At 69.0% G+C, this 114,164-nt stretch carries 95 protein-coding genes, 1 tRNA gene and 1 pseudogene (1 of these 97 cut by a window edge); 45 read left to right on the top strand and 52 right to left on the bottom strand.

Annotated features, from left to right (window positions below; translation table 11 throughout):
* Positions 1-959, bottom strand: a 959-nt coding sequence (locus KO481_RS32680) for a thiolase family protein (protein ID WP_215922325.1), incomplete at its 3' end; no start/stop codon positions are given.
* Between the two features lie 108 nt (positions 960-1,067).
* Here KO481_RS32680 and KO481_RS32675 point away from each other — a divergent pair.
* A complete protein-coding gene (locus tag KO481_RS32675; RefSeq protein ID WP_245401793.1) occupies positions 1,068-1,559 on the top strand; it encodes a winged helix-turn-helix transcriptional regulator in 492 nt (163 codons plus the stop codon).
* 99 nt (positions 1,560-1,658) lie between these two features.
* On the opposite strand, the gene KO481_RS32670 is transcribed toward KO481_RS32675, so the two are convergent.
* The gene (locus KO481_RS32670) at positions 1,659-2,744 is read right to left on the bottom strand and encodes an ABC transporter ATP-binding protein (RefSeq protein WP_215922323.1); all 1,086 of its coding nucleotides are present in this window, start codon (positions 2,742-2,744) and stop codon (positions 1,659-1,661) included.
* Positions 2,745-2,939: 195 nt separating this feature from the next.
* Between KO481_RS32670 and KO481_RS32665 the strand changes: the two genes are divergently transcribed.
* Positions 2,940-3,734 (top strand): LLM class F420-dependent oxidoreductase, encoded by a 795-nt coding sequence (locus KO481_RS32665; RefSeq protein ID WP_215922322.1) that lies wholly within the window; start codon positions 2,940-2,942, stop codon positions 3,732-3,734.
* 446 nt (positions 3,735-4,180) lie between these two features.
* Here the strand turns inward: KO481_RS32665 and KO481_RS32660 are convergent, their stop codons facing one another.
* Positions 4,181-4,669, bottom strand: coding sequence for a MarR family winged helix-turn-helix transcriptional regulator (locus KO481_RS32660; RefSeq protein WP_215922321.1), 489 nt, complete (start codon positions 4,667-4,669; stop codon positions 4,181-4,183).
* 184 nt (positions 4,670-4,853) lie between these two features.
* Here KO481_RS32660 and KO481_RS32655 point away from each other — a divergent pair, with 184 nt between their 5' ends.
* The 4 genes from KO481_RS32655 to KO481_RS32640 all read left to right on the top strand — a co-directional run bounded on the left by KO481_RS32655 (position 4,854) and on the right by KO481_RS32640 (position 9,679).
* On the top strand, positions 4,854-6,662 hold the full coding sequence (locus KO481_RS32655) for an ABC transporter substrate-binding protein/permease (RefSeq protein ID WP_372452156.1): 1,809 nt from the start codon (positions 4,854-4,856) through the stop codon (positions 6,660-6,662).
* A gap of 66 nt (positions 6,663-6,728) precedes the next feature.
* Positions 6,729-8,531, top strand: a complete 1,803-nt coding sequence (locus KO481_RS32650; protein ID WP_215922319.1) for an ABC transporter substrate-binding protein/permease — start codon at positions 6,729-6,731, stop codon at positions 8,529-8,531.
* The gene (locus KO481_RS32645; protein WP_215922318.1) at positions 8,528-9,271 is read left to right on the top strand and encodes an amino acid ABC transporter ATP-binding protein; all 744 of its coding nucleotides are present in this window, start codon (positions 8,528-8,530) and stop codon (positions 9,269-9,271) included. The genes KO481_RS32650 and KO481_RS32645 overlap by 4 nt, the downstream gene beginning before the upstream one ends.
* Before the next feature lie 111 nt (positions 9,272-9,382).
* Positions 9,383-9,679: a hypothetical protein gene (locus tag KO481_RS32640; RefSeq protein WP_215922317.1), complete on the top strand. Its 297-nt coding sequence runs from the start codon at positions 9,383-9,385 to the stop codon at positions 9,677-9,679.
* Positions 9,680-9,751: 72 nt separating this feature from the next.
* On the opposite strand, the gene KO481_RS32635 is transcribed toward KO481_RS32640, so the two are convergent.
* The 5 genes from KO481_RS32635 to KO481_RS32615 form a co-directional block, all read right to left on the bottom strand.
* Positions 9,752-10,501, bottom strand: a complete 750-nt coding sequence (locus KO481_RS32635) for a glycoside hydrolase family 25 protein (protein ID WP_215922316.1) — start codon at positions 10,499-10,501, stop codon at positions 9,752-9,754.
* A 122-nt stretch (positions 10,502-10,623) separates the two neighbouring features.
* Positions 10,624-11,955: a glucosylglycerate hydrolase gene (gene ggh / locus KO481_RS32630; protein ID WP_215922315.1), complete on the bottom strand. Its 1,332-nt coding sequence runs from the start codon at positions 11,953-11,955 to the stop codon at positions 10,624-10,626.
* Between the two features lie 533 nt (positions 11,956-12,488).
* The gene (locus KO481_RS32625; protein WP_215922314.1) at positions 12,489-14,447 is read right to left on the bottom strand and encodes a hypothetical protein; all 1,959 of its coding nucleotides are present in this window, start codon (positions 14,445-14,447) and stop codon (positions 12,489-12,491) included.
* A complete protein-coding gene (locus KO481_RS45080) occupies positions 14,447-16,351 on the bottom strand; it encodes a type VII secretion target (RefSeq protein ID WP_215922313.1) in 1,905 nt (634 codons plus the stop codon). Before KO481_RS45080 ends, KO481_RS32625 begins: the two co-directional genes overlap by 1 nt.
* Before the next feature lie 52 nt (positions 16,352-16,403).
* Entirely contained in the window at positions 16,404-16,787 is a 384-nt protein-coding gene (locus tag KO481_RS32615) for a hypothetical protein (protein ID WP_215922312.1), read from the bottom strand.
* A 228-nt stretch (positions 16,788-17,015) separates the two neighbouring features.
* Between KO481_RS32615 and KO481_RS32610 the strand changes: the two genes are divergently transcribed.
* The 5 genes from KO481_RS32610 (at position 17,016) to KO481_RS32590 (ending at position 21,577) form a co-directional block, all read left to right on the top strand.
* Complete coding sequence (locus tag KO481_RS32610) at positions 17,016-18,149, top strand: FAD-binding protein (RefSeq protein WP_215922311.1); 1,134 nt, start codon at positions 17,016-17,018, stop codon at positions 18,147-18,149.
* Between the two features lie 21 nt (positions 18,150-18,170).
* On the top strand, positions 18,171-19,175 hold the full coding sequence (locus tag KO481_RS32605; RefSeq protein WP_215922310.1) for a hypothetical protein: 1,005 nt from the start codon (positions 18,171-18,173) through the stop codon (positions 19,173-19,175).
* A 60-nt stretch (positions 19,176-19,235) separates the two neighbouring features.
* Positions 19,236-19,937 (top strand): SDR family oxidoreductase, encoded by a 702-nt coding sequence (locus tag KO481_RS32600; RefSeq protein ID WP_215922309.1) that lies wholly within the window; start codon positions 19,236-19,238, stop codon positions 19,935-19,937.
* 159 nt (positions 19,938-20,096) lie between these two features.
* Positions 20,097-20,954 (top strand): polysaccharide deacetylase family protein, encoded by an 858-nt coding sequence (locus KO481_RS32595; RefSeq protein ID WP_245401790.1) that lies wholly within the window; start codon positions 20,097-20,099, stop codon positions 20,952-20,954.
* Positions 20,955-21,142: 188 nt separating this feature from the next.
* Positions 21,143-21,577 (top strand): GNAT family N-acetyltransferase, encoded by a 435-nt coding sequence (locus KO481_RS32590; protein WP_215922308.1) that lies wholly within the window; start codon positions 21,143-21,145, stop codon positions 21,575-21,577.
* Between the two features lie 64 nt (positions 21,578-21,641).
* Here KO481_RS32590 and leuS read toward each other — a convergent pair whose 3' ends face one another.
* On the bottom strand, positions 21,642-24,500 hold the full coding sequence (gene leuS, locus KO481_RS32585) for a leucine--tRNA ligase (protein WP_215922307.1): 2,859 nt from the start codon (positions 24,498-24,500) through the stop codon (positions 21,642-21,644).
* A 204-nt stretch (positions 24,501-24,704) separates the two neighbouring features.
* Here leuS and KO481_RS32580 point away from each other — a divergent pair, with 204 nt between their 5' ends.
* Positions 24,705-25,112, top strand: a complete 408-nt coding sequence (locus KO481_RS32580; protein WP_215922306.1) for an SdpI family protein — start codon at positions 24,705-24,707, stop codon at positions 25,110-25,112.
* 78 nt (positions 25,113-25,190) lie between these two features.
* Positions 25,191-25,808 carry an HAD family hydrolase gene (locus KO481_RS32575; RefSeq protein WP_215922305.1) on the top strand — a complete coding sequence of 206 codons (618 nt, stop codon included), beginning with the start codon at positions 25,191-25,193 and terminating at the stop codon, positions 25,806-25,808.
* A 169-nt stretch (positions 25,809-25,977) separates the two neighbouring features.
* Here KO481_RS32575 and KO481_RS32570 read toward each other — a convergent pair whose 3' ends face one another.
* The 3 genes from KO481_RS32570 to KO481_RS32560 form a co-directional block, all read right to left on the bottom strand.
* Positions 25,978-26,751, bottom strand: coding sequence for an ABC transporter permease (locus KO481_RS32570; protein WP_215922304.1), 774 nt, complete (start codon positions 26,749-26,751; stop codon positions 25,978-25,980).
* Positions 26,751-27,713, bottom strand: coding sequence for an ATP-binding cassette domain-containing protein (locus KO481_RS32565; protein ID WP_215922303.1), 963 nt, complete (start codon positions 27,711-27,713; stop codon positions 26,751-26,753). The genes KO481_RS32570 and KO481_RS32565 overlap by 1 nt, the downstream gene beginning before the upstream one ends.
* A 151-nt stretch (positions 27,714-27,864) precedes the next feature.
* Positions 27,865-28,380 (bottom strand): EXLDI protein, encoded by a 516-nt coding sequence (locus KO481_RS32560; RefSeq protein ID WP_215922302.1) that lies wholly within the window; start codon positions 28,378-28,380, stop codon positions 27,865-27,867.
* A gap of 150 nt (positions 28,381-28,530) precedes the next feature.
* On the opposite strand from KO481_RS32560, the gene KO481_RS32555 reads away from it, so the two are divergent.
* The 5 genes from KO481_RS32555 (at position 28,531) to KO481_RS32535 (ending at position 33,619) form a co-directional block, all read left to right on the top strand.
* Entirely contained in the window at positions 28,531-30,192 is a 1,662-nt protein-coding gene (locus KO481_RS32555; protein WP_215922301.1) for a thiamine pyrophosphate-binding protein, read from the top strand.
* Positions 30,189-30,878, top strand: a complete 690-nt coding sequence (locus tag KO481_RS32550; RefSeq protein WP_308166852.1) for a DUF8713 domain-containing protein — start codon at positions 30,189-30,191, stop codon at positions 30,876-30,878. Before KO481_RS32555 ends, KO481_RS32550 begins: the two co-directional genes overlap by 4 nt.
* Positions 30,879-30,889: 11 nt before the next feature.
* Positions 30,890-31,930: a 3-oxoacyl-ACP synthase III family protein gene (locus KO481_RS32545; RefSeq protein WP_215922300.1), complete on the top strand. Its 1,041-nt coding sequence runs from the start codon at positions 30,890-30,892 to the stop codon at positions 31,928-31,930.
* A 51-nt stretch (positions 31,931-31,981) separates the two neighbouring features.
* Positions 31,982-33,061, top strand: coding sequence for an aminotransferase class I/II-fold pyridoxal phosphate-dependent enzyme (locus KO481_RS32540; RefSeq protein ID WP_245401846.1), 1,080 nt, complete (start codon positions 31,982-31,984; stop codon positions 33,059-33,061).
* An 81-nt stretch (positions 33,062-33,142) separates the two neighbouring features.
* Positions 33,143-33,619 carry a DUF1772 domain-containing protein gene (locus KO481_RS32535; protein WP_215922298.1) on the top strand — a complete coding sequence of 159 codons (477 nt, stop codon included), beginning with the start codon at positions 33,143-33,145 and terminating at the stop codon, positions 33,617-33,619.
* A 92-nt stretch (positions 33,620-33,711) separates the two neighbouring features.
* Here the strand turns inward: KO481_RS32535 and KO481_RS32530 are convergent, their stop codons facing one another.
* The 3 genes from KO481_RS32530 to KO481_RS32520 all read right to left on the bottom strand — a co-directional run bounded on the left by KO481_RS32530 (position 33,712) and on the right by KO481_RS32520 (position 35,771).
* Positions 33,712-34,488 carry a zf-HC2 domain-containing protein gene (locus tag KO481_RS32530; protein WP_215922297.1) on the bottom strand — a complete coding sequence of 259 codons (777 nt, stop codon included), beginning with the start codon at positions 34,486-34,488 and terminating at the stop codon, positions 33,712-33,714.
* Positions 34,485-35,090: a sigma-70 family RNA polymerase sigma factor gene (locus KO481_RS32525; protein ID WP_308166851.1), complete on the bottom strand. Its 606-nt coding sequence runs from the start codon at positions 35,088-35,090 to the stop codon at positions 34,485-34,487. Before KO481_RS32525 ends, KO481_RS32530 begins: the two co-directional genes overlap by 4 nt.
* Positions 35,091-35,156: 66 nt before the next feature.
* On the bottom strand, positions 35,157-35,771 hold the full coding sequence (locus KO481_RS32520) for a YqgE/AlgH family protein (RefSeq protein WP_215922296.1): 615 nt from the start codon (positions 35,769-35,771) through the stop codon (positions 35,157-35,159).
* Positions 35,772-35,933: 162 nt separating this feature from the next.
* On the opposite strand from KO481_RS32520, the gene KO481_RS32515 reads away from it, so the two are divergent.
* A complete protein-coding gene (locus tag KO481_RS32515; protein WP_215922295.1) occupies positions 35,934-36,695 on the top strand; it encodes a lysophospholipid acyltransferase family protein in 762 nt (253 codons plus the stop codon).
* Positions 36,696-36,718: 23 nt separating this feature from the next.
* Here the strand turns inward: KO481_RS32515 and KO481_RS32510 are convergent, their stop codons facing one another.
* The 3 genes from KO481_RS32510 to abmR are packed head-to-tail and all read right to left on the bottom strand — an operon-like array spanning position 36,719 to position 38,137.
* The gene (locus KO481_RS32510) at positions 36,719-37,036 is read right to left on the bottom strand and encodes a GNAT family N-acetyltransferase (protein ID WP_215922294.1); all 318 of its coding nucleotides are present in this window, start codon (positions 37,034-37,036) and stop codon (positions 36,719-36,721) included.
* A 45-nt stretch (positions 37,037-37,081) separates the two neighbouring features.
* Positions 37,082-37,513, bottom strand: a complete 432-nt coding sequence (gene aroQ, locus KO481_RS32505; RefSeq protein WP_215922293.1) for a type II 3-dehydroquinate dehydratase — start codon at positions 37,511-37,513, stop codon at positions 37,082-37,084.
* Between the two features lie 24 nt (positions 37,514-37,537).
* The gene (gene abmR, locus KO481_RS32500) at positions 37,538-38,137 is read right to left on the bottom strand and encodes an ATP-binding transcription factor AbmR (protein ID WP_215922292.1); all 600 of its coding nucleotides are present in this window, start codon (positions 38,135-38,137) and stop codon (positions 37,538-37,540) included.
* A gap of 276 nt (positions 38,138-38,413) precedes the next feature.
* Between abmR and KO481_RS32495 the strand changes: the two genes are divergently transcribed.
* Positions 38,414-40,093 (top strand): NTF2-like N-terminal transpeptidase domain-containing protein, encoded by a 1,680-nt coding sequence (locus KO481_RS32495; RefSeq protein WP_215922291.1) that lies wholly within the window; start codon positions 38,414-38,416, stop codon positions 40,091-40,093.
* A 39-nt stretch (positions 40,094-40,132) separates the two neighbouring features.
* Here the strand turns inward: KO481_RS32495 and KO481_RS32490 are convergent, their stop codons facing one another.
* Genes KO481_RS32490 through KO481_RS32480 form a run of 3 tightly spaced genes read right to left on the bottom strand, consistent with a single transcriptional unit; the run spans position 40,133 to position 43,374 of the window.
* Positions 40,133-40,567 (bottom strand): DUF3054 domain-containing protein, encoded by a 435-nt coding sequence (locus KO481_RS32490; RefSeq protein ID WP_215922290.1) that lies wholly within the window; start codon positions 40,565-40,567, stop codon positions 40,133-40,135.
* A gap of 54 nt (positions 40,568-40,621) precedes the next feature.
* Positions 40,622-41,803 (bottom strand): lysylphosphatidylglycerol synthase transmembrane domain-containing protein, encoded by a 1,182-nt coding sequence (locus KO481_RS32485; protein ID WP_215922289.1) that lies wholly within the window; start codon positions 41,801-41,803, stop codon positions 40,622-40,624.
* A gap of 5 nt (positions 41,804-41,808) precedes the next feature.
* Positions 41,809-43,374: an adenylate/guanylate cyclase domain-containing protein gene (locus tag KO481_RS32480; protein ID WP_215922351.1), complete on the bottom strand. Its 1,566-nt coding sequence runs from the start codon at positions 43,372-43,374 to the stop codon at positions 41,809-41,811.
* Positions 43,375-43,626: 252 nt separating this feature from the next.
* Between KO481_RS32480 and KO481_RS32475 the strand changes: the two genes are divergently transcribed.
* The 5 genes from KO481_RS32475 (at position 43,627) to KO481_RS32455 (ending at position 48,624) form a co-directional block, all read left to right on the top strand.
* The gene (locus KO481_RS32475; RefSeq protein ID WP_215922350.1) at positions 43,627-44,862 is read left to right on the top strand and encodes an AI-2E family transporter; all 1,236 of its coding nucleotides are present in this window, start codon (positions 43,627-43,629) and stop codon (positions 44,860-44,862) included.
* Positions 44,863-44,920: 58 nt separating this feature from the next.
* Positions 44,921-46,171: a MacS family sensor histidine kinase gene (gene macS, locus KO481_RS32470; RefSeq protein ID WP_215922349.1), complete on the top strand. Its 1,251-nt coding sequence runs from the start codon at positions 44,921-44,923 to the stop codon at positions 46,169-46,171.
* Entirely contained in the window at positions 46,168-46,827 is a 660-nt protein-coding gene (locus tag KO481_RS32465) for a response regulator (protein ID WP_215922288.1), read from the top strand. The genes macS and KO481_RS32465 overlap by 4 nt, the downstream gene beginning before the upstream one ends.
* 236 nt (positions 46,828-47,063) lie before the next feature.
* Positions 47,064-47,675 (top strand): DUF1707 SHOCT-like domain-containing protein, encoded by a 612-nt coding sequence (locus tag KO481_RS32460; protein ID WP_215922348.1) that lies wholly within the window; start codon positions 47,064-47,066, stop codon positions 47,673-47,675.
* Between the two features lie 151 nt (positions 47,676-47,826).
* The gene (locus KO481_RS32455; RefSeq protein ID WP_215922287.1) at positions 47,827-48,624 is read left to right on the top strand and encodes an alpha/beta fold hydrolase; all 798 of its coding nucleotides are present in this window, start codon (positions 47,827-47,829) and stop codon (positions 48,622-48,624) included.
* 2 nt (positions 48,625-48,626) lie between these two features.
* Here KO481_RS32455 and KO481_RS32450 read toward each other — a convergent pair whose 3' ends face one another.
* The 4 genes from KO481_RS32450 to KO481_RS32435 form a co-directional block, all read right to left on the bottom strand.
* On the bottom strand, positions 48,627-51,674 hold the full coding sequence (locus tag KO481_RS32450; RefSeq protein ID WP_215922286.1) for an MMPL family transporter: 3,048 nt from the start codon (positions 51,672-51,674) through the stop codon (positions 48,627-48,629).
* Positions 51,674-52,411, bottom strand: coding sequence for an NYN domain-containing protein (locus tag KO481_RS32445; RefSeq protein ID WP_372452159.1), 738 nt, complete (start codon positions 52,409-52,411; stop codon positions 51,674-51,676). The genes KO481_RS32450 and KO481_RS32445 overlap by 1 nt, the downstream gene beginning before the upstream one ends.
* Before the next feature lie 97 nt (positions 52,412-52,508).
* Positions 52,509-53,462, bottom strand: coding sequence for a tRNA (guanosine(46)-N7)-methyltransferase TrmB (trmB, locus tag KO481_RS32440; RefSeq protein ID WP_245401785.1), 954 nt, complete (start codon positions 53,460-53,462; stop codon positions 52,509-52,511).
* A gap of 116 nt (positions 53,463-53,578) precedes the next feature.
* The gene (locus tag KO481_RS32435; protein ID WP_215922284.1) at positions 53,579-54,970 is read right to left on the bottom strand and encodes a lipase family protein; all 1,392 of its coding nucleotides are present in this window, start codon (positions 54,968-54,970) and stop codon (positions 53,579-53,581) included.
* Positions 54,971-55,404: 434 nt separating this feature from the next.
* On the opposite strand from KO481_RS32435, the gene KO481_RS32430 reads away from it, so the two are divergent.
* The 5 genes from KO481_RS32430 (at position 55,405) to KO481_RS32410 (ending at position 61,181) form a co-directional block, all read left to right on the top strand.
* Positions 55,405-56,517 carry a hypothetical protein gene (locus KO481_RS32430; protein ID WP_215922283.1) on the top strand — a complete coding sequence of 371 codons (1,113 nt, stop codon included), beginning with the start codon at positions 55,405-55,407 and terminating at the stop codon, positions 56,515-56,517.
* The gene (locus tag KO481_RS32425) at positions 56,504-58,063 is read left to right on the top strand and encodes a P-loop NTPase family protein (protein ID WP_215922282.1); all 1,560 of its coding nucleotides are present in this window, start codon (positions 56,504-56,506) and stop codon (positions 58,061-58,063) included. Before KO481_RS32430 ends, KO481_RS32425 begins: the two co-directional genes overlap by 14 nt.
* A 352-nt stretch (positions 58,064-58,415) precedes the next feature.
* The gene (locus KO481_RS32420; RefSeq protein WP_215922281.1) at positions 58,416-60,248 is read left to right on the top strand and encodes a phosphoenolpyruvate carboxykinase (GTP); all 1,833 of its coding nucleotides are present in this window, start codon (positions 58,416-58,418) and stop codon (positions 60,246-60,248) included.
* A 207-nt stretch (positions 60,249-60,455) separates the two neighbouring features.
* On the top strand, positions 60,456-60,659 hold the full coding sequence (locus tag KO481_RS32415) for a hypothetical protein (protein ID WP_215922356.1): 204 nt from the start codon (positions 60,456-60,458) through the stop codon (positions 60,657-60,659).
* 222 nt (positions 60,660-60,881) lie between these two features.
* Positions 60,882-61,181 (top strand): hypothetical protein, encoded by a 300-nt coding sequence (locus tag KO481_RS32410; protein WP_215922280.1) that lies wholly within the window; start codon positions 60,882-60,884, stop codon positions 61,179-61,181.
* Positions 61,182-61,196: 15 nt separating this feature from the next.
* Here the strand turns inward: KO481_RS32410 and KO481_RS32405 are convergent, their stop codons facing one another.
* Positions 61,197-62,018, bottom strand: a complete 822-nt coding sequence (locus KO481_RS32405) for a class I SAM-dependent methyltransferase (protein ID WP_215922279.1) — start codon at positions 62,016-62,018, stop codon at positions 61,197-61,199.
* Positions 62,019-62,172: 154 nt separating this feature from the next.
* On the opposite strand from KO481_RS32405, the gene KO481_RS32400 reads away from it, so the two are divergent.
* Positions 62,173-63,375, top strand: a complete 1,203-nt coding sequence (locus KO481_RS32400; RefSeq protein WP_245401835.1) for a glycosyltransferase family 4 protein — start codon at positions 62,173-62,175, stop codon at positions 63,373-63,375.
* Here KO481_RS32400 and KO481_RS43555 read toward each other — a convergent pair.
* A complete protein-coding gene (locus KO481_RS43555) occupies positions 63,347-65,524 on the bottom strand; it encodes an MmpA family trehalose lipid delivery protein (protein WP_504740218.1) in 2,178 nt (725 codons plus the stop codon). The genes KO481_RS32400 and KO481_RS43555 overlap by 29 nt on opposite strands.
* Positions 65,525-66,251: 727 nt before the next feature.
* On the opposite strand from KO481_RS43555, the gene KO481_RS32390 reads away from it, so the two are divergent.
* The gene (locus tag KO481_RS32390) at positions 66,252-67,637 is read left to right on the top strand and encodes a polysaccharide biosynthesis protein (RefSeq protein WP_215922277.1); all 1,386 of its coding nucleotides are present in this window, start codon (positions 66,252-66,254) and stop codon (positions 67,635-67,637) included.
* A 179-nt stretch (positions 67,638-67,816) separates the two neighbouring features.
* Here KO481_RS32390 and pgfA read toward each other — a convergent pair whose 3' ends face one another.
* Positions 67,817-68,980, bottom strand: a complete 1,164-nt coding sequence (gene pgfA, locus KO481_RS32385; protein ID WP_215922276.1) for a cell envelope lipid trafficking protein PgfA — start codon at positions 68,978-68,980, stop codon at positions 67,817-67,819.
* Positions 68,981-69,145: 165 nt separating this feature from the next.
* Between pgfA and KO481_RS32380 the strand changes: the two genes are divergently transcribed.
* On the top strand, positions 69,146-70,339 hold the full coding sequence (locus KO481_RS32380; RefSeq protein WP_215922275.1) for an acyltransferase family protein: 1,194 nt from the start codon (positions 69,146-69,148) through the stop codon (positions 70,337-70,339).
* On the opposite strand, the gene KO481_RS32375 is transcribed toward KO481_RS32380, so the two are convergent.
* The 4 genes from KO481_RS32375 to KO481_RS32360 all read right to left on the bottom strand — a co-directional run bounded on the left by KO481_RS32375 (position 70,336) and on the right by KO481_RS32360 (position 77,065).
* On the bottom strand, positions 70,336-75,069 hold the full coding sequence (locus KO481_RS32375) for an alpha-(1->3)-arabinofuranosyltransferase domain-containing protein (protein WP_372452155.1): 4,734 nt from the start codon (positions 75,067-75,069) through the stop codon (positions 70,336-70,338). The two genes, KO481_RS32380 and KO481_RS32375, sit on opposite strands and share 4 nt — an antisense overlap.
* Positions 75,050-75,220 carry a DUF2613 domain-containing protein gene (locus KO481_RS32370; protein WP_215922274.1) on the bottom strand — a complete coding sequence of 57 codons (171 nt, stop codon included), beginning with the start codon at positions 75,218-75,220 and terminating at the stop codon, positions 75,050-75,052. Before KO481_RS32370 ends, KO481_RS32375 begins: the two co-directional genes overlap by 20 nt.
* 115 nt (positions 75,221-75,335) lie before the next feature.
* Complete coding sequence (locus KO481_RS32365; protein WP_215922273.1) at positions 75,336-76,421, bottom strand: isochorismate synthase; 1,086 nt, start codon at positions 76,419-76,421, stop codon at positions 75,336-75,338.
* 173 nt (positions 76,422-76,594) lie between these two features.
* Entirely contained in the window at positions 76,595-77,065 is a 471-nt protein-coding gene (locus KO481_RS32360; protein ID WP_215922272.1) for a universal stress protein, read from the bottom strand.
* 408 nt (positions 77,066-77,473) lie between these two features.
* Here KO481_RS32360 and KO481_RS32355 point away from each other — a divergent pair, with 408 nt between their 5' ends.
* Positions 77,474-78,889 carry an ADP-ribosylglycohydrolase family protein gene (locus tag KO481_RS32355; RefSeq protein WP_215922271.1) on the top strand — a complete coding sequence of 472 codons (1,416 nt, stop codon included), beginning with the start codon at positions 77,474-77,476 and terminating at the stop codon, positions 78,887-78,889.
* Between the two features lie 4 nt (positions 78,890-78,893).
* Here the strand turns inward: KO481_RS32355 and KO481_RS32350 are convergent, their stop codons facing one another.
* Positions 78,894-79,418 carry a GNAT family N-acetyltransferase gene (locus KO481_RS32350; protein ID WP_215922270.1) on the bottom strand — a complete coding sequence of 175 codons (525 nt, stop codon included), beginning with the start codon at positions 79,416-79,418 and terminating at the stop codon, positions 78,894-78,896.
* A gap of 123 nt (positions 79,419-79,541) precedes the next feature.
* On the opposite strand from KO481_RS32350, the gene KO481_RS32345 reads away from it, so the two are divergent.
* On the top strand, positions 79,542-79,934 hold the full coding sequence (locus tag KO481_RS32345; protein ID WP_215922269.1) for a hypothetical protein: 393 nt from the start codon (positions 79,542-79,544) through the stop codon (positions 79,932-79,934).
* A gap of 53 nt (positions 79,935-79,987) precedes the next feature.
* Here the strand turns inward: KO481_RS32345 and KO481_RS32340 are convergent, their stop codons facing one another.
* On the bottom strand, positions 79,988-81,313 hold the full coding sequence (locus KO481_RS32340) for an acetyl-CoA C-acetyltransferase (RefSeq protein ID WP_215922268.1): 1,326 nt from the start codon (positions 81,311-81,313) through the stop codon (positions 79,988-79,990).
* Between the two features lie 305 nt (positions 81,314-81,618).
* On the opposite strand from KO481_RS32340, the gene KO481_RS32335 reads away from it, so the two are divergent.
* Positions 81,619-82,977 (top strand): 3-oxoacyl-ACP reductase, encoded by a 1,359-nt coding sequence (locus KO481_RS32335; RefSeq protein ID WP_308166849.1) that lies wholly within the window; start codon positions 81,619-81,621, stop codon positions 82,975-82,977.
* Positions 82,978-82,987: 10 nt separating this feature from the next.
* The gene (locus KO481_RS32330; protein ID WP_281066233.1) at positions 82,988-83,854 is read left to right on the top strand and encodes a MaoC family dehydratase; all 867 of its coding nucleotides are present in this window, start codon (positions 82,988-82,990) and stop codon (positions 83,852-83,854) included.
* 191 nt (positions 83,855-84,045) lie between these two features.
* On the opposite strand, the gene KO481_RS32325 is transcribed toward KO481_RS32330, so the two are convergent.
* The 7 genes from KO481_RS32325 to KO481_RS32295 all read right to left on the bottom strand — a co-directional run bounded on the left by KO481_RS32325 (position 84,046) and on the right by KO481_RS32295 (position 92,765).
* Entirely contained in the window at positions 84,046-85,530 is a 1,485-nt protein-coding gene (locus KO481_RS32325; protein WP_215922266.1) for a DUF5685 family protein, read from the bottom strand.
* 93 nt (positions 85,531-85,623) lie between these two features.
* Positions 85,624-86,067 carry a DUF5685 family protein gene (locus KO481_RS44520; protein ID WP_215922265.1) on the bottom strand — a complete coding sequence of 148 codons (444 nt, stop codon included), beginning with the start codon at positions 86,065-86,067 and terminating at the stop codon, positions 85,624-85,626.
* 165 nt (positions 86,068-86,232) lie between these two features.
* Positions 86,233-86,844 (bottom strand): TetR/AcrR family transcriptional regulator, encoded by a 612-nt coding sequence (locus KO481_RS32315; protein ID WP_215922264.1) that lies wholly within the window; start codon positions 86,842-86,844, stop codon positions 86,233-86,235.
* 154 nt (positions 86,845-86,998) lie between these two features.
* On the bottom strand, positions 86,999-88,165 hold the full coding sequence (locus KO481_RS32310) for a glycoside hydrolase family 3 N-terminal domain-containing protein (RefSeq protein ID WP_215922263.1): 1,167 nt from the start codon (positions 88,163-88,165) through the stop codon (positions 86,999-87,001).
* 232 nt (positions 88,166-88,397) lie between these two features.
* Positions 88,398-89,426 (bottom strand): phosphogluconate dehydrogenase (NAD(+)-dependent, decarboxylating), encoded by a 1,029-nt coding sequence (gene gnd, locus KO481_RS32305; RefSeq protein WP_215922262.1) that lies wholly within the window; start codon positions 89,424-89,426, stop codon positions 88,398-88,400.
* 237 nt (positions 89,427-89,663) lie between these two features.
* On the bottom strand, positions 89,664-90,752 hold the full coding sequence (locus KO481_RS32300; protein WP_215922261.1) for a glycoside hydrolase family 183 protein: 1,089 nt from the start codon (positions 90,750-90,752) through the stop codon (positions 89,664-89,666).
* A gap of 186 nt (positions 90,753-90,938) precedes the next feature.
* On the bottom strand, positions 90,939-92,765 hold the full coding sequence (locus KO481_RS32295) for an acyl-CoA dehydrogenase (protein ID WP_215922260.1): 1,827 nt from the start codon (positions 92,763-92,765) through the stop codon (positions 90,939-90,941).
* 277 nt (positions 92,766-93,042) lie between these two features.
* Between KO481_RS32295 and KO481_RS32290 the strand changes: the two genes are divergently transcribed.
* Positions 93,043-93,648, top strand: coding sequence for an alpha/beta hydrolase family protein (locus KO481_RS32290; RefSeq protein WP_215922259.1), 606 nt, complete (start codon positions 93,043-93,045; stop codon positions 93,646-93,648).
* Between the two features lie 6 nt (positions 93,649-93,654).
* Here KO481_RS32290 and KO481_RS32285 read toward each other — a convergent pair whose 3' ends face one another.
* From KO481_RS32285 to KO481_RS32270, 4 genes are all read right to left on the bottom strand, one after another.
* The gene (locus tag KO481_RS32285; RefSeq protein ID WP_215922258.1) at positions 93,655-94,341 is read right to left on the bottom strand and encodes a class I SAM-dependent methyltransferase; all 687 of its coding nucleotides are present in this window, start codon (positions 94,339-94,341) and stop codon (positions 93,655-93,657) included.
* Positions 94,342-94,379: 38 nt separating this feature from the next.
* Positions 94,380-95,486: a glycoside hydrolase family 183 protein gene (locus KO481_RS32280; RefSeq protein ID WP_215922257.1), complete on the bottom strand. Its 1,107-nt coding sequence runs from the start codon at positions 95,484-95,486 to the stop codon at positions 94,380-94,382.
* Positions 95,487-95,682: 196 nt separating this feature from the next.
* Positions 95,683-96,417, bottom strand: a complete 735-nt coding sequence (locus KO481_RS32275) for a crotonase/enoyl-CoA hydratase family protein (RefSeq protein ID WP_215922344.1) — start codon at positions 96,415-96,417, stop codon at positions 95,683-95,685.
* 26 nt (positions 96,418-96,443) lie between these two features.
* Positions 96,444-97,235, bottom strand: a complete 792-nt coding sequence (locus tag KO481_RS32270; RefSeq protein ID WP_215922256.1) for an alpha/beta fold hydrolase — start codon at positions 97,233-97,235, stop codon at positions 96,444-96,446.
* Positions 97,236-97,291: 56 nt separating this feature from the next.
* Here KO481_RS32270 and KO481_RS32265 point away from each other — a divergent pair, with 56 nt between their 5' ends.
* The 3 genes from KO481_RS32265 to KO481_RS32255 all read left to right on the top strand — a co-directional run bounded on the left by KO481_RS32265 (position 97,292) and on the right by KO481_RS32255 (position 98,248).
* The gene (locus KO481_RS32265; RefSeq protein ID WP_215922255.1) at positions 97,292-97,516 is read left to right on the top strand and encodes a hypothetical protein; all 225 of its coding nucleotides are present in this window, start codon (positions 97,292-97,294) and stop codon (positions 97,514-97,516) included.
* Entirely contained in the window at positions 97,503-97,799 is a 297-nt protein-coding gene (locus tag KO481_RS32260) for a hypothetical protein (protein ID WP_215922254.1), read from the top strand. The genes KO481_RS32265 and KO481_RS32260 overlap by 14 nt, the downstream gene beginning before the upstream one ends.
* A gap of 119 nt (positions 97,800-97,918) precedes the next feature.
* Complete coding sequence (locus KO481_RS32255; protein ID WP_215922253.1) at positions 97,919-98,248, top strand: hypothetical protein; 330 nt, start codon at positions 97,919-97,921, stop codon at positions 98,246-98,248.
* Positions 98,249-98,311: 63 nt separating this feature from the next.
* Here KO481_RS32255 and KO481_RS32250 read toward each other — a convergent pair.
* Positions 98,312-98,385, bottom strand: a tRNA-Gly gene (locus KO481_RS32250).
* A gap of 101 nt (positions 98,386-98,486) precedes the next feature.
* Here KO481_RS32250 and dcd point away from each other — a divergent pair.
* Positions 98,487-99,062 carry a dCTP deaminase gene (gene dcd / locus KO481_RS32245; protein ID WP_215922252.1) on the top strand — a complete coding sequence of 192 codons (576 nt, stop codon included), beginning with the start codon at positions 98,487-98,489 and terminating at the stop codon, positions 99,060-99,062.
* Between the two features lie 90 nt (positions 99,063-99,152).
* Here dcd and KO481_RS32240 read toward each other — a convergent pair whose 3' ends face one another.
* Entirely contained in the window at positions 99,153-100,796 is a 1,644-nt protein-coding gene (locus tag KO481_RS32240; RefSeq protein ID WP_215922251.1) for a purine-cytosine permease family protein, read from the bottom strand.
* A 123-nt stretch (positions 100,797-100,919) separates the two neighbouring features.
* On the bottom strand, positions 100,920-101,468 hold the full coding sequence (locus KO481_RS32235; protein WP_308166848.1) for a YdcF family protein: 549 nt from the start codon (positions 101,466-101,468) through the stop codon (positions 100,920-100,922).
* A 299-nt stretch (positions 101,469-101,767) separates the two neighbouring features.
* On the opposite strand from KO481_RS32235, the gene KO481_RS32230 reads away from it, so the two are divergent.
* A complete protein-coding gene (locus KO481_RS32230; protein WP_215922250.1) occupies positions 101,768-103,090 on the top strand; it encodes a UDP-glucose dehydrogenase family protein in 1,323 nt (440 codons plus the stop codon).
* Positions 103,091-103,274: 184 nt separating this feature from the next.
* A complete protein-coding gene (locus KO481_RS32225; RefSeq protein ID WP_215922249.1) occupies positions 103,275-104,729 on the top strand; it encodes a DUF7159 family protein in 1,455 nt (484 codons plus the stop codon).
* A gap of 874 nt (positions 104,730-105,603) precedes the next feature.
* Here KO481_RS32225 and KO481_RS43545 read toward each other — a convergent pair.
* The 3 genes and pseudogenes from KO481_RS43545 to KO481_RS32210 form a co-directional block, all read right to left on the bottom strand.
* Positions 105,604-106,878, bottom strand: a pseudogene (locus tag KO481_RS43545) (YibE/F family protein); the annotation flags it as partial.
* Positions 106,879-107,325: 447 nt separating this feature from the next.
* The gene (locus tag KO481_RS32215) at positions 107,326-108,582 is read right to left on the bottom strand and encodes a pyridoxal phosphate-dependent aminotransferase (RefSeq protein WP_215922247.1); all 1,257 of its coding nucleotides are present in this window, start codon (positions 108,580-108,582) and stop codon (positions 107,326-107,328) included.
* Positions 108,583-108,607: 25 nt separating this feature from the next.
* A complete protein-coding gene (locus KO481_RS32210; RefSeq protein WP_215922246.1) occupies positions 108,608-109,945 on the bottom strand; it encodes a helix-turn-helix domain-containing protein in 1,338 nt (445 codons plus the stop codon).
* A gap of 326 nt (positions 109,946-110,271) precedes the next feature.
* Here KO481_RS32210 and KO481_RS32205 point away from each other — a divergent pair, with 326 nt between their 5' ends.
* Entirely contained in the window at positions 110,272-110,772 is a 501-nt protein-coding gene (locus tag KO481_RS32205) for a hypothetical protein (protein ID WP_215922245.1), read from the top strand.
* Between the two features lie 499 nt (positions 110,773-111,271).
* On the opposite strand, the gene KO481_RS32200 is transcribed toward KO481_RS32205, so the two are convergent.
* Positions 111,272-114,164, bottom strand: the 3' portion of a protein-coding gene (locus tag KO481_RS32200) for a (Fe-S)-binding protein (RefSeq protein WP_215922244.1). It continues 299 nt past the right edge of the window; the window shows 2,893 of its 3,192 coding nt (coding positions 300-3,192); its start codon lies off the right edge, out of view — the gene reads right to left on this strand; it ends in the stop codon at positions 111,272-111,274.

Genomic DNA, 114,164 nt, shown 5'->3' with positions numbered 1-114,164 from the left:
ACCACCGACGCGAAGGCCTCGTTGACCTCGAACAGATCGATGTCCGCCAGACTCAGGCCGCTGCGCTGCAACACCTTCCGGGTCGCGGGAATCACGGCGGTCAGCATCAGCAGCGGATCGTCGCCGGCGACGGAGAAGCTGTGCAGCCTCGCCAGCGGCCGCAGGCCCAGTTGTGCGGCCCGCTCGCCGGTCATGATCAGCACCGCGGCGCTGCCGTCGTTGATCTGACTGGCGTTGGCAGCGGTCACATTCCAGCCGATCTGCGGGAAGCGGGCGGCGTACTCGGGGCTGTAGAAGGCCGGGCGCAGCGCGCCCAGCGTCTCCAGCGTGCTGCCGATGCGGATGCCCTCGTCCGTGGCGAGTCCGTCCAGCGGCGCGAGTTCCGCCGCGAAGGATCCGTTCTTCGTTGCCGCCGCGGCCTTTTCGTGGCTGGACAGGGAGAATTCGTCCATGGCCGTACGGCCGATGTTCCAGCGCGCCGCGATCAGTTCCGCGCTGATGCCCTGTGGCACCAGGCCTTCCGGATAGCGCTCGGCGAACGCCACGCCGCCGATGTCGTCCGCCCCGATCAGGTTGGCGCCCATCGGTACCCGGCTCATCGACTCCAGTCCGGCGGCGACCACGACGTCGTACGCGCCGGCGATAACGCCCTGTGCGGCGAAGGCGATGGCCTGCTGGCTGCTGCCACACTGCCGGTCGACCGTCGTGGCGGGCACCGATTCGGGGTATCCGGCGGCCAGCGCGGCCCGGCGGGTGAGGTTGGCGGCCTGCTCGCCGACCTGGGTGACGACACCACCGATCACATCGTCGATCAGCACCGGGTCGATGCCGCTGCGCTCGACCACCTCGCGCAGGCTGTGCGCCAGCAGGTCCACCGGATGCACCTGATGCAGGCCGCCGGTGGGCTTGCCCTTTCCGATCGGGGTGCGCACGGCCTCGACGATCACTGCGTCTCTCATGGCGATTCCCTTCGGTCGGCCGCCGCTCCGCGGCCTAACTAACTTCCTCTATAGTCAGATTAGAAGCTGGCAATACTCGCCACAAGTCAGAGTTGTATGATGTGCGTCATGCCCGTTGTGCTGGAAGGTCCGTTGCGCGATCTGCGTTCGTGGAAGCCCGATCACTGCTCGATCGTCAAGGCGCTCGACGTCGTCGGCACGCGCTCGGCGATCCTGATCCTGCGCGAGGCGATGTACGGCACCACGCGCTTCGACGGATTCGCCGAGCGTGTCGGCATCACCGATGCCGCCGCGGCCGCCGCGCTGCGCAGGCTCACCGCCGCCGGCCTGCTCCGCAAACGGCCCTATCGGGAAGAGGGCAAACGCACTCGCAACGAGTACGTGCTGACCGAGATGGGGCAGGACGCGCTCCCGGTGGTCCTCGCGCTGTGGCAGTGGGGCGATGCGTACCTGCAGGACGGCATCCCGCCGCTGGAGCGGGTCGAGAACGGTACCGACGATCCGGTCCGGGTGGAGATCCGCAGCGCCGCGGGACGCGAAGTCCCCGTGGACGATCTGCGCATTCGCCTCAACAAGGCCTGGCGGCGGCCGCGGGACTGACACCGGTTCCCGGGCGCGGTATGCCGTTGCGGCGGGCGCTCGTTTCGGATTGCCGCGACCGGACCGGCCGCGCGGGGCCGGCCCGGCCGGGAGAGGAAATCAGTTGAGGCGCTTGCCGTCCGAGGGCTCGAAGAAGTAGATGTGCTCCCCGTCCGCGGTGAGCGAGAGCTTCTCGCCCTTGGCGGGAGGATTGCGCCAGTCGACGCGCGCGACGATGCTTTCGCCGGTGCCCGAACCGTTTTCACCGACGGCACGGCCGTAGACGTAGGCGTCCGAGCCCAGCTCCTCGACCACGTCCACCTCCATCGCGATGCCCGCGTCGCCGCCGGTGAATTCGAAGTGCTCGGGCCGGATGCCGACCACGACGGTGCCGTCGGCGGCGTCGGAGACCGACCGCGGCACCGGCAGCGCGTGCCCGCCGATGCTGACCGTGCCGTCCTTCAGGGGCAGCGTGAACAGGTTCATCGCGGGCGAGCCCATGAATCCCGCGACGAACAGGTTGGCCGGATTCCGGTACAGATCGCGCGGGGTCGCGCACTGCTGCAGGATGCCGTCCTTGAGCACCGCGACCCGGTCGCCCATGGTCATCGCCTCGACCTGGTCGTGCGTGACGTAGACGGTGGTGGTGCCCAGGCGCCGCTGCAGCTGCGCGATCTGGGTGCGGGTCTGCACGCGCAGCTTGGCGTCCAGGTTGGACAGCGGCTCGTCCATCAGGAAGACCTGCGGCTGGCGCACGATCGCGCGGCCCATCGCCACGCGCTGGCGCTGACCGCCGGACAGCGCCTTGGGCTTGCGGTCCAGATACTGCTCCAGGTCCAGGAGTTTCGCGGCCTCGAGCACCCGCTTCTCCTTCTCCGCCTTGGCGACCTTGGCCATCTTCAGCGCGAAACCCATGTTCTCCGCGACGGTCATGTGCGGGTAGAGCGCGTAGTTCTGGAACACCATCGCGATATCGCGCTGCTTGGGTTCGGCATTGGTGACGTCGTTCTCGCCGATCAGGATGCGACCGCCGTCGACATCCTCGAGCCCGGCGAGCATGCGCAGCGAGGTCGACTTGCCGCAGCCGGACGGGCCGACCAGGACCAGGAATTCGCCGTCGGCGATCTCCAGGTTCAGCGCGTCGACGGCGGGTTTGGTGGCGCCCGGGTACAGGCGGGTCGCATGGTCGAAGGTGACCGTGGCCATGAGAAATCATCCCTTCACCGGCAGGAACGTGCCGGACGATCCGAGTAGAGGGTGGTGGCGGCGGTGCCGCAGGCTCGAATCCTACTGGTCGGGCGGTGCGTGTGTGAGGTGAAAGGTCGGGATCGTGCAGCGGAGGTAGCCTCGGTGTTGGTCACCGATAGTCTCCACAGCCCATCCTCCAGGAGAAGCACACCCATGACTCGACCAGTTCGCATCGGCGTTCAGCTCCAGCCACAGCACGCACCCAGGTACGACCTCATCCGCGACGCCGTGCGCCGCGCCGAGGACGCGGGTGTGGACGTCGTCTTCAACTGGGATCATTTCTATCCGCTGTACGGCGACCCCGAGGGCGCCCACTTCGAGTGCTGGACCATGCTCGGCGCGATCGCCGAGCAGACCGAGCGGGTGCAGCTGGGCGCGCTGGTCAGCGGCGGCGGATACCGGAACCCGGACCTGCTCGCCGATATGGCCCGCACCGTCGACCACATCTCCGGCGGCCGCCTGATCCTGGGCATCGGCGCGGGCTGGTTCCAGAAGGACTACGACCAGTACGGCTACGAATTCGGTACGCCCGGAACGCGTCTGGCGCTGCTGAAGGAATACATGGAGCGCCTGACCGCGCGGCTGGGCAAGCTCAATCCCCAACCGCTGCGCGACATTCCGATCCTGATCGGCGGCGGCGGTGAGCGCAAGACGCTGCGGCTGGTCGCCGAGTACGCCGACATCTGGCACACCTTCGCCAAACTCGATGTGCTCGAGCACAAGTCGAAGATCCTGGCCGACCACTGCGCGGTCGCCGGCACCGATCCCGCCGCCATCGAGCGGTCGGTGGACTGGCCGGGTGTCGAGGCGGCCCCGGCGCTGGTCGCCGCGGGCGTGACGATGTTCACCGTCGGTTCCGGCGGGCCCGACTACGACCTGAGCGTCGTGGAGGAGGCGATCCGCTGGCGCGACGAGTTCAATCCGGAATCCGTCGCGGGTATCGCCTGAGCTGCATCTTCTGCCTCCGCTTCGCTCCGGCTGTTTTTCGGCGTACAGGACCTACCCACCTCGCCGCCTCCGCCGGCTCACCATCCCCGGATGGGCTCGTCGTTCGGGCACCGCTGCTCGCTCCTTCGTTGCCTGCGCTGCGGCACCCGAACGACGGGCCGCGCCGAAAAACCTGTAGGTCTACTTGCTATGCCTGTCGCTTCGCGGGCGAGTTCCAGCCGGATGGAGGCGCTTCGTCGTTGGGCTCGTCGGTGGTTGCGTAATCGGGCCGTCGTCGCGGCGCAGTGGCACCCGAATGACGGGCCGCGTCGAAAGCCTGCGGGTCTACTTGCTCAGCCTGTCGCTTCGCGGGCGAGTTCCAGCCGGACGGAGGTGCTTCGCCGCTGGGCGCGTCGGTGGTTTCGTTGGCGACGCATCGCGCGGGCTGAGTGATTGCGGCGCTTCGTCTACGAAGTTGTCGGTGATTCGTGTTCGCCGGTGATCTCCTCGGGCGGCAGCGCGGTCAGTGCCTCGAGTGCGCGCAGGAGTCCGGCGCGGTCGGCGGGGTCGATGCGGGCCAGCACCTGCTCCTCGTGCCGCTGGATCTGCGCCTGTGCGGCGCGGCACAGGCGCAGCCCCTCGTCGGTGAGCGCCAGCAGATGCACGCGGCGGTCGGCCGGGTCGGGGTAGCGATCGATCAGGCCGCGGGCCTGCAGGTCGTCCAGGATCGGGATGATGCGGGTCTTGTCCGCCCCGGTCGCGGCGGCCAGGCGGGCCTGGCTGCGGATCGGGTTGTCCGCCAGCGTGATCAGGACGACGTAGGCCCACATGGTCAGGTCGTGGGCGCGCAGGATCGGCAGCTCGGCCGCCGCGAAGCCCTGGGCCAGCGGCGCGAGCATCGCGGCGAGGTCTCTGCGGGTGGGTGCGGCCCGCCCGTCGTCCGGTTGATCGTCCATCTGCCTGAAACTGTAGCAATCCGCCGGAGCCCGGTTCCCGCGTGCGCGAGGCCGCGACAACTCGAATCACGCTGATCGCATGTGTTCCCGCCCGGGCCGCGGATCCGGATGATTGGCTGCCGTGCTCGACGATCCGTGCCCGCGCCACCCTCGTACGCGAAGGACCGGGCTAATGTTTGCTGCCATGGCCCGTTTGTCCCGATTCCGAAACCACGCGCTGGTCGCGATGCTTCTTGTCGCGCCATTGCTGCTCGTGGCGGGCTGTGGCTCCGATCACAGCAATTCACCGGCAAGCCGGGACCTGTGCTCGCCGCCGGGTGTGGCGTCGGCCTCGGCGGCCCCGACCAATCTGGCCTCCGGGGCGTCGGCGGGCGTGGACCGCTTCACGACGGCGACGGCCCCGCCGCTGGACTCGATCGATGTGACCAAGCTCGGGCTGCTGACCCCGGGCACCCTGAGCGTCGGCACGCTCTCGGACGCGCCGCCGAGCATCTGCGTGAACTCCGCGGGGACCTACACCGGCTTCGACAACGAGCTGCTGAAGGCGATCGGCGCGAAGCTCCATCTCCGGGTGCAGTTTTCGGGTACCGAATTTTCGGGCCTGCTGGCGCAGGTCGCGAACGGGCGCTTCGACGTCGGCTCCTCGAGCATCACGACCACCGATGCCCGCCGGCAGCTGGTCGCGTTCACCAACGGCTACGACTTCGGCTATTTCTCCCTGGTAGTCCCGAACGGCAGTGCCCTGCACGGCTTTTCGGACCTGCATCCCGGGCTGCGCATCGGCGTGGTGCAGGGCTCGGTGCAGGACGAGTACGTCTCGAACACGCTGCACATCGATCCGGTCAAGTTCCCGGACTACAACACCACCTACGCCAGCCTGAAGTCCGGTCAGATCGACGCCTGGGTCGCGCCTTCGGCACAGGCCACCGGCACGATCAAACCCGGTGACGCGGTCTCGATCGCGCAGAACACCTTCAGCCTCGACAACTTCACCGCCTGGGCGGTGCGCCAGGGCAATCAGCCGTTGATCGACGCCCTCGATGCCGGGCTGGACGCGGTGATCGCCGACGGCACGTACGCCAAGCTGTATTCCGACTGGGAGCCGCGGACGCTCCCGCCGGGCTGGAAGCCGGGCTCCAAGGCCGCGCCCATGCCGCAGCTGCCCGACTTCGCCGCGATCGCCGCCGCGCACAAGGGCACCGGCGCCTCCCAGGCCGCGCCCAAGTCGACGCTGGCCCAGCTGCGCGAGACCTTCTTCGACTGGTCCCTGTACCGCAAGGCTTTTCCCGATCTGTTCAAGACCGGCCTGCCGAATACGCTGATCCTGGCGCTGGTTTCGGGTGTGCTCGGCACGATTCTGGGCATGGTGCTGGCGGTGGCGGGTATTTCCCGCACCCGCTGGCTGCGGTGGCCGGCGCGGGTGTACACCGATATCTTCCGCGGGCTGCCCGCCGTGGTGATCATCCTGCTGATCGGCCTGGGCATCGGCCCGGTGGTCAAGGGGCTGACCGGGAACAATCCGTACTGGCTCGGTGCGGTGGCGCTGGCGCTGCTGGCCTCGGCCTACATCGGGGAGATCTTCCGCTCGGGTATCCAGTCCGTGGAGGCCGGGCAGCTGGAGGCGGCCCGGGCCATCGGATTCGGGTACCGGCAGTCGATGACGCTGGTGGTGATCCCGCAGGGTGTGCGAAGGGTGTTGCCCGCGTTGATGAATCAGTTCATCGCGTTGATCAAGGATTCGTCGCTGATCTACTTCCTGGGTCTGCTGTCCACGCAGCGCGAGCTGTTCGCAGTGGGCCGGGACCTGAACGCGCAGACCGGTAATCTGTCGCCGCTGGTGGCCGCGGGGTTGGTGTATCTGCTGCTTACGATTCCCCTGACGCATCTGGTGAACTACATCGACCGGCGCCTGCGTACCGGACGCGCGGAGCAGGCGATCGATCCCATTGATCCGGTCGACCAGGCCGTCGTCACCGAGGGGCGCGGAGCGTGATGGGCCGCAATACTTCCCAGCCATTGCGGGCCTACCGGACGCGTGGCGGGTTTACTGTCCTGTGGTATGGCCCGTATGCCGGTATCGCGGTCCCGCGCGCTGTTCGCGGTGATATCGCTTGTCAGTCTGATGTTCGTGGCCGCCTGCTCGAGCGGGGGCAGCGGCAATTCCACGCCGAGCCGGAACCTGTGCTCGCCGCCAGGCGTGGACTTCGCTTCCGCCGCACCGAAGAATCTGGCGGCCGGCGCGACCGCGGGGATCGACCAGTACACCACCGCGACGACGGTTCCGCTGGATCAGATCGACACCTCGGCGCTGGGGCTGGTCACTCCCGGAGTGCTCAGTGTGGGCACGCTGTCGGACGCCCCGCCCAGCGTGTGCGTGAACTCCCAGGGCGGCTTCACCGGCATCGACAACGAGCTGCTGAAGGCGATCGGCGCGAAACTCCATCTGCAGGTGCAGTTCTCGGGCACCGAATTCTCGGGCCTGCTGGCGGGTGTCGCGAACCGGCGCTTCGACGTCGGCGCGGCGAGCATCACCGCCACCGACGCGCGCCGCAAACTGGTGGACTTCACCAACGGCTACGACTTCGGCTACTTCTCCCTGGTGGTGCCGAGCGGCAGTGCCCTGCACGGCTTTTCGGATCTGCGCTCGGGCATCCGGATCGGCGTGGTGCAGGGCACTGTACAGGACGAGTACGTGGTCAACACGCTGCACCTGGACCCGGTCACCTTCCCGGACTTCAATACCGCGTACGCCAATCTGAAGACCGGCCAGATCGACGCCTGGGTGGCGCCGTCGGGGCAGGCCGCGGGGGCGATCCGGCCGGGCGATCCGGCCGCGGTGGTGCAGAACACCTTCAGCCTGTCCAACTTCGTCGGATATGCGGTGCGCCAGGGCAATCAGCCGCTGACCGATGCGCTGAACGCCGGGCTGGACGCGGTGATCGCCGACGGCACCTACGCCAAGATCTACTCCCAGTGGGAGCCGCGGCCCTTCCCGCCGGGCTGGAAGCCGGGCTCCAAGGCCGCGCCCATGCCGCAGGTGCCCGACTTCGACAAGATCGCGGCCGAACATCATTCCGCGCATGTGAAGCAGGCGGCGCCCAAGTCGACCCTGGCGCAGCTGCGGGACACCTTCTTCACCTGGTCCCTGTACGGCAAGGCTTTTCCCGATCTGTTCAAGACCGGCCTGCCGAATACGCTGATCCTGGCGCTGGTTTCGGGTGTGCTCGGCACGATTCTGGGCCTGCTGCTCGCGGTGGCCGGGATTTCCCGGACCCGCTGGTTGCGGTGGCCGGCGCGGGTGTACACCGATATCTTCCGCGGGCTGCCCGCGGTGGTGACCATCCTGGTCATCGGCCTGGGCATCGGCCCGATCGTCAAGAGCGTCACAGGGAACAACCCGTACTGGCTCGGTGCGGTGGCGCTGGCGCTGCTGGCCTCGGCCTACATCGGGGAGATCTTCCGCTCGGGCATCCAGTCCGTGGAGGCGGGGCAGATGGAGGCCGCCCGCGCGCTCGGGTTCCGGTACCGCCAGTCCATGACGCTGGTCGTCATACCCCAGGGTGTGCGAAGGGTCTTGCCCGCGTTGATGAATCAGTTCATCGTGCTGATCAAGGACTCGTCGCTGATCTACTTCCTGGGTCTGCTGTCCACCCAGCGCGAGCTGTTCGCGGTGGGCCGGGATCTCAACGCGCAGACGGGCAATCTGTCGCCGCTGGTGGCCGCGGGCCTGGTCTACCTCCTGATGACCATCCCGCTGACACATCTGGTGAACTACATCGATCATCGGCTGCGCACCGGCCGCGCCGACAAGGCCACCGAATCCATCGAACCGGCCGCCGCCACGGAAGGGCATGAAGCATGACCGAAACCACTCGGACCAGCTCCTCGCTCACCGGTACCGGACTGCATCTGACGCTGGGGCGCAATAAAGTGCTGCGCGGTGTCGACATCCACGTCGACGCCGGCAAGACCACCACCGTCATCGGGCCCTCGGGTTCGGGCAAGTCCACCCTGCTGCGCGTGCTGAACCGGCTGCACGAACCCGATTCCGGCGACGTGCTGATCGACGGCGTCTCGGTGCTGAAAGAGGATCCGGACCGGCTGCGCCAGCGCATCGGCATGGTGTTCCAGCACTTCAATCTGTTCCCGCACATGAGCGTCGCGGACAATGTGGCGCTGGGGCCGCGCAAGCTGCGTGGGCTGTCGCGGGAGGCGGCCCGCACGGTGGCTCTGGAACAGCTCGAGACCGTCGGCCTCGCGGCGCGCGCGGACACCCGGCCCGCCAACCTCTCCGGCGGTCAGCAGCAGCGGGTCGCGATCGCGCGGGCGCTGGCGATGAAGCCCGAGCTGATGCTCTTCGACGAGGCCACCTCCGCGCTGGATCCGGAGTTGGTCAAGGGAGTGCTCTCGCTGATGTCGGATCTGGCCTCGGGCGGTATGACGATGATCGTGGTGACCCACGAAATGGGGTTCGCCCGTTCGGTTTCCGACGCCGTCATGTTCATGGATCAGGGACAGCTCGTCGAATCGGGTGCTCCGGAGAAGATCTTCGACGACGCGCAGACTCCGCGGCTGCGGCAGTTCCTGTCCCAGGTGTTGTGAACAAGGTCGTATTCACGGTCTGTCACCCGGTCTGACCTGGATCAATGCGAATGTGTTGATGTAATGTCGTCGGCATCGTATCCATCCTCCTTGCGGAAGGAAGGCAGTTCGATGACTACAGCACACGCGACGCACGGCGATCACGACCATGTGCACGGCGAGGGATGCGGACACGTCTCGGTTCCGCACGGCGACCACGTCGACTTCGTCCACGACGGGCATCTGCACCGCGAGCACGACGGCCACTTCGACGAGTGCGAACCGGCCGGTCATACCGAGCACGGCGCGCACGACCACGTGCACGGCGAGGGCTGTGGACACGTCGGCGTACCGCATGGCGACCATGTGGACTACATCCACGACGGCCACCGGCACGCCGCGCACAACGGCCACTACGACGAGCACTGACCGCCGCGGGCCGGCCCCCGGCGCCGCGGGGTCCGCACCCTGTCCGGGTACGGACCCGCCCGCGCGCTCCGCTCAGCTGCTGCCGAGCGACGGGATATGCGCGTACCGGACGAAGTCGCCCTGTGCGCCGCTGTAGACGTTGACATCGGTGCCACCGCCGATACCGGGAACCCTGGCGGAATCGGTTGTCTGCCAGAACGTCCAGGTCGGCCAGCCGCCTGGGACATCGGGCTGTGGATGGCCGCTGTAGTCGGCGATCCACAGCGGATACCCGGTGAACTGATTCGAATTCGCCATGGCCGTGCGCCAGAAGCGGGGATAGGTGTAGACGATCGGCACCCGTCCGGTGAGCGCCTGCACGGTGTTGAGGTACCGGTGGGTCCAGTCGATGAGCGCGGCCGGGGGCAGCCCGCCCGAATTCTCCAGATCGAGCACCGGAGGCAGATCCAGCGGTCCGTTCTGGCCCAGCACCGCCGCGGCGTAGAACGCGGCCTGCGGTTCCGGCGGCAGCGCGGGCCGGGCGAAGTGGTACGTCCCGCGGGCCACCCCGGCCGCGCGCATCAGCAGGCTGTCCTGGACGAAGTAGGGGTTCGCATAGTCCAGGCCCTCGGTGGCCTTGAGCATGGCGAAGCTCTGGCCCGAGCCGCGCACGGCGAACCAGTTGATGAACCGGCCGTCCACGTGCTGCCAGGACGAGACGTCCGGCCCGGTGACGTCGGCCGCGGCCATGCCGGTAGCTGAAAGTACGCCCACTGCGGCCAGTGCCGCGATGGACAAGGGCGAGCGACGAACGTTCGAGCCAGCGATAGTGCGTCGATACATGGTTACGAGAGTATGCGGGCGGTGAAGTTGTGACCACAGTCTCGACTGTGATCTATTGCGAATGATTGCCGCAGGTGCGCTGTTCAGGGGAATGGCCGGGAATCCGCCCGGCCCGGCGTGTCTCAACCGAGCCAGTCGAGCACCGAGGCCGCCGTCCAGGACTGCTGCATGCTGCCCAGCGGCTCCCCGGAGAACGGGTCGTAGTACTCGGCGAAACTGCCGTCGGCGGCCTGGCGCAGTCCCTCCGACCGCAGCATGAGCGACCGTTCGGCCCAGCCGCGGCGGGCGAACACCCAGGAGAACAGCCAGCTCATCACCGGCCATACCGGACCACGCCAGTATTCGGTCCGCCGGAAGTCCCGCGACACCGGCGAGGTAGAGGGCGGCAACGCGTACCGCAGGTCGGGGTGTCCGCAGAACCGCGGGCCCTCGAAGGTCCGCAGCAGGCTGCGCTCGGCGTCGCGGGGCAGCCCGCCGCACAGCAGCGGCGCGAAGATCGCCAGGGTGTCGGTCTCGATCCACTCGCCCAGGCGCAGGTCGAAATCGCGGGCCGCGCCCGAGCGGGGATCGGTGGTGGCGACCACGCCGGCGCGGAAGTAGTCCGCCCATTCGTACAGCTCGCGCACGTCGGCGCGGGGCAGCCGGTAGTCCTCGCCGATCCCGGCCAGCACCTCGCAGGCCAGCGCGAAGATCGCGGTGACGAACACATCCTCCACAGCGAAGCTCATGGTCGAGGCCAGTTGGAAATCGTCGTATCCACATCGGCGCATCTGCTCGACGAGCCAGAGGTAGCGATCGTATTCGCGATCGGTGGGCCGCTGTGCGGGGTCCACCAGCGCGATGTCGGCGCGCTCGTAGGGCGGCAGCTCGCCGGGCACGACATTCTCGTAGGCGCGATCCCAGCGGGGCGAATTGTCCATCCCCGATTCCCAGCCGTGGTACAGCGTGATGCGGCCGTTCTGCTTCGGGTCGCGCGCGTTGGCGAGCCAGCGATGCCAGCGCATCAGATCCGGCCAGCGGCGATCCAGGAATGCCTCGGCGCTCGCGCGGGTGCTGCGGCCGTGCCGGCGCGAATGGTCCAGGATGCGCTGCACCGCGATGGCGTGGACGGGCGGCTGGGTGATGCCGGAGGTATCCGGGCCGTCGGGGGAGTTCGCGGCCAGGCGGCGGCACTCCCAGCGCGCGGGGCCCGGGAAGTAGCCGTCCACGCCGTTGGCGAACACGATGTGCGGGATCATCCCGTTCTTCCACTGCGCCGACAGCAGGGTGTCGAGCTCGACCACGGCACGCTCCACGCTCAGCGGCGCCAGACCGACGGCGACGAATGCCGCGTCCCAGCTCCACATGTGCGGATACAGCTTGGGAGCGGCGCTGGTCATAACCCCCAGGTCGTTGCCGCGCAGCAGATAGGCGGCCCGGGCTGCCAGCTGTGTAGGAGTGAAGCCGCCGTTCAACTCCCCGCCTCTCCGCGCCTCAGCGCACCAGTGGGTGCTGCGAGATCTGCGTGCGGGGCGGCGGCTGACTACCCGCTCGAGTTCTGGGCGTACCCGGTGAGTTACCCATGTGCCCCTGGACGCATAGCCGCAGGTCATAGTGTCGACAGTACCGTGTGATCTGCATCCATTTGCCATCTACTCGTCAAGAATCCGTCCGACGTGTGTAGGACGGGGCTGAATGACGCGGTCTGATGGTCCCCTCGGTCGGGCCGGGGCCAGCGAAGAAGAGCGGGGTGCAGCGGTAGAACGGGAGAGCGATCCGGCGTGCATCGCGGTCGGTCGTCGGTGAGGTGTGCGGTCCGGGGTGGCACCCACACCCCGATCCGCGCCCGGCCGCAATTGGCCTGGTGCGAACCGGATTCCATCTGTGGACTTGCTTGCGCGTCGGCGCCGCACGGCGCCGTTGCGGCGACGACCGCCCCGGCACCGGTCGACTTGCATCCGGACCACTGCGGTCCCCTTTCGAATTTCAGGGGGACCGCAGTGCCATGTCAGATCGTCGTCGGCGGGGGCACCGCGGCCGGGGCCGCCGGCGTCGTCGGCGCCGCGGTGACCCCGGGCGCGGTCGGCGCGGCTGGCTGTTGCTGCTGCGCGGAGTTGTCCAGATCGGCGCCGCTCGGGTGGGAGAATCCCTGGAACTCGCCGTAACCGCCGGTGCCGCCATCGGGCGGGTTGTGCGGCACGAGTTCGCCGTTGATGATGTCGTGCAGACCCGAGGGCTCCACCGCGGCAATCGCGCGTCGATTCGCCCACTGCGCTACCTCACCAGTCTGCAGGTGCGGGCTGTTCGGGTCTTGGTCATTACCGGGAGCGACCGAGACCCGCGGACTGCCCGCCGTGGGCTGTCCGGTTGTGCCCGCGTAGGCCGCGATATCCATACCGCCGCCGAAACCCGGCCAACCGCCGCCGCTGCCCGTGTTGTACCCGGCCTGCGTCGCGTTCGTTGCCGACTCGACGTTCTCGAGCCCGCTGATCGCCGAATTGATCCCGAACATGAACGGGCTGTTCGAGCCGCTCGTGATGCCTTCGGCCTCGATGTTCTCGAGCCCGCTGATCGCCGAATTGATCCCGAACATGAACGCGCTGTTCGAGCCGGTCGTGGCGCCATCGGCGCCGGTCGCACCCGAATCCTTGCCGAAGAGGACATCGCCGCCGAGGACATCGCCGAGGTAGGGGTCGCCGTAGTTGTCGGTGGGGCTGGGAGCGGGGGTGGGAGTCGGCGTGGGCGTGGGCGTGGGCGCAGGCGTGGGCGCAGGCGCAGGCGCAGGCGCAGGCGTGGGCGCAGGCGCAGGCGTGGGCGCAGGCGTGGGCGCAGGCGTGGGCGTGGGCGTGGGCGCAGGCGTGGGCGCAGGCGTGGGCGTGGGCGCAGGGGGATCGACCTGGTCGGCCTGCCACTGGTATTTCTTGGTCGCTTCCGCGTATTTCTTATCCCACTCTTCTTTTACCGTGTGGATTGCGGAGACGTAGTATTGCATTTCCACTTGAGGGGTCATGAACCACTCGCCGTAGCCGGTAGTCCCTTCTTTCGTGTTCTTTTCGTAGAAGGGGATCGCCATGTCGGATGTTGTACCACCACCGGAATGGCCGCCATAGATGGTATCACCATCTATCCTAGTGCCAAAAGTGTCGTTCGCAGGGTCGTACTTGAGGCGATCGTTGAGTTCTCCAACCAGGCCCACAAGGCCCTTGAACGTATCGGTGCCCGTTATCTTGGAGTCGTATGTGAGATCCGAAACCTTTTTATGTTTACCGGTGTAGTCATCCTCCCTTTGTTTCAGCTTACTCTGCAGATCACTGGCCGCGTCCCGGATGTCCGACCAGCCACTTGCAGTGTCGACCTGATCACCGTCGAGCACGTTGGCGAATCCGGGGTTATCCTTCGGATTACCGACACCGAGCGTGTCGAGATCCCATTGCATCGCGAACTGGGTGTCGTCGATCAGCGAGTCGAGTGCCGCACTGCGGCCCTTCGGCTTCCATAGTTTGACGGGATACGCATGCTTCGCCGTGTCCCCATCTGATATTTGATCCCCGTACTTCTCGAATTGTGCCGCCTTCAGATTGGCTGCATCGACCGTCGCCTTCGCATCCCTCACTTCCTTGGTGGCCATGATAGCGTCCGTATTACCGGCTCTAAGCGATTGCAGGAGCGGATTGTACTCCGCTGAGAGCCCAGGGTCAGCCAGACCCTTATCTGCGAGCTGTTTTCCTACGGCGTCCTGGCTGTCGCCCCAGGTATCTTTCTGTGAGTAGTTAACCAGTTGATCGAAGGCCTTCTGGAATTCGTAAGGATTCGATTTCGCCAGATTGTTCAGCTTCTCCAGGGAGTCTTTTGCTTGGTTACCCTGGAAACCGACATCGTCTTGCCAGCCCATGGGCCCAGTGGCCCAGCCATCGGCGTCGTAGTTCTTTTTTATCTGCTTGACGACGTCATCTGCGCTGTCACCCATCAGCCTCTCCTCCGCTCGCTGGAACCCTCGGAACCCGCCGGACCGTTCAGCGACTCGGCGATGGCCGGGGGAACCCCGCCGAGGTGGCTGGACCCGACGCTGACGCCATGAACTACCCGCGCTGCCTCAGGCAACATCGGGTGCTCTGCTATCTGGCCGTATGCGTAGAGCACATCGCGCAGAGTCTGCCGGTCGGGTTCCCCCGCGGCGAGCAAGAGCAGCAGTTCGTCGGCACGGCGTTCGAAAACCATGCCGCGCAAGGCTTCCGTGGCTGTACCCGGGCGAACTCTGCCGACCGGAACGAAGGACACGTCCACCCGCCGCGACCACAGCGCCGACCCCGTCATGTCATCGGCGGCGCGCATCTGGTCCCACCAGTTCACCGGTACGGGCAAACCGGCGTGCAGCGCATGGAGGATCTGCTGTCGCCTGGCACGGCGGATTACGGTCTCCCCGTCGACGCCGGAGACCGCGGCGCGGACCCGCGCATCCGCGGCCCGCGCCAACTCGAGGCATTTGGCTCGAATTTCCGTTTCGGGCACCGTCGCTGCTTGGTGCAGCGACACGCTCGAACCGGCCAACGCGAGCCGGTCGACCAGGCCGGGACCGGGCGCGGTGAAATCGACGGCGGACTCGGCGGGAGAGACCCATTCCTCGACGGCGGTATCGCCACGCAGCGCTGCGCGCACGCCGTCGGGGATTGCCGCAGACGACACCAAGGCGCTGATCCAGACATTTTTGCGGCGGGCCACCAGGGAGCCGAACTCGGCGAGCATTCGGGCCGGGTCTGCGGTTCCTTCCAATGCCGCGATCGCCTCCAGGTCCGCAGCACGGGGGGCGAACCACTGCCACGGGAGGACGACCTCCAAGGGGAGGAACAGTCCGGGAGGCAGCCAGCCAGGTCCCTCGGTGGAGGTCAGCATAACGATGGGTCCGTCAGCGGCTCGCCCCACCGCCACCGCCCATTCCACACCGCGCGCCGAATCACGCACGGCGGCGAGAATCGCGGCGAGCAGGGTGCGGGCAAGCGCCAGGTCGTCTTCAACCCGCTCACCTACCACGAACGACGGTAGCGCTCGCCTGTCCCGCGTCGGATGGACCGCCGCCGCGAACGGGCCCACCGCCAGTGATATGGGTCTCCGGGCGGCAGCGCTCGCCCCCATAGGGGCAACCGGAGCAACCGCAACCGGAGCGGAATACGCGTCCGTCGCCAGTGGTGCGGACATTCCGCCGACCAGACCCGAACCACCGGCCGAGGGCACCGTGACTCCGATCGGTGTAATGGCTCCGGCCGGCAAGATGTCGTCGGTTCGTGGAATCGCGGATGTCGCCGGCAACTGGGGTACCTGCTCGGAGCGTGCCGTCCCGTCCGATGCACCCGCAGTGGGAAGTCCGGTTACAGGAGGCTGCACCGGCTGAGGGCTGTTCGCCATCGGTGTATCCGGCCCGGCGTGCAGCGGCGGGGCCATCGGTACGCCGGGGGTAGGACCGCCTGACGGTACGCCGGGGGTAGGACCGCCTGACGGTACGCCGGGGGTAGGACCGCCTGACGGTACGCCGGGGGTAGGACCGCCTGACGGGGCTCCGTGTCCGAAATCGCCCGCCTGAGCGACCTGATACCCACCAGCCTCATCCTGGCCTTCGAGTGCCGTTGCCGAGGCGAGCAATTGGTCCTGAGCCCGGTCATGATTGGTTGCGGTTTGTTCGGCGAGATCGTGGCGCTTGTTGTAGTAGTCCACCAGCGCCCCATGCATCGGATCGGCGATCGAACCATAGGTATCGGGGAATTCCTCGAGCCAAGCTTTCGGGATTTGACCCCACTCTCGGAGTTTTTTCGCTGCCACTCCGTGCTGCGCGGCGATCCGGCGCAGCTCATTCGGGTCGGCAACCAATCGTTCGGGCATGCTTGTCTGATTCCTCCCGCCAGCTAACTCGGATTCATCAGCCAACTCGGATTCATTCTTCCGGCCTCCCAAAATTGGGGGGCCGGCCATCCGATCGGGAGCGCCATTCCCGCATGGCCTCCGACAACGGACGAGGCAGGTTTTCAGGGTCGTTCATGGCGATGTGGTATTGCCGCCGCGCATCCTCGGTACTCTCGGCAATGGCAGCCACGATCTCGGCGGCCAATTGCTGATTGTCGAACCGGGCGCAGGTACCCGGCGCCAGATACAGGTCCCGCAGCTGCCCCCTCATGTCGACTTCAGGAATGACCAGTCCGCTCGGAGACGGGCGACGCGCCACGATCGCGTCCGCACGTTCACGCATGTCGGCGATGCGGTAACGCAGCTCGCGCGCGAGGCTCAGTCCGGCGAGCACGTCCGGGTGGAGTTCTCTCATAGATCTTCCAGGATGCGCCAGGGTTCGCCACATGCAGTTCCCGGTATTGGGAAGGAATAATACTCGAGTTCAAGCCGGTCTCCCGACGGCGAGACCCTAGAGTCCCCCGCGAGGTCCACCATCGACGAGTTCGCCACCGACTTCGGCGGTCTATGGCACGCGGTCCCTCGGGCCGTGCATCGAATGCCCTCCGCATTTCCCTCCGCACTGCTCGGTTCCGGTCGGCCGATGACATTGCGCGGTGCGGGCCATTCCTGTGACGGACAGACCGTCACCGACGGTGAACTGCTCGTCACCTACGCGCCGGATACGGCGGTCGTGCAAATACGCGAGCTCGGCGACGGCCTGATCGAGGTGCCTGCCGGAATCAGCTGGTACGGCCTGGAGCGATACCTGAACCGCCAGGGCAGAGCCACCCCTGTACTCACCGACTACCTGCATGCATCGGTGGGTGGCACCCTGTCCGTCGGCGGCATCGGGATCAACTCGGTGCGGTGTGGCATGCAGGTCGACCACGTGGAACGGATCCAGCTGATCGACGGGACGGGAATCAGTCGCTGGTGCTCGCGCACCGACCATCCGGAGCTGTTCCGGTTCGCACTCGGTGGGCTCGGCATGGTCGGGCTGATCGAGCGGGCGGTGCTGCGCACCGTGCCGTACTGCCGCGACACACACGTGCACCGTCGATACCATGCCACACCAACTGAACTCGTCGAGCACTCCGAACGGATCGCACAGCGTGACGACGTGGACATCTACTGCGCGTCCATGCGCCGCGGCGAACTCTTCTCCACCACAGGTTGGCGCGGCAACGGTCCGCTGCGATGCGGCGACGAGAACTGCGCGATCGTGCCCGATCTGCCGTTCGAGAACCACCCTGACACCGCACGGCCGGTTGTCCCGTCCGCTGATCACGTGCGTCTTTGGACCGATTACATCGTGCCTGCCGGGCAGCTCGCGCCGATGCTCGCGGCCGTGGAGGCACTACGGTGCCGCGCTCCGCAGAACGGTATTCGCACGATGTTGTACATCCTGATCGTGCGCCGTCCGCCCGACACAACCTCGTTCGCATTCACCCCGATCGGCAGCGCCCCCACCTCGATCGGGCTGGGCGTCTACACCTCGGTCCGCCGCGATTCGACCGCCACAGCCGCCACCCGGCGCGTGTTTCGCGACCTGTTGGAGCGCTGTTGCGAGCTGGGTGGGCGTCCATATCTGTACGGCGTCAACAACCTGGACCGCGCGTTGGCCGAGCGGCTGTACGGAAACAACCTGGATCGGCTTGCGCAGCTGCGTGCCGAGCACCGATTGGAAAACGTCAACGCCCACCTCCCGCTCGTGCGGGCCGCTCTGCCTACCTGACGGGGATCGGAGATTGTCGATATGGGGGCAGCCGGAGAATTCCTGGTCGACCTCGCTGAGCGGCTGGAGCTGTGTTGTGACCCAGCGACCGTCCGCGCCATGATGGAACGGGCCTGCGGCGGGCAGTTGGATGCACAACGGCCGGATGGAGACCGAGCCAGCCTTCTGACCTTGTCCGGTACTCCGTTCGAAGCCAGTGTGACCGGTGGTCGCGGCAAGCTCATGCCTGTCCTGCGCTATACCACCGAGACCGCGACGCAGAACATGGAGATCAGCTCTCGCGCCGACGCTCAACTCGCCGCGATCCGGGATCTTGTCAGATGGTTGCCGAAGGGAGATGAGACCGTCGTCGACTTGTTTCGGTCATTCGTCGCGACGTTGTATCCCGATCCCACGAAAGTTCCGCCGCGCATCGCCACATGGATAGGAGTAGCGCATGACGCCGCGACGCCGCGTCATGCGGCCCGTCTCAAGATGTATTGCGGCTTGAGAGTGCCAGGGGCACTGCACCGGTTGTGCTCTACATGGCCTGGCTTCACAGAATTCGCGTCTGTAGCCGCCGAGGAGAAGCTCATCAGGCCTGCTTTTGCCACGATCGAGGTGGACGCGCACGGCGAAGTGATCCACAAGCTCTACCTGAGGGCCCGGTCCAACGATGTCGCCGTGCCGATGAAGCTGGTCCGCTACTTCGGCGATCCGGCTTGGGAAGTGTTATCGGAGCTCGTTCGGTGTGGCGCCGACGCGGCCGAGCTCCACCGATACGACTTCTTCGTCTCGTGTGCACGCGGTTCCGGCGCCCCTGCCTTCGGACTCGACGTGGGTGCAGCGCAAAACGACCTGACCGGGCTTGTACGCGAACTCGCGTCCCGGCACCACGGGACCACCCAGGCCGTCGATGCCCTTGCCCAGGCAGCGGAGTCGTGCGGGGCGACACTGCAGTACTCATACGTCGGAATAGGGTTCTCCGCCGATCAGGGCATCGACAAACTCAAGGTCTACGGCGCACCCACCTGGAGTACCGAGTAGCACTCGGAATGGCCGGTCGTCGGCGGTAGCCGGTTGAGACGGGTTGTTTATCGTGGGCCCATGACTGCGCCCGCCACCACGACGACTACACCGACAGCCCTGATCACCGGTGCGAGCCGCGGGCTCGGGGCGGCGATCGCCCGCGAACTGGCGCCCACGCACGGACTGCTGCTGGGCGCCCGCACCGCCGACTCGCTCGCCGGCGTGCTGGCGCAGCTACCAGGCGCGCGGCCCTGGCCCGTCGAGCTGACCGACTACGACGCGCTCGCCCGCGCGGCGGCGCCGATCGGACGGCTCGACGTGCTGGTGCACAACGCGGGCGTGGCCGAATTAGGCCACATCGCAGAGTCTTCGGTGCAGCAGTGGCGAAATACCTTGGAGGCGAACCTGATCGCGGTCGCGGAGCTGACCAGACTGCTGCTGCCCGCGCTGCGCGCCGCCAAAGGACATGTGGTGCTGATCAATTCGGGGGCCGGGTTGCGTGCGAACGCGGGGTGGGGAGTCTACGCCGCGAGCAAGTTCGGCCTGCGGGCCTTCGCCGACGCACTGCGTCTCGAGGAGCCGGACCTGCGGGTGACCTCCGTGCATCCCGGGCGCATCGACACCGATATGCAGCGCGACATCGTCGAAGGAGAGGGCCGGGAGTACCGGCCCGGGGAATTTCTCACCCCCGAGACGGTCGCGCGGGCAGTGCGCACCGCCGTCGAGACCCCGCGCGACGCCCACCCGACCGAGATCGTGCTGCGGCCGATCGCACGCTGAGGTCCGAAATACCTGCCGCAAGGACGTTTTCGCGCCGGGTGCCCATCCGCCCGGCGAGTCGGGGCAGACTTGGCGGCACGCGCTGCGGCCGGGCGCACGTGCAAGGTACGGTGCAGGGGTTCCCGAGTGACCTTCCTGCACAGTTAGTAGCACCACAGCATGACTCCGATAATGCGCAGGCGGACGTGGCTGACGCTGCTCGCCGCGGGCACCGTGGCCGCCCTGACCGGCGGCGGTGCCGCCGACGCCGACCCCCTTCCGGACCCGTCCACTCGTTTTCCGCGCGGGGTTCCGGCGCCGCCGCCGAACCTACGGCAATCGCCCCCGCTTCCGCAGGCGGCCACGCTGCTCCCGCCCCCGCCGCCGGGGCCGAAGACGCGCCTGGCGCCGGGCACCATCACCAAGCTGCCGGGCACGGGTACCAATCTGGCACTGACCGTCGACGACGGCGCCGATGCCGACGTCGTGGGCGCGTACATCAAATTCGCCCAGGACACCGGCGCCCGCTTCACCTTCTTCGTCACGGCGGCCTATCCGTCCTGGACGACGCACCGGGATGCGTTGCGCCCCCTGGTCGATTCCGGGCAGATCCAGCTGGGCAACCACACGTGGAACCACCCGGCACTGACGCGGCTGTCCGCTGCGGGGGTCGCCGATCAGCTGAGCCGCACGAAGACGTTCCTGCGCAACACCTTCGGCGTGGACGGCACGCCGTTCTACCGCCCGCCCTATGGCTATCACGACGCCCTGGTCGACCGCGTCGCGGCCGACCAGGGCTACACGGTGCCGACGATGTGGTACGGCTCGCTGTCGGATTCCTCGATCATCACGCCGGAATACCTGGTCAAGATGGCGGGCCAGTACTTCAATCCGCAGGCGATCGTCATCGGCCACGCCAACCACCCCGCGGTCATGCAGTGCTACAGCCAGATGACCGACATCATCAAGCAGCGCAACCTGTCGATGGTCACCCTGAACGACGTCACTCTCCCGCCTCTCGATTCAGCGCACCAGTAAGAGCCGCGAGATCTGAAGTGCGGGCCGCCGGTTGGGGGCCCACAAGACATCTGGGCGTACCCGGTGACTTGCGCACGTGCTCACTATCTCCGTATCGCCGGGCTGGGTGCCGCCGCATCCACCTGGCGACGTCGTCGCCCGGTTGTATGACCCGGTGCCGAGCCGTTGACGCGGCTAGCGTGATCGTTGTGATCAGTGTGAGTGCTCTCCGAGCCGAGGAATATCGGGTGTGGCGAGAGCTTTTCGAGGGCTACAACATCTTCTACGGGCGTGAGCTGACATCACAGGTGGCCGATCGTGCCTGGGCGGAGTTCCGGGCCGGTGATCGTCTGCATGCCTTCGGTGCTCGCATCGATGGAAACCTCGTCGGCATCGCCCACTTTCTCGTGCACGCCAGCACCACAACGGCCGATGTCTGCTATCTGCAGGACCTGTTCACCGCGCCGGCGGCACGCGGCAAGGGCGTCGCGCGGGCACTGATTCAGGCCGTCGAAGACTGGGCTCGAAGCCGGGAGTGCTCGCGGCTCTACTGGCACACCCAGGAAACGAATCACACCGCCCGCCGCCTCTACGATCAGGTCGCCGAAAACCGAGGGTTCATCCAATACGTCAAGCAGCTCTGACACAGGGCGCAAACAGAATCCGCCGAACGCACGCCCGTCTGGCGGACCGGCAGCGGTTGGATAGCTAGGCGACGACGTTCACCAGGCGTCCCGGGACGACGATGACCTTGCGTGGGGCCTTGCCCGCCAGGAACTCCAGCAGCTTCTCATCGGCCAGCGCCGCATCCTCGACGGCCTTGGTGTCGGCGTCGGCGGGGACGCTGACGCGGCTGCGCACCTTGCCGTTGACCTGAATCGGGTACTCGATCGAATCCTCCACCAGCAGAGCCGGATCCGCGACCGGGAACGGGCCGTGCGCCAGGGCGGCGGTGTGGCCCAGGCGTTCCCACAGTTCCTCGGCGATGTGCGGGGCCATCGGGGCCAGCATCAGCACCACCGGCTCGACCACCGCGCGCGGCGCGCCCTCGGGATAGTTCTTGGTCAGGAAGTTGGTCAGCTCGATCAGCTTCGCGCCGGCGGTGTTGTCGCGCAGGTTCGCGTAATCGTCGGAGACGCCGGCAATCGTCTTGTGCAGCAGGCGCAGCGCCTCGCCCGACGGCTCGGCGTCGCTGACCCGGATCGCGCCCGACTCCTCGTCCACCACCAGCCGCCACGCGCGCTGCAGGAAGCGATGCGCGCCGACGACATCCTTTGTCGCCCAGGGGCGCGAGGTGTCCAGCGGGCCCATCGCCATCTCGTAGAAGCGGAAGGTATCCGCGCCGTACAGATCGCACATCTCGTCGGGGGAGATGGCGTTCTTCAGCGACTTGCCGATCTTGCCGTACTCCTGGAACACCTCCTCCTCGACGCCGGAAGCGCCGGCCCAGAAGAACTTTCCGTCCCGCTCGACGACCTCGGCGGCCGGCACGTAGGTGCCGCGCGCGTCGGTGTACGCGAAGGCCTGGATGTAGCCCTGGTTGAACAGGCGCCGATACGGCTCCGGCCCGGACACCTCGCCCAGGTCGAACAGCACCTTCTGCCAGAACCGCGAGTACAGCAGGTGCAGCACCGCATGCTCCACGCCGCCGACGTACAGGTCCACCCCGCCCGGATCGCTCGGGCCGTGCTCGGCCGGGCGCGGGCCCACCCAGTAGCGCTCGTTCTCCGGCGCGCAGAACGCCTCGCTGTTGGTCGGATCGGTGTAGCGCAGCTGATACCAGGAGCTGCCCGCCCACTGCGGCATCACGTTGGTGTCGCGGCGGTACTTCTTGGGCCCGTCGCCCAGATCCAGTTCGACGGTGACCCATTCGGCGGCCTTGGCCAGCGGTGGGGAGGGCTCGGAGGCGGCGTCGTCCGGGTCGAAGGTGACCGGGGCGAAGTCCTTCACCTCCGGCAGCTCCACCGGCAGCAGGGAATCCGGCAGCGCGTGCGCCTGGCCGTTCTCGTCGTAGACGATCGGGAAGGGCTCGCCCCAGTACCGCTGCCGCGCGAACAGCCAGTCGCGCAGCTTGTACTGGATGGTGCCGCGGCCGTGGCCCTGCGCCTCCAGCTGCTCGACGATCTTCGCCTTGGCCGCCTCGATCTCCAGGCCGTTCAGGTAGTCCGAATTGACCAGGGTGCCCTCGCCGGCGTAGGCGGCGGCCGAGATGTCCCCGCCCGCAATGACTTCGATGATGGGCAGGCCCAGGACCGACGCGAACTCCCAGTCGCGCTGGTCGTGTCCGGGCACCGCCATGATCGCGCCGGTGCCGTAGCCGCTCAGCACGTAGTCGGCGATGAAGACCGGAACCTGCTTGCCGTTGACGGGATTGACCGCGTACGCGCCCAGGAAGACGCCGGTCTTCTCCTTGTTCTCCTGCCGCTCCAGATCCGACTTGGCCGCGATCGACTTGCGGTAGGCCGCAACGGCTTCGACCGGGCTCGCCGCGCCGTAGGTCCAGCGGGGATCGACGCCCTCGGGCCACTGCGCGGCCACCAACCGGTCCACCAGCTCGTGCTCGGGGGCCAGCACGACATAGGTCGAGCCGAACAGCGTGTCGGGCCGGGTGGTGAAGACCTCGATGGTCTCCCCGTCGGCCTCGAACCGCACCTGCGCGCCCCGCGAACGCCCGATCCAGTTGCGCTGCATGGCCTTGACGTTGTCGGGCCAGTCCAGCAGATCCAGGTCGTCGACCAGCCGGTCGGAGTAGGCGGTGATGCGCATCATCCACTGCCGCAGGCGCTTACGGAACACCGGGAAGTTGCCGCGCTCGCTGCGGCCGTCGGCGGTGACCTCCTCGTTGGCCAGCACCGTGCCCAGGCCCGGGCACCAGTTGACAATCGAATCGGACTGGTACACCAGGCGATAGGAGTCCAGCACCTCGTTGCGCTCGAACGCGCTCAGCTGCGACCAGGGGCGGCCGTCGGGGGTTTCCCGGGTGCCGGCCTCGAATTCGGCCGCCAGCTCGGCGATCGGGCGTGCGGAGTTCACCGCCGTGTCGTACCAGGCGTTGTAGATGCGCAGGAAGATCCACTGCGTCCACTTGTAGAACTCGGGATCGGTGGTGGCGAACGAGCGGCGCCGGTCGTGCCCCAGGCCCAGTCGGTCCAGCTGGCGCTGCATGGTCTTGATGTTCGACTCGGTGGTCACCCGCGGATGCGCACCGGTCTGCACCGCGTACTGCTCGGCGGGCAGGCCGAAGGCGTCGTAGCCCAGGGCATGCAGGACGTTGTGGCCGGTCATGCGGTGGTAGCGGGCGAAGACGTCGGTCGCGATGTAGCCCAGCGGATGCCCCACGTGCAGGCCCGCGCCCGACGGATACGGGAACATGTCCTGGATGAACAGCTTGTCGGCCGGGATCTCCCCGCGCAGCGGGCCCACCGGATTGGGCGCGTGGAAGGTGCCGCGCGCCTCCCAGGCCGCCTGCCACTTGCGTTCGATCGCCCCCGCCAGTTCGGCGCCGTAGCGGTGCACGGGCACGTCGCTGGCCGCGCCGGTTGGTTCGGTTGCACGAGCGTCCTGCACTTTTCCTGCCTTCTGCCGGTCGATCCCCCGGGTAAACGTTGCTCATCAGGGTAGAGCGTGCGCACGTCAAGCCCCAAAAAGGGGGCGCCGGGCGAAGGGTGGGACGGTGCGCCCGGACGGACGCGGGTCCGGCGAACGATGGCCCGCATCACATCCGGCGGGCCCGGAGGCGAGGGGGCCCGGGCCGCGAGTACCGTCATCGAAGTGTTTGTGGTGGCATTGATCCTGTTCGTGCTGGCGGCGGTGGCCGTCGTCACCGGGGTACTCGGGCTGGCCGGCGCCCTGCCCCCCAATCGTCTGTTCGGCGTGCATACCGAGGAGGCCGTGCGCAGCGAGGAGGCGTACCGGCTCGCCAACAAGGTGGCCGGGCCCACATCGATCGGTGCGGGGCTGCTGCTGATCGCGGGTGGACTGGTCGCGCTGCTGGCCGGCCCGATCGCGGGGATCGCCGCCGCGGTCCTGGCGGCGGTGATCGCGCTGTTCACCCTCGGTGCGGGCGTGAACGCGGCCGGGCAGGCCATCGCGCGGCTCGCCCCGGCGCCCGAGGTCGGCGGCTGCGGCAATGCCTGCGGCGCGTGCTCGCTGCGCGACGCCTGCCAGCCCGCCGGCTGATCGGCCGTCGATCGCGATGAGCCGTACCACGGTGGCCCGCGTCGGGCGCTTCGCGAATCCGATGGGCTTGCGCGCGATATGAGTCCCCGCACGCTGACGGTCGGCTTCGACCTGGATATGACGCTGATCGATTCCCGTCCCGGCATCCGCGACTGCTACCGGGCCCTGTCCGAACGCACCGGTGTCTACATCGACTGCGATCTGGCGGTCACCCGCCTGGGCCCGCCGCTCGAGCAGGAGATGGCGAACTGGTTCCCCGCCGCCGAGATCCCGGCCATGGTCGATCTCTATCGCGAGATGTACCCGGCCTACGCGATCACCGGAACGCTGGCCATGCCGGGTGCCCGCGCGGCGGTCGACGCCGTGCACGCCACCGGTGGCCGCGCGATCGTGGTCACCGCGAAGTTCGAGTCGAACGCCAAGCTGCATCTGAAGCACCTCGAGATCCCCGCGGATGTGGTCGTCGGGGATCTGTGGGCCGAGCGCAAGGCGCAGGCGCTGCGCGAGCACGGCGCCGGGATCTATGTCGGCGACCACACCGGTGACGTGCGCGGCGCACGTGCCGCCGAGGCATACTCCGTCGCGGTCGCCACGGGTCCGTGTGCCGCGCACGAGTTGCGGGACGCGGGGGCTGATGTCGTGCTGGCCGACCTCACCGCCTTCCCCGCCTGGATCGCCGCATATACGAAGTCCTGAACCGGTTGCGGCCGATTCGGCCGGAGCGGGTGGAATCTGCGGTGCGGTACCACGTCCGGCGTGCGCTCCACATACCTCGCGCGGTGGCAGAGCTGGACGCCTCCGATGCGGCGCAACGGAATGCACGCGAACCCCGGGCGCTGGGAGCCCGGGGTCCGACGTGGGTTGCTCAGGCGGTCTTGCGGCGGAACAGCGACTTCGACCACAGGTAGCCGATCACCACGAACGCGACGCACCACGCGACCGCGATGATCCCGTTGTCGCCGATGTGGGTGCCCATCAGCAGCCCGCGCACGGTCTCGGTCAGCGGGGTGAACGGCTGGTACTCCGCGAACTGGCGCACCCCGTTGGGCATGGTCCCGGTCGGCACCAGGCCGCTGCCCAGGAAGGGCAGGAACAGGATCGGGGTCGGTGTGTTGCTCGCGCCCTCTGGGGTGGAGGCGGCCAGGCCGAAGCCGACCCCGAGCCAGGCCAGGCCGAAGATCGCCAGCGCGATCAGGCCGAACGCGGCCAGCCATTCCAGGACGGTGGCGTGGGACCGGAACCCGATGAGGGCTCCCACGCCGACCATCAGTGCGGTGCCGAGCAGCCCCTGGATCACGGTGCCGAGCACCTGCCCGGTCAGGATCGAGGAGTGGGACATGTTCATGGTCCGGAAGCGGTTGACAATGCCCTTGGTCATGTCGGTGGCGATCGAGACGGCCACCCCGGCGACCAGGTATGCGGGGATCATCAGCATCATGCCGGGCACGATGTAGTCGATGTACTTCTCACCGGCCAGCGCCTTGCCCAGCGCACCGCCGAAGATGTAGTTGAAGACCAGCAGCAGGATCACCGGCATCACGATCACGCCGATAGTCATGCCCGGATAACGCTTGGCGTGCACCAGATTACGGCGCAGCATCGTGCCGGTGTCGGCGACGGCGTAGGTCATCGTGCTCATTATGCGGTTTCCTTTGCGGGAACGGGGGTTTGCGCCACCGGCTGCCCGGTGAGGGAGAGGAAGACGTCGTCGAGGTCGGCGGTGTGCACCGCCAGGCCATCGGGCTCGATGCCGGCGAGATCGAGCCGATCCAGCACGGCTCGAAGCGATTTCACCGATCCGTCGCTGGGCACCGCGAGGGTGAGCTCGTCGGCGACGCCGCCCAGCGCGTTCGCGGCCGCGCGCACGTCCGCCTGCTCGGTGAAGCTGAGCCGGATGTGCCCGCCCGGCACCATCCGCTTGAGCTGATCCGGCGTGCCCTGCGCGACGATGCGGCCGTGGTCCAGCACCGCGATCCGGTTCGCGAGCTCGTCGGCCTCCTCCAGGTACTGGGTGGTCAGGAAGATGGTGACCCCGCTCGCGACCAGGCCGCGGATGATGTCCCACATGCTGCGGCGGCTGCGCGGGTCCAGGCCGGTGGTGGGCTCGTCGAGGAAGATGATGCTCGGCTCGCCGACCAGCGTCATGGCCAGATCCAGGCGCCTGGTCATGCCGCCGGAATAGCTGCCGGCCACCTTGTCCGCCGCCTCCACCAGGTCGAACTGCTCGAGCAGGTGTTGCGCGACGCGCCGGCTCTCCCCGCGCGGCAGGCGGTGCAGATTGCCCATCAGCAGCAGGTTCTCCCGGCCGGTGAGCAGCTCGTCGACCGCGGAGAACTGGCCGGTGACGCCGATCGCGGCGCGCACCTGATCGGGCTGGGCGGCGACATCGTGGCCGCCCACCCGGATATCGCCGCCGTCGGCGCCGATCAGCGTGGACAGGATCTGCACGGTGGTGGTCTTGCCCGCGCCGTTGGGGCCGAGCAGGGAGAAGATCGTGCCCCGGGGCACGGTCAGGTCGATGCCGTCGAGCACGACCTGCTCTCCGTAGGATTTCCGCAGGCCGGAGACCGAAATGGCCGGCATGCGCGAGACGTCGGTCATGACTACCTTTCATCAAATAATGGTTATGAATGCATGAATCGACTGAGCCGTGACCGCTGGTTTCCGCGGTCAAGGTGGTCGGGTGCCTGGATGACTGGATGAAGTTGTGGATGGGGGCGGCGATCTGCCTGTCACCGCCCCGCGGCGGCCGTCAGATGTCGAGATCCTCGATCGTCGGGCGGTCGGCGATGCCGGCCACCCGCGCGTAGGCGTTGTCGGGAATCTTCCCCTTCAGATCGGTGACGGAGTCGTAGATGTCCATCGTGAAGTCGCCCCAGTCCGGATCGCCGACGCCGAGCATGCGGCGCCAGTTGGTGATGTCCTTGATCCAGTTGGTCTCGGTGGGATACTCCGACCACTTGGACTTCTGGGTGTACAGCACGTACTTGCCCTTGCGGCTGAGGTAGACGCGGGCGAGGTTGAAGCTCTTGTCGCCGTAGTCGTGCCAGTCGTGCAGCAGCCGGCCCGAGAAACGGACCTGGCGGATGCCGTTGTGGCCGACCTTCAGGACCACCTCCTCGTAGCCTGCCTGGCGGCCCTCCTCGAGTTCGATGAACCGGCGCAGCGCCGTGACGATCGCGCCCGACAGATTGCCGCCGACCAGCTCCTGGGCTCGTGCGAACAGGGGCAGATCGTCATCGGAGACATATACGGTCTTGTTGGGCATGCCTTCACTATAAGTAGATGTATACGTACACGCAAGAGTCGGGTTGGTGACGTGTGGAACCGCGGTGAACCGTGGGGCCGGGTTACTCGTAATTCCGATTGTGAGCGGCTACCCGACGGACCGCTCGACGCCCCACAGGAAGGAGCGCCGATGCCCGCGAGAGCGGTGGACTATCTGGTGCAGGCCGTCGAGGCACTCGGTGTGCGACACGTGTTCGGCGTGGACGGAGCCAACATCGAGGATCTCTACGATGCGATCTTCGAGCATCCCGGCGAGCTGACGGGGGTGGTGGCCAAGCACGAGTTCTCCGCGGCCACGATGGCCGACGGTTATGCCAGGGTCACCGGTGACCTCGGGGTGATGGCGGCGACCTCCGGCGGCGGCGCCATGAATCTCGTTGCCGGACTGGCGGAGTCGTTTGCCTCGCGGGTGCCGGTGCTGGCTCTGGTCGGGCAGGCGCCCACCGGAGCCGCGGGCAAGGGTGCCTTCCAGGACTCCAGCGGACTGGCCGGAACATTCGATGCCGCAAGACTTTTCGCGCCGATCACCCGATACTGTGCGCGGGTGGAATCGGCCGGGGAGCTGCCGGATCTGCTGCATCGGGCCGTCATTGCGGCGCGCGGCGGCGGCCCGGCGGTGTTGTTGCTGCCCAAGGATATTCAGCAGGCTGCGCTGGAGCTGGTGACGCCGTTCGCGCCGTTGCCCGCGGTCCGGGTCCGGGACGTGGCGGGGATCGCCCGGGTGCGGTCGGCGCTGCGCGCGGCGAGCGCCACCGGCAAGATCGCCCTCATCGCGGGCGATCAGGTGGCCCGCGACGGCGCCCGCGCCGAACTGCTGCAACTGGCCGCCGCGCTCGATGCCACGGTCGGCGTGGCGCCGGACGCCAAGGATGTCTATCACCACGACGACCCCGGCTTCTGCGGCGTGGCGGGCACCATGGGGCATCCGGAACTCGTTGACGCCGTGCGCCGCTCGGCGCTGTGCCTGCTGATCGGTACGCGCATGCCGGTCACCGCGCGCACCGGGCTGGACGAGGCGCTGGCCCACACCACCGTGGCCAGCCTGAGCGCCGAGCCGCCCTACCTGGACACCGTGCACGCCACCAGCACCGATCTGGCCGCCGACCTCACCGAGCTGGCCGCGGCGTTCGAGACCCCGGCCCCGGCTCCGGCCCCGCCCACCGCGGAGCGCGAGCTCACCCGACTGCCGGTGCCCGACGCCACGGGTCCCGGCCTGCGTTATCGCGACATCGTCGAAACCCTCAATGCCGCAATCGAACCCGGCGCCGATGTCTTCGTCGATGCCGGGAACACCGGCGCCGCGGTCGTGCATCACCTGCGGCTGCCGCGCGCGGGCCGATTCGTGGTCGCGCTGGGCATGGGCGGGATGGGGTATGCGTTCGGCGCCGGAATCGGCTCGGCCTTCGCCCGCGCGCGCCGGACCTTCGTCGTAGCCGGCGACGGTGCGTTCTTCATGCACGGCATGGAGATCCACACGGCCATCGAGTACCGGCTGCCCGTGACCTTCCTGGTGTTCAACAACAACGCGCACGCCATGTGCATCACGCGCGAGCAGATCTACTACGGAGACCGCTACAGCTTCAACAGGTTTCAGCCCGCACACCTCGGCGCCGGGGTGGGCGCGATGTTCCCGGGGCTGCCCGCATACTCGCCCAGCAGCGTCGAGGAGCTGGCCCACGCCCTGCGGTCCTGCATGGACGGTGATGGGCCGTCCTTCATTTCGATCGAGTGCGATCCCGACGAAATACCGCCGTTCAGTCCGTTTCTGTCCGAACCAAGGAGGCATCCGTGACCATCAGCTCCGCGAGCACGCCCAGCCAGCAGTCCCCGCCCCTCCCGGCGCTCACCGACATCCCCACCGGCGGCATACCGGGAATCCTGCGGATCGAGAACTCCGACCGGGAGGCCACCACGCCGATCATCATGGACATGCTGCGCTCGGTCTACCCGCACGACCAGGTATTCGGCGAGTTCTGCCCGGTGCAGACCTATATCGACGCGCCGCCGCGCGAGGTGTACGAGTACATGGCCGACACCCGCTGCCTCGAGGAGTGGACGTACAGCCTGCGCGGATTCACCGAAACCGAGGAGCCGGGGCTCTGGCTGGCCTATGACAGGCTGGGCCCGGAGACCAAGATCTTCACCCGGACCGTCGCGCATCCGGACGCGATGACCGTCGACTATCACTGCGCCTGGGATCAGGGCGAGCACCTGTGGATGATCTACCTGATGCGGGTGATCGACGCGCAGGTGGTGTTCAACAAGCCGGGTTCGGTTGTGCTGTGGGTGAATTGCCATCATCCCTTCTACGACGAGAACCCGTACCCCGAGGCGGCCCCGCCCAAGCGGCCGGTGTGGGTCGGCGATTTCTGGGAGATGTTCTCCGCCGGCCACCAGCTCGAGCTCGACAACCTCAAGGCGATCTGCGAGTACCGTGCCGCGCACGGCCTGCCGATCACGCCCGACTGGATGAAGTGAGAGGCAGCGCAATGGATTTCACCGACCCCGGACTGTCGCGACCGCCGGTCAGCCTGATCGACGTGGCCTCCTACCTGCCGGGCGAACCGGTGGGCACCGAGTACTTCACGCCCTACATGCGCTCGGATCGGATGGCCAAGAACGTGATGTTCCGCTCGCCCAAGGCGCGCCATCACGTGGATCGCGACGAGACGGCCATGGACATGGTGGCCCGCGCGGTCGAGCCGCTGATCGAACGGCATGGGGCACAGGCCGTTTCCGGCGTCGATGTGCTGCTGACCCATTCCCAGCTGCCCTACAACCCGATCGTGGGCTGCGGGCCCGAGGTGGCGCGCCGGTTGGGTATGCGCCCGGGCTGGGTGCTGGACATCCAGACCGGCGGCTGCGCCGCCTTCGTCTACATGATGAGCCTGGCGCGAATGATCCTGCAGACCACCGATGCCCGCTCGGCGCTGATCGCCACGATCGCGAACACCGCGGGCCCGGTGTTCACCCACCCCGACATTCGCAAGCTCGCCCAGGCGCCGGTGCCCGGGGACGGTTGCGGTGTGGGACTGCTGGTGAAGAACAACGACGCGCCGATCCTGGACGTCGAGTGCCGCACCTATCCGGAGTTCGCGGGCGACATGGACTTCAATACCGGATCCGAGCGCAAGTGGTGGGAGCCCGGCGAGGGACAGGGCTGCGTCAGCTTCAGCGAATCCAAGATCACCAAGGTGTTCGCGCGCGGCAATCGCCTCGTGCCCGAGGTGGCGCTCGAGGTCTGCGCGCGAATCGGGGTGAAGGGCCGCGACATCGACACCTTCGTCACGAATCAGCCGAACCGGCTGTTCCTGCGCAACTGGCACGACGCGCTGGAATTGCCCGCGGAACGCCACCCGGACACCTTCGATCGCTGCGGAAACCTCTTCGGCGCGGGCATTCCCGTCACGCTCGACGCCGAGAACCAGGCCGGACGGCTGCGTAACGGCTCGGTCGTGCTGATGTCGGCCTTCGCGCACGCGGGCGACTTCGCCGGCGCGGCGGCGGTGCGCTGGGGAGCGGCGCGATGAATGGCCCGGCCTCGGTGCGGGGTGGGCAACCCCCCCCCACCGCCCGGGCAGCTGGAGGTGCCGCAGCGCGCGCCCGGCACCGTGCGATTCGACCTGACCCTGAGCGAAAATCCGTTCCCCCCACTGCCTTCGGTGACCGAGGCGCTCACCCGCACGCTGGCGCACTCGAATCGCTATCCCGAATTCCTGCCGCAGCGGCTGCCGCGGCTGATCGCCGGGCACCTGGGCGTCGATCCGGATCAGGTGGTGGTCGGGGCGGGCGCGACCGGGGTGGTGTTCCAGATCATGCAGACCCTCGCCGCACCCGGGGACGCCATGGTGTGCGCCACGCCCACCTTCGACGGCTATCCGATCATGGCCGCCATGGCGGGGCTGGAAACCGTTGCGGTGCCGCTGGATTCGTCCGGCAGGCAGGATCTGTGGGGGATGGCGCGGGCGATCGGCGAGCGCACGTCGCTGGTGGCCGTGTGCCGGCCGCACAATCCGACCGGCACCGTCGTCGCGGCGAGCGAGCTGAAGGCCTTCCTGTTCGGCGTGCCCCGGCACATTCCGGTGATCCTGGACGAGGCCTATGCCGAATTCCTCGGCGCCGCGGACACCCTGGATCCGGTCGAACTCAGCGCCCGGTATCCGAATCTGCTGGTGCTGCGGACCTTTTCCAAGGCGTACGGTCTGGCGGGGCTGCGCATCGGATACGCATTCGGCGACCGGGAGCTGGTGCGCCGGGTGCGGCGGCTGCAGCTGCCGTTCGGCACGCCCGAGACGGCCCTGACGGCGGTGGCGGCGTCGTATGCGGCCTCGGCGGAGTTGCACGACCGCGTGCTGCGGATCACCACCCGGCGGGAACTGCTTCGGGCAACGTTGCGCGGCAACGGGATCCGGGTACCGCGCAGTCACGCCAACTTCCTGTATCTGCCCGGTCCCGACATCGCCGCGCGGCTGGCCCGCGCCGGCATCGCGGCCAAGGTGTATCCCGACGGCAGCGCCCGCATCGCGGTCGGCGACCCGGCGGCGGACCGGGCGGTGCAGCTGGCGCTGCGCCCCGGGACGCCCGATCGGGCGCGGTGTGAGGACACGGGCGTGTGGTCGCCGACGGTGCGGTCGGAGGGTTCGGGCCAACTCGAAATCTAGCAGCGCTAGACAATCTAGTTTGAGTACTGTTATCGTTGCTCCAACACCTAGCGTTGCTAGATATGGAGTAGGAGACAACAGATGCTCACCACCATCGCCCAGGTCCTGGCCACCCTCGCCGTGCTCGGCAACGGCATCGTCTACGGCACCGACGTCGTTGCCGGGCTGGTCACGCGCTCGGTCAACCGGCAGCTCGACGACCGGACCATGACGATCGCGGCGGGCTGGGGGCACTACTACGCCGACCGCCGCATGCCCTTCGCGGGGGCGGGCGGCGTGGTCACCACCGTCCTGACGGTGGTGCTGGCGGCCATCGCGGGCCACGGTGCGGCCGCGATCACGGCGGGTGTCGCCCTGGCCGCGCTGCTGATCTGGCTCGGCATCTACACCCGGATCGCCAAGCCCATCAACACCGCTCAGACCGCCGCCGCGCGGTCCGGCGTCATCCCGGACAATGCCCGCGCACTGCAGAACTCGTGGGAGGCGATGCTCGGATACCGGATCGCGCTGCAGACCATCGCGGTCGCCGGTCTGTGCGCCGCGATCGCGCTGCTCTGAACCTGGCGAACATCGAGCTCGGCACGGCAACACACCGCGTGCATCCCGAAAGGCGCACCCGCCCTTCGGGATTCGCTCGTATCCGAGCGAACTCAGAGCGTACTGCTGAGAATGACCTGACCGGTTTCCGCCGAACGAAGCTGGACCGTGCGGATCTGATCCGGCGGCACCGCGGTGGTGCCGTCGGGAGTCACGGTCTGGCCCGGATGCACGGTCCACTGAGCGAGCTTGGACTCGGTGCCGTCGCTGTGGATCACCCACAGCGCGCCCCGCCAGGTGTAGTCCGTATCGGACGGCGCGTAGGTGCACGACATCTCGACCCGGGTGCCGTCCGCCACCGCGACCAGCCGGACGCTCGCGGTGATCGGCGTGCTCGTCACCGCCACCGGATCCAGCTGCCGTTCGGCGACAACGTGTTCCGCGATCACGGGGGCGGCCCGCTCGCTGAACGCCGCGGTCACCGGGATCGCGATCGCGACTGCAGCGGCGGCCGCGGCCACCGCGCCGCCGACCGCGAGCCAGCGCCCTCGCCGGCGCCTGTCGCGGGTCCGCGCGGCCAGCCGCGGCAGCAGTTCCGCGGGGGGCTCGGTGACTCCCGGCCCGCCCGCATCGGGTGCAGTCCCGGCGGGCGCCGGATCCACCAGCGACAGCGCGACATCCGTGTCGACCTGCCCGAGCAGCCCGGGCAGCACCGCGAGCTCGGCCACGGCGGTCCGGCAGGACGGGCACTGTTCCATATGAGCCTCATAGCGCAGCCGTTCCGCGCGGCCGAGGGCGCCGAGGACATACGGCGCATCCCATGTCGCGAACTCGTCCGCCTCGTCCGGCGTGACCGTTCCACCCGCGCCGCCGCGGGGGACGTCCGTCACTTCGTCACCCCCATCTCCTGTAATGCCGAGCGCAACGCGCGCATCCCGTAGTGCATGCGGGACTTCACGGTGCCCTCGGGTATTGCCAATTCCGTCGCGATCTGCTGAGTCGACAGGCCGCGGTAGTACGCGCGCACGATCACCGACCGGTGGTCGAGGCTCAACCGCGCCAGCGCATCGGCGATCAGCCAGCTGTCCAACGCCCGCTCCGCCTGATCCGGGCCGGCCCGCTCGGGCGGGTTGTCGGTGCCGAACTCACGCCGGTGCCGGGCGCTGCGATGCTCGTCGACCGCCATGTTGCGGGCGACGGTGAACAGCCAGGCCCGCGCCGACGCGGTGGACTGATCGAGCACGTTCGGGCGCTGCCACGCGCGCAGCAGGGCCTCCTGCACGATGTCCTCGGCCCGGCCCGCATCGCCGACCAGGCCATAGGTGTACCGCCACAGGGCCGCCGAATGCTGGTCGTACAGGACGCGCAGCAGCTCTGCCTGATCCTCGGGCGTCCCCTGCGGTACCGGGGGGACGGCGCCGCGCGAGGACTGAGTGGCGCTACCGGAGCCGATCGAGGCGCCGTCGCTGGGCGTGCGAGGTGAGTTCGCCACGAACTCACCCGAACGAGCGCGCGGGCGGGGGCGCGGATGTCATGGCCACACTAGGTATATACGTGGTCAATTGCGCTCTAGTTCGATCGGATGGGTCGCCAGTAGCGACAGCGGCATGGGCTGGCGGCGCAGGATCTGTGCCCACAGGTCCGTTCGCCGCGCGATGGGATCCGTCGGCAGCGCCGACAACACGATCCAATCGCCACGCTCGAGTTCGCCCTCGAGCTGACCGAAGGTCCAGCCGGCATACCCGGCGAAGATGCGGATGCCCTCCACCAGCGGCGCGATCACGTCCGGATCCGAGTCCAGATCCAGCAGCGCCACCCGGCCGTCGACCCGGCGCAGGCCGTCCAGCCGGTTGATCGCGGTGCCGACCCGCACGGTGGTCAGGCAGAGGGCGGCCTGACGCTTCACCGGGCCGCCCACGTAGAGCGCGCGCGGCTCGGCCGCCAGTTCGGCCCACTGCGGCAGCACATCTCGCACGGCCGTATCGCTGGGGCGGTTGATCACGACACCGAGGCTGCCCGCGTCGTTGTGTTCCACGATGTACACCACGGTGCGGCGGAATGCGGGCTCGGTGAGTTCGGTCGCTGAGACCAGCAGGGAGCCGGGCCGCACCACCTGATCCTCGTGCTGGAATTCGCGTCGGGAGCGGTCGCCGTGTTCCTCTGCGCGTGCCACCCCGCAATCATCGCACCGGAAACCCCCTCGCGCCGCATATATCGCCGTCACTTCGCCTCGGCGGGGCGCGCGATGTGCGCGGGACCACCGACGATCCGTTGTGGGTGCGTCGGTGCGCGGCAGCCGTGGACGCCGGTGATCGCTGCCCTTAGGGTGGGGCGCATGGATCGGCCCGAGGTGGACCTGAGCAACAACCAGCACGTCTACGACTTCTATCGGGAGCACCGTCAACGCCGGTTGCAGGCGTGGGGTGCGTATGCGTTGCTGGCGCGCAGGTACCGTCCGCGGATCGGTTACGCGCCCGGCGCGCGCGAGCGACTGCGGGATTTGATATCCCAGCGCCGGCCCCTGCTGATCGTGATCAACCATCTGTCGCAACAGGATCCCTACACCGTTGCCGCCGCGGCCTGGCGCAGCACCCTGCGGCCGGTCATCGGGCGCACCCGGGTGCTGGCCAAGGACGAGCTGTTCCTCGAGCCGGGGCTGCGCCGCCGCATCGACATGATGGGCGGGATTCCCGTGTTCCGCGGTAAGGATCACGGATTGCGCGCGGTGAACGCGGCGGGCCAGCTGATGATCGACATCTGCGCCGAGCGGATGGCCCGCGGCGACGGCATCGCGATCTTCCCCGAGGGCACCTGCAACGACGTCGATCCCGGCCAGGTGCAGGCGGTCGGCAGTGGGGTCGGGCACATCGCCTTCCGGGCGATGAAGCTCGGCGCCCGGCCGGCCCTGGTCAGCCTCGGTCTCAGCTACGGCCCCCGCGCCGATCCGGCCGTGGAACCGACCAAGGCCGAGGCGTTTTCGGCCAGTTTCCATTTCGGCGTTCCGGTACCGGAGCTCCCGGCGCGGCCGGCCGAGGTCGCGCGGCTCGTGCGCACCGAGCTGCAGCAGGCGCTGGACGGCGCGGTCGCCGCGTACTGACCCGACCGGCGCCGCCGCGCCGGTCACTGCGGCAACCCGAACCGCTCGCGCGCCCACGCGGGCACCAGCGCCACGTATTCGGGCCGCGACTCGATGAAATGGCGCACCATCGGGCACATCGGCAGAATGCCGAAGCCCTGGTCCCGGGTGGTGTCCAGGGCGGCCTGCACGAGCCGGCGCCCGTAGCCCTGGCCGCCGAACTCCGGGTAGATCTCGGTGTGCACGAAGGCCCGTTCGGACGCGGTGTCCTGATACTCCGCCATGCCCGCGAGCTTCCCGTCGACGGACAACTCGAACCGATTCAGGGCGGTGTTGTCGCGAACCTCCGGGTTCGATGCCATTTTCCCAGCGTAAGCGGTGTGGTTGCGGGATGGTGGGATTGCGGCTCAGCGGGTACCGAGGAATTCGATGGCCGCGGCGTAGCCCTGGATGCCCATGCCCGCGATGACGGCGGTGGCGATGGGGGAGATGTAGGAGTGGTGCCGGAATTCCTCGCGGGCATGCACATTGGAGATGTGCACCTCGACGATCGGCACCTCGGGGATGACCAGGGCGTCGCGCAGCGCCACCGAGGTATGGGTGAGCCCGCCCGGATTGATCACGATCGCGGACTCGGCGCCGCGGGCGGCGTGGATCCGATCGATCAGCGCCCCCTCGGAATTCGACTGGAACGCGACGATCTCGCGGTCGAATCGCGCCGCGGTCTTGCGGCACAGCTCCACGACGTCGTCGAGGGTGTCCGAGCCGTAGACCTCGGGTTGCCGGGTGCCCAGCATGTTCAGGTTCGGTCCGTTGAGCACGAGGATCGGCGCTGCCATGCTGGACACCCTAGCCGTGGCGGCCTACAGACCGCGCGGGCCTTCCGCTCTGAGGTCGTCGACCTTGGTCATCGCCTCGCGCAGTTCCGCGAGCCATTCCTCGGCGTGCTTGCCGGCCAGCTTCACCGTCCAGGCCAGCGCGTCGGACCGGGAGCGGGCCACGCCGGCGTCGACGAGCGTGTCCAGCACCTTGCGCTCGGACTGGCGCAGCCGGGTCATGACCGGAACGGCCTGATGGGTGAACAGGATTCGCTCGTCGCCGAGCTGCACGCCCCAGGAGACCGCGCGGCCGAAGCGGGCCTGCGCCTCCTGCGCGATCTGCATGCGCGCCGGGCGGGTGGACTCGCGGAAGCGCGCGATCTGCCCCTCCTGGGTGGCGCGCGGAACCTTCGCGGTGGGCGCCTCGGCGTCCGCCGGTTGCTCCGCATCGGCCGGCGCCTCCGGGCGGAGCGTGCCGACCACGACGATCTCGTCGCGATCGATGTCGACCGTCGGTGTGCCGCTGAACCATTCGCGCGGCAATCTGCCAGCGAACCAGTCCGGCGCCTCGGCGGCGTCCGGCAGGTCGGCCTGCTGCCACCCGCCGGGGCGCCCGAACCCGTGTCCTCTTTGTCCGTGTCTCATGGGCCTACCTCACTTGCCTTGAAGCGTTGTAACACTGATTACAAGATTACGCCCAAATGCCTCCGTGGAATTCCGCTGGTGGAGAACAGACTCGGGTCTATTGAATGGTGAACACGGATCAGGAATCCGTGGCCGGTGCGACGGAAGTCGCGAATCGGGCACTATTGTGGTCGCTGAGCATGGAGAATGCGGACGGTCCCGCGACGGCACCGCCGATCAACTCCTCGGGTACGGTTGGCCGTGTTGCTGGAGTGACAAGAGTGAAGAGTGGGCGATATGGATGTGAGGGGATCCCGCCGCATTCGGGTTAAGGGTGCAGCGGCAATCGCTGGGGCTGCCGTCCTGGTGGTCACGTTGGGGTCGTGTGGCAGTGACAGCACCCCGACGGACCCGCACGGCATCGTCGATCGATTCACCGAGCTGCTGAACGACAAGGACGCGACCGGGGCGGCGGACCTGACCTCCTACCCCGGTGGCGCCGCGGCTTCGCTGAAGCAGATCTTCGGCGGGCTCAACTCCGGCAAACCCGATTACCAGGTCGCCCAGTACATCGGGCTGGACGCGACGACATCCATGTTCAATCTCAAGGCGGACTGGAACTTCGGGCCCGGCAAGGACTGGACCTTCGACCTGCAGGGCAGCATCCGCAAGCTCGCGATCGGCTGGCGGATTTCCTGGGATCCGACCGTGGTGATGCCGCAGCTGGACAACACCCGCTCGGTCAAACTGGTCCGCACCGATGCCACTCCGGCGCCCAAGGTCGACGACAACACCGGCGCGCGGCTGATGACCCAGCAGAACATCAACGTCATCACGCTCGATCCGGCCAAGATGCCGGATCCGGTCGCCTCCACCAATGCCCTCGCCGACGCCATCTCCCCGGTCGCGCCGCTGATCACCGGTCCCTCACTGCTGCAGCAACTCTCGGCCTCGCGGGGCAAGCCCATCACCGCGGTCTCCCTGCGCGACGACGATTTCGCGATCCTGCAGCCCCGGATGGCGCCGATTCCCGGCGTCGTCATGCTGCAGCAGCCGCAGCTGGTCGTCGCCGATCGCCGGGTCTGGTCGCCGCTGACCGACGCGTACAAGAAGGTGTGGCAGGACAATCGGAACGCGCACGCCGGCTGGGGTGTGCAGCTGTTCGGGTCGGACGGCAAGTTCATCTCCCAGCCGGCCGGGCAGCAGGGCCCGCCGGGGCCCGATATCGCCGCCACCATGGACCAGAAGCTGCAGCGCGCGGCGGAGGACGCGGTCGTCAGCGTCGGCACCGCGGCCTCGATCGTGGCCATCCAGCCGTCCACGGGTGCGGTCGTCGCGGCCGCACAGAACAATCAGGCCAGCGCGCAGGGCTCGCCCGCTTTTACCGACGCCTATCCGGCCGGTAGCAATATGGACCTGTTCAAGGCGGCTGCGGCCATCCTGAAAAACAAGGCGCCGCAAGATGTTTCGGTGAAGGACGCGGCCGAGGCGGCCACCCGCCTGGGCGTCGGCATCGGATTCCAGGTGCCCGGCCTCGACGAGACCACCGGCCGGGTGCCGATCACCGGACCCGGTGTCGAACAGGTGAAGGACGGCGGCTCGGACCCGATCCTGGCCAGCACCTTCGGCATGGCGATCGCGGCGGCCAGCATCTCGCACGGCGCGCTGACGCCTCCCCAGATCGAGATCGGCCGCCCGGCCACGACCAAGGCCCAGCTCTCGCAGCTACCCGGGGCGGTCGTCGACAAACTGCGCGCGATGCTGCGTGATTCGGCGGCGGACGGTCCGGACCTGGCGAGCCTGCGCCGCTACGCGGGCGTCAATGCGTTCGCCGCGACCGCGGGCACCAGCGGCTGGCTGATCGGGAACATGGGCGATCTGGCCTTCGCCATCCACATCGACGATGTCGACAGCGGCGACGCGACCGCGCGCATGGCCACCCGCATGCTGCAGTCGTTGGCGACCCCGGACAGCTGACCGCGCAGCGCTATTCGTTGACGCGCCGCGCCCTTGCGGCTATTCGGGACGCGCCGCGCCCTTGCGCGAGACCCCACCGCGCCGCCGGATCACCAGCCACAGCGCCCGCCAGCCCAGCAGGAACAACCCCAGCACCGACGCGGCGACGACGATGAAACTGAACTCGACGCCCTGACCGCTGACCACCCGCAGCACCATGCCCCCGATCAGGGTGACCAGCCAGGCCGAGACGCCCGCGGGCCAGAGCGCCCCGGCATCGAATTCCGCTAGCACCGGGGTGAATTGGTGTTCGCTCTCGCCCTGGGCGTGGATCACCAGCGCCACCACCCAGCCGAGCAGCAGCCCGACCGCGAAGGGCCACAGCGTGCGGAACAACCCCGCGCTGATCACGGCCTCGTGGTGGCTGTTGCGCCCGATTACGCAGAACACGATCACCAGCACGGCATCGATCACGTACGGCACCAGTCTCTTCACCCCATGAACAGTAGCGCCCGGCCCGTGCGAATCGGGCGCACCCGGACCCCGGGGCTACGCGGGATCCGGCCCGGCGGAGGGCTGTGGCGGACCGTCGGAGTCGTCCGGACCGTCCGGAGACGGTTGCGGCTCACCGCGATACCGTCGTTCGGGCAGCATCGAGCGTTCCTCGAACTCCTGCTCCAGCTCCGCGTCGCCGGCCTGCGTGCCGCGGAACAGGAACGCGAACACGATCCAGCCGATGATCGCCACCAGAATCAGGCTGACGAGTCGGTACAGGCCCGCAACCGCGACCGCCTGGGCGAACGGCAGCCCCGCGACGGCGGTGAGACTGTAGATGAGAGTGGCATCGACGGTGCCGATCCCGCCCGGCGCGAACGGGACGCTGCCGACCGCCTTGCCCACGCTGAACACGACCATCAGCGCGGCCAGTCGCGGGTGTGCGCCCACCGAGTAGCAGGCCGCCGCCAGGCACGCCACGTCGGCGAGGCGGTGCATCAGCGCCCACACCACGACCAGCGCACCGTCCCGGCGGTTCAGGTCCACCGCCTCGAGCTGGTGCAGGATCTCGTCGACCTTGTCCATCCCGGCCTCGCCCGGATGCCGCCGGATGCGGTTGACCAGGTGCACGATTCGGCGCAGCAGCGCCCGCAGCGATCCGGGATTGCCCGAGGTGTAGTTCCCGGCCACCACCAGCAGGATCAGCGCGCCCAGCGACAGCGCGACCTTCCAGATCCCGACCCGATCGCCGACCAGCACCGCGCCGCCGACGCCGAGCAGCGCCAGGCCCGCGGCCGCCACCACGCCCGATATCACCAGCTGCCAGGAGGCCACGATCGGGCTGGCGCCCCAGCGCCGGGTCTGGCGGTAGGTGAACGCCGCGGAGAACACCTGCCCGGCCGGCAGCGTCACCGCCATCGCCGTCGCGCCGTAGACGACCGACACCGAGCGGCGCTGGCTCACCCGGACCCCGCCCGCATGCAGCAGCTGCTTCTGGATCCGCCCGAATCCGCTCATGGAGATCGCCTGGGTGACGATGCACGCCGCGAGCCAGCCCCAGTGGATGCTGGTGAGATTGCGCCAGGATTCGTGCAGGCGCGGGTAGAGGTAGACGCCCTCGGCGATCAGCAGCGCGAAGACGGCGACGCCGAGCACCCATCTCAACCACCAGAACCGGCGCCGACCCGATGCCGGAAGCGGCTCGGATTGGCCAGCCGGTTCGCCATGAGCCGTCACAGGGGTCAGCCTATCGGGGATGGTGCGTCGGTGTCCCCGGCCGCATCGAGCGCGATGTCCTCGGCCGCCCCCCGGGGCCAGGCGAGCCTGGTCTTGCGGCGCCGCCCGCGCAGCTGCACCTCGTCGCCGGACTCCCACAGCTCCTGTTCGTCCAGGTCGGCGAAGTACAGCGCGCTGCCGGAGGTCAGCACCCGCTCGGGCCGGTCCTTGGCCAGTTCGGTCAGGCGGGATGCCTCGTTGACCGGATCGCCGATCACCGTGTACTCGAAACGATTGGCCGCACCGATATTTCCGGCGACCGCCAGCCCCGCCGAGACGCCGATGCCGATGTCCAGGCCGGGCACCTCCCGCAGCGCCTCGCGCAGGTCCCGCGCGGCGGCCAGCGCCGCGGTCGGCGCATCGGGCCGGTCCAGCGGCGCACCGAAGATGGCCAGCGCGGCGTCGCCGACGAACTTGTTGATCAGCCCGTTGTGCCGGTCGATCACATCCACCACGATCCGGAAGAATTCGTTGAGCAGGCTGACCACCTCGGTCGGCGGCCGTTCGGCCGCGGTCGCGGTGGAGCCGACCATGTCCACGAACAACACTGCCACGAACCGGGTTTCACCGCCCAGTTCGGTGCCGTACTCCAGCGCCCGCCGGGCCACCTCCTCCCCGACGTGCTGGCCGAACAGCTCCTGCAGCTCGCGGCGCTGCGCGGCCTCGCCCATCATCCGGTTGAAACCGACCTGCAGCAGCCCGATCTCGGAGCCGTCGAACACCTCGACCTGCACATCCCGGGCGCCCTCCTGCACCCGGTCGATGGCCTGGGAGAGCTGGCGCACGGGATCGGAGATGCTGGAGGCGGTCAGCATGGACAGGGCCAGCGCCTGCATGATCACCACGCCGCACAGCAGCAGGATCGACACCGCCAGCGACTGCGCCGAGAAGTGCACCTGCGAGGTGATCTGGGTGGTGCACAGCAGCACGATCGCGATGACCGGTGCGAACGTGCCCATGCCCCAGGTCATGGCCATGCGGGTGCCGACGCCGGGGGTGAGGGTGTGATCGAAGCTGCCCACCGAGAGCGCGTGCGCGGCGACCGGGCGCAGAATCCGCTCGCCCAGCATGTAGGTGAAGCCGAAGACGATGGTGGCGGCCATACATTCGGTCACGATGACCGCGCCGGCCAGCTGCGGGGTGTCCACGATGATCGTCGCGGCCAGTACCGCACCGCCCACCAGCCAGAGCGTCAGATGGACGATGGCCTGGCGCAGCGGGGCGTGCAGCGCGGCCATCTGCTCCTGGCGGCTCGGCGGCCCGCCACGCACCTGCCAGCGCATGACCGGCCGCAGCATCAACGCCGACGCCGTCAGGCTGAGCACGCCGCCGATCACGAAGACCAGTCCGGGAACCAGCAGGCCGGTGCGCCGCACGCCGGTGGGGGCACCCTCCGGGGAGGGAAGTCCGTACTGGATGAAGGCCCACACCAGAATCGCGCCGAAGGCGTTGGCGGCCAGCATCGATGCCAGGTAGAGCGGCCAGCGCGTGTGCATGGTCCGCCTGACCGCCTCGAGGTGTGCAGCATCCATCGCACTCACCGACGGGTCGGTAGTGTGATCGACAAGGCATCTCCGGGGGCGGACACGGTCACCAATCTAGCGTCCTGCGGCGGTTCGTCGTGCTTACCCACCCCGCCGGCACCGCGGGCTCGCCCGGCCCACCGTAGCCCATGTCACGTGCCAGCCGTGAGCCGGACCGATAGGCTCGGCCGGGTGACTGACGTGGGTTCGGGCGGGGGCACATCCGGCGACGCGGGCGCCGCGGCACCCGGCGGCGGGGCGGTGCGGCGGACCGCGGCCGATTCGGTTCATCCCTTCGTGCGGGTGGCCGCCGAATGGTGCTGGCGGCTGCTGATCCTGGTGCTGTCCGTCGTCGTGATCGGATATATCTCCCGCAGGCTGGCGACCGTGGTGATCCCGGTGGCCATCGCACTGCTGGCCGCGGCGCTGCTCGTGCCCCTGGTGAATCTGCTGCAGCGACTGGGCCTGCCGCGCGCCGTCGGCGTGTTCGTCGCGCTGGTCGGCTCACTCGGGGTGATCGCCGGACTGTTCACCTTCGTCATCGAGCAGATCGTGACCGGTGTGCCGCAGCTGGCCGACGAATTCAAGACCAGCGTCCACACCGTGCAGGACTGGCTCATCAACGGCCCGCTGCACCTGAGCACCGATCAGATCAACAACGCGGGCAACACCATCGTCAAGACCCTGGAACAGAACCAGTCCGCGCTGACCAGCGGCGCGCTGACCACCGCCGCCGCGATCGGCGAGTTCCTGACCGGCGCCTTCCTGACCCTGTTCATCCTGATCTTCTTCCTGTACGGCGGCGATCAGATCTGGAACTTCGTCACTCGGGTGGTGCCGACCCCACAGCGCGAGCGGGTGCGCACCGCCGGGCGCTTGGGCTTCGGATCGCTGATCGGATTCGTGCGCGCGACGGTCGTCGTGGCCGCGGTGGATGCCATCGGCATCGGCACGGGCCTGGCGATTCTCTCGGTGCCGCTGGCCCTGCCGCTGGCCACGCTGGTGTTCATCGGCGCATTCATCCCGATCGTCGGTTCGCTGCTGGCCGGGTCCATCGCGGTCTTCCTGGCCCTGATGACCAAGGGGCTGGTCACGGCGCTGATCGTGCTGGGCATCACGATCGCGGTGATGCAGCTGGAAAGCCATGTGCTGCAACCGCTGGTGATGGGGCGCGCGGTGCGGATCCACCCGCTGGCGGTGGTGTTGGCGATCACCACGGGTGTGGTGCTGTACGGGCTGGTCGGCGGTCTGCTGGCGGTGCCCTTCGCCGCGGTGATGAATACCGCGATCCACTCACTGCTGGCCGGTAATTCGGATGAGCTGTACCAGGAGCTCCACAGCGGATCGCCGGGCACGCCCATGTTCCACGCCGAGCCGGACACGCCGGATCCGGACAAGTACACCGTGCCCGCGCCGAGCGCGGATGCCATCGTGTCCGATGCGCGATCCGATGCGGGCGAATCCGGGTTGGCCGCCGAGCGCGGCGATGTCGATTGACCGCGAATCCGCTGTGTGGCAACGGCATTCCCGTAATCCTCGTGACGACGGCGTGACGATGCGCCGCGCCGATGCCGCGGAGTCCGCGTCCGATGCGGTGGCGACCGTGCCCCTCTGGCGTGCGGCTCAAGCATTTCGCCTGGTGACGTTGGTGTATGCGATCGGCCAGCAGATCGCCTCGGTGCCGCACTACACCCGTCCGGGGCTGAGTTGGGTGCTGATCGGTGTGCTGGTGGTCTGGTCGATCGTCTCGGCGGTGCTGCTGTCCGCCGGTGGTGCCTCCGAGGGCTCCGCGTGGTTACGCGGACTGCCGTCGTCGGGCCCCGGGATCGTCCGGCTGTGTACGGCGGTGGTGATCGGGGATCACGTGGTGGTGATCGCGCTGATGGCGGCCACCCGCGTGGTCGCCGGCTACGGGTGGTTTCACGGCCATCAGACCCTTCCGACCACCATGTGGGCGGCCAATGTGGTGATCTCCGCGGCGATCTTGACCGGTCCGGTCGGCGGGGTGCTGTCGGGGATACTGATCTCGGCGGTGAGCATTGCCGTTCGGGCGCAATGGGAATTGGATCTGTGGGCCGATGCGACCGCGCCGATGCTGGTCTCGGTCGGACTGGCGCTGGGCCTGGCCGCCAATACCGCCCGCCGCGCCCAGCGCCAGCTGCAGCGGGCCACGCTGCTGGCCGCCGCCACCCGCGAGCGTGAGCGCCTGTCGCGGGAGGTGCACGACGGGGTGCTGCAGGTGCTCAGCTATATCACCCGGCGAGGCACCGAGATCGGCGGTGCGACAGCGGAATTGGCGAATCGGGCGAGCGAGCAGGAGGTGGCGCTGCGGGTGCTGCTGTCCGAGCAGGGCGCCGCGCCGAGCCCGGAAGCGTTGCGTGGCTCGGATTGCGGTGCGGCCCAGGAGGATCTGCGTCCGTTGCTGGCCGTCCAGGCCACGCCGTCGGTCTTCGTTTCCGCGCCCGGCGATCCGGTGCCCGTCGCGGGGGCGGTGGCGCGGGAGCTGTCCGCGGCGGTCGCCGCGGCCCTGTCCAACACCGTGCGGCACGGCGGATCCGGCGCGAAAGCCTATGTGCTGCTGGAGGATACCGGCGACGAGCTGATTCTCAGCGTGCGCGACGACGGCCCGGGTATCGCGCCGGGGCGCCTGGACGCGGCCGCCGCCGAGGGCAGGATGGGGGTCTCGCACTCGATCCTCGGGCGGATCGCCGCGCTGGGCGGCGTCGCGCGGCTGCGCACCGACGAGGGGACCGAATGGGAATTCCGGGTACCGCGCGGGCGGCCCGGCCGGAGGGTGATGACATGACCGACGACGGTGTGCCGCAGGCGATCTCGGTAATGGTGGTCGACGACCATCCGATGTGGCGGGACGGGGTGTCCCGAGATCTGACCGAGGCCGGATACACGGTGACCGCGACCGCGGACGGGGTCGCCACCGCCACCCGCCGGGCCGCGGCGGTGCGGCCGGACGTGGTGCTGATGGACATGCAGCTGCCCGATGGCAACGGCGCCCTGGCCACCACCGAGGTGCTGCGGGTATCCCCGCGCAGCCGGGTGCTGGTGCTGTCGGCGTCGGCCGAGCGCGCCGATGTGCTCGACGCGATCAAGGCCGGCGCCCTCGGGTATCTGGTCAAGAGTGCCTCGGCGGCCGAGCTGATCGCCGCCGTGCGCGCCACCGCCGCCGGTCAGGCGGTCTTCACCCCGGGCCTGGCCGGGCTGGTTCTCGGTGAATTCCGGCGCATCGCCAACGCCCCGGCCGAGCGGGACACTCCGGCCCTGACCGATCGGGAGACCGAGGTGCTGCGCCTGGTCGCCAAGGGCCTGTCCGCCAAGCAGATAGCCACCCGCCTGACCGTGAGCCATCGGACGGTGGAGAACCATGTGCAGGCCACGCTGCGTAAGTTGCAGCTTGCGAACCGTGTCGAGCTCACTCGCTATGCCATCGAGCACGGACTGGAGTAAGCGTCGAGCTACAGCGCACTCACCGCTATGCCATCGAGCAGGGATTGGAATAAGGCCCGGCCGTTCAGGCACCGAGCCGGTCCGGGCGATCCGGCCGGAGCATGCGGGACGAACGGGGTGCAACCTCAGGGATTGCCCTGATGTGCGGGCCCCGCGGCGTCGGTAGCCTCGGTGTCATGGCTGGTGAAACGGTTTCCGCTGCTGGCGCCGCGCCCAAGGCCGACGCCGGGGGTGCGGTGGGCGATCGGGATCTGCGGGTCTCCGACGGCGAGCGCGACCACGTCGGGATGCTGCTGCAGCGTGCGGTGGGCCTGGGCATGCTGTCGCTGGGGGAGTTCACCGAGCGGATGGACACCGCGCTGGCCGCGAAGACGCGCGGCGAGCTCAATGCGGTCCTGATCGATCTGCCGGGCATCCGCCTGATCGGTCAGCCGAATCCGGCACCGCCGACCTATGCCAAGGGCCCGCGGTCCGCGCCCGGAACCGTCATCCGCGCCCGGATGTCCTCGGTGAACCGCAAGGGCGCCTGGCAGGTTCCGCCCTCGATGTACCTGAACAACCACATGTCCGGCGTCACGCTGGATTTCACCCAGGCCGTGATGTCCACCCAGGTGGTGGAGCTACGGATGGACGACTTCTGCTCCTCCCTGACGCTGATCCTGCCGCCGGCGGCCACCGTCGATCTCAACGGCCTCGACCTGATCGGATCCAGCGCGAACAACAAGGCGCGCACCGGCCCACCGCTCGGCCCGCTGCACGTGGTCGTGCACGGACGGGTGCGGTTCGGATCGGTCACCGCCAAGTATTCGGCCGCGGCCCAGTGGCGCCGCCTGATGTCCGGATTCTGATTCGCCGGTTCGGCATCGACGGTCGGCGCTGTCCGCCCCCGGGTACGTCGTGCGGTGTCATGGCGGCGCTTCCGAGGGCCTGCGTGGTTACGCTTCGCTGCCGCCTCCGGCCCGCCGGTGCGCGCCGCGGCACCCGGGTATCGTTCCCGCCATGGTGAAGCGTGTCGCGGCCGAACCGGAACCGTACTATCGTGCCGGCCGGGGCGCGCCCGTGCTGTTGCTGCACGGCCTGCTGCTGACCTGGGAGTCCTGGGGTGGGGTGCTCGACGAATTATCCAGTGATCACGAGGTTTTGGCGCCCACCCTGCCCGGCCACTGGGGCGGTCCCGAGGCGCCGCGACCCGCGACGTTTGCGGCGCTAGCCGATTTCGCGGAGTCCGTACTCGACGAAAATGGCTGGAGCACAGTGCATGTGGCGGGCAACTCGCTGGGCGGATGGCTGGCGCTGGAGCTGGCCGCGCGCGGCCGTGCCCGATCGGTGACGGTCATCGCGCCCGGGGGCCTGTGGGATTCCGACGCCCAGGCCGCTCAGCAGCTGATCCGCAAGTACCGCGCCTTCGGCCCGGTGATCGGGATCGGCGCGGGCGCCGCGGCCCCGCCGATGGTGCGCAGCCTGGTGATTCCGCTGCTGGCCTACCGGCCCGCCGCGGTGCCGCATGCCCTGGCCACCGCCAGCGCCGCCGCGCCCGCGCACTGCCACATCGTCGACGATCTCGCCGAAGACCCCACGCTCGCAACCGGATTCACCCGCCTGGCCGACATCGAGGCGCCGGTCACCGTGCTGCTGTGCGAGCACGACCGGGTGCTTCCGGCCCGGTTCCAGGGCCGGACCGAAACCCTGCCCGGTATCGAGGCCCGCACCCTGCCCGGGGTCGGCCACGTCCCCATGCTGGAGGACCCGGGCGCGGTGGCCGTCGAAATCCGTGCGGGCATGGCCCGCGCGCGGTAGCCCTACGACTCCCGGTTCTGGCGGCGGAGTAGTTCGTTCACACTGACCGTCCGGTTGCCGCTGTCGTGGTGCTTGCCCTCGTCCGGATCGGATTCGAGCGAGCGGCGGCGCGACGAGCGCAGATCGGCCATCCACTGTTCGATACTGCTGCGGTCGGCGTCCTGCGGGCGCGACGATTCCGTCGCCGACGCGGGGCGCGGTGCGACGTGCCGCGGCGATTCGCCGTGCGCGGCCGGCGCGGCGTGCTGCGGCGGATCCACCGGCGGCCGGGTGTAGTCCGCCCGAGGCAGCGAATCCGCCTGCGGGCGGTGCAATTCCGTGGCGGGTACCGGCTCGGTGGCCGCGGTGAGGGGCGCGGCGTTCGCCGGGTCCGTCTCGTGCGGCTGATACCGCTGGGCACGGGTGGCCGGATGCGGCGGCACCGGTCCGGTCTGCGTGGGCCGCGGCGGCAGGATCCGCGGCGCGGCGCCCGGATCCCGCGGTGCCTCACCCGCCGCGTGCTCGACCCCGGCGTCCGGCAGGCCCGAGGGCACCGCGGGGCGCCCCGGCTGACGCGGAGGTGAGATCGCGGGAGAGGCGGAGACGTCCGCCGACTCGACGGGCGCCGTGGCATCCGGCAGGTTCAGGGTGGACTGGCCCGGCTGCGGCTTCTCGGCCGCCGGCGCGATGAGTCCCTGCGCGGCATCCGCATCCGACTCGACGGCCGGGGATTCCGCGATCCGCTCGGTCGGCGCCTCGGGGTCGACGTGACGCAGGAAGCGCGGGCGCCGGGGCTTACGCCCCTGCTTGACCGGCGTGCCGTCGGGCATCATCGGAATCTGCATGGTCACCGGGTCGGTGACCGGGGTGGTCTTGATCAGGTCGACGACCTCGCCGTCCTGGGGCCGCGCATCGTCGAGGATGGGCTCGCCCAGGCCGACCTTCTGCTGGATTCGCTTCATCCACGCCGGCGCCCACCAGCAGTCGTCGCCGAGCAGTTTCATCGTCGCCGGAACCAGCAGCATGCGCAGCACGGTCGCGTCGATGAGCAGTGCCGAGACCATGCCGTAGGCGATGTACTGCATCATCACCAGCTTGGAGAAGGCGAACGCGCCGGTCACCACGAGCAGGATCAGCGCGGCGGCGGTGATGATGCGGCCGGTCTGCGCGGTGCCGATCCGCACTGCCTCGGTCGTGCTGGCCCCCTGGGCGCGCGCCTCCACCATCCGTGAGAGCAGGAAGACCTCGTAGTCGATCGACAGGCCGTAGATGAGTGCAATGATCAACACCAGCACCGGCGCGGTGATCGGCTGTGGCGTGAAATTCATCAGCCCGGCCCCGTGACCGTCGATGAAGATCCAGGTCAGGATGCCCAGCGTCGAGCCCAGGCCCAGGGCGCTCATCAGCGCGGCCTTGATCGGCAGCACCAGCGAACCGAAGGTCAGGAACATCAGCAGCGTGGTGATCAGGACGACCAGGATGATCATCAGCGGCATCCGGTTCAGGAGCGCGTTGACGCTGTCCATCATTACCGCCGGGGAACCGCCGACCAATAGTTGCACGTCGGCGGGCAGGGGGATCGATCGCAGATAATCGATGGTGTCGCTGGGGTGTGCGGGATCCTGGATCGTCGTGGAGACCTGCCAGACATCGGATCCGCTGGGTGGCGGCGTCGTGAGCTGGAAGTGCCCGACCAGACCGGGCGCCTTGTTCGCCTCCGCGAGCACGCCGCTGATCTCGGTGGTGTTCTTGGTCTCGATGACCAGGTTGATCGGGTCGGTGCGCCGCTCCGGGAACAGCCGATCGAATTCCGCCTGCGCCATGCGGGTCGGATTGTCCGGCGGCAGGTAGGTCTCGCTGATGCCGCCGAACTGCAGATTCTTCACCGGGATGATCAGCAGGAGCAGCAGGATGCACAGCGGCACCGCCACCTTGAGCGGATGTTTCATCACCCACTGCACGCACCGGCCCCAGAGGCCGTTCTCGATCTCCTCGGTGGTCTTGGTCTTGCGGAACCACTTCAGGCCCAGCATATCGACGCGCCGCCCGAGAATGCTCAGGATGGCGGGCAGGATCGTGAGCGAGGCCAGTGCGGCCAGCCCGACGGTCGCGATCGTGCCGTAGGCGAGGGATTTGAGGAAGCCCTGTGGGAACAGCAGCATGCTCGCGCTGGCCGCGATGATCATGGTCGCGGAGAAGGCGACGGTGCGGCCCGCGGTCATCACCGAGCGGCGCACCGCCGCGCGGGTGTCGTAGCCGTCGGCCAGCTCCTCGCGGAAGCGGCTCACGATGAATAGGCCGTAGTCGATGGCCAGGCCCAGGCCGACCATCGAGACGACCGCGCCCACAAAGGAGTTCACGTCGGTGAGCTTCGTGATGCCCATGACGATGCCGTTGGCGCCGATGACGGTGAGTCCGCCGACGATCAGCGGCAGCGCCGCGGCCACGACGCCGCCGAAGATGAAGAACAGCAGCACGGCCACGGCCGGGATGGCCAGGATCTCCATGCGATGGATATCCTCGGCGATGGTGTCGTTGAGCGTGCCCGCGACCGCCTGCAGGCCGGCCACCTGGACGTTGACGCCCGGAATGTCGAAGGCGTCCTTGACCTCCCGGAAGTTCTGCATCGTCGAGGTGTCGTCGTCGCCCTTGAGCGCGATCGTGGCGAAGGCGACCTTGCGGTCCTTGGAGATGGTGATCGTCGGCGAGTAGTTGACGACGCCGGTGACCTTCCAGGGCGCGATGTAGACCCGGCTGATCTGGTCGGGGTGGTTCTTGGGCAGGTTGTTCAGGCTGTTGACGACCGTCTGCTGGAAGGCGGGATCGTCGACGGTCTTACCGTCCGGCGCCGTGTACAGCACGATGACGTCGCCGGCGTGGTCGCGACCGTAGGTCGAATCCAATATCTCGGCCGCCTGCGTCGACTCCGAGCCGGGATCGTCCCACCCGCTGGAGCTGAGATGGTCGGCCAGATTGAGTCCGAATGCGCCCAGGCCGAGTAGACCGGCCACCATGACACCAAGTACGGCGAATCGGAATCGGTAGACCAGATCGCCCCAGCGGGTGAACACTAAGCGACTCCTTGCGCGGGGCGGGAGGTGAGCAGCGCCGACAGCGGCCGGAAGGGCTGCAGCCATGCTCCTTCGTCGGGCAACGACTCGAGGCTGACCCGGGGCAGCGGTTCACGGAACACGCCCGGGATGTCCTCGAGGTCGATGAAGTCGAGGATATCGGACGTCACGGCCCAGCTCGCGTGCTCGCGGAATCCGAGCACCTGCACCGGAACTCCGCTCGCCGCGATCTCCTCGAGCGGCTCGCGGAACGCCTGGCCGTCGGCCGAGGCCACCATGATGCCCGCCAGGCCGGCGCCGCGGCGGCGCAATTCGATATGGGCCAGCATGTCGCTGTCCACATCGGAGTCCTCGTCGATCTTGGGCTTGGCGAAGACCGCGTAGCCGACGTTGCGCAGGGCCTCCACCCACGGCCGCACCACATCGGCGGTGCCGGGGGCGATGTTGGTGAAGACGGTGGCCTCGGCCTCCACCCGCTGCGTGTTGCCGACCGAGAGTTCGGCGGTACGGGCCAGGAGCCAGCGCCCCAGCGCGTCGAAGCGGGGCCGGTAGGCCGCGGTGGGCCGCCCGCCGAGAATCGCGCCCAGACCCATGTCGAGGTTCGGCGCGTCCCAGACCAGCAGCACTCTCCGCACGTCGGTGGCCCCGCCCTGCGGGGTGGCGCCGCCCGAGGCCGCCGCGGCCGGGGCGGACGGGGTGCTCTCGCCGCCGCCCTCGACCATCTCGGCGACGTCCATCACATCGCGGTCGATCTCACTGACCGTCATGACATGGCCCCCGGGGTGCCGGGCATGGCCGGGCTGGCTGAGCTAATTGTTCGCTCGCTTCGCACGCTCATGAGTCGATCTTCCCCCAAATGAGCTCGGTGATGGCGCTTCCGGCCCGATGCGCCTTGCTTTCGAATTTGGTGACGGGCCGGTCGAAGCCGATCGGGGTGGGGGTGCGTGCGTGCTCGCGATCGCCGCCCGCGGCCTCGTTCAGGCCGATGAGCTGTGGCTCTGCGGCGCCGACCGCGGCGATGTGCTCGGCGTACTCGGCGTGGTCGGTAGCCACGTGCAGGATTCCGCCGGGGCGCAGGCGGCTGGCGATGAGTGCCATGGTGGCGGGCTGGAGTAGTCGCCGCTTGTGGTGCCGGGCCTTGGGCCACGGGTCGGGGAAGAAGACTCGAACGCCAGTGAGAGAACTTTCGGCAATCATGTTTTCGAGGACGTCCACCGCATCTCCGCGCAACAGCCGGACATTCTCGATGCCCTCGCGCTCGAGGCGCTGTACCAGCTGTGCCAGGCCGGGCTTGTACACCTCGATGCCGATCAGATCGAACTGCGGTTCGGCCTGCGCCATGGCGGCCGTCGCGGTGCCGGTGCCGCAACCGATCTCGATGATCAGGGGCGCCTCGCGGCCGAACCAGGCGGCGGCGTCCAGGCGCTCGTCGCCGACGTCGCGGCCGATGCGCGGCCACATCCGGGCCCACGATTGCTGTTGAGTTGCGGTTAGCGCGCCGCGGCGCGACCGGAAGCTGGTGACCCGGGGGTGCAGGCGGGATCCGGTCGGATGGCCCGGTCCGGTCGCATCGGCGGGCCCCGGTTCCCCGGCCCGCGCGACGGGCTGCGCGGCGCCGGGTGCGGTCCCCACGCTCGGCAGTGGTGCGTCGTCCCCGGCTCGCCGCGGCGCGGAATTCGCGGCCGAATCCGATGCGGTGTGCGGCGTGGTGAGCGGGGCCGATCCTGTGGACCGCGGCCCGGGGACTGACTCGGCAGTGTGGTTCGCGGCGTCGTTCACGGCGTCCATTGTCCAGTATTCGATGATCAGGGCAGCAGGCAGCGTACATATCACCGCGCCGCGCCGCCGGGCATCCACGCCGATGCGTGCGGTGTCCGGCGGGCCCGCGGGGGCGGTGCGGCTGCTCAGGCGGCCATCGTGCCGACCGGCCGCGGCCGCGGCTGTTCCCGCTGCCGCAACGGCCGGCCCAGCGCGACTCGTGTTGCCGTGGCGGTCATTTCGAGCAGGCCGCGCCAGCTCGAGGAATCCGCCAGCACCGACCAGACGGTCCGGGTGCCGGCATTGCACACCGGTCGTCCGGCGATTCGGTCCGCCAGCCAGTCCAGGCTCAGCGGGGTTGCCAGCGGCAACAGGGTGAAATGCTCGCTGAGCCGATCGCGCAGGTAGGTCACATTCGCGCCACCGCGACGGTAGCGCTCGACTTGCTCGTCGATGGCATCGACCGTGACGACCTCGTCGTGCACCGGCTGCAGCACCAGCAGCGGGCAGCGCGGAATGTGCCCGCCCAGGCGCAGCTCGGAGAACATCTCCTGGAGCTCCGGCTCGGCCAGCACCTCATCGAGCGGCCGGTCGAGATAGTCGCCGACGTCGCGATGGGCCAGGCGGGGCAGCGCGATGATGGGCGCCAGCCGCGCGGCCAGATCCAGCAGGCGCCGCCCCTCGGTGTTCAGCTCGGCGTCCAGGATGCGATCCAATGCGGGATACAGGCGGCGCAGCGCAGCGATCATGATCGGCGGGAATCCTGCGAACGGGCCGCCGTTGACCCGGCGGAAGACCAGTTCCGGATCGCCGACCGGCGCGCCCAGCACCGCGCCGACGATATCGAGCTCGGGTGCGTAGGACGGGGCCATCTCCACCAGCCAGGATCCGGCCATGCCGCCGCCGGAGTATCCCCAGACCGCGACGGGCGTGCGGGAGTGCAGGCCGAGCGGGGCGAAGCGCAGCGCGGCACGGATGCCGTCGAGGGAGCGGTAGCCCGGCTCGCGTGGCGCGCCGAAATTGCCGTGCGGGCCCCCGTGGTCGGCGATGCTCACTGCCCAGCCGCGGCGCAGGGCGCCCGCGACCAGCATCCATTCCAGCTGAGTGATCGAACCGGGTGCGTTGGCGCCCATCCGCAGGGCGTAGGAGGGCGCGCCCTGTTCCGCGGTCGCGTCGACAGCCGATTCGAAGGCCAGCAGCGGGCGTTCGGCGTCGGGATCCGCACCCGCCGGGAGCAGCACGGTGGTGACCGCCGCCTCGGCCTCGCCGTGCATGTCGTTGCTGCGATAGAGCAGCTGCCAGGCCGAGACCTGCTGCGGAATTACCCCGAGCAGGCCGATCCGCACCGTGCGGCTGCGCAGGATGGTGCCGGGCGCGTACCTGGCCAGGCCGGCCGGTGGGACCAGAAAGGGGTCGCGGGAGGGAAGCAGTGGGTGCCGGGAGCCTTCGGTGCCCGTCTGTGCGGTGGTCGTGACCACATGCGGTCCGCCTGCCGATACTCCCTCGCCCCGTCCGATGACGTCCTCGATGACGGTCATCGCAACCTCCTCGTTGCTCCGGCGACCGGCCCGTATGCCCGGGCTGCCGGGCGGGGCGGTGCTCTGCGTACTTCGTCGATGCGGCGCTGCCGCGTATCGACGCATCCTCGCCGATCGCCTGAGAGTATGCGATTGGACATTCGCCCGAAAAGCTAGCCGACTCCGAATTGTGCTGTCTCTCAAAAGAACACCCGCCCGCAATTGCCGATTCCCAATGCCGAGTTGTGATTAAAGACACAATTCGGGCAAAGTGTGTCCGGAGTTATTCGGCGCGGGACCGTGGAACGGGTGCGTGTGCCCGATGAGAGTGCGTTTGGCGGGTACGGCTTGACGGGGTGGGGGCGGGGGTCGATATTCGGCGGGGGAATACGGTGTTCCGTGCCGACAAACCGGGTCAGTTCTGCGAGAATTGCCCGCCGGAAGGGGGTAGGACCGTGCCTACAGAAGCGCTGTCGTCGCAGGGACCCGCGCCGGAGCTCGATCAGCTGATCGCGAATCTGCGGACCGGCCCGGGGACCGATCCGCAGGTCGCTCAGCAGGTCGTCGCCGCCGCGCAGGCCTGGCAGCGTCCCGCGCGCATTCAGGTGACCGGGCGCGCCGGGGCCGGCAAGACGACGCTGCTGCATGCGCTGGCGCTGATGTCGGCGGAGGAGACCGCGCCCGTGGATGCGCCGAACACGCCGGATCCGGTCCTGGACGCGGACCTGGTGGTCTACGTGCTGGCCTCGACGCTGCAGGCGGGTGATCGCGCCGTGCTGTCCGGACTGCCGCGCGATCGCACGCTGATCGTGCTGAACAAGGCCGACGCGGTCGGTTCGCGGTGGGCCGACGCGGTGGCGGCGGTCGATCAATGCGCCTACGAGATGGGCATGGCGACCCTGCCGGTGGTGGCCGAGCTGGCCGTGCGCACCCGCGCCGGCACCCCGGCCGAGCAGGACCTGACCACGCTGCGGCGGCACGCGGGCACGGCCGATCCGTCGTTCACGCTGACCACGGAACTGTTCACCGGCACGGATTTCGGGCCCGACGTGGCCGACCGTGAGGCCGTCGTCGGCCGCTGGGGACTGTTCGGCGTGTCCACGGCGATGGCCGCGCTGCACCGCGATCCGGATCTCGGGCCGCAGCCGGTGCGGCAGATCTTGCACGCGGTCAGCGGGATCGATCCCGTCCACGCCCTGCTGCACCGCCGGTACGAGCAGGTCGGCGCGCGGCGCGGCGGGGAATTCCTCGACGAACTGGCCCGCCTGGGCGCGCGGGCCGGCGGCGTGGGCGCGGGCCGGGCCCGGGATCTGATCGAGGACTACCTGGCCGGGGACGAGGCGCTGTGGATCGGCCTGCGGGCCGGCCTGGCCTGCCCGGAGGTCATCCACCTAGCCGCGGGATACCCCTCGCCGTATCCGGCCGACGCCGATGATGCGGTGGCGCGGGCCCAGCGCTGGCGCGCGGTGGTGTCCAGCGATATGCCCGCCGCGGCCCGGCGGGCCGCGCTCCGGGTGCACAACGGGTATGTCCGGCTGTTCGAGCGGATGAGCAGTGCCGGACTCTGATCCACCCGCACCCTCGGATGCGGCATCCGATGCGACCGCGGACCTGCCGCCCGAGGTACAGGCCGTCGTGGCGCGCTGGAACCCGCAGGGGGCGGCGCTGTTACGGGCCGCCCGGGGCGGCGCCGCGGGCCCCGACGGCCGCGCGAACGGCGCCACGTCGGTGGCCCTGATCGGTCCGGCCGACGCCAATACCGTGCTGCTGCGCACCGAATTGGCCCGTTTCGAACCGCGCGTCGATCTCACCGATCCGATCGCGGATCCGGCGATGGTGGGCCCGGCCTTCGGCGCCCCGCCCGTCGCGCTGCTGCTGCTCGACGCCGGGGCCACGCTCGGCGCGACCACCCTGGATCTGGTGGGCCGCCTGTGTGCCGACGACACTCGAATCCTGTTCGCCATGAACGGAATTCATGCCCATCCGGACTGGCGGGCGGTGCTGGACCGCAACACCGCGCTGCTGTCGCCGGTGCTGGGTGCCGATCCGCGGATCGTGCCGGTCTCGGCGCGGCTGGCGGTGGCGGCGCGCGGTTCCGGTGACGCCGCGCTCCTGGACCGCTCCGGCCTGGCCGTCCTGCACGCCCGGCTGACCGCCGCGTCGGTCGCGGGCCCGGCGCAGGGCCGACTGGCGGCCGCGATCACCAGGGTGCTGGCCGACACCCGCCAGCGCATCGTCGATCAGGCCGCGGAGCTGAACTCCGGTGCGGCGGTGGCCCGCCTCCGCGCCGAGCGTGCGACGCTGCTGGCCGGCCGCGACGGCGGCCGCGCCCAGGCGATGTCGGCGCTGCGCAATCGCATGCACCTGGCGCGGGTGGACCTGCTGCATGAGACGGGCGCCCGCATCCGGGCGCTGAACGCCTCGGCCAGAACGGAATTGGACCGGCTCAGCCGCGCCGAGGCCAAGACCTATCCCGAGCAGCTGCAGCTGTCGGTGAATCAGCTGACCGCGGAGCTGGACGGCGTGCTGACCGGTCGGCTGGCGGAGCTGTCCCGCCAGGTCGCGGCTGTCACCGGTCCCGCGCCGGAATCCGCCGAGGCGAACGCGCTGTTGCCGCGCACGGATCCGCCGCCGCGGGTGGGTCCCGATCCCGAACCCCGGCATCGGGGTGTGGAAGATCACTTGATGATCGCGCTGGGCGCCTCGGGCGGGTTCGGTCTGGGCCGGCTCGTGGTTGCCCCACTCACGCTGGTTCCCGCGCTGAATTACGCGACGATTCCGGTCACGCTGCTGCTCGGGGCCGCGGTGGCCTACTGGGTGGTGCGGGCGCGCGGGCGCATCGCCGATCGGGCGCACCTGCGGCAGTGGGTGAACGATGCGCTGGTGAACGTGAAGGCCCAGCTGGAGCAACGGGTCTCGACGGCGCTGGTGGAGGCGGAGTCACGGCTCACCGATCTGGTCGTGCTGACGACGACCGCGCGAGTGGTGGAAACGGACCGCCGCATTGCGGAATTGGAGTCCCAGGTGCGTGAACTCAATTCCCGCCAGCCCGCGCAACTGGCCGCCTGCCGGCGTGACCTCGAGATTCTGGAATCCGCCGCCACCCAGCACTGATCGGTGCGAACGCGGAATTTGCTGCGCGGTGATACCGAGGGCGCGAGGGACTTTCTAACACTCCGGAACGGCGCATTTCCGGGAAACGGCCGATTCGTGATGTTTCTCGCGCCCGAGGTTGCGGTCCATCTCGGCGGGGTACCGAGTGAGGAACCCCATTCCGTACTCGCCGTCACATCGCGTTAACCTCTTTACCTAAGGAACATGGGCATCCGCGCCGTTCTGGTATGCAGCCCAGCTGTTGGCAAGTCGGAGTGGGTGCCTTTACCGCCAATGGTGGCTTTCCCGGTGTTGTGGGCCGTTCCGGCTGCAAGCTCACCACACCCGAGCCGCCCATCTCAGGAGAGTTTTCATGACCTCAGCGACCATTCCTGGTCTTCACGGATCCGATGGCACCGCACCGACCCAGCACGCAGGGCTGCTCGCCTGGGTGCGGGAGGTCGCAGAACTCACCGAGCCCGATCGGGTGGTGTGGGCGGACGGTTCCGACGCGGAGTGGGACCGGCTGACCGTCCAGTTGGTCGAGGCCGGTACGTTCCAGCGGCTCAACGAGTCCAAGAAGCCCAACTCCTTCCTGGCGCTGTCGGATCCCTCCGACGTCGCGCGGGTGGAGTCGCGCACGTTCATCTGCTCGCGCAGCGAGGCGGACGCCGGCCCCACCAACAACTGGGTCGATCCCGCCGAGATGCGCGCGACGATGACCGAGCTGTACCGCGGCTCCATGAAGGGCCGCACCATGTTTGTGGTGCCGTTCTGCATGGGCCCCCTGGGCGCCGAGGATCCGAAGCTGGGCGTCGAGATCACCGACTCCGAGTACGTGGTGGTCTCGATGCGCGTGATGACCCGCATGGGCAGCGCCGCGCTGGAGAAGCTGGGCACGGACAAGCCGTTCGTCAAGGCCCTGCACTCGGTCGGCGCGCCGCTGGCGCAGGGGCAGGCCGATGTGCCGTGGCCCTGCAACGACACCAAGTACATCACCCACTTCCCCGAGGACCGCGAGATCTGGAGCTACGGCTCGGGTTACGGCGGCAACGCGCTGCTGGGCAAGAAGTGCTACTCGCTGCGCATCGCCTCGGCGATGGCGCACGACGAGGGCTGGCTGGCCGAGCACATGCTCATCCTCAAGCTGATCTCGCCGGAGAACAAGAATTACTACGTCGCGGCCGCCTTCCCGAGCGCCTGCGGTAAGACCAATCTCGCGATGATCGAGCCGACGGTGCCGGGCTGGCGCGCGGAGACCCTGGGCGACGACATCGCCTGGATGCGCTTCGGCAAGGACGGCCGCCTGTACGCGGTGAACCCGGAGTTCGGCTTCTTCGGCGTCGCCCCGGGCACCAACCACAAGTCCAACCCGAACGCCATGGCCACCGTCGAGGCGGGCAACACGGTCTACACCAACGTCGCGCGCACCGACAACGGCGACGTGTGGTGGGAGGGCCTCGAGGGCGAGCCCGATCACCTGATCGACTGGAAGGGTAACGACTGGTTCCTGCGGGAGACCGAAACCCTTGCCGCCCACCCGAACTCGCGCTACTGCACGCCGATGTCGCAATGCCCGACGCTGGCGCCCGAGTGGGACGACCCGCACGGCGTGCCGATCTCGGCGATCCTGTTCGGTGGCCGCCGCAAGACGACGGTGCCGCTGGTGACCGAGTCTTTCGACTGGCAGCACGGCGTGTTCATGGGCGCCACGCTGTCCTCGGAGCAGACCGCCGCCGCCGAGGGCAAGGTCGGCACGGTGCGCCGCGATCCGATGGCGATGCTGCCGTTCATGGGCTACCACGTGGGCGACTACCTGGGCCACTGGATCAACCTCGGCAAGAACGCCGACGCGGCCAAGCTGCCGAAGATCTTCTACGTCAACTGGTTCCGGCGCGGCGAGGACGGCCGCTTCCTGTGGCCCGGATTCGGCGAGAACTCCCGCGTGCTGGAGTGGATCGTCAACCGCATCGAGGGCTCCGCGGAGGCGCAGTCCACCGCGATCGGCAATGTGCCACTCGCCGCGAACCTCGATCTGGTGGGCCTGGATGTGGCTGCGGCCGATGTCGACGAGGCGCTGAACGTCAACCCCGAGGAGTGGCGCCGGGAGATTCCGCTCATCGAGGAGTGGTTCGAGTTCATCGGCGACAAGCTGCCCACGGGTCTGCGCGACGAATTCGAGGCGCTCAAGGAGCGCCTGGGCTGAGTGCCCGGAATACCAACCGCCCGTGTCGTTTCCTCCAACGGCACGGGCGGTTTTTCGTGCATTCGGAAACGATGCCCGCCGACGGCCCGCGGTGGCTTATTCTCGGGGTGTTCTACATCTCAGGTCCCTGAACTGAATGCCATACCGTCGTCGGCGGCCAGCGCTCGCTCTCCGTCGGCGGAGGCCGAATGCGTGGAGGTGGTGGGCGTGACCGATTTGGAGTTCGATATACCCGTTGTCCCGGAGGTAGCCGAGGACCATTTGCCCCCGAGCACCCCGCTGCAGCGCGCCGGGCAGCGCCTGCAGCAGGTCCTGCCGCCGGGGTGGGAGGTGGATGTCGTGGATCCGCCGCGGCGTCCGGGCCAGATTCCCGCGGCCGTGCTGCGCGTGCGAGCCTCCGACGATCAGTAGCCGCCGATACGGGGACGGTGAGCCGACGGAGCTTGCGGAGTCGGTGGGGTGGGTAATAACAGCGGCCCCGTCAGTTATCTTCAGGCATCCCAAATCACGAAATCCTACCTGCCGGTTCGCTTTTCGCAGAACGCACTATTGCGTTTCCCCCGATGGCGGAGCATGCTGATAGCTGGCTGCAGAGAATGATTTTTCAAATGCAATCGCAGGGGAGTGCGCGTCGTGGCGGTGCAAGTGGTCGGTAGATCGCTGATGACCAGCGATCAGACGCCGCATCAGGCAAGATCCGTCGGTACGGGCGGATGGGTCGTATCCTTCCTGCCGGGCCGGACGCTGACGCTGGAGCAGGCGGCAGCGGCGCTACAGGCCGCGGAGGCGGTAGCGGCGGTGCGCGCGCTAGCGTGCACGGTCGGCCTCACCCCGCTCGAGACCGTCGGTCTGGCGATGCAGGAACCGCCCTGGCAGGAGCCGGAATGCGCGGGCGGCGGCCGCTTCTGGCGCCGCGGGCGATTGGAGCGCTAATGGCGGCTCGGAGTGTCAGCGCTTGGTGGCCACCACGACCAGATTGCTGACCAGTAGTTCCCGAATACCCGGCACCCGCACCAGCCACCACGCCCAGCGCGGGTGGTACCGCGGGAAAACGGCGAGAATCGTTGCGCGCGAACCGCTTGCGGCCGATGCCCAGCGCAGCCCGTCGGCGGCGCGCACCGCGAACAGGGAGACCCCGAAGCGATTCTTCGGCTCGCGGCCCGTGCGCCGCCGATAGCGGCGCGCGGCGTACTCGCCGCCCAGATAGTGCCAGGGTCCGGTCTCGTGCCCGCCGAACGGGCCCGACCAGACCGTGTAGGACAGCACCATCAGTCCGCCCGGCCGCGTCACGCGCAGCATCTCCTCGGCCATGAGCCACGGCGCCGGCACATGCTCGGCCACATTCGAGGACAGGCAGATATCGACCGCGTCGTCGCGGAACGGCAGGGCCATGCCCGAACCGCGCACCGCGCCCGGCACGGTCAGGCCCGCGGCGTGCATCTCCGTCGGATCCGGTTCGACCGGAATGTACCGCGCCCCGGCCGCGCCGAACTCGTCGGCGAAATAGCCGGGCCCGCCGCCGACGTCGAGCGCGGTGACGCCGGTCAGGTCGCGTCCGGTCAGGTCGCGGAAGAAGTCGGCCACCATATCGGCGGTGTCGGCGGCGATACCGCCGTAAAAGCGCGCCGGATCGGTCTGCTCGAACCGGAAACTGCCGAGCAGCCGCAGCGACCGGCGCAGGGTTGCGCGGCGCGCGAAGCGGGGTGTGGCCCGGCGCTGGGACGGTGATCCGGTCCCGGGCTCGAGATGCGGTGTGGCGGGGCGTTGCATGGCGCCTCAGTTTTGCACAGCGATCCCTCAGCTCCGATCACGGATCCGGCCGCTAGGGTGGAGCGGATTGTCATCTCATCCGTCCGAGAACGACCTGGAGTGCGCTGTGCCCGATACCGGTTTCCCCGGGCCCGACGGGAAGTCTGTGGCACACCTGACCGCTCCGCCCGCCTCCGGCGTACGCGAGGTACTGCTGCTGTGCTGGCGAGATACGGGGCATCCGCAGGGCGGCGGCAGCGAGCGGTATCTGGAGCAGGTCGGTGCCGCGCTGGCGGCGCGCGGGGTGAAGGTGACGCTGCGCACCGCGCACTACCCCGGTGCGCGCCGGCGCGAACAGCTCGACGGCATCGACATCAGCCGGGCCGGGGGGCGCTACACGGTCTATCCGCGAGCCCTGGCGGCGATCCTGTGCGGCCGCCTCGGCCTCGGCCCGCTGCGCGGTGTCCAGCCGGACGCGGTGATCGACACCCAGAACGGCATCCCCTTCTTCGCGCGCCTGGCGACGCGGGCGCCCGCGGTGGTGCTGGTGCATCACGGCCACCGCGAGCAGTGGCCGGTCGCCGGGCGCTGGGTGGGGCGCGTGGGCTGGTGGATCGAATCTCGGCTGTCCCCGTGGGCGCACCGGCGCAATCAGTATCTGACGGTTTCGCTGCCGTCGGCGGAGGAGCTCACCTCGCTGGGGGTCGACGGCGGGCGCATCGCGGTGGTGCGCAACGGCGCCGAACCGGTGCCGGAGCAGGTGCCCACCGGCGCGGCGCAGACCCGCACCGCGCACCCGAGCCTGGTGGTGCTGTCGAGGCTGGTGCCGCACAAGCAGATCGAGGACGCGCTCGCGGTGGTGGCCGGGCTACGGGCCCGCCACCCGGACCTGCATCTCGACGTGATCGGCGGCGGCTGGTGGGCCGAGAACCTGAAAAGCCGTGCGCGCGAACTGGATATCGCCGATTCGGTCACCTTCCACGGCCACGTCGAGGAGACCCGCAAGCACGAATTGCTCTCTCGCGCATGGGTACACGTGCTGCCCTCGCGCAAAGAGGGGTGGGGGCTGGCGGTGATCGAGGCGGCCCAGCACGGCGTCGCCACGGTCGGATACCGCGGGTCGCGCGGACTGACCGATTCCATCGTCGACGGCGCCACCGGAATCCTGGTCGACGACGCCGCGCAGCTGACCGAGGCGGTCGGCGACCTGCTCGCCGCCGCCGAAACCCGCACCGTCATGGGCGAGAAGGCCCGCGCCCGGGCCCGGGAATTCTCCTGGGAGCTGACCGCCAACGGCGTCCACGAGGTGCTGTGCGCCGTGGCGCGCGGTGGCTATGCCACCGGGTTGATCACCGGCCGGGAGCCGGAATCGGCCTAGTTCTGGCGCTGTTCGGCCGGGCCCGCGTCGTCAAGGCCGCCACCGGCACTGCGAGTAGCAACGCCCAGACCAGGTGTGCGCCGATTGCGATGCGCCGGTCGGCCGCTCGCGATGCCGGCCGCAGATCCGCGGGCGTCGCGACCCGATACAGGGTGAGATCGTCATCCGAGTAGACGGTGTTCAACTGGGCCAGAGTGGTTTTCGAGTCGCCGAGCGGCCCAGGCGTGTTGTGCTCCACCAGGATCCAGCCGACTCCCCGGGCCGCCAGCGGTGCGGGCGCCGCACCGCTGAGCAGCAACCGCTCGACCGCGCGGGCGCGGGTGCCCTCCCCGGCGACCACACCACCGCGCACCGGCAGCTCACCGGTCTGCAGCACATCGCGCGGCAGCATTCTGGGCGCCGGATCCAACACCGGAACCCTACCGCTGTAAGGGAATTCGCGGAACATCCCGCCCGGCAGCACCGCAACATCGCCCGGCCCGTCCAGCCGCGCGGCAACCCGCGCCCAACCCGCCGGATAGTGCACCGGCCGCAGCGCGCCGCCCACGCCCCACGCCAGGTCGGGTAGGACCGCGATCAGCAGGGCAATGAAAAGCGTTGCGGTCAGGGCCACTCCAGGCGTTATGGCGCGATCGTCCCGTGTATGGCTTTCACCGCCGTGGTGCGCTGATGTCCCGTCGATGGCCGGGGCGCGACTGGTGCGGCGTCCGCGAGTTCCGATGGCGTGACAACCGGCCGCGGCGCACAGGGCGAACGCGGGCATGGCGAGGGCGACGTATTTCTGTGTGTCGCGGAGCAATCCGGCGCCCGGCACGCGGGCCACGAGGAACTCGCCGAAGTGCACACCCCATCCGGTGGCCCCCAGCGCGGGCAGCACGATCGCCGCGGCGGCGAGCACGAGCAGTGTTCGCCGAGCGTACCGGGTGGCCGTGTCGGCATCCGGTCCTGCCACCGACTGTTCCGGGCTGTCGTCGAGATGGGTGCGCGCGGCCCCGGAGGCGGCCACGCGCCGGACGCCCGTCGCGACAATGGCGAGCAGCACGATCGTCCCCACCAGTGCGAACAGCGTTGTGCGCGAACCGGGTACGGCCTGTGCGTTCCAGATCCCGCCGAGTCCGGCCAGGCTGCCGATCGTGCCGAGACCCGGTTCCGCGCGCGCCGCGAACGCCGCGATGCCCGCCGGATCCGAGGGCTCGGCCCCCGCCCCCGACAGCGCGGTGGCCACCAGCCACGGCGCCGAGGCCAGACACCAGAGCCCGACCGTCCCGAGCACATTGCGCCGCCCGACCAGCAGCACGGCGACAAAACCTGCGAGTATCGCCCCCGTCGGCGTCAACCCCGCGGCCGCCAGCGTTCCGCCGAGCGTCAGCCATGCCGACAGCCTGTGGCCGCGCCACCTTCGCCGATGCTCGGAATCCATTGCGGCCGTCAGCATCGGCCCGGAGACATCTACCGCGGCCGGTCCGATCCGGTGGCGTCGTCCACGCCGGTGCTGTGTTTCGAGCTGATGCGACTGGGGCTGAGGCTGTGTTTCTGCTTCCGGAACAATAGTTTCCGGCGGTGCGTCGTCGCCCGTCCGGGTTCGCGGGGCGTGGTGATCCGGATTGTCCGCGCCCGAGGTGGCTGCGCCGGGCCGGGGCGTCGGCTCCTGCGCCGCACGTTCGGTCCGGCGCGGCAGCAAGGTGCGAATTCGCTGGGCCGCCAGGGCCGTCCACGGCAGCGCCGCGTATCCGGCGAGCAGGCTCCAATGCCCCTGCAGCAGACGCTCGGCCACATACGGGTTCCACACCGCGACGGTGGCCGCCACCATTTGCGGCGCGAGGCCGACCCCGAGGAACCGTCGTGCCAGCGCCGCCGCGCCGCCGCCCGCCGCCCACAGCGCCCCCACCAGGATCACTTTGACGACGACCCCGCCGTCCACCACCGTCGAGAGGATCGCGAGCAGCCAATCCTGCGGCACGGCCCGCGGGGCCGCATCCCCCAATCCCAGCGCCGAGTCGGTGAGATACGACCGCGGCGTCGTCACCGCGTCCCGCAGCAGCAGATATCCGGACCCGAGCAGCGGCCCCACCACGACCAGCGCCAGCACCAGGCTGTACACCGCGGGCACGATCCGAACCCACCGTCCGCCGCGCCCACGCCCAGTCACGCTCAGCCACCCTACGTGCCCGCACCCGCCGCACCACACGGCCCCGCCGCACCACGCGGGCCTGCGCAATCACGCGGGCCTGGCGCATCACAGGGGCCCGGTGCATCACGTGCGCTTGGCGCGGCCATGTGGGCTTGGCGCGGCCATGTGGGCTTGGCGCGGCCATGTGGGCCTGGCGCACCACACGGCCCCGGCGCATCACGTGCACTCGGTGCGGCCGTGTGTGCCCGGCGCATCACGTGGACTTGGCGCGCCATATGGGCCTGCCGCATCATGTGGGCCCGGCGCATCAGGCGGGCGTGGCGCGCCATGTCGGCTTGCCGCATCAGCTGGACGTGGCGCATCACGTGGGCTTGCCGCATCATGTGGGCGTGGCGCGCCATGTGGGCTTGCCGCATCAGCTGGGCTTGGCGCACCACATGGGCTTCGCGAGGCGATGTGGGCCTGGCGGACCACATGGGCCTGGCGCGGCCATGTGGGCTTGGCGCATCAGGTGGGCTCGGCGCATCACAGGGGCCCGGCGCATCACGTGGGCCTGCGCATCGCGGGTCTGGCATACCACAGGGGTCTGGCGCATCACGTGCACTTGGCGCGGCCATGCGGGCCCGGCGCATCGCGTGGGCTTGGCGCGCCATATGGGCCTGCCGGATCATGTGGGCCCGGCGCCGCGGGCGGCTGAGGCCGGGTGAATACGAGCGGGAGGTGGGGGAGATGGGAGCATGGCGGGATGTCTGCTCCCCGTCGTCTGCCCGGTGTCCGGGATTTGACGTTGGTGACGGCGGGGGCGATGACGGCGAATGCGGCGGGGTATCTGCTGCAGCTGCTGGCCGGGCGGTGGCTGGGGGTGGCCGGGTACAGCGAATTCGCGAGCCTGCTGGCGGTGCAGCTGTTGTGTGCGGTGCCCGCGCTGGCGCTGCAGAACGTGGTGGCGCGGGAGCTGGTGCGCGGTGCGCCCGTTGCGGCCGTGCGCGGATTGGGCCGTCGGAGCGCGGCCGTCGTGGCGGTGGTCGCGGTGGTCTTGATTCCGGTGGTGAGCGCGGTGCTGCAGGTCGGCTCGGTCGCGGCCGCCGGTGCGCTGGTCGCGGCCCCCGCGCAGGTGTTGCTCTCGGGCGAGCAGGGGATCCTGCAGGGCGCGCGCAGATTCCGCGCGCTTGCCGTCGTGCTCGGGGGTGCGGGCCTCGCGCGGGTGGCTCCCGCGCTGCTCGCCCTGGCATTCGGTGCGGGCTCCGGCGGGGCCTTGTGGGCTGCCGCCCTCGGGCTCTTCGTTGCCGCCCTCGCGGCCCGCATCGGCGCGCGCGCGCTCCCGCTCGCGGCGGACCGAGCGGATCCAGCCGTCGGCGATATCGGCGATCGAGTTCCAGGAAGCGTGCTCGTTCCCGGCAGCCCCCGGGCCCACATGGAGCGGATCCCCGCCGGAACGGGCGACGAAGCGGTCGGTGGTGGGCACGACCCGGTCGCACCCGGTGGCGGGCGGGCTTCCCACCGAGTTCTCGAACGGATGCGAATCCCCGAAGGCGGCGCGGCCGTGCTGCGGGCCGCCCAGGTGCAGGCGGCGCTGATGGCGTTGTCCTCGGCGGATCTGATCGTGGCGCGGATCGTGTTGAACGATGCCGATGCCAGCCGGTACGCCCTGGGCGCCATTGCCACCAAGATCGCGTTCTGGCTGCCACAGGCGGTCGGGGTGGTGCTGTATCCACGGATGGCACAGCCGCAGTACTCGGCCCGGGCGATCCGGGACGCGCTCGGGGTGCTGCTGGCGGTGGGGATTGCGGCGGTCGCGGGCGCGGCCGTGCTGGCGCCGCTCGCCCCGGTGTTCGCCGGACACGACTATGCCCCGATCGAGGGCTGGCTGTGGCTGTTCGCGCTCGACGGTGCGCTGCTCGCGCTGCTGCAGGGCGCGCTGCTCTCCGCCATCGCCGTGGATCGCACCGCGCCCACGGCCATCACCTGGGTCGGCCTGGCGGTCGAGGTGATCGTGATCGGGCTGTTCGCGCGTTCGCTGCCCGTATTGATCGGTACCGCAACGGGTGTCGTCGCCGTCGTCGCGGCAGCGATCATCGTCATCGTCCTGCGCGCGGCCGCGCGTGGGGCCGGGGACCGTCCGTCGGCGTAGGTATCGGCCGATCTGTCGAATTGCTCTCTGCGGTAGATATTTGCTACGGCACAGTGCTGCGAATGATGTCGCTTCGCGGTGGTGCGCCCCCGGCGGAGCGCGATGTGGCTGTGGCAGGAAAGCGGTGGCTCCCCGCCGAATACGCGGGGAGCCACCGATCAGATAGGTTCTGAGAACGCTCAGATATTCCGGGGGATCTTCAGCTGCTGGGTGGGCTGCTCGGTGAGACTCGCAGCGAGCCCGGCGGACCCGATGGGCGGCTCGGCCGCCGGTGTGCCCTTGGGCTTCTTCGGCTTGACCAGGCGGCCGGGCTTCTCGGACCCGTTGCCGCGCAACCCGAAGAACAGCCCGACGATCAGCGCGATCACGCCGACGGCGCCGAGGATGATCGGCAGCGTCCGCCCGTACAGCGAGATCTTGTCCATGTTCTGCTTGGCGATCGCGATCTGCGAGTTCACCGTGTTGTCGTCGAACACCAGCGTCGTCTGCACCGCGGTCAGCTCGGGCTTGTCGGCGCTGCGGGCGTAGTACAGGTGAATCTGCTCCGAGCCCTTGATGATCGTGCCGGTCTCCGGCTCGACCCAGACATCGCGGGTGTTGGTGTAGTAGCGGTCCATCGTGATGTTGGTTTGACCGCCCGCGACGCCCCACTTGGCGGCGGGCAGGGTCACCTGGTTGGTGGGCGAGCTGACCACCTTCACCAGATCGGTGGCCGGGATCTTCTGCTGGAAGTGATAGACCTTCAGGTCGTTGATCTCGGTCTGCTCGACGAAGTTCATGTCGGACGACTTGCGCACGTTGAGATCGAAGTACGGGTAGGTCTGCTTCTTCGTGCCGATCGGGAACCGGTACTGCAGCCCGTCGTGCTGCACCGGGTCCGCGATGCTGTTGCCCTTGCTGTCGGTGGCGACCGCGATCGAGCCGTTCGGATCCTCATCGACCGGCATGCCGGACTTGCGGTTGATGGTGACCCGGTCGATGGTGGCCGACAGCAGGCCGGTGTCGCCCTGGAGGTCGATGTTCCGCAGCGTCTGGCCCGCCTGGATCGTCATCTCGTTCTTGTCCGAGGGATCCTCGACGGTCAGATACCGCTGCGAGATCAACCGCACGTTGGAATCGACCTTCGCCGCCCCCGAGCCCGAGGTCAGGGAGCTCGCCTCCAGCACCTGGCTCGGCGCGTTCGGGCTGTTGTTGGCGATCGTGGTGATTTCGAGGTCGAGGGGGGTCTTCGCCAGCTGGCCGAGGGCATACGTCGGGGTCAGCACCGCCGCGATGATCAGCAGCGAGCCGAGACCCACGAGCAGGCAGGCCACCGTCCTTCGAGTACCGGCACGCAGTGCCATGCAAACTCTCCTCGTCATCCAACAGGCAGTACCGAGTCGCGGTGCGTCCACTGCGCGGCGCTCGTGAGCCCCGACACTAACAGTCCGAACCGAGGAAGCATCGATGTGAGGCCGGAAACATCCCCAAACCCTGGTCGACCGACAACACGGGCACACTGGAACCCGATGACCACGACCATGACACCGGATGCCCAGCCCGGAGCCGGGCAGGGCGATGCGCCGGTTCCGCGGCAGCGCACCGCCGCTCGTGGTTTCGTCCCGGCGCTCGAGGGGATGCGCGGGCTGGCGGCGCTGGGTGTGGTGGTCACCCATGTCGCGTTTCAGACCGCGGCGACGGGGATTCCGGTGCTCGGCCGGGTGCTGGAGCGGTTCGACATGGCCGTCGCGGTCTTCTTCGGCCTCTCGGGATTCCTGCTCTGGCGTCCGCACGCGGCCGCGGCCCGGGGGCTGGGCGCGGCCCCGTCGGCGGGGCGGTACCTGCTGCATCGGGCCGCGCGCATCCTGCCCGCCTACTGGGTCGTGGTGTGTGCGGTTTTGACACTGCTGCCGTCCGCGGCCGAGTCGGCGGGGCGGCGGGTGTGGGTGGCGAATCTGACGTTGATCCAGGTATTCGTGCCGCTGACCCTGACCGACGGGCTGACCCAGATGTGGAGCCTGTCGGTGGAGGTGGCGTTCTATCTGCTGCTGCCACTGCTGGCGCTGGCCATGGTGTGGCTGCGCGGTCCAGCCGCGCGCTGGCGGGCGCCGGTGGTGCTGGGGTTCGGCCTGATCAGCCTCGGCTGGAATCTGCTGCCGGTGCCGACGCCCAACGCCATTCACTCGGACAACTGGCTGCCCGGATATCTGCCGTGGTTCGCCGCGGGCATGCTGCTGGCCGAATTGGTGGAGGGGCGGGCGCTCGGTGGTGGCAGCGCCGCGAAGCCGCCGGTGTGGCGCCGTATCGGCGCAAGCCGCCGGGCTATGTGGTCGATGGCGCTGATCGCGCTGCTCCTGTCGGCGACGGACCTGGGCGGCCTGCCCGGGCTGGCTCGCGGCCAGGCCTGGCAGTACGTGAGCAAGATGGGCCTGGGCGCGCTGATCGGATTCGGCCTGCTGGCCCCGTTGATCCTCGGCGACGCCCGGCACCGCTGGCTGGAGAGCCGGCTCGCCGCGACGATCGGCCGCTGGTCCTACGGCATCTTCATCTGGCATCTCGCGGTGCTCAGCGTGGTGTTCCAAGTCTTCGGAATCGTCCCGTTCCACGGCATGTTCCTGCACGTGCTGGCGCTGACGGTGCTGTTCACCCTGCCGATCGCGGCGGCCGGTTACGCGCTGATAGAGGAACCGGTGCGCCGATGGGTCCGGCGCCGTTTCGGCTAGCGGCCGGTCGCCCGCGTCGGGCGCGGCAGCGCGGAAATCCCCAGCGCGACAATCGATACCAGGGCGGGGAACTGCACCCAGAGTGAGCCGCCCATGTACCCGTCCGGGGATCGCCAGGGTCCGGTGGACAGTGCCGCCATGGCCAGTGCCGTGCCGATCCCGGCGACCGCGATCAGGATGCGTGGTGACCGGCGGCCGAAGTACCGGTCGGCCACCAGGCCCGCGGCGGTGAGCCCGATCGCGACCGGCCCGGCGATCAGAAATGTTGCGAGTGTCAGCCCGATCGCGCCCGGCACCCGGCTGTTCCAGGTGCGCGGGGCCGGATCAGCCGGTGCATCGGGTTCCGTCGTGGGGGATGCCGCGTCAGGTTCCGTGGCGGGGGGTGCTTGCTCGGCAGCAGGATTCAGTGGCCGATCGACTGCCCGGCGGCGCCGGAACCGGGGGAGTGCCAGGGCGATCAGGGGGAGCAACAGCAGTAGTCCACCGAAGATGGACAGTCGATACCAGCGGTCGATGGGGAATTCGACGGTGATCGGGCCCTGGGCGCCCGCGGGTACCAGCCAGGCCTGTTCCCAGCCGTCGGCGACTATCGGGGTGAGTGTGTGACCGTCCGCCGTGTGGGCGCGCCAGCCTACGTTGGTGCTCAGGGGCAGGACCAGCAGGCGGGTACCGGGTTGCGCCGAAACGGGCTGGGCCGCAACATCTGTGCGGTTCAGGCGTAGCTCGTTGACGGAGAACATCGGAGTGGGGGTAACGGTGACGTCCACCTGGCCGTCCGGCAGATCGACGAACTTCGCAACGGATGGCCCGGTCGCGTCGGGGCCGATCGTATCGATTCCGCAGACCTGCGCGGGAACCGGTGCGCTGGACCGTAATTGGTCGGCCGTGGCGGTGATCGTGGTGTGTACGGTCCGCCCTCCGACGGCGATCGTGGGACCGTGGGCGCAGTCGATGGTGATGGGGCGGTCATCGGGGGCGGGGGCGGGATAGTCCGGGCCCAGCACGCGAACCTCGGCCAGGCCCGGCGGCTGCTGTTGTGCGAAACCCAGTGCGGTGCGGTCCAATACGGTGTTCCACGTCGCGATGCTGAGTTCGATGCGGTCCGTCAGGCGGGGGTGCAGCGCGATGCGGATCGGGCGGCCCGCGGGAGCGTCGGGATCCAGCGTACGTACCTGCGGCCCGTCGCCGAGGTTGACCGAGACCGAGGTGGGCCGGGCGGGCAGCGCTCCGGTCGGCGGGGTTATGTCGAGCCCGGTCACCAGGGCGGGGGCCGGAAGTTCCAGGGTGAGGGTCGGTTTGGGGCCCGCGGGGTTTCGCACCGTGTCCTGCGTGGCGATCCAGCTGGTGCGCGGATCGGAGTCGGTGACGGCGAAGGCCGAGCCGCGCAGGTCGCCCACGTCGGCCGAGCCGCGCGCGACGGGCAGGTTGTGATCGGTGAGCAGCGCCTCGAGTTCCGGGCTCTGCCGGGCCCGCACGATGAGTTGCGGGGCGACGTCCATCGGCCCGGGGACGCTCAGGGTGCGCTGGAACGTGCCGGGTTCCTCGGCCGACAGCGCCAGCCCGTTATCGCAGCGCACCCGGTCGGGTGCGTCGAAACAGGCCGCGCGGCCCGGAAATTCCTGTCCGAGATCCCAGCCCCGCACCCGCGTTCCGGCGGGCACGGGTGGCAGCACGGTGCGGTGGCGGATATCGACCGGCACCGGTGCGTCGCGGTTCGAATAGTCGTCCAGGGCGACCGCCGAGATGCCGAATTGCCCGCCCGCGGTGCCGCCCTCGGTCGCGGTGGCGGTGATGGTGAGCCAGCCGGTGCGGCCCGGGGGCAGTGAAACCGCAACGGGTCCACCGGGTTTGGTGATGCGGGCGGCCACGGTGCCGTTCGCGGTGCGCACCTCGATCCATTTCACCGGATCCCCGAGGGCGGCCGCGCTCGTCGTCACCTGCAGCACCCCGGCCCGGATGGGATGCGCCAGATCGAGCCGGAGCCATTGCCCCACAGCGTGTTCGGCGCTGTTGCTCAGCCATGCGGTGGACGGGTCGCCGTCCACGACGGCCGCGGTGGAGCTGCCCGGCGCCGTGCCGCCCAGCTGGGTGGCGTCGGCGGCCGAGCTCGACGCGGTGATGGTGGCGCCGGACCACCGGCCCTCCACCAGCGGGGTGCCCGGGACGGCGTAGTCCGGCGCCCGATTGAACGTGCGCCGGGCGTCGGTGGGCGCGCGCAGCGCCGAACTGTGGTCGTCGACCTTCCCGAAGTCGGTCTCGCGATCCATCGGCGTGTCGGTGATCAGCGTTGTGCCACCGGACAATCCGGCCCGGGCAGCATCCGTGGCCAGCAGCACGGGACCGTTGGGTAGCGCCGGGGAGCTCCGCAACCGTTCCAGCACCTCGGGCCCGCCCTGCACCACCGGCACCGAATCCAGCGGCACCGTATACGCGCCCGGGAAGGATGCGGGTGCGCCGGGGCCGCTGTGGATGTCGGCGGGCGTGCCCGGCCACGGCGCCTCCACCCGGTAGATCTCGACGGCCGGATATTCCGGGCGCAGATCGCCATCGGCGACCAGACCCTTGCCGTGACCGGTGATGATCCTGCTGCCGAACTGCGCCACCTTCGTCAGCCCTGGGGAGCGTTCGATGGCCTCGTGGGCCAGCATCGGCCGGGTCGATCGCGAGGTGTCGGGGTCGAGATCGTTGCGCAGCACCAGAATTCCGATGCCCTGACTGATCAGTGTCGGCGCCAGCCCCGCCGACGGCCGCCCGTCGGCGATCAGCCGCTGCACCGAATCCATGGCGCGGATCGCCCCGGGCGGCGTGAGCGGTACTGCGTCGCGCACCGCCCACGGCGTCGTCGCCAGCGCCTGCAACGGCTCGTCGCGGGTCAGCCCCCAGATCTGGCTGCCGAACGGCGCGCCCGGCACCACGAGCGCACGGGTGTCGGCGGCATTGTCGGCGAGCCACTGCGCGGTCTGGGTCCAGTACGCCGGGACCCGGTCGTAGGCGCCGCGCGGGGCCAGCTTGCTCGTCCACGCCAGCGAGGTCGACAGCGCCAGGGCGGCAAGCACCAGCGCGGCGAGTGCCACCATCGGGTCGCGTTCGGGATGGGCGAAGGCCCTGCGCCACACCGGCATCGGCGCCGACCCGGGCAGCGGAACCCGCCCCAGCAGCTGGGCCAGCCCGATGACCAGCGGCAGCCGGATCAGCGGTTCCAGCTTGTGCACATTGCGCAGCGGCGCCCCGCCCGCGTCGAGGAACGCCCGCACCGGCTCGGCGAACGGCCCGCCCAGCTCACCGGCGTAGCCCGCGCAGATGCCGACGAGCCCGATGATCAGGATCAGCGTGAACCGGCCGCGGCCGGGCATCGACCGCATCGCCAGCCCGGCCATGCCCGCGGCCGCCAGCAGCCCGGTGGCCAGCACGGCCCCCGGCTGGGTGACCAGCACCGCCCCCGCGATCCGCTCGGGCGAAACGAACGGCGTCCAGCTGTCGGTGCCGCGCAGCACCTCACCCAGCGACGCCCACTGCGTGGTGACCCCGGACGATTCGATGTAGTCCAGGAACGGCGGACTGACCTTGCCCAGCACCAGCAGCGGGACCACCCACCACAGCGTCCCCAGCGCCAGCAGCGGAATCCAGGCCCGGGTGAACCGCCACCAGGCCCGATTGGGCCGGTACGACGCCCACCAGATCGCGGCGGGCAGAAACGCCGCCGCCGTCGCCACCGCATTCACCGAACCCATCAGGGCCAGCGCCAGCGCGCTCCCGGCGGCCGATAGCGCCCCATGCCGAGGCAGACCATACGAGGTGAGGTCTGCCGGGGCACCGCTCAGCCCGACCCGATCGTCGGCGACTGCTACCCCCTGCGCTTGGTGCGCGGCAGACCTCTCGATCCCGGTCGACCCGGTCATCCGAGTGTTCGGTCCCCGTGCGGCTGTTGCATCCGCGCCGTCGGGCCGATCCGCACTCCCCTCTTGGCGCACCGGGGGCGCGGCCCCCGCGGGTGTCCCCACGGCAGGGGTCGGAAGGTTGTGTGCGCCGGATCGCGGCGGCGCGTTTCGCCGATTGCGGTGCTCACGCCACAGCCGTGAGCGGGACTTTCGGACCACGGTGGCCCATCGGCGATGCCCGGGCCGACCGGTGTCCGGTCCGCCTGGTTCGCCCGGGGGATCGGTGTCACCGGATGAGCGCCGAATCCTCCTGCGCACCTGGGTGATTCGCCCCAGTGCCGCGGGCGCCAGCAGCACCCAGGGGGCGAGCATCATCGGAAGGGTTTCCGACGAGATCGATCCGATGGTGGTCAACACGCGCGGCGCCAGGGCGAAGGCCAGGGCCGCGACGATGCGGGAGCCGCGGGTGCCGATGCCGAGGACCTCGCAGAGCCGGATCACTCCCCAGAATCCGGCCAGGATCAGCAGGGCCCACCAGATCCGCTGCGTGATCCATGCGGGCAGGCCCAGCGTGTGCCCGAGAGCGAAGAATGCGCCGTGCGGGAAGAAATACCCGTAGGCCTGGTTCTGCACCTGCCCCATCGGGGCCTGGCTGCTCCACAGGTGCGCGGCCCGGCGCAGAAAGCCCAGGGGATTCTGGGCGAGATCATATTTGGTGTCGGCGACGGTGAGGCCGGGCGCCTGCAGGAACGTCAGCAGGAAGGCCGCGGCGACCGTTCCGGCGAACCAGCGCCGCCCCAGCGGCGCGGTGCGATGGGAGCCGGCGGTTGGCTCAGCGGCTGCCGTATTCAACGTTGTTGAGCAGCGACGACGATTGGTTGCCGCTGCGGTCGATGGCGGGCCGCGAATTCTGCGCGGCCGCCGCCGTGATGACGAACACCGCGACAGCACCGATCACGGCTCCGGCGACAGCGCTTGCTACACCGGGAACGGCAAACTTCATCGCGGAACTCCCATACATCGACGCAGGCGTATCCGGGTCAACCTACAACATCGAACGGTGATCGTAAGCGCGGCCCGCCCGGGCCCGGACCGGCGCGGCGATGGCGCGGACCGGCCTAGGGTAGTGCGCAGTCGAGGCCGCCGAGGAAGGTGCGCAGCTTGGCGGTGGTCTCGTCGAGTTCGGCGCGGGGCTCCGAGGCCGCGACGATGCCGCCGCCGCCGAACGCGCGCACGGTGCGGCCATCGGCGGACAATTCGGCGCAGCGGATCGCGACGACCCATTCGCCGTCCCCGCGCGCATCGCACCAGCCGACCGCGCCGCCGTAGAAGCCGCGGTCCTCCTCGAGTTCGGTGATGGTGTCCAGGGCCAGGTCGGTCGGGGTGCCGCAGACCGCGGGGGTGGGGTGTAGCCGCATCGCCAGATCCAGCGCGGTGGTGGTGCGGTCGCGCACGCGCCCCCGGATCGGCGTGGCCAGGTGCCACACCTCGTGGGTGCTGATCAGTTCCGGCTCGTCGGGGATGGTCAGCTCGCACAGTGGGGCCAGGCGCTCGCGGATCCACTCGATGACGTAGGCGTGTTCCTCGCGGTTCTTGGCGCTGGCCAGCAGTTCGCGGGACCGCTGGGCGTCGAGCTCCGGATCGGATCGGCGGGGTTCGGTGCCGGCCAGCGGGCGCAGCGTCACCGTCTCGCCGTGCCGGGCCACCAGTACCTCCGGGGTCGCGCCGACCAGGGCCGCACCGGTTCGTCCCGCGGGGGTCAGGTCGACGGCGAAGATATTGGCCCGGGGATGGCGCACCTGCAGATGCCCGGCGATCACCTCGGGGGCCAGCGGTTCGGCCGCCGCTGCCAGCACCGATCGTGCGGCCACCACCTTGCGCAGCGGCTGGGCCGGATCGGATAGCTGCTCCACCAGCTTCGTCACCCGCGCGATATGCTCTGCGGCGCTGGGGATTTCGGTGATCGCCCGGACTTCGGGCAGGGGCGGCAGGGCGGCCGGGCGCCACGGTCCGGCGGTGTGTTCCGCGCGCTCGGGCACGCACAGCGCGGCCGGATTCCGCGGATCGAAGGGCAGCGCCCCGACGATCAGGCCGGCCGCTCCGCTCGCCAGCTCCGCGCGTGCGGCGCGGGCGTCGTCGAACGCGCGCCGCGTGCCGGTGGTTCGTACGACGCCCCCGGGCTGCGCGAGCAGAAATCCGTCCATAGTTTTTCGACCATAGTCTCCGGTTCACCCGCGGTAGCCGGGGAAGGGACACACGTCTCACTGTGATGCCGGGCAAGGAAGGCGCCCGGGGCGATGGGCGGCCCGCGTGGCGTCGCCATGCCCGGGCGCGGCGCACCGCGACGCACCTGCGGCGACGGGTCGGCCGCGTCGCACTATTTGCAGGCGGGCGGGACCAGCAGGATCGGCCGATGGCAGTGCTTGAGGACGGCCTCGGCGACGCTCGAGTGCAGCAGCGCGCGGATGCCGGTGGCGCCCCGGGTGCCCGCGACGATGATATCGACGTTCAGGTCGTCGGCGACATCGACGATGGCATTCCAGATGGTCGAGGTGCATTCGGCCGTCCGGGGTTCGGCATTGAGCCCGGCCAGCTTCGCCAGCCGCACCCCCTCGGAATTGATGTGCTTGGCGTCGACGTAGGCGATGTCCTCGAGTTCCTCGTCGGACACCCATTCGGGCTGCAAGACACCCGACATTCCGGACAGTCGCGCGGTCTGGCGGACCATCGGCTCCCAGGCGGTGAGCACTACCGCCCTGGGCGCGGACAGGAACCGCCCCGCATATTCGACGGCCCGCTTGGCATTCTCCGAGCCGTCGTACGCAATGAGCATCAGGTCGCAGGGCATGACGAACCTCCCGGGCTCCGGTGCCTTGACTACGTGGAGAGAGTACCCGTCCACCCAGTCTGAAACGGGGATGTCAGGGCCTCTTGCCAGCGGAAATGTCCCCGGACCCGGCGGGGCCACTGCGGGTCGCGGTCCGGAAATATCGACGGCCGCATTCGGCATTGCGTCCGGTCGGTTTGTTGTCCGAAAGCGCCCGGTGCGACATGATTCGCCAGCGGTTCACCGAAAGAACCGGTGCGGCGGCAGGTTTGGGTTCGACTGGATTTTCCCGGCGCACATTCCTCGCGGTCTTCGACGGGTATTCTGATCTCGAATGCACCGTCCAATGGGGAGCGTCGTGGATATCGGCCCGCATCGCAGCACTGTCGTTCTGCCCACCGGATTCGGGTGTCGCACCCATTGAACGCCATGGACCCGATCGAATCGGCCTCCTTCGGTCATCCCGAGGGGGATCCGCGCGCGCTGCTGTATTTCGAATGGCGCCAGCGCCGCGAATCCGGATATGTCGTCGACGATTTCGGCGAGGAGGTCCGCGATCTCACCTGCACCGCCACGCTCAACACCGCCGCGTGCTGGCGCCTGCTCGGCCGGGTCGAGGCCGCACCCCGCGACCCCGCCTGGCCGTACCGCGAGAACGGCGCCGGCGCCCCGCTGCATTCACCCACCTCGCAGGCTCCGTCGACCGACCATCCCCTCCGCTCGCCGACGCCGCCGACCCATCTCTACGACCGCATACTGGGCGGCTGGCTGGGTCGATGTGTCGGGTGCACGCTGGGCCGGCCGCTGGCGAACGGATCCACCTGGACCCCGCGGCACATCCGCACGTATCTGGAACGCACGGACGCCTATCCGCTGATCGACTACGTGCCCGTGTCCAGCCCGATGCCGGAGGGCTACCAGCTGAATCCGAGTTGGCCGGAATCCACGCGGGGCCGCGTCGATGGGTGCCCGCGCGACGACGATCTGGATTACACCGTGCTCGGCCTGCACCTGCTCGAGCACCAGGGCATGAGTTTCACCCCCGCTGATGTCGCGGACGGATGGCTCGAGCGGCTGCCGTTTCTGCAGACCAACAGCGCCGAGCGCGTCGCATACCGCAACCTGATCGACGGCCTGACCGCACCGGATGCGGGCCCGGCGTGGCTGCGCTCCCCCGCCGGGTCCGACGGACACACCACCGCGAACTACCGGAATCCCTACCGCGAGTGGATCGGCGGGCTGATCCGCGCGGACATCTACGGCTACGTGTGCCCCGGCGATCCGGCGCGCGCGGCCGGACTCGCGGCCCGCGACGCGTCGCTTTCGCACACCGGCAACGGGCGCTGGGCTGCGATGTGGGCGGCCGCGGCGGTCGCCGCGGCCTTCACTGCCGCCGACGCCCTGGCCGCGATTACCGTTGCGCAACAGGTGATTCCGGCGAACTCGCGGCTGGCCACGGCGCTGTCGCAGGTCGTCGAGGACTATCGGCGCGGCGTCGGCTGGGAGCAGGCGGTGGCCGCGGTGTACACCCGGCACGGCCACTACAACTGGCTGCATGCCGTGCCCAACGCCTGCCTCATCGCCGCCGGATTACTGTGGGGCGAGGGCGATTTCACCCTGACGATCGCCCTGACGGTACAGAGCGGCCGGGCCACGGACTCCACCGCCGCCACGGCCGGCTCGATATCCGGAATCCTCGTGGGCGCCAGCGATATTCCGCAACACTGGACCGGCCCCCTGCGCGATCAGCTGCGCACCGCCGTGTCCGGCTACGACAACAGCGACATCTCGGCCCTGGCCCGCCGCACCTTCGATCTGGCTCGCCAGCAGGTGGTTTCGCGGTAGCGGCTCAGCCTTCCCGGCCCCAGTCGGCCGGATCGCAGTAGTGAATCCAGCTGTCGGTGTTCAGGTGTTCGGCCGGGGAGAGACCCGCGCGCAGGGCCACGCCGGGCGAGGCGTGGTTATCCGGCTGGATTCGGGCGATGACGGGGAGCTCGGGCAGGTGGGCGTGCGACCAGGCGACGACCGCGCTCGCGGCCTCGGTGGCGAGGCCGCGACCCCGGACCGCGGGCGCCAGGCGGTAGAACAGATTCAGGACCGTGCCCGCCGGATACTGCATCGTGCGAACCCCGGAGAAGCCCGCCACGGCACTCTCGCCCCGCAGCCGAATCACCCAGTAGCCGTAGCCGTGCCGATCCCAGTGCTCGTTCCATTCGTCGTAGATGCGTTGCGCCCCATCGCGAGTGGTCACCGTCAACACCCCGGGATGCGTGTCGCCGTAGATCTCCAGAATCGCATCGACATCGCCGGGGACCGGGCGGCGCAGAGCCAGCCGGGCCGTCTGGAGAGCCGTATTCGCCGACACATCACCCATGGTTGAGACTGTATGTCCTGCGGGCGGGTCCTGGCATTTCCAAGTCGGCGGCCAAACCTGTTGACCGCCGGGAACAGTGGATGCGAAGCTGGTATTTCTGGGGAGAAATCGAGGTGGGGAAGTATGAGAATCCGTTCATTCGCGGCGTACGCGGCGATCACCACGGTCGTCGGCGGCGGGCTGCTGCTGAGCGCCGGTTCGGCGTCGGCTCGGCCGTTCGGCCAGGTCAACTGTTCCGCGCGACCGCAGGGCACGCAGGTCGTGACCACCTGTGTCAACGACGACGACGCACCCGGCACGGGATACCTCCACGCGGCGTGCGCGAATGGGCGCATCCTGTGGCCCCTGCCCGGCTACCAGGTGGCGCCCGACAGCACGCAGACCTTCACCGAGGACTGCGGGCCGGGCGGGTCGCCGATCACGTGGGAGGCCGAGGGCCAATCACAGTGGCAGGCACAGGCGCTGTGGGAGCAGCAGCAGGAACAGCTGCGAGAGCAGCAGGAATTCCAGCGGTAGCGGCATCCGGCCCGGTCGATCCCGAGCCGGATGCCGTTGGCGAATAAGCGAATTCAGCGCTCCAGAATCGCGACCACGCCCTGGCCGCCCGCGGCGCAGATCGAGATCAGCGTGCGCCCGGAACCCTTCTCCGCCAACTGCTTCGCGGCCTGGGCGATGATGCGCCCACCGGTCGCCGCGAACGGGTGACCGGCCGCCAGCGAGGACCCGTTGACGTTGAGCTTGGCGCGATCGATCGAGCCCAGCGCGCCGTCCAGGCCGAGGCGCTCCTTGCAGTACTGGTCGGACTCCCACCCCTGCAGCGTCGCGAGCACGACGGAGGCGAACGCCTCGTGGATCTCGTAGTAGTCGAAGTCCTGCAGGGTCAGGCCGTTGCGCGCGAGCAGCCGCGGCACCGCGTAGGTGGGCGCCATCAGCAGCCCGTCCGGACCCCAGATGTAGTCGACCGCGGCGACCTCGCTGTCGACCAGGTAGGCCAGCGGCTTCAGGTTGTGCTCGGTGGCCCACTCCTCGCTGGACAGCAGCACCGCGGACGCGCCGTCGGTGAGCGGGGTGGAATTGCCCGCGGTCATGGTGGCATCGCCCAGCTTGTTGCCGAAGACGGGCTCGAGGGTGGCCAGCTTCTCGAGGGTCGAGCCCGGGCGCAGGTTGTCGTCGCGGGTCAGGCCGAGGAACGGGGTGATCAGGTCGTCGAAGAAGCCGCGGTCGTAGGCGGCGGCCATGTTCCGGTGCGACAGGTAGGCCAGCTCGTCCTGCGCCTCGCGGGTGATGCCGAATTCCTTGGCGGTGATGGCGGCGTGCTCGCCCATCGACAGGCCGGTGCGCGGCTCGGCGTTGCGGGGGATCTCGATGCCGACCATGCTCGGGCGCAGGCGGCCCACGAGCTTGACGTAGTCCGAATTCTTCTTGGCGCGGTTGGCATCCAGCATCCACTCGCGCATCGACTCGCTCACCCCGATCGGCGCGTCGGAGGTGGTGTCGGTGCCGCCGCCGACGCCCGCCTCGATGCGGCCCAGCGCGATGCCGTCGCCGACGGTGACGATGGACTGCAGGCCGGTGCCGCAGGCCAGCTGCAGATCGTGCGCGGGGGTGTAGGGCGAGAGCTCGCTGCCCAGCACGCTCTCGCGGATCAGGCCGTGCTCGCCGACGCGCTTGAGCACTGCGCCGCCGACCACCATGCCCAGCCGCTCGCCCTGCAGCCCGAACCGGCTGACCAGGCCGTTCAGCGCAGCGGTGAACATGTCCTGATTGGACGCGTGCGCGTACTTGCCGTCGGAGCGGGCGAACGGGATCCGGTTGCCGCCGAGGACGGCGACGGGGCGCGCCTGCTTGGTGCTCCTGGCCGAATTGGCATTCGCCGAACGGGCTTTGGTTGTCACTCGAGTCTCCTTCGGGGGACGGTAAAGCCGGCGGAGCCGGCGGGGTGGGTAGGCATTGGGGGACGGTGAGCCGGCGGAGCCGGCGGGGTGGGTAGGCACAGTCTCGTCGGGGGTGGGTGCGTCCGGCGCGTCGGCCGTGCAGAAGTCTCGGCGCCGTCCGATGCTCGTGGTGTGTCGGTTTACATTAAACTTACTCTCGAGTAAGTTTAATGTCGACACGTGCCCCGGAGATCTGTCCAATTACGGCGGGGCGCGGAACCGGCACGACGACGGGTCACCTACGAGCAAAGGAAAAGGTAGGAACAGTGGCAGCCAGCAAAAGCAAGGGCGCTCCCAACCTCTACGGATCGTTTGTTCACTCGGCTCCCGGCGCATTCCTGGCGAGCAAGCTGGGCCTGCCCAAGCCGGAGAACCTGCGCCGCTACCGTGCGGGTGAGCCGCCGCTGCCCGGGCCGGTGCTGCTCGGCGGCAAGGGCCGGGTCGCCGATGCGGCGCGAAACCTGTTGTCGGACTACACCTTCGTGGATGCCCCGGCCGCCGGCGTGAAATTCGGCGCGCTGGTGTTCGACGCCACCGGCGTGGCCTCCATCGAGGAGCTGTCGCAGCTGTTCGCGTTCTTCCAGCCCGCCATGCGCTCGATCGCGGGCAGCGGCCGCATCCTGGTCGTCGGCACCATCCCGGAGCTGACCGCGGGCGTCGAGGAGCAGATCGCCCAGCGTGCGCTCGAGGGCTTCACCCGCAGCGTCGGCAAGGAGCTGCTGCGCGGCGCCACCGCGAACCTGGTCTACCTGCACCCCGAGGCCGCCGCCGCGGCGACGGGCCTCGAGTCCACCCTGCGGTTCATCCTGTCGGGCAAGTCGGCCTTCGTCGACGGTCAGGTCTTCCGGGTCGGCAAGGCCGATTCCACCGCGCCCGCCAGCTGGGACAAGCCGCTCGAGGGCAAGGTCGCCGTGGTCACCGGCGCCGCGCGCGGCATCGGGGCCACCATCGCCGAGGTGTTTGCCCGCGACGGCGCGAAGGTCATCGTCGCCGACATCCCCGCCGCCGGTGAGGCCCTGTCGCAGACCGCCAACAAGGTCGGCGGCACCGCCCTCGCGGTCGACGTCACCGCGGCCGACGCCGCGGACAAGATCGCCGAATTCGCCACCGAGCGCTTCGGCGGCATCGACATCATCGTGCACAACGCCGGCATCACCCGCGACAAGCTGCTGGCCAACATGGACGACGCCCGCTGGAACGCCGTCATCGGCGTGAATCTCGCGGCGCCGCACCGCATTACCGAGGCGCTCGTCGCCAAGGGCGCGCTGCGCGAGGGCGGGCGCGTGATCGACGTGTCCTCGATCGCCGGCATCGCGGGCAACCGCGGCCAGACCAACTACGGCGCCTCCAAGGCGGGCGTCATCGGCATGGTCAACGCCGAGGCGCCGAAGCTGGCCGAGAAGGGCGTCACCATCAATGCCGTCGCGCCCGGCTTCATCGAGACCGCGATGACCGCGGCCATCCCGCTCGCGACCCGCGAGGCCGGCCGCCTGATGAGCTCGCTGTCGCAGGGCGGGCAGACCGTCGACGTCGCGGAGACCATCGCGTACTTCGCCAGCCCGGCCTCGAACGCGGTGAGCGGCAATGTCGTCCGCGTCTGCGGCCAGAGCCTCATCGGCGCCTGAGCGGGACACGATGACCGAGACCATCAAGCTGAGCCAGACCCCCGGCACCGGCAGCCTCTACCTGAAGGCCGCGCTGGGAGCCGTTCCGCTGCCGATGCTTTCGGCGCGGAGCTCGCGGATCCCGGACCGCGCGGTGGAATTGACCGGCCAGACCATCGACGCCGACAATCTGGCCGCGTACAGCCACGCGACCGGCCTGCGGTTCGGCGACTCACTGCCGGTGACCTATCCGTTCGTGCTGGCCTTCCCCACCGTGATGCAGCTGCTGACCGCACGGGATTTCCCGTTCGCGGCGGTCGGTTCGGTGCACATGGAGAACGTGATCGAGCGCACGCGCGAGATCTCGGTGAGCGAGCCGCTGGATATCCGGACGCACATGGAGAATCTGCGCGAGCATCCCAAGGGCCTGGTGGTCGACGCCATCACCGAGATCAGCGTCGGGCGCGAACTGGTGTGGCGGCAGACCTCCTCGTTCATGCACCAGCAGCGCACCTCGCTGTCGGGCGGGCCCAAGCCCGAACCCAAGCCGGAGGAGGTGCCCCCGCCGCCGCTGCGCGCGCTGCGGGTCGATCAGGCACAGATCCACCGCTACGCCGCGGCCTCGGGCGATCGCAACCTGATCCACATGTCCTCGTTGAGCGCCAAGGCATTCGGCTTCCCGCGGGCGATCGCGCACGGGATGTGGTCGGCCGCGGCCATCCTCGGCACGATCGAGGGCCGCATCCCCGCCGCCACCACCTACTCGGTGAAATTCGGCAAGCCGATCCTGCTGCCCTCGACGATCAACGCGTACGCCGATCAGGCCGAGGGCGGCTGGGACCTGTCCCTGAAACATCCGAAGAAGGGTTACCCGTATCTGACCGCGACGCTACGCTGAGCGGGCTGTACCGCGGTGCCACCGCGGGCCCGGTGCGGTGATGCTGCGCTGCCGTCTCCGGGCTTGGTGGGGCGCCGCGGGATCCGCCGCACCGAGCTGAACAACAGGGCCGCGCACCTTTCCGGCCGATTATCGGGTCGCATGGGGGATCCGATAGCGCACCGCCGGAAAGGTGTGCGGTTCTTGTGATTTCAGCAGTCGCAGCATCCGTCACAGCAGCAGTCGCAACTAGTGTCGCAGCAGCAGTCGCAACTGCAATCACAGCAGCAATCGTCACACTCGGCCGTCCGCCAGCACGCCTGATGGCGCTCGCCCTTGCACGGGCCGCGATGTTCGGCACAGCAGGCGTAACCGGTGCAGTAGGAAAAGCAGAGGATGCCGATGCTGTCCCAGCAGCCGCTCGGCGGCTCCGCCGGTGGGCGGCCGCCGGGTACGGTGGTGAGATCGTCGGGCTTGTAGTCGAATTGCTGGTTGTCGTACGCCTGCTGTGAACCCTGGCCGAAATGGGGCGCGCCGGGTTGTTGGCCGGGTTGCCCGGGGCCATAAGGGTTCTGCCGGTACGGGTCACCGGGACCAGGGCCGTATGGGTCTGCACCGGGTTGTGGACGGTTCGGATCCCCGCCCGGTGGTTGACGGTACGGATCAGAACCCGGTGTGGGGCCGTAGGGATTCGGACCGGGTGTGGGGCCGTAGGGATTTGGACCGGGTTGCGGAGCGTAGGGCTCCCGCCCGGGGTGCGGGCCATACGGATTCGCGCCCGGTTGCGGGGGATATGGGTCGGGTTGCCTGGGGTACGGCCCCGGCTGGTACGGCTGACCGCGCTGCGGGCCATAGGGATCCGGTTGCCCGGGACCCCGCAGGACGGGATCGTGCAGTGCAGATCGCGAGCTCGACGCACTGACCACCGCGTGCACGAGATCCCGCCGCGCGTCGTCGTGTGCGTCCGGAACCCGCACAAGACTGTGCCGCTCGTCGTGCGCGTAGTCGGTCTTCACGAGGCTGTGCCGCCGGTCGCGCGCGTCGTGAGTCTTCACGAGACCGTGCCGCCCACCGTGCACGCCCGAAATCTCCACGCGCCCCAGCACGACGGGGAATCCGAGCAACTGCACCGTGCGCGAGGCATCCACCGATCCCGGAATCGTGCGGTCGGACTTCGAGTTTCCGCATTGCCCGTGCGAACAGGTGTGGCCCGCCTCGGAACAGGCCGCCCGAACCGCCCGCCGCATCCGGCGCACCACCCCGGTCAGCGGATCCAGCAGGGCCCAGCGTACCGTCGGCACGCCCGCCAGCCCGGCCCGCCACAGCGCCTCCTCGACCCGCGAATTCGATTCGCGCAGCAGGCCGTACGCCTCCTCGGTGCTGGTTCCGGTCGCGGCCAGCGGATTGAACTTCCCCCGCTGCCGGTCCTCGTCCAGGTCCTCGATGGCGTCGGCCAAATGCGCGATCCGCCCGAAGTGCCACCCCGCATCCCGCAGCGCGGACGCATTCTCCGGCCGTCCGGCCAGAACCGCACTGTGCGCGAACAATTCGGCCGTGCACAGCTGCGTGGCCCGGGTCAGTCGGGCCAGCATCGCGGTGCGCCGTTCGGGTGCGGCGGACACCTCGTCCGAGTCGTGAGTCGAGCCGTCGTGCTCGGATTCCGAACGCCGATCCGCCCGCCGGAATCGCTGTAGCAAGCGGTGACGATCGGCGCCGACTTGGCCGGAGTTGCCAGCGTCATCGGTGTCCACGGCCGGGTCCGCGCCGGCCGTCCGATTGCGTTCTCGTCCCTACGAATCATTCTGCGCCGCAGCCATTGTGCGCTCGATCAGTGCCTGCTCGCCGATCGCCTCGATCAGCGGCGCGAGGTCGAGGCCGATGTCCGCGGCCCCGGCGCGTGCCCGGTCGAACCAGCGGTCGGCGACCATCCCCATCGGCCGCGCCCGCAGCGCGCCCGCCTCGCCGTCGTCCACGTGATCGCGAACCTTGGCCGCTCCCAGGAGCAACGACGCCGTCGCGGCCAGCCGAACGCCGGGAGACTCGGCCGAGGCCACGCTCGCGCGCCGCATCCCGCGCAGCGGGCACGGACCCGCCGTGCTGCGCCCGGCCGCCTGGGGCCGCTGTGCCTCGGTCAGCACGCTGAGCACGATGGCATCGGTATTGGTTGCCGCGCGGGCCATCTGGCCGTGCCCGTCGCGCAGGCCCAGGCACAGCCCGCACATCTGGGCGCTCAATTCCCGTGCGCCGACACCGTATTTCGCCCCACTGTGCGCGCATGGCTTCAGAAGCCCGAACAAAGATCCGCCCCCGTCGATCGTCGGCCACGAGGGCCGCACCGCTGTCACAACCCGCAGTGCACTCTGACAAACGTTGCGCACCAGCGCAACCGGCGAGCGGGATCAGCGCGAGGGCTCCTCGGCCTTCTTCTTGCCCGCCAGACCGCGCCAGGCCAGATCGTCGAGGAGGTTGACCGCCTCGGCCACCTCGACCTCGCCGCTGGCGATCCGGTCGGCGATGGCCTCGCCGGCGCCGATCACCGCGACGGAGACGATGTCGAAATTGGTGCCGGGCTCGGCGTATTTGGCACTGGACTCGAGCAGTTTCGCGGTCAGCTCGATGATGCGCTCGCGGCTGTTGGCGATCTCCGAGGCGAACGGTTGCTGGCCCAATGCCTGCCGGTACAGCACCTGCCAGGACAGCCGGTTGTTGTCGACGTAGGACAGGAAGGCCTCGAGCCCCGCGCGCAGTTGCTCGTGCGGGGTCAGCTGCGGATTGCCGGCTACCGCGACGGCCTCGATGAAGCGCAGGCTCTCGCGCGCGATGCAGGCCCGGAACAGCTCGTCCTTGGAGCCGTAGTACAGGTAGAGCATCGGTTTGGAGATACTGGCCTCGGCGGCGATGGCATCCATCGACGTGTCGTGGTATCCCTTGCGGGAGAAGACCTCGACGGCGGCGTCCAGCATCTGCTGTTCACGAACCGCTCGGGGGAGCCGTTTCGTACCGCCCGCCATGCACACTCCTAGGCCATCGTGAAACTTACATCTTACTCCAAGGTAAGTTCCCTCGACCCGGACTTTGCTGCATAGTTGCTGCCCGGTCGGGGCCGAAGGGGGCAGCGTACGGCACCCGGCGGTGTGCCGGGAAGCCCGCATTCCGGTCAGCAGGTCAGCAGGTCAGCGGGATGCCCTTGTACCGGGCAATCCGCAGCACCGACTCGTTCACCCGCGCGAGCGGCAGCCGACCGGAGCTCACCTCCTGCTCGAGCCGGTTCAGCACCTGGGTCACCGCATTCGTGCTGATCCACAGCGCGCTGTCGGCCCCGGCCTCCAGCGCCGCGGCGACCGCGTCCTCGATGTCCATCCGGCTGGTGATCGCGGCCATTCCGCTGAGGTCGTCGGTGAAGATGGGGCCGTTGTAGGGTGCGGCGTTGTAACCGGTGCCCTGACGCAACAGCGCCATCGCCTGCGGGCTGATGCTGGCCGGGACGTTCGGAGCGGTCAGCCCCGGCACGTCGAGATGCCCGACCATGACCGCCGCACCCGAGCCGATCAGGTTGCGGTACGGCACCAGATCGTCGTTCTGCAGCTGGGCCAGCGGTGGGGTGCGCACCGCGCCGGTGTGGGAATCGCCCGAACCGTGGCCGTGGCCGGGGAAATGCTTCATGACCGTGCCGACCCCGGCATCGTGCATGGCCCGGATGAAGGCGCCGGCGTACTGCGTCACCACGTTCGGATCGTTGGAGAACGAGCGATCGCCGATGACGGCGTCCGCGGGTTCGTCGCTGACGTCGGTATCGGGCGCGAAGTCGACCGTGATGCCCAGGTTCTTCATCGCCTGCCCGCGCGCGAGGCTCTGCTGGTAGAACTCGTCGGCCGAGACCGTATTCGCGGCGACCCGGGCCGAGGGCACCGCCCCGATCAGGTCCTTCAGCCGCGAGACCCGGCCGCCCTCCTCGTCGATGGTCACCATCAGCGGCACCCGCGCGGCCGCCTTGACCTGGTCGATCTGCTTGTTCGCGACCAGGGCCGGGGCGGTCCAGCTGCCGACGAAGATGCCGCCGACCTGCTCGGTGCGCACCACGTTCTCCGCATCCGCGGTGTCCTTGACGCCGACGGTCAGCAGCTGCGCCAGCTTCTGGCGGGTGCTGAACTGCGCGAGATAGCCCGCGTCGCAGTCGAGCTGGGACTTGGTGGTGGTCGGGCTGCTCGTGCGGGCCGCGCCGGTGGTGCTCGACGGCGCCGAGCTCGACGGCGCCGAGGAGGTGGAGCCGCTGGAACAGGCGGTCAGCCCGACCGCCACCACTGCGAGCACGATCCCGGGAAGGTTGCGCATGACTTCCGACCGTAGCCGCCGCGGCGCGGGTTGCCTAACCCCTGGTAGTTGGGAGCACGTGTGTCAGGCTGTGAGCGACGGTCCCGGCGCCAGTGCGATGCGCGCGCGTTCCCGGCCACCGCCCGTTCAGCCCGAGCCCCTCCGGCGGTGGGCCGAAGGCCCGGGGGATCCGGCAAGCCCGGAACGAGACTGCCCCGCACCGAGTTTCGGTGCGGGGCAGTCTGTGCGAGATCTATTTCGCAGGCAGCTCGTTGTGCCCGCCGAAGCCCTTGCGCATCGCCGAGAGCACCTTGTCCGCGTACAGCGATTCGCCGCGCGAGGAGAAGCGGGCGAACAGCGCGGCCGACAGGACCGGGGCCGGGACGCCCTCGTCGATCGCGGCGCTGACCGTCCAGCGGCCCTCACCGGAATCGGAGACCCGGCCGCCGAACGAGGACAGCGAGGGATCCATGTGCAGCTGCTGCGCGGTCAGGTCGAGCAGCCAGGACGCGACCACCGAACCGCGCCGCCACAGCTCGGTGACCTCGGGGACGTCGATGTCGTACTGGTAGTACTCGGGGTTGTCCAGCGGGGTTTCCTCGGCGGAGTGCGAATCGCTGGCCTGCGCGCCGACATTGGCCTTGTGCAGGATGTTCAGGCCCTCGGCGTAGGCGGCCATCGCGCCGTACTCGATGCCGTTGTGCACCATCTTCACGAAGTGGCCGGCGCCGGCCGGGCCGCAGTGCAGGTAGCCCTGCTCGGCGCGGGACGGCTCGCCGGTGCGGCCGGGCGTGCGCTCCGCCGCGTCCACACCGGGTGCGATCGACTTCAGCAGGGGCTCGATGTGCGCCACGGTCTCGGCCTCGCCGCCGACCATCAGGCAGTAGCCGCGCTCGAGGCCCCACACGCCGCCCGAGGTGCCGATGTCCAGGTAGTGAATGTTCTTGGGCGCGAGCTCCTTCGCGCGCGCGATGTCCTCGTGGTAGCGGCTGTTCCCGCCGTCGATGATGATGTCGCCCGGGTCCAGCAGCTCGGCGATCTCGTCGATGACCGCACCGGTCGCACCGGCGGGGATCATCACCCAGACGACGCGCGGCGCCTCCAGCAGCGCCACGAACGACTTGTAGTCGGTGGCGCCGGTGAACTTGTCGCCCAGCTCGTCGGTGAACTCCTTGATCTGCTCCTCGCGGCGGGCGTAGCCGACCGCGGTATGCCCGTCCTTGACGATGCGGCGCACGATGTTGGCGCCCATCCGGCCGAGGCCGATCATTCCCAGCTGCATACCTTCTCCTCGAGTCGTCTCCGAGCGCCGGCGGGGCCGAGCTCACTCACGTGGCGGCGCACTCAGTGAACCAGTCCCGCCGCAACTTTTCTCGATTGTCCTCTTCCGCCTCGTATCGCATCTCTCCGGTCCGCCCGAAAGTGATGTAACACGGCAGCGGAGGCGCCGATATACAGATCGGCTCCGTGCAGTTGCCAGACCCCCGACCCGGCAACCGCACGGGGCCTTTTGTTCCTCTCACAGCTGCGCGCGCATCAACACGACGTTGTACTGGCTGTGGATGCCCAGCGCGAAGTACAGGGCCTTGCCGGTCTGATAGGGGAAGAGCATCGGCGCGTAGGCGGTCTGCAGGTTGCGCACGTCGACCAGCACGCGCTCCGGACCCCACGGCCCCTCCGGATGCGGCGCGGTCCGCATCACCACCGAGTCGAACGGGTCGGTGGTCAGCATGACGTACTGGTGCAGATAGTCGTTCCACATCACCGACAGCTCGCCGACGCCGCCGACGATCGGCTGGGCCTGGGTGGGATCCTTGGGCTTCCAGTTCTTGCCGTCGAAGAACTCGTAGGCGTCGTTGTTGGCGATATCGCCTTCCTTGACCCGCGAGATGAATCCCGGATTGTGGCGGCCACCCGGCGTGCCGTACTCGTACACGTAGCCGCCGGACTTCAGGAACGCGTCCTGCTGAAAGTTGCCCCAGCCGGGCAGGTCCGACGCGCGGCGAGTGGTGGGCAGCTGCGCCCAGGTCTGCCCGCCGTCACCCGACGCGGCCAGCGTAGAGAAGTTGGTGTTCCAGCGCCCGTCCGGCCCCCAGTCGTGCACGGACATCATCCGCATGAACTGCACGCCGTTGACCGAGATGCCCGCGGTCGGGATGAAGCTGATCTCGATGCCGGGGATCTTCGGGCTGGGCAGCGGGTTGTCGACGAAGCTCGTGTAGTGGATGCCGCGGGCCGGATCCGCGTTCGCGGGGCTGCGGTACAGCACATTGGACCGCCACGCCCAGACACTCCCGGCCAACAGGTTCGGCAGGCCGAGTCCGGCGGTGTCGCCGTAGGCGGTGATCATCTGGCCGCGCCCGTCGTCCCACATGATGCCCAGATCGGTGCCGAGCACGTTCTGGGCATCGGTGCGGTTCGGGCTGGCCATGCCGGTTAGCTGAAAGATCGCCTGTGTCGACCCGGGCAGGTGGGGTAGGGTGTTGCCGCCGTTCAGGCCGGGGAAGGGATTGATGTTGTTGGGGTCCGCTCCGGCCGGGGTGGAGGCTCCGACCGCTAACACCGCGACCGCCGCGCACGCTCCGGCAAATGCGGACAGTCGTTTCATAGTCTGAATCCCTTCCCACGAGTGACGCCGAGGGTATTGTGCCCGCTTCACGGCATCGATGTGAGATATGCGCCACGCCATATCGATCACATCGATCGGTCGGCCGCGCGGCTCGGCCCGCACGACAAAGCCCCGCGACCTGGGGTTTGTGTCCGGGGCGCGGGGCTTTGTCGTGGAGCGCAGGGGTCAGAAAGCCGCCTCGTCCAGCTCCATGATGTCGTTATCGAGGTTGGACAGGACCGCGCGTGTCGCGGTCAGCTCGGGCAGCACGTTGCGGGCGAAGAACTGCGCGGTGGCGATCTTGCCCTGGTAGAACGACTCGGTCGAGCCGTTGTCCAGCGCCTTGATCGCGACCTCGGCCTGCGCGAGCAGCTGCCAGCCGATGAGCAGGTCGCCCACGGCCATCAGGAACCGCACCGAGCCCAGGCCGACCTTGTACAGCTCGCTCGCGTCCTGCTGGGCACCCATCAGGTGCCCCGTCAGGGATGCGGCCATGGCCTGCACGTCCTCGAGGGCGGTCGCCAGCAATGTGCGCTCGGCCTTCAGGCGGCCGTTGCCGCCCTCGCGCTCGATGAACTTGCCGACCTGGCCGGCCACATGGCCCAGTGCCACGCCGCGGTCACGGGCGATCTTGCGGAAGAAGAAGTCCTGCGCCTGGATCGCGGTGGTGCCCTCGTACAGCGAGTCGATCTTCGCGTCGCGGATGTACTGCTCGATCGGGTAGTCCTGCAGGAAGCCCGAGCCGCCGAAGGTCTGCAGCGAATCGGTCAGGTACTGGTACGCCCGCTCCGAACCCACGCCCTTGACGATCGGTAGGAGCAGGTCGTTGACCCGCGCGGCGAGGTCGGCGTCGGCGCCCGAGACCAGCTCGGCGATATCGGCGTTCTGGTGCGCGGCGGTGTACAGGTAGATCGCCCGCATGCCCTCGGCGTACGCCTTCTGCATCATCAGGCTGCGGCGCACGTCCGGGTGGTGGGTGATGGTGACGCGGGGGGCGGCCTTGTCGGTCATCTTGGTCAGGTCCGCACCCTGCACGCGGGTCTTGGCGTACTCCAGCGCGTTCAGGTAGCCAGTCGACAGCGTCGCGATGGCCTTGGTGCCCACCATCATGCGCGCGTTCTCGATGACGTCGAACATCTGCGCGATGCCGTTGTGTACCTCGCCGACGAGCCAGCCCTGGGCCGGGACGCCGTGGCCGCCGAAGGTGACCTCACAGGTGGCCGAGACCTTCAGGCCCATCTTGTGCTCGACATTGGTGACGAAGACGCCGTTGCGCTCGCCGAGCTCACCGGTCTCGTGATCGAAGTGGAACTTGGGCACGAAGAACAGCGACAGGCCCTTGGTGCCGGCGCCGGCGCCCTCGGGGCGGGCCAGGACCAGGTGGACGATGTTCTCGAACAGGTCGTCGGAGTCACCGGAGGTGATGAAGCGCTTGACGCCCTCGATGTGCCAGGTGCCGTCGTCCTGCTTGACGGCCTTGGTGCGGCCCGCGCCCACGTCGGAACCGGCGTCGGGCTCGGTGAGCACCATGGTGGCGCCCCAGTCGCGGTCGACCGCGATCTTGGCCCACTTCTTCTGCTCTTCGGTGCCGTTGTTGTGGAAGATGGCGTTGAAGCCGGGACCGGCGGCGTACATGTACGCGGCGGGCTGCGCGCCCAGGATCAGCTCGCTGATGGCCCAGTGCACGGCGCGGGGAACGCCGAGGCCGCCGAGCTCCTCGGGCAGGCCCAGCTTCTCCCAGCCGCCCTCCTGCATCGCGCGGAAGGACTTCTTGAACGACTCCGGGATCGCCACGGTGTGGGTCTCGGGGTTGAAGACCGGCGGGTTGCGGTCGGCGTCGGCGAAGGATTCGGCCAGCGGGCCCTCGGCCAGCCGCCGTACCTCGCGCAGCATCTCCTTGACGGTGTCGGAGTCCAGGTCGCCGTAGGCGCCCCCGTCGAGGATCGAACCGAGGCCGAGCACCTCGAAGAGGTTGAACTCCAGGTCGCGGACGTTGCTCTTGTAGTGACCCATCGGTCTTCTCACTCTCCATCGAGTTGGGTGCGGGTCGGTGGGTTGCCGTTCCCGCCCGCGGTCTCCATCGGGTAGCGGGCGGATCGCCGTCCACTACTCGCGGGTAACTTACACTGTATATTACCGGTGAGTAAATCTGTCGTCAAAGAGCTGAGCGACCGATGTGACGCGATGAACAGTGGCTGTTCCGCCATCGGTTGTTGCGCTGGTACTGGCGTCGGGAGACTTGCGATGGATGCCGGCAGTGCTGGGCCGGGGCGGGGGCTACCGTTGTGGCGTGCGCCTGGAAACTAGTGCGGGACCTGCGGAGATCGAGCTCGACAAGCCCAGGGGGGCGAGCTTCCTGCTGCTGCTGACGCACGGGTCCGGCGGCGGCGTCGAGGCGAGGGATCTGCTGGAGGTGCGTGAGCGCGCGCTCGAACTCGGTGGGGCCGTCGCGCGGGTCGTGCAGCCCTATCGGGTGGCCGGGCGGCGCGCGCCGGGGTCGGCGATCAAACAGGACGCCGCCTGGCTGGAAATCGTTGCGGCGCTGCGCAAGAAGGTGCGCGGGGTGCCGCTGATCCAGGGCGGGCGCAGCAACGGGGCGCGGGTGGTGTGCCGCACCGCCACCGTTGTCGAGGCGAAAGGCGTGCTGGCCCTGTCCTTTCCGCTGCATCCGCCGGGCAAGCCGGAGAAGACCCGGCGCGAGGAGCTGCTGGCGGCCTCGCAGGCGGTCGACGTGGTGGTGATCAACGGCGAGCGCGATCCCTTCGGGATACCCGATGCCGTCGACGCGGCGGAGGTGAAAATCATTCCGGGGCAGCCGCATTCGTTCCGCACGGGATTCGATGTCATCGGCGAGACCGCTGCGGTATGGCTTCGTCGATGGACCGGGGCGCGCTGATCGTCGTTACGCTCCGCTGTCTTCTTCGGGCCCGCCGGCACGCGTCGCGACGACGAGCGCATCGATCGCCTCGCGCCCCTCGGTCTGCCGTAGCACCCGGTCGGCGACCCGGATGTGCATATCGGGGGCCGCGGACAGGTCCTCGACGACATCCTGCGGGGTGAACAGGATCTCCGGATCCTGCGGCCCGCCGAAGCCCTCGGTGAGGTTGATGGTGTCGTGCCCGAGCATCAGTAGGGTGCCACCGGGGGTGAGCATCTGCGCCGCGCGCTGAACCAGCTCGCGGCGCTGGGGCGCGGGCAGATGCAGAAAGACGATCAGCACCAGCTCGAACGGGCCCGTGACGCCCGCCGCGGTGAGGTCGGTCGCATCCGCGCACTGCCACGTGAGACGGCCGCGCACCGTCCGGGACAGCCGCGCGGCCACCGTGCGCGCCTTATCGATCCCGACCTGGGAGAAATCCATCGCGTGCACCTGCCAGCCGTGGGTGGCCAGCCACAGTGCGTTGCGGCCCTCCCCGCAGGCGAGATCCAGGGCCCGCGGCAGCGTCGGCGGCTCCTGTCCCGGCGCGTCGGGCCGCAGCACGATCCGGCGCTCCAGCCCGTACACGTGCTCGACCACGGTGGCATTCGGCGGTGCGCCCCACACCAACTCGCTTTTCGCGTAGCGCGCATCCCACTCGGCCGCATCCATGACGCCGAGTCTAGGTGTGCCCTGCCGAAGGGACCCGGCTACAGTGTCGTGCGCATCAGGACCACGTTGTACTGGCTGTGCACGGTCGTGAGGTAGTACAGGTCGCGGCCGGTCTGGTACGGGAAGATCGACGGGGCGTAGGCGGTGGGCAGCTCCCGGGTGTCGATCAGGACCTCGGGCGGGCCCCACGGTCCCTCGGGGGCGGGGGCGCGGCGCATCACCACCGAATTGAACGGGTCCGTCGTCAGCATCACGTACTGCCCGAGGTACTGATTCCACATCACCGACAGCTCGCCGACGCCGCCTGCGATGGGGGCGGCCGCGCCCACATCGCCCCGCCGCCAGCGTCCGCCGTCCCAGTATTCGTAGGCGCCGAGATTCTGCATATCGCGCTCGCGCACCCGCGCCACATAGGCCGCATTGTTGCGCCCGGACGGCGTGCCGTATTCGTACACCCAGCCGCCGGACTTCAGGAATGCATTCATTTGGAATTTCGCGTTCGCGCCCGAATTCGGGCGGCGGGTGAAGCCGAGATCGGCCCACGTTTCGCCGTTGTCGGCCGAGGCGGCCAGGCCCGAGTAATTGGTTGTCCACTTGCCGACGTCGTCCCAGCTGCGCACCGACATCAGGCTCATGTACTGCACGCCGTCGGCCTCGATACCCGCTGTCGGAATTCGGCTGATCTCGAGGAACGGAATCTTGGGGCTGGGAATCAGATCCCGGGCCTGGCCGAAGAAATCGCGCACCACGCTGTCGAAATAGATGCCGTTGACCGGGTCGTGGGTGTGACTGCGCAACAGGACGTTGCTGCGCCAGGCCCAGATGCTGCCCGCCAGCAGATTCGGCAAGCCGAAACCGGCGGTGTCGCCGAATGCGGTGAGCATCTGCCCGTGGCCGTTGTCCCACATGATGCCCAGGTCGGTGCCGAGCATGCCGTAGTTCTGCGTGTTGTTCGGGCTGGCCATGCCGGTGACCTGGAAGATCGCGCGTGAGCGGCCGACCAGATGCGGCAGGCCGGTGGTTCCGTTCAATACCGGAATCGGATTGATGGCGTTGGGATTCGCTGCGGCGGGCCCGGTCACGGCCAGCAACAGCGCCGAGGCACCCGCGATCGCGGGCAACAGGAACGATGCGACTCTGGACAAGGTCGGCGGGCCCTCCTGCGTCTGGTCGAGACGGGTGGGGCCCAACACCGATCGAGCTTGTGCGGCCACACACGATCATCGACTGGCTGGCAAAGTGCCCAAATGCTAACAGCGGATGCGCGCGCGGCGGGTTTATCGCCGCTGGTTTCGGGGTATTACACAACTTTTCGTGTCGTGAGCCTATGGGAAACCGGGATTATCGGCGCGCGAGTGCCTGGCGAAGTATCAACGGCAACTGGGTCGCCCGCTCGATACCGAAGGTGCGCCACGGCCCCGCGTTCCAGCTGCGGTCGAACAATCGCTTGACGCCCGCGACGGCGTGTGGCGAGCGGGCCGATATGCGGGCCGCCAATTGTTCCGCGGCCGCGCGCGGATCCGCGCTCACCTCGGTCACCAGGCCGATCCGCTCGGCATACGCGGCGTCCACCGGATCGGCGGTCATGGCCAGCAGCAGCGCCTTGTCCATTCCGATCAGCCGCGACAGGGTCGCCGCGCCGGTCATGTCCGGGACGAGGCCGTGCTTGGCCTCCATGACCGAAAAGTCGGAATCGGGTGTGGCGAAACGGAAGTCGGCGGCCAGGGCGAGCTGCAGCGCGCCGCCGTAGCAGTGCCCGTGCACGACCGCGATCACCGGCTGCGGCAGCCGCCGCCACGCCCAGCAGGCTTCCTGGAAGGCGTTGGTTCCTCGCCACGGGACCGGGAGGAAATTGCGCACGACGGTCAGCGGATCGCCCATCGCCTTGGCGATATCGAGGCCGCTGGAGAAGCTGGGGCCGTTGCCGGACAGGATGACGGCGCGAATATCGTTGCGGCCCGCGATGATTCGCGCCACGCGCGCGAGCTCGCGCAGCATGTCGACGGTCAGGCCGTTGTGCTTGCCGGGCCGGTCCAGCGCGACGTAGGCGCGGTCGCCCTCGAAGGTCAGCGCCACATTGTTGTGCGCGATCGTCTCCGCGGTCATGGCCGGCTCGCCTCCAACTGGTCGAGCAGGATCTTCGCGCATCCGGCGGGATCGTCGTAGAACGGGGTGTGACCGCTGCCGGTCAGGGGCAGGTGGCGGGCGCCGGGCAGGCGGCGGCGGGCGCGGCGGCTCTGGGTCGCGTAGGTGAGCAGGATGTCGCGGTTGCCCCAGGCGACGGTGACGGGCACGCGGGCCAGGCGGCCGCCGTCCTGCAGCCGGGCACGATCGAACGAGGCGAGGGCGTCGTCGAACCCGGGGGAGTCGATCGCGCCCTCGGCGGTGGCCAGTGCGTCGTCGGCGCCGACGGCCCAGGCCCGGCCGAACACCAGGGACAGGAACGCGGTTCGTCCGGCGGGGGTGCGCAGGATCGCGGGCAGCGCGGGACGCAGGGCCAGGCCCAGCGTCTTGGACAGGCCCAGCGACCGCTGGCACCAGATGCGGCCGGGGGTGGACCAGAAGCCGATCGGCGAGAACGCGGTGACCGAGCGGGCCAGGCCGCGCGCGGCGAGGTTCAGCGTGATCAGCCCGCCCATGGAATTGCCCGCCAGATGCGCTCGCTCCAGACCGGTCTCGGCGAGGAAGGCCGCCAGCGCGTCGGTGAGGGTGTCGACCGTGGTGTGCGCGAGCGGCTCGGATGCGCCGAATCCGGGCAGGTCCACGGCGTAGACCTCGAAAGACCGTTCCAGTAGCGCGATCACCGGCTCCCACACCTGCCAGTGGCTCCCGACGCCGTGCACCAGGACCAGCGGCTCGCCGGTGCCGGAGCGGTGGTGATTCAGCACCGGCATACGGTAGCAATCATTGGCCATATGCCAACAGGTGTGCGGGCGGTACGATAATTGGTATGGCTACCCGTAAGGTGACGCTGTCCCTGGACGCGGCTGCCTGGTCGTTCGCCGAGCAGGCAGCGGCCCGTGCGGGAATGTCCCCCTCCGCGTGGATATCCCGCGCGGCCCGGCGTGAGGCGGTGCGCACCGGCTGCGGCACGGTGCCCGACCCGGCCGGTTTCGCCACGGACGACGAGGCGGAGCTGGCCGCCGCCGAGGAGGCGATGCGTGCGCAGGGGTGAGCTGTGGATCTACAACCCGCACGGTTCGTCTCGGCGTCGCAATATCATCCTGATCTCGAGTGATGGCATCAACGAGTCGCCGCGTCCCTGGCTGATCGCGGCCGAACTGCTGGATTCCGATCCGCGGGACATCCTGGCCGTCACGATTCCCGGACACGGCTGGGTGCACGCGGGCAATCTGGGCCGCATCTACCGGGGTTGGCTGGCCGAGCGCACGGGCGCGGTCGACGACGAAACCCTCGAGCGCCTGGACACCGCGCTGCGCGCCGCGATGGATCTGTAGCCTCCGCCGCTGGGGAACACCACCTGGACTGTCCTTGCGCGGTCCGATGCGGCAGTATCACCACGGCGGTCTGTCCCCCTCGCCGCCGTAGCCATACTTCGTGAGAATTGAGGAATCAGTTGAGGATTACGCTGATCGCCGCAGCGTTCGTCGCCCTGCCGCTGCTGGCGGCCTGCGGTTCGGACAACAAAACCCCCGCCCAACCGGCCATCACGCAGGACGACCTGTCCAAGTCGCTACAGAGCAGCGGTCTCAAGGATCCCCAGCTCGCCGACTGCGCCGCGAAAATCTATGTCGGCGAGGGCATCTCGCAGGACGGCCTGCGCCTCATGACCAAGCCCGGCACCAACGCCCAACAGCAGGACCCCAGCACCATGGGCCTGACCAAGGACGACGCCGCCAAGGCCCAGGACGCCACCAAGAAGATCGTCTCCGACTGCATCAAGTAGGGGCCGAAGAAACCCCCACGCGAAATACGAAACCCCCATCCGGTAGCGGATGGGGGTTTGTCGTGGAGCCGGTGACGGGAATCGAACCCGCAATTCGACCTTGGGAAGGTAGCGTGTTGCCACTACACCACACCGGCATCGCGTCGAGCGCGCTCGCAACCTTATCAGACGCCGGGGCGAGCGGTGCAAGTTCGCAGGCACCGGCTGGGGCTGGGCCCCTGGTCGCTAGGATTCCTGCGTGCTGCTTTCCGATCGCGACATTCGTGCCGAGCTGGCCAGTGGGCGGCTCGGGCTGGAGCCGTTCGACGAGAAACTGGTCCAGCCGTCGAGCATCGACGTGCGCCTGGACCGGATGTTCCGGGTGTTCAACAACACTCGGTACACCCATATCGATCCGGCGCAGCGCCAGGACGAGTTGACCAGTCTCGTCGAGCCCGCCGACGGGGAGCCGTTCGTCCTGCATCCGGGCGAGTTCGTGCTCGGTTCCACGCTGGAGGTGTGCTCGCTCCCGGACGATCTGGCCGGGCGGCTGGAGGGCAAGTCGAGCCTGGGCCGGCTGGGCCTGCTCACCCACAGCACCGCCGGGTTCATCGATCCGGGGTTCTCCGGTCACATCACGCTCGAGCTGTCGAACGTGGCCAATCTGCCGATCACCCTGTGGCCGGGCATGAAGATCGGTCAGCTGTGCTTGTTGCGCCTGACCAGCCCCGCCGAGCATCCCTATGGGAGTTCCGCGGCGGGGTCGAAGTATCAGGGCCAACGCGGGCCGACGCCATCTCGCGCCTACCTGAACTTCCCACTGCCCAACCACTGACACCGTGTACGCAACCACACCCCGCGCGGAGCCGCACGAGTGCGGATCTCCGGACGGGGTGCGCCAAGGTAACAGCTTGACGCGGTGGGGTCAGTGCCCGGGCAGTACGTGCCTGCCCGACCTGTCCGTGGACAGGGCCAGGGAGCTGATGTACTGGATCTCGCCCTCGGGCCCGGGGACTGCGGAGGCGATCATGTCGGGACGCTCGAAGTCCAGCCCGGTCACATGGCAGGTCAACGTCTCTCCCGATGGGTTCCCGTGTTGGTCGAACATCGGCAGCTCGATGCCGTCGTCAGTGCGCCGTAGATAGAACTTGCCGCGGGTGAGCACCGCAGTCAGCGGCGTCAGCACGAAGGCCAGCACCACCGCGACGATCGGCGAGTACGGCTTCAGCGTTCCCCCGAAGGCCCCGAAGAACGTCAGGATCGACAGCACCGCCGCGGCCCCGAAGCCCACCAGACCAACCGGATTGAAGTTGTAGAGCATGCCGCGCCGGAACTCCGGCTGCTTCGGCGAGATCTTCAGCAGATACTTGTTGACCGCGATATCCGTTGCGACGGTGACGATCCAGGCGATGCCGCAGTTGGCGTAGAAGCCCAGGATGTTGTTCAGGAAGTCGAACATGTTGGCTTCCATCAGGATCAGCGCGATCGCGAGGTTCACTCCGAGGAAGACCAGCCGGCCCGGATAGGTCTTGGTGACGCGGGTGAACGAGTTGGTCCACGCCAGCGAGCCCGAATACGCGTTGGTCACATTGATTTTGATCTGGCTGATCACCACCAGCCCGACCGCCAGGGTCATGGCGAGCCAGCCCGGCACCATGTCGCGGTAGATCTCCAGGAACTGATGCACCGGCTGATTGGCGATACCCTGTGCGCCAGGCAGATTCGCGATCAGATAGACCGCCAGGAACAGCCCGACCACCTGCTTGATCGCGCCGAAGACGACCCAGCCCGGTCCGGCGAGCAGCATCCAGCCCCACCACTTGCGGGCGTTCTCGGGGGTTTTCGGCGGCATGAAGCGCAGATAGTCGATCTGCTCGGCGATCTGGGCGATCAGTGACAAGCACACACCCGCGGCCAGCAGCGCGCCGGGCAGGCTCACCCCGCCGCCGTCCTTACCGCCGTAGGCGAAGAAGCTGTGCACCGAATTCGGGTGCCGCACAACCAGGAACGCGAACGGCAGCACCATCAGCAGCAGCCACAGCGGCGTCGTCCACACCTGCAGTTTGGCCAAGGTGTTCATGCCGTAGATGACCAGCGGGAAGATCAGCAGCGTGGAGGAAAGATATCCCAGCCACAGCGGAATGTGCAGGCCCAGTTGCAGTCCCTGGGCCATGATCGAGCCCTCGAGCGCGAAGAAGATGAAGGTGAACGAGGCGAACACCAGGTTGGTGATCACCGAACCGTAGTATCCGAATCCGCTGCCGCGGGTGATCAGATCGAGGTCGATGTTGTACCGCGCGGCATAGTATGCCAGCGGAAATCCCGTCAGCATGATGACGACCGCGAAGATGCCGATGCCCAGCAGCGCGTTTCCGGTGCCGTTGGCGATGCCGACATTGGCGCCGATAGAGAAGTCGGCCAGGTAGGCGATGCCGCCCAGGGCCGAGACGCCGACCACGGCCGGACTCCACTTGCGATAGCTGCGCGGCGCGAACCGCAGCGTGTAATCTTCCAGCGTTTCCTTTGTCGCGGCGGCGGCATGCGCCGGGCGATCTTCGACGTCGACCACGAGAACTCCTCACACTCCGACCCGCGCGAGCAGGTCCTGCGCAGAGCGTGATGCGTCAATATGGTGTCGCGTTTTCCGAGCCGTTACGGACGCGTTACGTAGTTCAGGGGCAGTTGCCGGAAGCTAGCAACCCTCGGTGGCTGCCTTGATATAGCCCGCGGATTGGTAGACGTAGTTGTACGCCCAGCGCCACACTGAGATATCCGGTTGGGCGTCGAGCATGAAAATATTTCCGCCCCAGCATTTTTCGAGCACGTAGCGGGCCCTCGAGACGTGTGGGGTGAAGGTGATCACGAGTACCCGCCGCCAGTGCCCGGCGCGGGCTCGTACGGCCAGCTCGCGGCCCTCGCCCAGGGTGGTCCGGGGGCGGGGGTCGAAGCAGTCGACCTCGAAGCTGTAGCCGCCGTGGCAGATTCGGTTCATCAGCGGGCTGACCTCGTACGGGTCGGAGAACAGTACCCGCGGTGCGTATCCCGCTCGGGCCAGCCGCAGGCCGAGTTCCTCCCGCCCGTCGTGGGCCCCGCCCAGGACCAGGATCGCGTCGGCGCGGGCCGGGGCGTCGACCCGCGGGTGCACGTAGACCGGCCACAGCGCCGCGACGAATACCACGAGTGCGAGGACGAGCGCCGCCCCGGCCGCCCGCACTCCGCCCCGGCGGGCGCGGCGTCTCACCGGCGTTCTCCATGGCGGGGATTCCGCCGCGTCGCCGACCGGCGAGCCGGGCCGGGCGCCGCGGCGGTCGTGGTCCCGCGGCGCAGTCGCATGGCACCGATGGTAAACAGTGTGCGGTTGGGAGACCTGTGGGCCAGCAGTTCGGATACGTGGTCGGCCGGTGCTCAGGGGGCCCCGGCCCGCCGGAGCGGAGCGGAGGCCATGTCACAGCCTGCGGGTTTCCGCTTGTACATCTGATGTTGCCCGGAGTCTTGCCTCGACGATGCGGCCTGGCCATAGCAGACGCTTACCAATCGAATATGCGTCTCACAGTTTTCGGGACAGGCTATCTGGGAGCCACCCATGCCGCGTGCATGGCGGAGCTCGGGCACGATGTGATCGGGGTCGATGTCGACCCGGGCAAGATCGCCAAGCTCTCCGACGGGGTGACGCCGTTCTACGAACCCGGGCTCGAACCGGTGTTGCGGCGCAACCTCGACGCGGGCCGGCTGCGCTTCACCACCTCGTATCCGGAGGCCGCCGCGCATGCCGACGTGCACTTCCTCGGCGTGGGCACGCCGCAGAAGAAGGGCGAATACGCCGCGGACCTGAAATATGTACACGCCGTGGTGGATTCGCTGGCGCCGCTGCTCGAGCGCCCGTCGGTGATCATCGGCAAGTCCACGGTGCCGGTCGGGACCGCGAGCGAGCTGGGCGCGCGGGCGCGGGCGGCGGCGTCGGTGGACGTCGAGGTGGCGTGGAACCCCGAATTCCTGCGTGAGGGTTTCGCGGTGCGGGACACGCTGCGCCCCGATCGCCTGGTGCTGGGCGTCGATCCCGCTCGGCCGCGTGCGGACTGGGTGGCCGAGCTGGTCCGCGAGATCTACGCCGACCTGCTCGAGGCCGAGGTGCCGTTCCTGCAGACCGACCTGGCCACCGCGGAATTGGTGAAGGTGTCGGCGAATGCCTTTCTGGCAACGAAGATCTCGTTCATCAACGCGGTTTCCGAGGTGTGCGAGGCGACCGGCGCCGACGTCACGATGCTGGCCGACGCGCTCGGCTACGACGCCCGCATCGGCCGCCGATTCCTCAACGCGGGCCTGGGATTCGGCGGCGGCTGCCTGCCCAAGGACATCCGCGCCTTCATGGCCCGCGCCGGTGAACTCGGCGCCGATCATGCGGTGGCGTTCCTGCGCGAGGTCGACAACATCAATATGCGCCGGCGCGCGAAGGTCGTCGATATGGCCGCACGCGCGGTCGGCGGATCGCTGCTGGGCGCGAATGTGGCGGTGCTCGGCGCGGCGTTCAAACCCGAATCCGACGACGTGCGCGATTCGCCCGCACTCAATGTCGCCGGAATGATTCAGCTGCACGGCGCGGTGGTGACCGTCTACGACCCCAAGGCGCTGGAGAATTCGCGGCGGGTGTTCCCGACGCTCAATTACGCCACCTCGGTCGCCGAGGCCTGTGATCGCGCCGATGTGGTGCTGGTGCTCACCGAATGGGACGAGTTCACCGCGCTGCGCCCGGAGGATCTGAATCCGGTGGTCCGCAATCGCTCGATCATCGACGGCCGCAACTGTCTCGAGCACGCCAGATGGCGTCGGGCCGGATGGGTGTACGCGGGCCTCGGCACGCCGTAGGGTGTCGGTGGGACCTGGCGGCGTGACCGTCAGGGCCGAAGGCGGCAGCTTGTGTAACCACGCAAGCCCAGGGAATGGCGCCGATGGGCGCTGTAGAGTGACTCACACCGCGCGGCCATGGGTGTTTTCGTGGTGAGGAGTGGCCGCGCGCATGTCGTGAAGTGTGAGACGAGATGGGCGATAGATGAGCTCGGTAGTGGGAATATCGGTGGGGGGCGGCGCCATTCGCGTCGCATATCCGCACGCCGGTAATTCCGCCCAGGAGTTCGCTCCCGACCGTTTCGATCTGCACACCACACCCGTCGGCGAGCAGCCGGTGGAGGAGGTCGCCGCGGAGGCGATCGCAGCCGTGCTCACCCGCGGCGAAAGCGGAGGCGAGCACGGCGTCGCCGCCACCGCCATCGCGTACCGCAGCGAGCAGCATGCCCGGGCCGTGCGCATCGCACTGGCCCGCCGCCAGCTGACCAATTACGAACTGATGCCCGAGGCCGCCGCGGCGGTGGAATTCGCGCAGGCCGCCGGCCGGCTCCAGGGCGTTGCGACGATCGCGCTCTACGACTTCGGCGCCACGGGCCTGTCCGTCAGCGTGGTCGACGTCGCCACCCGCCAGGTGCACAACAGCGAGCGCACCAGCGAGATCAGCGGCGACTACCTGGATCTGCTGATCCGCGAGCAGCAGATCGCCTCCGGCCGCATCGCCCATCCACCGGATGCCCAGGGCCTGGCCGAGCTCGACGAGTTGTGCCGCTCCGCCAAGGAACAGCTGAGTACCACGAACGCCGTGGCGCTGCCGTCGGAGCACGGGCTGTTGCTGCTGTCGCGGGAGAATCTCGACGCGCTGATCATGCTGGCCGTCGAATCGTCGGCCCGGATGACTCGCGATGTGATCGTGCGCTCGGACCGGGCCGTGCAGGCCGTCCTCGCGATCGGCGGCGGCGCGCAGATCCCGCAGGTGGCAAGGGTTGTCGAGCGTTCGCTCAGGGTCCCGGTGGTGGTGCCCGAGCAGCCGGAGACGGTGGTCGCGCGCGGGGCTGCGCTGCTGGCCCGCCCGGGCCGGACGGTCGCGGAGTCGGCGGTGTCCTTCGACGCCAAGACCGAGGTGTTACCCGTTGTCCGGGCGGACGATTCGCTCTCCGCGCGTCACCGGCGCCGGCGGCGCGGCGGCACACCGGTGTTCGCCGGTCGGGTCGGGCAACTCCTGGGCGGGCGGCGTGCCGCGACGGGCAAGGGCCGCGAGGCCGCCGCCTCCGCCGGGCGCGAGCTGGCCCTGGGCGGCAAGCGTGAGCTGAGCGTGGCGGGTGTCGCGGTCGCCGCCCTGGTGGTGGTCGCCGCGCTGGGGCTGGCCCTGGGCTGGGGTCCGCAAGTGCTGCAGGGAGATTCGCAGAGCACCAAGACCACGCAGACCCCGATCACGACCAGCGCGCCGCAGCCGGTCGTGCTGGCGCCCACTATCGCACCGTCTACCCCCGACTCGACCAACGATTCGATCGCCGCACCCCCGCCCTACCGCCACCCCGCACAGTCCTCGGCCCCGCCCCGGCCCGGCGCCAATACGATCGTGGTCGTTCCGGGCCTCCCGGCGATCGTGGTACCCACCCTGCCGCCGCTCCTGCCCCAATTCCAGTCTCCGCAAAAGTAATCCGGCCACAGTCGCGGCCATCCGATACACACCGCGTGGTGCGGCATGATGCAGGTCCGACGAGATTCCGGCGCGGTGTGATGCCGGTGCGACAAGTAGCCGGTACGGAGTGCGACCGGTCGGACGTGACGCTCATACGACGACGCCGATAAGACGACACGGCGGCGTCCGGACGCTGTTGCGAGGCGCTGTATTCCGACAGTAGTGCCGGAGGTAGCGCCTACTCGTCGTAATCGGCTGTGGGCCAATCCCTCCGGTACCTGCGGCCCGCGGTGTCCGGCCGGTTGTCGGTGCGGCGCTGCTGCCGGTGGGTCGGCTCGTCGTAGTCGTCGTCCGCGTATCCGGGATCGGGGGCCTGCGCCTGGTAGTTCGCACCCGTGTGGCGGCCCGATGTGGTGGGCCAGCCGCCCGTGGTGGATCCGTAGGGTTCCGCCGGACGGCGGCCCGACGGGGGCTGTGTCGATCGGGGGTCCGTGGGCTGGCGGCCCGGGTCTGCGGCATGACGTCGGGGCGGGGTCTGGCGGTACGAATCCGGTTCGGGGGGAAGGCGATTCACCTGGGTGTCCGTCCGTGGACCGACCCGGCGGCGCGGCGCGGCGGCCTGGGCGCCCGTGTCTGCTGGGCGGTTGCCCCGGGTGTCGGCGGACCGCCCCGGGTTGTGCTCGGCGGTGTGACGGGCCGGACCCTCCGGATCGGCGCGGCGGCGCCCGGTCTGCCTGGGCTGGTACGCCTCCCGCGAGAGGCTGTGCAGGTAGTCCTCGTCCTGGTCGGGCGCATCGTTGTCGTCCGCGGTGTGCCGGTGTTCCGCCGCGCGCCGCCGCGGCTGCTGGCCGCCGCCGCGATGGGAATGCGATTCTCCCGAACCCTCTTTCGGGCGTCGCGCGCGCCGCGGCGCGGGTTCCGGTTCCGGCTCGGACCGCAGCGAGAACGGGCGCGCCAGCAGCACCGCGATGACGGTGGTGAGCGGCACCGACAGCGCCAGGCACACGCCGCCGACGGCGGACCGGGCGATCTCGATCGCCACCGCATCCCCGGTGACCACGTCGCTCAGCGACCGCCCGGCGACCGAGAACAGCAGCAGCAGCGGCAGCGCGCCGCCGGCATAGGCCAGCACCAGGGTGTAGACCGTGCTGGCGATGTGATCCTTGCCCACCCGCATGGCGGCGACGAAAATATCCCGGCGCGTGTGCGTCTCGTCGATCGCGGCGAGCTCGAACGCCGCCGAGGCCTGGGTGATGGTGACGTCGTTGAGCACACCCAGCGAGCCGATGATGAAGCCCGCCAGCAGCAGTCCGGTGATGCTCACGTGCTGGACGTAGGTGGCGACGTTGGTGTTGTCCTCCTGCGACAGCCCGGTCACGTGGGTGATCTTCAGCGTCACCCACGACAGCACCGTCGCCAGCAGCATCGCGCTCAGGGTACCCAGCAGCGCCGAACTGGTGCGCAGATTCACCCCGTGCGCCAGATACAGCACGGCATAGAGGATCAGCGTGCCCGCCACCACCGCGACCGGCAGCGCGGGCTTGCCGTCGAGCAGGGCGGGCAGCATGAACTCGATCAGCACCGCGAAGGCCAGGCCCAGCCCGATCACCGCCCGCAGGCCGCGCCAGCGCGCCACCGCGACGACGACCACGACGAAGAAGATCACGATCAGTGTGAGCGGCAGGCCGCGCGAGTAGTCCTCGAAGGCGTAGTTGGGGGTGCCGCTGGGATCGTTCTGCCGGGAGACGCGAATGTGGTCGCCGACCTTCAGCTTCGGCTGATCGGGCCCGGGCGGAATCTCCAGCAGGGTGTGCTTGCCCTTGTCCGGCCCGGACTCGATCGAGACCACGCTGCGCCCGCAGCTGTAGCTGTTGTTCGGCGGCGGCTGCGGGGTGTCGTCGAAGACCTTGCCGTTGGACGGACTGCCACACGGCCCGACGTCCTGCACGGTCACGGTGCCGGCCTGGGTCTGTACGGCCCCGCCGCCGCCGTTCTGCATCGGTATCGGAATGTCGATGTGCTGATGGCTGGGCCACAGCACGACCGCGGCGATCACCGCGAGCACGCCGATGCCGGTCAGCAGCCCGACGACGACCTTGGCCGCGGTGGCCCCGATCGCGATCGGACCGGAGTGATCGTGATGGTGGTGATGGTGATGATCACTCATGCCAGCGTCCGCGCCGTATCGAATTGTTCGCTCGTACGCTGGCTCACGCCGGGTCCCTGCCTGTCCATTCGTCTCGCCTGACCGCTGCGAGCCTAGAGGATCGTGGTGCAGAAGTCCCTGGGAGCGCAGCTAGGGCCGGGAATCGGCGGTTAGAGCGAAAGTTGCTTTGAGACAAGCAAACCCGGGGCAATCGGGTGAGAGGAGAAGTGGGAGGGGGCGGCGGAGAGCAGGGGGATGTCTCCGCCGCCCGCGGGATTCAGCGGCCCAGGGGGGTAGGCGGCTGAATCCAGGGCCGAGCGGCCCAGGGGGGTAGGCGGCTCGGCCGGGGCACTTTCGGTGCCGAAAACCACTGTACACAAACCGACGATCTTTGCGCTAGTTAAGTCTTCAAAAACCTCGATTCTCATACCTTCGGTCTGTTTTGCCTGGGCGAGACCCGCACGGCCATTACTGGCGATAGCTGGCCAGGAAGTTGCCGAACCGCTCGATCGCCACCGACAGGTCGCGTGCCCACGGCAGCGTCACGATTCGCAGATGGTCGTGCCAGGGCCAATTGAAGCCGGTGCCCTGCACCATCAATATCTTCTCCTGCAGCAGCAGATCCAGCACGAGTTTCGCGTCATCGCGGATCTCGTGCACCTCGGGATCCAGCCGGGGGAAGGCGTAGAGCGCACCCCGGGGTTGCACACACGACACACCCGGGATCGCATTCAGCCGCTCCCAGGCCACATCCCGCTGCTCCAGCAGCCGCCCGCCCGGCAGAATCAGATCCTCGATGCTCTGATGCCCGCCCAGGGCCACCTGAATCGCGTGCTGAGCGGGCACGTTCGGGCACAGCCGGGTGGAGGCCAGCAGGTCGATGCCCTCCAGGAAGCCCTCGGCATGCTCCTTCGGGCCCGTGATGACCAGCCAGCCGGAGCGGTAGCCTGCCACCCGATACGCCTTGGACAGGCCGTTGAAGGTCAGGCAGAGCAGGTCGGGCGCCAATGTCGCCAGGGAGATGTGCTTGGCGTCGTCGTAGAGGATCTTGTCGTAGATCTCGTCGGCCAGCAGCAGCAGGTTGTGCTTGCGCGCCAGATCCACCAGTTGCTGCAGCACCTCGGCCGAGTACACCGCGCCGGTCGGATTGTTCGGGTTGATGACCAGCAGCGCCTTGGTGCGCTCGGTGATCTTCGATTCGATGTCGGCGACGTCGGGCTGCCAGCCGTTGGACTCGTCGCACAGGTAGTGCACGGGCGTGCCGCCGGACAGGCTGGTCATCGCCGTCCACAGCGGATAGTCCGGCGCCGGGATCAGCACCTCGTCGCCGTTGTTCAGCAGCGCCTGCATGGTCATGGTGATCAGCTCGGAGACGCCGTTGCCCAGATAGACGTCATCGACGTCGAACTCCGGGAAGCCCGCGACCAGCTCGTACCGGGTCACGATCGCCCGCCGTGCGGACAGGATGCCCTTGGACTCGGAGTAGCCCTGCGCGTACGGCAGGGCCGCGATCATGTCGCGCATGATCACATCGGGCGCGTCGAAGCCGAACGGCGCGGGGTTGCCGATGTTGAGCTTCAGGATGCGGTGCCCCTCCGCCTCCAGCCGTGCCGCATGCGCGTGTACCGGCCCCCGGATCTCGTACAGGACGTTCTGGAGCTTGGTCGACTGCTCCAGCGATCTCGGGCGCTGAGGTGACTGGCTGGTAGGACTCACCCGTCCCATGGTGCCACCACCAGCAAACAGGATTTCAGGATGCCGGGTTCACCGGGAGCATCCCGCGCGCGGCGGTGGCCCCGCAGAATTCCTCGATCCGCTCGTCCAGGCGGCGCGCCTCGATGGCGGCCCGGAACGTGGGCCCGGCGATGCGCATGCGCAGTCCGGTCAACCGCTCCTCGAGCTGCGCGATCCGCATGTCCTCGGACAGCTCCAGCACCGGGCGCACCGATTCCGTGGCGCCGTCGAGGCTGCCGTTGATCAGGTGCGCGGTCGCGTTGTCCACCCGCGCCAGCGATTCGGCGCCGTACGAGCGCTGCTCCTCGGGGCCGTTGGCATACAGGTCGATGGCGCACGCGGTGGCGGTCAGCGCGGGCGCGGCCTGGCCGAGGTGAATGTAGGTGGCGCCGGCGTAGTACTGGCTCTTGGGCTCGTTGAATCCGAAGACGCCGCCGACCTCGTCGTGCAGCACATCGGTGACGGTGCCCGTGCGGGCCGCGTCGGCCGCGTGAATGCAGCGCTCGGTATCGGAGGTCGAACCCAGCCTGGACCAGATGCGGGCCTCGATATTGAGCAGCCGCACCCGCGCCGTGGCCGAATCGGCGAACTGCAGCCCGCTCTGCGCCAGCAGCACCGCCCGCCGCGGCCGCTCGGACCAGTACTCGATCAGGGCCTGCATGCCGCGGGTCCACGCGCGTAATCCGTTGTGCCCGCACAGTTCCGCATAGGCCCACGCCGCCCGCGCCTGCTCGCCCGCGGCGTCGTGATAGCCCAGATCGGTGCTGGCATTGGCCAGCAGGCCCGACAGGGTGCCGGCCAGCAGATACAAATGGCCGGTGTCCGAGGGCCTCTGGTGTCCCTCCAGCAGGCGGTACACCCGCCGCCGCACCCGCATCATCTCCACCATCATCGGTACCGGTGGCACATGGACGTAGTCGTTCGCGATGCGCGTGACATCGGCGTCGAGCTGTTCCAAGGTGGACGCGCCGACATTCGTCGACTCGGCTCGACCGGCATGTTCGCTGGCCTCGTGGGCGGCCGCCATGATCAGATCCCTCTCCGAAATCGCTGCTAACGCATCGCCTCTCATCGCACCGGCGTCAACGAGTGCCAAAAGTTCCGCGTCACTGGAATAGTGGGTGCGCACCGGATCCTCGTGGTGCGCCTCGAATTCAGGTGCGGGGCGGTCGATCAGGGGCTGATCGAGCATGGCCGCGAACCGTGCCCGCACGACATCGTCGGACCGGGCAAGGGATGTATCCAGTGCGGCCTGGTTGACCGGGCGGGGATGGACCCGTACGCCCCCGGCCTCCCACTTCGAGACCAGGCGCTCGTGGACGCCCAAGTGGGCCGCGAACTCCCGGATACTCATCCGCCTGGCATCGCGAAGGGCACGGGCTTCCTTGCCTGACCACTGCCGGACCACGATGTCATCCCTTTCCGCACGAACGTCGTAGTCCAGAGTACGAGTGCGAGGTGATCACAGCCACAGTCGAAATGCAGCTGATATCACCGAAACAGCAGGCCGTGAGCGGAGCGAACCACCAGGCCAGCGCGCTGGGCGCACGACGGAGCCGAGCGCCAGCGAGGTGGAGTCGTGTGCCAGGGGCAGCGGAAGGGCAGCGCAAGGCGTGTGGTCGGACGTTACCTCCGGGGCCCTGCACGCGCGAACCTGGTGAGGGAGCAAGGGAGTTCGCCGTGAACGTCGAAAAGCTCAGGACCGTCGAGGATTGGGTTGCGTTGTACCGGCACGAGTTCGCGCTGCCGGTGACCGAGCGCGGCGGATTCGTCATGCTACCTATCACCGGCAGCATCGGCGTGGTTCACCTACCCGTCCTGCGGGCCGAGCGGGTGCGCACGGCCTTGGCGGACCAGGGCGTATCGGTCCCGATGCTGGCCCGCCAGATCCGCTGGAGCTTCGTGGTGACCCCCGACGAGCGCCCCGCGAATCGCGTTGTGGACGTGCTCAATCGCCTGGATATCGGCATTCCCGGCATCGGCAGCGCGGTCATGCTGCCGACCGGTCTGGGCCGCTGGACCCGGGAGGGCTGCCACTGGATCGTGCCGCCCACCCGGACCATGCCGGTCCGCGCCGGGGCGGGCCGGGGTGCGTACTCCCGCGAGGCTCCCGGCGCCACACTCCCACCCCTGTCGGTCGTGATCACGACAGCGCTGGCGGTGGGCGGCGGCGAGGACTGACCGCAGACGGTCCTCGCCGCCCCGATCCGGGTCCGCCCCTTTCCCGGCAGTCGACGGGGCGGACCCGGTGCGCGGGCACATCCCGCGTTGAGTACGGCTGTCCCGGCCGCTCAACGGAACCGCCGACTGCCGCAGGCGGAGGGGAAGCTGCCGGCAGCACCGAGGCGATTCCCGAGCGGGTCAGCGTGATCCGCGCGATGCCCGTGGAGCTCAGCCGAATGCCTCACTTCCGGTGGCCTCGGCCACGAACCCCCGCAGTCGTCCTCGAGTTGCATGCCGACGCGGAGGCCGAGCTCGCCCCGGCGTCGGTGCACATGGAGGCCGGGCCGCTGGCGGTCCGCGATGGCCGCGGTGGTCCGATGCTTCAGTGACCGCCGCGGTCTGGCGGGCGCACTGCGATGCGTGGCGGTGTCGGTGACACGGCGGTACTGGGCGCGGATACACCGAGGGGTGCGTCACCGATGGTCGGCGACGCACCCCTCGGGTGTGATTGTGCGGGTCAGCTCTTGCGGCCCGGGGCCTTCGCTCCGGACTTGAAGCCCATGCCGCCCGGCTTGGCGGTCGGCGGCTTCGGCGCGCCGTTGCCGCCGGAGTCGGCCGGAGCATCGGTGGTGACCTTCGATGTCTCCTGTGCCACTGCCGATTCTGTGGCAGCAGCGGGTTCGGCACTCGGCGTTGCCGGTGCCACCTCGGCCGGGGCCGCTTCGGCGGGTGCCGCGGGCTTGGCCGCACCCGGAGCCTTCGGGCCGGGACGCTTGAAGCCGGACTTCATGGCCAGGCCCTTCGGAGCCACCGTCGGCTTGGACTCCACCGAGGTCGCCTCGGCCGGAGCCGATTCCGCGGCCGCGGGAGCCGACGCCGTTGCCGCGCTCGCGGATTCCGCGGCCGGTGTCGGCTCGGCGGCAGGCTTGGCGCCCGGTGCCTTGATGCCGCCCTTCATGGCCAAACCCTTACCGCCCGGCGCCTTTGCGGCGCCCTTCATCGAGAGGCCGCCGGGCTTCGCGGCCGGTGCTGCGGGCGCGTCCGTGGCCGGTGCGTCGGTGGCCTCGGCGGCCGGTGCCGGGGCGGGAGTTGCCTTGCCGCCGGGCGCCTTTGCGACACCCTTCATGGCCAGGCCCTTGCCCCCGGGCGCCTTCGCCGCACCCTTCATCGCCAGGCCCTTCGCAGGTGCGGCGGGCGCATCGGCGACCGGAGCCTCGGTCGGCTCGGCGGCTGGTGCGGCGGGAGTCGCCTTGGCCCCGGGCGCCTTTGCCGCGCCCTTCATGGCCAGGCCCTTGCCGCCCGGCGCCATGCCGCCCTTCATGGCCAGGCCCTTGGCTGCCGGCTTGGCCGGTGCGGCGGCCGGCGTCTCCGCGGCCGGCGTCTCCGCGGCCGGCGCCTCGGCGGCGGCCGCCGCGGCCGGCTCGGGCGCCGAAACCGGCTCCGGCTCGGCCCGCTTCGGCTCCTGGATCACCCGCAGGTTCTCCGACAGCGTCGCCGGTTCGACCCGTTCGATGGACTGCAGCATCAGCTGCGCCACATCGACCACCTCGACACCCTGCCCGACCTCACCCGAATCCTTGCGCGCGGTTACACCATCGGTGAGCATCACCCGGCAGAACGGGCAACCGGTCGCGATCATCGACGGGGAGTTACCGCCGTCCAGCGTCGCCAGCGCCTCGTCTACGCGATCGAGGTTGATCCGCTTACCGAGCTGCTCCTCCATCCACATCCGGGCGCCACCGGCGCCACAGCACATGGAACGCTCCGCGTGCCGCGGCATTTCGGTCAGGGTGGCGCCCGACGCGCTCATCAGCTCACGCGGCGCGTTGTAGATCTTGTTGTGCCGGCCCAGGTAGCACGGGTCGTGATAGGTGACCTTCTCCGACACCGGCTTCACCTGCACCAGCTGCTTACCGCGCACCAGGCGATTGAGCAGCTGGGTGTGGTGCACGACCTCGTAGGTGCCGCCCACCTGGGGGTACTCGTTGTTCAGCGCGTTGAAGCAGTGCGCACAGGTCACGACGATCTTGCGCTTGGACGCCTCGACGCCCTCGAACACCGAGTTGAACGTCTCGATGTTCTGCATCGCCAGCTGCTGGAACAGGAATTCGTTGCCCGCGCGGCGCGCCGAGTCACCCGTGCAGGTCTCCTCCTGGCCCAGCACCATGAACTTCACACCGGCGGTGGCCAGCAGCTCCGCGACCGCCTTGGTGGTCTTCTTGGCGCGGTCCTCGTACGCGCCGGCGCAGCCGACCCAGAACAGGTACTCGTAGCCCTCGAAGGTCTCGGCGTCCTGCCCGAAGACCGGAATGTCGAAGTCCAGCTCGGAGATCCAGTTGAGCCGGTCCTTGGCGTTCTGCCCCCAGGGGTTGCCCTTGTTCTCCAGATTCTTGAACAGGCCCGCGAGCTCGGACGGGAACTCCGATTCGATCAGCACCTGGTAGCGGCGCATATCGATGATGTGGTCGACGTGCTCGATATCCACCGGGCACTGCTCCACGCACGCGCCACAGGTGGTGCAGCTCCACAGCACCTCGGGATCGATGATGCCGCTCACGTCCTCGGCGCCGACCAGCGGACGCTCGGCCTCGGCGCGCGCGGCCTCGGAGATCTTCGCCAGCGCCGCCTCGTTCGGCGTGCCCTCGGCATCGACCAGGCCGATCTCGTCCCCGCCCATGTCTTTGCGGCCACCGGCGAGCAGATAGGGAGCCTTGGCCTGGCCGTGGTCGCGCAGCGACATGATCAACAGCTTGGGTGACAACGGCTTGCCGGTGTTCCACGCGGGGCACTGCGACTGGCAGCGGCCGCACTCGGTGCAGGTGGTGAAGTCCAGCCACCCCTTCCAGGAGAAGTCCTCGATCTTGCCGACGCCGAGGGTGTCGTTGTCGGGGTCGATGGCCTCCATGTCGACCAGCGCCTTGCCCTTGGAGGTCATCGGCTTGGCCGCACCCAGGGCGACGCCGCCGTCGTCCTCGCGCTTGAAGTAGATGTTGAAGAAGGCCGAGAGCCGGTGCCAGGCCACACCCCAGGTGATGTAGCGGCCGACCAGGAACAGCCACACCATGCCGGACATCAGCTTGACGAAGGCGAAGATCGACACCATCACGATGCTGGACGGCAGTGCCTTGGCGATCAGACCGGTGATGGGGTCGGTCCACTCCGAGTGTCCGTCCAGCGCCAGCACGCCGGCCTTCACCATGATCATGCCGATGCCCTCGAGCAGCACGATCCATTCGATGGCGTACGCAGCGGTGAAGTCGGAGCCGCCGAAGCGCGACAGGCGCGCCGGGACGCGGGGATGATTGAGCTGGCGGATGATCATCAGCGCGATGATGCCCACGACGGTGGCGACGCCGAGGATTTCCTCGCCGAGGTGGAACCACCAGGTATTGCCGATGAACGGCCAGAAG

Source organism: Nocardia albiluteola (assembly GCF_018860155.1).
Taxonomy (GTDB): Bacteria; Actinomycetota; Actinomycetes; order Mycobacteriales; family Mycobacteriaceae; genus Nocardia; species Nocardia albiluteola.
Note: the sequence above shows the minus strand (reverse complement) of the source record. Positions and strands in the feature narration are given on the sequence as shown.

Bases quoted from the DNA above. Each gene is read 5' to 3' on its own strand.
- KO481_RS32330 (WP_281066233.1), top strand. From the start codon at position 82,988: ATGACCGAGACCATCAAGCTGAGCCAGACCCCCGGCACCGGCAGCCTC.
- KO481_RS32350 (WP_215922270.1), bottom strand. From the start codon at position 79,418: ATGGGTGATGTGTCGGCGAATACGGCTCTCCAGACGGCCCGGCTGGCT.
- KO481_RS32225 (WP_215922249.1), top strand. From the start codon at position 103,275: ATGAGCTCGGTAGTGGGAATATCGGTGGGGGGCGGCGCCATTCGCGTC.
- KO481_RS32345 (WP_215922269.1), top strand. From the start codon at position 79,542: ATGAGAATCCGTTCATTCGCGGCGTACGCGGCGATCACCACGGTCGTC.
- KO481_RS32545 (WP_215922300.1), top strand. From the start codon at position 30,890: ATGGATTTCACCGACCCCGGACTGTCGCGACCGCCGGTCAGCCTGATC.
- KO481_RS32230 (WP_215922250.1), top strand. From the start codon at position 101,768: ATGCGTCTCACAGTTTTCGGGACAGGCTATCTGGGAGCCACCCATGCC.
- KO481_RS32365 (WP_215922273.1), bottom strand. From the start codon at position 76,421: ATGGACGGATTTCTGCTCGCGCAGCCCGGGGGCGTCGTACGAACCACC.
- abmR (WP_215922292.1), bottom strand. From the start codon at position 38,137: ATGAGACACGGACAAAGAGGACACGGGTTCGGGCGCCCCGGCGGGTGG.
- macS (WP_215922349.1), top strand. From the start codon at position 44,921: ATGCGCCGCGCCGATGCCGCGGAGTCCGCGTCCGATGCGGTGGCGACC.
- KO481_RS32315 (WP_215922264.1), bottom strand. From the start codon at position 86,844: ATGGCGGGCGGTACGAAACGGCTCCCCCGAGCGGTTCGTGAACAGCAG.
- KO481_RS32510 (WP_215922294.1), bottom strand. From the start codon at position 37,036: ATGGCATCGAACCCGGAGGTTCGCGACAACACCGCCCTGAATCGGTTC.
- trmB (WP_245401785.1), bottom strand. From the start codon at position 53,462: ATGGACGCCGTGAACGACGCCGCGAACCACACTGCCGAGTCAGTCCCC.
- KO481_RS32265 (WP_215922255.1), top strand. From the start codon at position 97,292: ATGGCTACCCGTAAGGTGACGCTGTCCCTGGACGCGGCTGCCTGGTCG.
- KO481_RS32635 (WP_215922316.1), bottom strand. From the start codon at position 10,501: ATGTATCGACGCACTATCGCTGGCTCGAACGTTCGTCGCTCGCCCTTG.
- KO481_RS32420 (WP_215922281.1), top strand. From the start codon at position 58,416: ATGACCTCAGCGACCATTCCTGGTCTTCACGGATCCGATGGCACCGCA.
- KO481_RS32310 (WP_215922263.1), bottom strand. From the start codon at position 88,165: ATGCGCAACCTTCCCGGGATCGTGCTCGCAGTGGTGGCGGTCGGGCTG.
- KO481_RS32455 (WP_215922287.1), top strand. From the start codon at position 47,827: ATGGTGAAGCGTGTCGCGGCCGAACCGGAACCGTACTATCGTGCCGGC.
- KO481_RS32465 (WP_215922288.1), top strand. From the start codon at position 46,168: ATGACCGACGACGGTGTGCCGCAGGCGATCTCGGTAATGGTGGTCGAC.
- KO481_RS32555 (WP_215922301.1), top strand. From the start codon at position 28,531: ATGCCCGCGAGAGCGGTGGACTATCTGGTGCAGGCCGTCGAGGCACTC.
- KO481_RS32675 (WP_245401793.1), top strand. From the start codon at position 1,068: ATGCCCGTTGTGCTGGAAGGTCCGTTGCGCGATCTGCGTTCGTGGAAG.
- KO481_RS32295 (WP_215922260.1), bottom strand. From the start codon at position 92,765: ATGGGTCACTACAAGAGCAACGTCCGCGACCTGGAGTTCAACCTCTTC.
- KO481_RS32495 (WP_215922291.1), top strand. From the start codon at position 38,414: ATGGATGTGAGGGGATCCCGCCGCATTCGGGTTAAGGGTGCAGCGGCA.
- KO481_RS32625 (WP_215922314.1), bottom strand. From the start codon at position 14,447: ATGGGTGACAGCGCAGATGACGTCGTCAAGCAGATAAAAAAGAACTAC.
- KO481_RS32605 (WP_215922310.1), top strand. From the start codon at position 18,171: ATGGGGGCAGCCGGAGAATTCCTGGTCGACCTCGCTGAGCGGCTGGAG.
- KO481_RS32300 (WP_215922261.1), bottom strand. From the start codon at position 90,752: ATGAAACGACTGTCCGCATTTGCCGGAGCGTGCGCGGCGGTCGCGGTG.
- KO481_RS32610 (WP_215922311.1), top strand. From the start codon at position 17,016: ATGACATTGCGCGGTGCGGGCCATTCCTGTGACGGACAGACCGTCACC.
- KO481_RS32380 (WP_215922275.1), top strand. From the start codon at position 69,146: ATGACCACGACCATGACACCGGATGCCCAGCCCGGAGCCGGGCAGGGC.
- KO481_RS32615 (WP_215922312.1), bottom strand. From the start codon at position 16,787: ATGAGAGAACTCCACCCGGACGTGCTCGCCGGACTGAGCCTCGCGCGC.
- KO481_RS32360 (WP_215922272.1), bottom strand. From the start codon at position 77,065: ATGCCCTGCGACCTGATGCTCATTGCGTACGACGGCTCGGAGAATGCC.
- gnd (WP_215922262.1), bottom strand. From the start codon at position 89,426: ATGCAGCTGGGAATGATCGGCCTCGGCCGGATGGGCGCCAACATCGTG.
- KO481_RS32655 (WP_372452156.1), top strand. From the start codon at position 4,854: ATGGCCCGTTTGTCCCGATTCCGAAACCACGCGCTGGTCGCGATGCTT.
- KO481_RS32645 (WP_215922318.1), top strand. From the start codon at position 8,528: ATGACCGAAACCACTCGGACCAGCTCCTCGCTCACCGGTACCGGACTG.
- KO481_RS32565 (WP_215922303.1), bottom strand. From the start codon at position 27,713: ATGACCGACGTCTCGCGCATGCCGGCCATTTCGGTCTCCGGCCTGCGG.
- KO481_RS32570 (WP_215922304.1), bottom strand. From the start codon at position 26,751: ATGAGCACGATGACCTACGCCGTCGCCGACACCGGCACGATGCTGCGC.
- KO481_RS32600 (WP_215922309.1), top strand. From the start codon at position 19,236: ATGACTGCGCCCGCCACCACGACGACTACACCGACAGCCCTGATCACC.
- KO481_RS32535 (WP_215922298.1), top strand. From the start codon at position 33,143: ATGCTCACCACCATCGCCCAGGTCCTGGCCACCCTCGCCGTGCTCGGC.
- KO481_RS32670 (WP_215922323.1), bottom strand. From the start codon at position 2,744: ATGGCCACGGTCACCTTCGACCATGCGACCCGCCTGTACCCGGGCGCC.
- KO481_RS45080 (WP_215922313.1), bottom strand. From the start codon at position 16,351: ATGCCCGAACGATTGGTTGCCGACCCGAATGAGCTGCGCCGGATCGCC.
- KO481_RS32270 (WP_215922256.1), bottom strand. From the start codon at position 97,235: ATGCCGGTGCTGAATCACCACCGCTCCGGCACCGGCGAGCCGCTGGTC.
- KO481_RS32355 (WP_215922271.1), top strand. From the start codon at position 77,474: ATGGACCCGATCGAATCGGCCTCCTTCGGTCATCCCGAGGGGGATCCG.
- KO481_RS32595 (WP_245401790.1), top strand. From the start codon at position 20,097: ATGACTCCGATAATGCGCAGGCGGACGTGGCTGACGCTGCTCGCCGCG.
- KO481_RS32660 (WP_215922321.1), bottom strand. From the start codon at position 4,669: ATGGACGATCAACCGGACGACGGGCGGGCCGCACCCACCCGCAGAGAC.
- KO481_RS32650 (WP_215922319.1), top strand. From the start codon at position 6,729: ATGGCCCGTATGCCGGTATCGCGGTCCCGCGCGCTGTTCGCGGTGATA.
- KO481_RS32435 (WP_215922284.1), bottom strand. From the start codon at position 54,970: ATGACCGTCATCGAGGACGTCATCGGACGGGGCGAGGGAGTATCGGCA.
- KO481_RS32575 (WP_215922305.1), top strand. From the start codon at position 25,191: ATGAGTCCCCGCACGCTGACGGTCGGCTTCGACCTGGATATGACGCTG.
- aroQ (WP_215922293.1), bottom strand. From the start codon at position 37,513: ATGGCAGCGCCGATCCTCGTGCTCAACGGACCGAACCTGAACATGCTG.
- KO481_RS32210 (WP_215922246.1), bottom strand. From the start codon at position 109,945: ATGAGTATCCGGGAGTTCGCGGCCCACTTGGGCGTCCACGAGCGCCTG.
- KO481_RS32405 (WP_215922279.1), bottom strand. From the start codon at position 62,018: ATGCAACGCCCCGCCACACCGCATCTCGAGCCCGGGACCGGATCACCG.
- KO481_RS32480 (WP_215922351.1), bottom strand. From the start codon at position 43,374: ATGGATGCTGCACACCTCGAGGCGGTCAGGCGGACCATGCACACGCGC.
- KO481_RS32390 (WP_215922277.1), top strand. From the start codon at position 66,252: ATGTCTGCTCCCCGTCGTCTGCCCGGTGTCCGGGATTTGACGTTGGTG.
- KO481_RS32665 (WP_215922322.1), top strand. From the start codon at position 2,940: ATGACTCGACCAGTTCGCATCGGCGTTCAGCTCCAGCCACAGCACGCA.
- KO481_RS32215 (WP_215922247.1), bottom strand. From the start codon at position 108,582: ATGGGACGGGTGAGTCCTACCAGCCAGTCACCTCAGCGCCCGAGATCG.
- KO481_RS32370 (WP_215922274.1), bottom strand. From the start codon at position 75,220: ATGAAGTTTGCCGTTCCCGGTGTAGCAAGCGCTGTCGCCGGAGCCGTG.
- KO481_RS32285 (WP_215922258.1), bottom strand. From the start codon at position 94,341: ATGGATGCGGCCGAGTGGGATGCGCGCTACGCGAAAAGCGAGTTGGTG.
- KO481_RS32640 (WP_215922317.1), top strand. From the start codon at position 9,383: ATGACTACAGCACACGCGACGCACGGCGATCACGACCATGTGCACGGC.
- KO481_RS32515 (WP_215922295.1), top strand. From the start codon at position 35,934: ATGGATCGGCCCGAGGTGGACCTGAGCAACAACCAGCACGTCTACGAC.
- pgfA (WP_215922276.1), bottom strand. From the start codon at position 68,980: ATGGCACTGCGTGCCGGTACTCGAAGGACGGTGGCCTGCCTGCTCGTG.
- KO481_RS32445 (WP_372452159.1), bottom strand. From the start codon at position 52,411: ATGGACGTCGCCGAGATGGTCGAGGGCGGCGGCGAGAGCACCCCGTCC.
- KO481_RS32560 (WP_215922302.1), bottom strand. From the start codon at position 28,380: ATGCCCAACAAGACCGTATATGTCTCCGATGACGATCTGCCCCTGTTC.